This is a genomic window from Enterobacter cloacae complex sp. XAL002 (assembly GCF_049236805.1).
Taxonomy (GTDB): domain Bacteria; phylum Pseudomonadota; class Gammaproteobacteria; order Enterobacterales; family Enterobacteriaceae; genus Enterobacter; species Enterobacter intestinihominis.
Window position 1 is genome coordinate 1 of record NZ_JBMKJN010000002.1, and the last position, 114,057, is coordinate 114,057.

The following is a 114,057-nucleotide window of genomic DNA, read 5'->3' on the forward strand; positions in this document are numbered from 1 at the left end:
CAACGTTATCGCTTTTGCTTTCAAATTACTGGGGATCCCTCAGCCCACAGGGAGAGGGAGAATATCAACACCGGGCGATACAGCATCAATCTTCCAGTGAATACGGCAGCGGCTCAATGCTGAGCGTGTTTGCATCGTCCCGCACGCGGAACACGCTGTCGGGCTCCATATCATTATTCATGACAACCTGCACCAGCAGGCGGCCATCATCGAGCTGGACGGCGGCTAACACGGTGCCGGTACGGCGCCAGTTTTCGCCCATCTTCATCTCGAGATCTTCACCCGCTTCCGGCACACGGCTGGCGTGACCAGCCAGCGTCCACAGGGCGCGTTTGTTCGCGCCGCGGAATTTCGCACGCGCCACCATTTCCTGTCCGGTGTAGCAGCCCTTCTTAAAGCTGATACCACCCAGCGCCTGGATGTTTGTCGCCTGCGGGATAAACTGCGCGCTGTTTGCCGCGTCAATAACCGGCAGGCCCGCTTCGATGTTCAGCGCCAGCCACTGCTGGCTGTTGTTGAGCTGTGCTTCACCGCGCAGGGCGTCAGTGACGCGTTCCGCCGTTGCTTCGTCGGTTACCAGCAGGAAGCGCTCCGCCGGGTGTTCGAACCACAGAATGGAGGTCGCTCCCTCGCTGACCAGCTGTTTTTCAGCATCCGGTAGCTCGGCAAACAGGTTTTTCAGCGCTGCACGCGCCTGGAAACCCGCTACCCCCAGCAGAACGTGTTCATCGTCCGGGGCGATGGTGACTTTAGAAAAGACCGCGTATTTTTTCAGCTCTTTAAGCTGGGCGTCACGCAGGCTGCGGCGCTCAATAAAGGCGAATCCGTCCTGACGGCGGAACAGACGCAGGTTGCTCCACATTTTGCCTTTTGGATCGCAATGCGCGGCCAGCAGATGCTGGTGCTCAGTCAACTGCGCCACGTCCGCCGTGACCTGGCCTTGCAGGTATTTTTCGCTGTCCGCACCGGTCAGTGTCGCCAGTGCCCAGTCATCAAGAGTAATCAGCGTCAGCGGCAGACGCGCAGAGGCGGCGGGCTGGCGAGGAGAAAATGGTGTAAATGCCATAGTGATGTCCTGAATTGCTTAACGCTTTGATAATACCTAATGGTAAAAGAGACTGTATTCAATGCAAGCGCTTTCAGCAGGCCATTCGTGCCATTACGCGGTTATGCGTGGCGCTACGCAAAATAGTGTAATCCGCTGTCTTTATAAGGATTATTCAGGAAGCCTGCTCGAGGTTCGCAATATTCCAGTAAAGAAACGGTCAAAAACACGTTACACTAGCAGGTGTTCCCGAAGAGCAATAATGAATACCGAACGGGATACCGACTGTGCCAAACGTAATGCAGGAAACAGAACATGGATATTAACAACAAGGCCCGTATTCACTGGGCGTGCCGTCGCGGCATGCGTGAACTTGATATCTCCATCATGCCTTTCTTCGAGTATGAGTACGACAGCTTAAGCGATGACGATAAGCGCCTGTTTGTCCGTCTGCTTGAGTCCGACGATCCGGATTTATTCAACTGGCTGATGAATCACGGCAAGCCCGCCGACACCGAGTTGCAACGGATGGTGCAATTAATTCAAACACGGAATCAGGAACGTGGTCCTGTGGCAATCTGATCTTCGCGTCTCGTGGCGCTCACAGTGGATGTCCTTACTGCTCCACGGTCTGGTCGCGGCAATGGTGTTATTGGTGCCGTGGCCGCTAAGCTATACCCCTCTGTGGCTGCTTTTGCTGTCGTTTGTAGTGTTTGACAGCGTGCGCAGCCAGCGTCGAATCAACGCCCGTCAAGGTGAAATTAAGCTGCTGATGGATTCTCGCCTGCGCTGGCAGGGAAAAGAGTGGGAAATGATAGGGACGCCGTGGATGCTCAACACCGGGATGATGCTACGGCTGCGTCGGGTCGAGGACAATCGTCGCCAGCACCTGTGGCTGGCAGCAGACAGTATGGATCCTGCGGAGTGGCGAGATCTGCGCCGGTTGATCGTGCAACAGCCGACGCAGGAGTAAATCAGCTGAACTGCTCGGCCATCTCACCCAGAATCTGCTCGCACCAGCTCTGGAGGCGCTCGTCGCTAAGATCGTACTGGTTGGTTTCATCCAGCGCGAGCCCGACAAACAGCTGACCGTCGGCAATAATCGGTTTTTGACTGGTGAACTCATAGCCTTCCGTGGGCCAGTAGCCGATAAAGGTCGCGCCCTTTGGCGCCAGTTTGTCGTGCAGCATGCCGAGTGCGTCAAGGAACCACTCCCCGTAGCCCAACTGGTCGCCCATGCCGTACATCGCAATGATTTTGCCTTCAAAATTGACTGAATCGAGCTGATCCCAGATCGCTTCCCAGTCTTCCTGAATCTCACCAAAGTCCCAGGTAGGGATACCCAGAATCAGCACATCGTACTGCTCCATCAAGGCAACCGCGTCATCTTTCAGGTTATGCAACGTCACCAGTTCCGGGCCAATAATGTCGCGAATTTTCTCCGCCGCCATTTCGGTGTAGCAGGTGCTGGAACCATAGAACAGACCAATATTCATCGCGTAACTATCTCAATTCTTGCTATGACTTTGCGCGTAGTGTACCAGAAACCGATGGCAATCAGGCATAATGGCCAGATTGCAGAACCATAGGGGTTGATGTGGAAAAGGATCTCGCACTCATCGAACAGTTTCTCGACGCGCTGTGGCTGGAGAAAAACCTCGCTGAAAATACGCTTAGCGCCTATCGTCGGGATCTCACTCTGCTGGTCGAGTGGCTGGCGCACCGGGGTCTGACGCTTGAAAGCGCACAAAGCGATGACCTGCAAGGGTTACTGGCTGAGCGGATGGAAGGGGGGTACAAAGCCACCAGCTCCGCACGTCTGCTGAGCGCCATGCGCCGCCTGTTCCAGCACCTTTACCGCGAGAAGATCCGCGCGGATGATCCCAGCGCACTGCTGGCATCGCCTAAACTGCCTCAGCGGCTGCCAAAAGATCTCAGCGAAGCGCAAGTTGAGAGATTATTACAGTCGCCCGCAGTTGACCTTCCGCTGGAGTTACGCGATAAAGCCATGCTTGAACTATTGTATGCCACGGGCTTGCGCGTTTCTGAGCTGGTGGGCCTGACGATGAGCGATATCAGCCTGCGTCAGGGCGTGGTGCGCGTTATCGGTAAAGGGAACAAAGAACGGCTGGTGCCGCTGGGTGAAGAGGCGGTCTACTGGCTGGAGACGTATCTGGAACACGGGCGTCCGTGGCTGCTGAACGGCGTCTCCATAGATGTATTATTCCCGAGCCAGCGCGCGCAGCAGATGACGCGACAAACGTTCTGGCATCGCATTAAACATTACGCCACACTGGCGGGTATTGACAGTGAGAAGCTGTCGCCGCACGTTTTGCGTCACGCCTTCGCGACGCATCTGTTAAACCACGGCGCGGATTTACGCGTGGTGCAGATGTTGCTTGGACACAGCGATCTTTCAACGACGCAAATATACACCCATGTCGCGACGGAACGCCTGCGGCAGCTACACCAACAGCACCACCCTCGCGCGTGAGTGCCGACGAATTGTTACAGGATCATATATGAAAAAGTCTTTAGCGCTGTTCACCCTGCTGGCAGCTTCGGTTTCCGGTTTTGCCCATGCGGATGATGCCGCCATTAAACAGTCTCTGACGAAACTCGGCGTCGCCAGCAGCGAGATCCAACCAGCGCCGGTGGCTGGCATGAAAACGGTGCTGACCAACAGCGGCGTGCTGTACGTGACCGAAGACGGAAAGCACATCATTCAGGGGCCAATGTACGACGTGAGCGGTGCGCAGCCGGTGAACGTCACCAACCAGCTACTGATGAAAAACCTGAATGCGCTCGAAAAAGAGATGATTGTCTACAAAGCGGCGCAGGAAAAGCACGTCATTACCGTCTTCACCGACATCACCTGCGGCTACTGCCACAAGCTGCATGAAGAGATGAAAGACTACAACGCGCTGGGCATTACCGTGCGTTACCTGGCCTTCCCACGCGCTGGCGTGCAGAGTCAGCCTGAGCAGGATATGAAAGCGATCTGGTGTGCGAAAGACCGCAACAAGGCCTTTGATGATGCGATGAACGGTAAAGGCGTGAAGCCCGCCTCCTGCGATATCGACATCGCTAACCACTACGCGCTGGGCGTACAGTTTGGCGTGAGCGGTACGCCAGCCATTGTACTGAGCAACGGCTATGTGGTGCCGGGCTACCAGGGTCCAAAAGAGATGAAAGCGTTCCTCGACGAACACCAGAAACAGACGGGTGGTAAATAATTCGCGTGAAAGCCCCGATAAAACTGCGCCGCCGCGATGCGGTTGAAACCGCGGATTTACCAGATACGCTTCCGCTGCTTTTAAAGCGGCTGTACGCCAGCCGTGGCGTGCGTACGGCAAGCGATCTTGAGCGCAGCGTCAAAGGCATGCTGCCCTGGCAAGCGCTGAGTGGCATCGAAAAAGCGACTGAAATGCTCTACGACGCGTTCCGTGACGGGACGCGGATTGTCGTGGTGGGCGATTTCGATGCCGACGGCGCAACCAGTACCGCGCTGAGCGTACTCAGCCTGCGTGCGCTGGGCTGCGATAACGTGGCTTACCTGGTGCCGAACCGGTTTGAAGACGGCTACGGCCTCAGCCCGGAAGTGGTCGATCAGGCCCATGCCCGTGGTGCACAGATGATCATGACCGTGGATAACGGGATCTCTTCTCATGCGGGGGTCGATCATGCCCATGCGCTGGGGATCCCGGTACTGGTCACCGATCACCACCTGCCAGGAGAAACCCTGCCAGACGCCGAAGCCATCATTAACCCGAACCTGCGCGACTGCGATTTCCCGTCGAAATCGCTGGCCGGAGTAGGGGTGGCGTTTTATCTGATGCTGGCGTTACGCACGTTGCTGCGTGATAAGGGCTGGTTCGAATCGCGCGGGATTGCCGTGCCGAATCTTGCGGAGTATCTCGATCTGGTGGCGCTGGGAACCGTGGCGGACGTGGTGCCGCTCGATACCAATAACCGTATTCTCACCTGGCAGGGCTTGAGCCGCATTCGGGCGGGCAAATGCCGTCCGGGGATCAAGGCGCTGCTGGAAATCGCCAACCGCGATCCGCTGAAGCTTGCGGCAAGCGATTTAGGCTTTGCCCTCGGCCCGCGCCTGAACGCGGCGGGGCGGCTGGACGATATGTCGGTTGGCGTCGCGCTGCTCCTGTGCGACAACATCGGCGAAGCGCGCGTGCTGGCCAGTGAGCTGGACGCACTCAACCAGACCCGTAAAGAGATTGAGCAGGGGATGCAGGCCGAAGCGCTGACCCTGTGCGAAAAGCTGGAGCGCAGCGGCGATAACCTGCCGGGTGGGCTGGCGATGTATCACCCCGAATGGCACCAGGGCGTGGTGGGCATTCTGGCGTCGCGCATTAAAGAGCGTTTCCACCGCCCGGTGATCGCGTTCGCCCCCGCCGGGGACGGCACGCTGAAAGGCTCCGGTCGTTCCATTCAGGGGCTGCATATGCGCGATGCGCTGGAGCGTCTCGACACGCTTCATCCGAACCTGATGATTAAGTTCGGCGGTCACGCGATGGCGGCAGGCCTGTCGCTGGAAGAGGCGAAGTTCGACGAGTTCCAGCGTCTGTTTGGCGAACTGGTCACCGAGTGGATCGATCCGTCTCTGTTGCAGGGTGAAGTGGTTTCTGACGGCGAGCTTTCTCCGGCTGAAATGACCATGGAGGTGGCGCAGATGCTGCGCGATGCCGGCCCGTGGGGGCAGATGTTCCCGGAGCCGCTTTTCGACGGACGTTTTCGTTTGCTGCAACAGCGCATCGTGGGCGAACGCCATCTCAAAGTGATGGTGGAACCGGTCGGCGGCGGGCCGCTGCTCGACGGCATCGCCTTTAACGTTGATACCTCCATCTGGCCGGACAACGGCGTGCGCGAGGTTGAGCTGGCCTATAAGCTGGATATTAACGAGTTCCGCGGTAACCGCACCCTTCAGATCATCATCGACAATATCTGGCCAATTTAGCGTCAGTAATCTCTATAAAAAAGGGCGTGGATTCGGTACAATCCCGCTCTTATCACCGCATTTTGACAAGCTCATAAAAGAAAACAGACCATGTTTGAAATTAATCCGGTAAAAAACCGCATTCAGGACCTCACGGAGCGCTCTGACGTTCTTAGGGGGTATCTTTGACTACGATGCCAAGAAAGAGCGTCTCGAAGAAGTAAACGCCGAGCTGGAACAGCCGGACGTCTGGAACGAACCTGAACGCGCGCAGGCGCTGGGTAAAGAACGTTCCTCCCTCGAAGCCATCGTAGATACGCTGGATCAAATGGCGCAGGGTCTGGAAGATGTTTCTGGGCTGCTGGAGCTGGCTGTCGAAGCCGACGACGAAGAAACCTTTAACGAAGCCGTGGCAGAACTCGACGTGCTGGAAGAGAAGCTGGCGCAGCTGGAATTCCGTCGCATGTTCTCCGGCGAATACGACAGCGCTGACTGCTATCTCGATATTCAGGCAGGCTCTGGCGGTACCGAAGCGCAGGACTGGGCCAGCATGCTGATGCGTATGTATCTGCGCTGGGCAGAAGCGCGCGGTTTCAAAACCGAGATTATCGAAGAGTCCGAAGGTGAAGTGGCGGGTATCAAGTCCGTCACCATTAAGATTATTGGCGATTACGCCTACGGCTGGCTGCGTACTGAAACCGGCGTTCACCGCCTGGTGCGTAAGAGCCCGTTCGATTCCGGTGGCCGTCGCCACACCTCCTTCAGCTCCGCGTTTGTCTACCCGGAAGTGGATGAGGATATCGATATCGACATCAACCCGGCTGACCTGCGCATCGACGTGTACCGCGCATCCGGCGCGGGCGGTCAGCACGTTAACCGTACGGAATCTGCGGTGCGTATTACCCACATTCCAACCGGGCTGGTAACACAGTGCCAGAACGATCGTTCCCAGCATAAGAACAAAGACCAGGCCATGAAGCAGATGAAAGCGAAGCTTTATGAGCTGGAGATGCAGAAGAAAAATGCTGAGAAGCAGGCGATGGAAGACAACAAGTCCGACATCGGCTGGGGCAGCCAGATCCGTTCTTACGTCCTTGATGACTCCCGCATCAAAGACCTGCGTACCGGGGTTGAAACCCGTAACACGCAGGCGGTGCTGGACGGCAGCCTGGATCAATTTATCGAAGCAAGTTTGAAAGCAGGGTTATGAGGAACCAACATGTCTGAACAACAATCACAGGGCGCTGACGCGGTAGTCGATCTTAACAACGAACTGAAAACCCGCCGCGAGAAGCTGGCAGCGCTGCGCGAGCAGGGCGTGCCGTTCCCGAACGATTTTCGTCGTGACCACACCTCAGACCAACTGCACGCAGACTTCGACGGTAAAGAGAACGAAGAGCTTGAAGCGCTGAACGTTGAAGTGTCCGTGGCGGGCCGCATGATGACCCGTCGTATCATGGGTAAAGCCTCCTTCGTGACCTTACAGGACGTTGGCGGCCGCATTCAGCTGTATGTCTCTCGTGACGACCTGCCGGAAGGCATCTATAACGAGCAGTTCAAGAAGTGGGACCTGGGCGACATCCTGGGCGCTAAAGGTAAACTGTTCAAAACCAAGACCGGTGAACTGTCTATCCACTGCACCGAGCTGCGTCTGCTGACCAAAGCCCTGCGCCCGCTGCCGGACAAGTTCCACGGTTTGCAGGATCAGGAAGCGCGCTATCGTCAGCGCTACCTGGATCTCATCTCTAATGATGAATCCCGTAAGACCTTCAAAATTCGCTCCCAGATCATGGCCGGTATTCGCCAGTTCATGGTTAACCGCGACTTTATGGAAGTAGAAACCCCGATGATGCAGGTGATCCCAGGCGGTGCCTCTGCCCGTCCGTTCATCACCCATCACAACGCCCTGGACCTGGACATGTACCTGCGTATCGCGCCGGAACTGTATCTGAAGCGTCTGGTGGTAGGTGGTTTCGACCGCGTGTTCGAGATCAACCGTAACTTCCGTAACGAAGGCATCTCCGTACGTCATAACCCAGAGTTCACCATGATGGAACTTTATATGGCGTATGCGGATTACAAAGATCTGATCGAGCTGACCGAATCCCTGTTCCGTACCCTGGCGCAGGATATTCTGGGCACCACGCAGGTCCCTTACGGTGAAGAAGTGTTCGACTTCGGCAAGCCGTTCGAAAAACTGACCATGCGCGAAGCGATCAAGAAATACCGTCCGGAAACCAATATGGCGGATCTGGATAACTTCGACTCTGCGAAAGCGATCGCTGAAAGCATCGGTATTAAGGTTGAGAAGAGCTGGGGTCTGGGCCGTATCGTGACCGAGATCTTCGAAGAAGTGGCCGAAGCGCACCTGATTCAGCCGACCTTCATCACCGAATACCCGGCGGAAGTGTCTCCGCTGGCGCGTCGTAATGACGAGAACCCGGAAATCACTGACCGCTTCGAATTCTTCATCGGTGGCCGCGAAATCGGTAACGGCTTTAGCGAGCTGAACGATGCAGAAGATCAGGCGCAGCGTTTCCAGGATCAGGTTAACGCGAAAGCGGCAGGCGACGATGAAGCGATGTTCTTCGACGAAGACTACGTAACCGCGCTGGAACACGGCCTGCCGCCGACGGCTGGCCTGGGTATTGGTATCGACCGTATGGTGATGCTGTTCACCAACAGCCACACCATCCGCGACGTGATCCTGTTCCCGGCGATGCGTCCGGTGAAATAAGCCGTTAAGACGTAAAAAAAGCCCCGTGCGTTTATCGCCGGGGCTTTTTTATTGCGCCGCAAAAGCGCTGAGTTTTTCGCGCGCAGTGTTCGCTTCCTGCACCATCCACGGACTAAATGCCCACGGAGTGGCGTCCAGCGCGCGGAAGATCGCGTCCAGCTCCACCCATTGATACTCCATCACTTCGTCGCTATTGATTGCGAGGGTATTCGTTACGCGGGCGGCATAGACCGGGCAGATCTCGTTTTCAACGATCCCTGAAGGGTCGGCTTCACGGTAGCGGAACGCCGGGGCAACGGGAGTGATGTCTATGATTTCGGCGCCGACTTCAAAGCGGCAGCGGCGGATAATCGCCTGCTCTGTCGCTTCGTCGGCCTGTGGATGTCCGCAAACGGAGTTGGTCCACACGCCGGGCCAGGCTTTTTTACTTAAGGCGCGCCGGGTAATCAGACATTCTCCGTTAGCGTTAAACAGCCATGAAGAGAAGGCCAGGTGAAGCGGGGTGTGTGACGTGTGCGCGGCGTACTTCTCCTGAGTGCCAATCACCTTTCCCTGGTCATTTACCAAAATAACGTGTTCTTGAATACTCATTGATGCTCCAGTGCCATAATGCTTAATGGTTCAGCACCATCAGCGGAATTATTATACTGCATTCTTATGCAAACGGTTTGGCCCACAGAGCGGAAAAGGGCATGACCCGCATCAGTTTGGGCTGCTATCATAGTGCGCCATTCACGCTGACCGAGGAGCTGTTTTGTTTGCAGGAAGCCTGACGAGAAACCCGATCATTGCCGTTTTCTGCCTGACGCTGACGCTACTTGTAGCAGGATGCTCGGGGAGTAAATCTTCGGATATGGGCAGTTATTCCGGTGCCGTCTATACCGTTAAGCGCGGGGACACGCTCTACCGCATCTCACGTGCCACGGGGACCAGCGTGAAGGAGCTGGCGCGCCTGAATAATATCTCTCCACCGTATACCATTGAGATAGGGCAAAAGCTCAAGGTTAACGGCGGTTCCTCCTCAGGGAAAAAGTCCTCAACGCGTAAAACAGCCAAAGTGACGCCATCCTATCAGGTGCCTAAATCATCCTGGCCGCCGGTCGGTCAGCGCTGCTGGATCTGGCCTGCAAGCGGAAAAGTGGTTGCGCCGTACTCGCTCTCGGAAGGGGGCAATAAAGGTATTGATATCGCTGCCGCACGCGGCACGCCGGTTTACGCTTCAGGGGCCGGAAAGGTGGTCTATGTCGGTAACCAGCTTCGTGGATACGGTAACCTGATCATGATTAAGCATGGTGAGGACTACATTACGGCATATGCGCATAACGACACGATGTTGGTGAATAATGGCCAGAACGTGAAGGCGGGGCAGAAGATTGCGACCATGGGCAGTACCGGGACGGATACGGTGAAGCTGCATTTCCAGATCCGCTATAAGGCCACGGCCATCGATCCGCAGCGTTATCTTCCGGCGCAGGGCAGTAAACCGAAGTGCTAAGTGATTATTTAATCGCCACTTAGTGGGGTAAAGGCTTGTATGAAGAGGCGTAAGGTCTATAATGCCTTACGCACCTCAAAGCGGGCGTAGTTCAATGGTAGAACGAGAGCTTCCCAAGCTCTATACGAGGGTTCGATTCCCTTCGCCCGCTCCAGTCTCCTCATAAATCAAGAAGTTATATTTCATCAGTTAGTTACGTTGCTCTGCTTTAGCAGGTACAACTAAAACTACCCACTGTTCTATACCCGTACCTGTCGCGTGATAGGTCTGTGGTACAAGGGAACATATCCTCACGCTGGCGGTGGTTCCAGGTTCTTACCGCGATAGTACAACAACGAACAAAAAGCCGCATACCTGGCATAACTCCCGAACAGATTGAACACACGCATTTAAGCCCGATGTGTGGCCCTATGAGCCACGTAAACAGGTGAATAGTGGTAATGCCCCGGTAGCTACAGATCCGGCTCTGCCAGCGCTTTGCTCACGCTCCGAAAGGTACACGAGCACCCTGATAAGGTGTGATCCCCCTGACAATCTGATTTGGTCACTGGTGACTTTCGCAAAGCGAAACCAACTAGGTTGGCCTGTTGCAGTCGCTATGCTCCGCTTGTTGCTTCTACCACTAACGGGGCTTTATGGCTTCTATTGTCTGAAAGCTGATACATTGCACAAACATCATGTGGATTACTGTAAAGTTCATCACTATGATTATGTGTGCCATTGCCAGTTAAGAAATGCGGAGAGGACAATATGGATGTTACTGATGAGGCTTTGTTGAGTTCTGGCTTTACACCATCGGATTTGAAGAAGATAAAGAACAACGTTGAAAGCTATGGTGGAACGTTGGGGAATGCAATCAGGGACCTGGCTAGGCGATTTATTCTTGCCGTGTGGGTTGTATCCGGTTGCCTTGCTGTATTCATTTTTCTTGTGATGTTCGCATCTGAGCAGAGTGTTTTCTCTGGTGCTATTGGCCTTTCTTGTGGCGCAGTGGTTGCAATTTTTATACAACCGCCTGTACTTGCTTATAAATCTTGGCGATTCTGTAGAGCGAACAAATCTTAATTAGTACTGTTATCAGTAGCCAGAAGATCAAAAATGACTTTCGCTTTGACACCATATCCAGCGATTTTCATCGTTAGCTTAGGCTTGCTCATTGTGTCAACTTTTCGGTAGTAATCACGCGGCAGCCAACGGAATAATCGCCAAGCTCCGGGTTTACTTGCTAAGCCGAAGATACTATAGACACTCGCCCCTAGAGTCACCGTATTATAAAAAGCTAATCCACTTTTTGGGCTAAACCCCATAAATTGCGCGGTCTCCATTGCGCCATCAGCAAAAATTCCTTCCGATTTGGATTGTTCACCATAGCGAAGATGGCTTGCTTCTTTTGTTATACCGTTAATACCATCAACAAATAAAACTGCTCCTGCAAGAACTCCAACAGGGGTCATAGTGGACATCATAACCATCCCACCAAATAATGCTGCTCCAGATACCACTATATGGATTGCCGAAATCACGTATCCCACGATTTTATTGTTTTCCCTGACAAACTCGACCTTTGCATAAAGTTGGGCGGCTCTGGTTCTTAACAGGCGTTCTTGTTCTTGCAGATTATCTGTTTCGGCACGCAGATTTTTGATGCATGCAATGCATTCTGCATCGGTTTTGGCCCGTCGTGCAGTTTCAAATTCTTTCTCTACGACCTGCCTTATCTCTTCGACAAACTTGATACGTGTTATCCCATCTTGCAAATAGAATGCTGATAGCCGATTTGCAGTTTCGACGAGTTTCCGGGCTTCCAGATTTACCATGGTATCTGACCATGTTCTGTTCCAGCCCCTGTTAAGCAACGCAATATCCATTAAAGACTCCTTTCCAAAATGTGTCTGATCATTTTACGTGCAATAAGGTCGAAGACAACAGGAAATACTTACACAACCCGCCCCCGTAGGTGTCCCGTCTCTTTATCCTCCCAGTTTACATCCTCCTGCTTAAAATATCCCCGGCTCTATTATAGATCCGCTGAGTGGATCGATTAGCTGCCTAATAATTTCACTGGATCTGCATGAAATATCCTGGTGTTATCACTGCGTTACACTACTTTGCTTGCGTTGCAATTTGCCTCGCTTTATTACAACAGGCGAAACGCTGTCTTCCTGTGCCTTTGCCGTAACACTGCTGACTTGCTGGCAACGGTTGAGCGGTTAACAGAACGGGGTGTAGTTGTTCAGTTCCACAAAGAGGATTTTAAGACCGGGAAGAACTCTCCAGCAGGTAATATGATGCTGACCGTACTGGCAGCAGTCGCACAGATGGAACGTGAAACGATGCTGGAGCGCCAGCGTGAAGGTTACGAAGCAGCAAAAGCCGCAGGCAGGATCACCGGACGGGGCAAAGGTCGCTCTATTGATCGTGAAGCCATTAAAGCAGAACTCGCAGCAGGTAAAACCATTCGTGCGATCGCAGAAAGCCACAACGTCAGCACCAGAACAGTCATGAACATTAAGGCCGAAGCCTGAACAATTCTAAAACATCCCCACTTTGACCTCGCTCCGGCGGGGTTTTTTATTGCCTGAAATCCACACCAGCGCGAGCACCACCACCAATAGCTCCGTATGCTCCACCAGAAACTCTACAGCTCGTCATCCCCCTCACAATTGTAAACTGACAGACCCATATCACAGCGTCCCGCTGATAGGCTCTCACAGGCCCAGAAATGGAGGGTTTTTCGTTGTCAAAAATTCCGACATAAACCACTAAAGGAAGGTAAGTGGCTTTCCTCTGTCAGAGGGTAGGGAGGTTTTAGCAAAGTTTGTACATGAATCAATACTAAGTGTTAATCAATACAAAGTACTTCTGACTTTCGCAAAGCGAAACCAACCATTGTCGTAATGTCCTTGCATCACCCAGATAGTAAGAAAGGGGAGATGGAATCTGCCGAAAAGTTTCGGCTGGATTGCTGTAAAGTTCATCATTATGATTGCTTGCATAATCAGCGATTGGAAAAACACTTTTGGGAGATAAGGGACGAGACGATATGAAAGTGACTGATGAGGCTTTGTTACGTTCAGGGTTTACGCAGCCCGAATTGCAGAAGATAAAAAGCAATAATGAAAAATATGGAGGAACGCCTGGAGAGGCCATAAATGACCTCGCTAGACGATTTGTTACCCTGGCGGGAGTGGTGGCTGTGTGTACCTTTACCCTACTGCTACTTTTCGTCTTCAGCTCACCTGATAGAGCAGCTGCATGGGGGCTGGCGATGATCTTTGGGGTTGCCATTATGTCCTTCGCACAGCCGCCGGTAATTTCCTATAAATCCTGGCGTTATCGAAAAAATACAAAGGATTAACGGGTTCCATTTTCTGCTGTTAACAGGTCGAAAATCACTTTTGCTTTAACGCCATAACCGACAATCTTCATTGTTAACTTAGGAGTGCTGATTGTGCTGACATTGCGATAATAATCGTGTGAAAGCCAGCGGAATAATCTCCAGGCTCCAGCTTTCGAGCAAGTCCTACTGGGCTGCTGAATATACCTACAGGCTGGATAAAGAAAAGCTCACTGATTACTCTCTTGAACAGCAAGCCTCTATTTTAGCTGATCACTGGTTACTGCTGGTTTATGGGATTAGTAAGTGGTCTTATTATCAAAGGCCTGGGCGCATGGGGATGTACAGGGGCGTTAAACATGAAGTACAAAATGTTGCTGGGTGTTGTGTTCATCTTAACGGGATGCTCTGGGCCTGGTGATCGAATGGTAGATCGTGAATCTTCAACGGCATTAATCAAAGATAATCAAGTTTGTGTCGTGTCACCACTGGAGCCACAGGAACGGATCACTGCTATCCAAATTAACAGTGATAATAGCGACTCTCTTCACAAGATTTTTGATGACAAGCCCTTGTATGTTCAAAAGGGCGGGTGTCTTCCTGTGTACGGATTTAAGTTTACACCTGGAGAGCGGTATAACTTCGCGTATGACGTCCAATCTGATAAATCAGGGTCACATTTAGTCACTGCTGTATTTTCTTATCCCAAAGAATAAGGGGCTGAACGCCCCATATTCTTAACGGCGTGTAAACGCCAACCTGAGCCCTAATCCAATGAATGTTACACCAACAATTCTATCCAGTATTTTCTGCAACCTTCTGTTTTGCGAAACGGTTCCGGCTGCACTACCTGCAAGTACGGCGAACGTTAAATCAGTCATAAAAGCGATCAATGCGTAGGTCATTCCCAGGAGTAGAAAAGAAGCTGTCTGGTGCTCGCTTCCAGGCGCAACGAATTGAGGGAAAAAGGAGATGAAGAATAACAGTACCTTCGGGTTGGTTAAGGTAGTTATGAAACCTTTAGTAAGTAGACTCGTCAGAGTCGCTTTTGCCTTAACGCGTTCAGCTTCGTTGTGATTCGTGGTTTGCTTTGTCAGCGTTCCCCAAATCATCTTACTACCGAGATACACCAGATAAGCCGCACCGAGAGACTTAATGATGGTGAACATCATCGGAGATGCTGTTATCAACGCGGTTAATCCCACAGCGCTTGCAATTGCATGTGTGCAACTACCTAATGCTACACCAGCGGCAGAGATAATTCCCGCGCGTCTTCCATTAACCACGCTTTGACCTACCACGTAGGCTATATCAGGCCCAGGTGTAACGGAAAGGAGAAATACAGATAGGGCGAAAAGCCCAAAATGAGTTATGTCCAGCATAGCCATCTCCAGAAAAAAATTATGTACCTCCATGCTAACACTGAATTTTTATGCGTAAAGGGTGATTTTATATGCTTTTAGTCTGCTTTTGCTAAACAACGAATCACTCATGGCATAACACGCTAAGTTGCACATTTCCTGTACCCTGGATACCCTGAGATTAATCCTAATAACTCAAGGGTGAGTATGGCTAGCGGGAAGAGAAAGAATCAAAAGGAATCGCCTGAAGAAGAGTTAGATCGCCTGCTGGATGAGCTTGAACTCACACCGGAGCAACGGGAGTTTATCGAATCCATGCGAGAGGATAAGAGCGATCCCAGTAGTGAGTAACGCTTGTCTTAAGCCGAACGAGTACAAACGGCATTGTAAGAAATTCCTCACCCGGTGCATGCAGAATCACGGTGCCTTTGTTCCGGCTGTCGCTGGAGTGTCATAAATATAATTACGCGCGCGCATAATTTAAAATTAAACCCTCTTTCTTTTTACGTAATCAATCGCCCCTGTTATATCTGTCGGCAAATTTTTTATTTCCCGGATCGCAGATGAAAACACGACTCCTCCTGTGCGCTGGCTTATTAGCTGCCTCCAGTGCCCATGCCAGCGCCCTCTATTTTTATGAAGCTGGCACCGAAGATACCGCGCTTGCCGGAGCAGGGCAGGCGGCTCGTGCGCAGGATGCCTCTACAATTATGACCAACCCGGCTGGCATGACGTCCTTACCGGATCATATGGTCACCGGTGGGTTACAGGTTATGGATGGCTCCATCGACAACCAGCTGGATAACGATGCCCATCAAAGCCCCGGCGATGTGATGAAAACCATCCCGAATGCCAGCGCCTTTTATAGCCAGAAGGTGACCGATAATCTTTATGCCGGGGTCGGGCTTTACGGTAATTACGGCCTGGGGATCGACTACGGCAGCTGGGCGGGCGACAGGCTGATTAAAAAGAGTACCATGGTAGCCATGACGCTCAGCCCCTCGCTGGCCTATAAGCTTAACGACCGTCTTTCGATTGGCGCGTCCGCCAACGTTAACTACGGTTACTTCTCGCTGACTCGCAGCGTTAACGATGATGACTACCGGCGACGCGATGAAGACCTGGCCATGAGCTATCGGCTTGGGCTGCTGATGCAGCTAACTGACCAGACCCGAGCCGGTATTACCTGGAACAGCGAAACGGACTACAGCTTCAATATTGACGGCAACGCGCGTCTACAGAACGGCACCTACGACCTGCCGGTGTCAGCACAAATCAGCGCGCCGCAGCAAATTATGCTCAGCCTTGTGCATGACATTAACCCGCAGTGGTCGGTTATGGGCGATCTCGGCTGGCAGGACTGGAGCCAGTTCGGCGCGCCGCAAATCGTCGTCGGGGACCAGCAGCTTAACAACGTCAGCCGCCTGAAGGACACGTGGCACGGTGCGGTGGGCGTGCAGTATCGTCCAACGCCTCAGTGGCGACTGAATGCCGGTGTGGCGTTCGACAGCTCGCCGTATGAAAGCCAGAGCGATGTGGCCTTAACCTTACCTACCGGCGATGAGTGGCGATTTGGTACGGGAGCCCAGTATCAGATCACCCCGGCCAGCAATATTGGTATTGCCGTGTCGTATCTTCATATGCAGTCGTCGCATGTGAAATCGCCGGTGGCGTTTGCCGGAAGTTACGACCATCCTTATCTTTGGTTTGCCAGCGTCAACTACAGCTACCAGTTTTGATCGGCTAACCGCTTAAAATATATGGTCTATAATGGCAGATACTGAATGTCAGAAGGTTGTACCATGCATATTTTACCGCCTGTTCGACCCGAAAAATCCATCGAACGACTGACCGCTATCCTTGAGCCGATAGCGGAGAAAGTGCACGTTGTTCCACGTAAGCGACTCACCTGGTTACGGAAGGGGAAACAGCAGATGTACCTCTTTCTGGAAGGGGAGCTGTCCCTGCTGCGGACATCGGATGGACTGGTGGTCGTGACCGTTTACGAGCCGCATTTGTTTGGTATTGCTGAGATGATCCAGCCTACGCAAGGCCATTTTCTCCGTGCGGAAAGGGAGTCGACCATTTTACGTCTCGATGCGGACAAGGCGGCCGAGTTATTCCGTGCCGAGGGCGTCTGGGAGGATGTCGCAGCGCTGCTCTCATACCATACGGCCTATTTGATATTCCGTGATGCGCAGGTACTCCAGCAGCGTACCTATTCCGTTATTCGTAACCACCTTCAGGAAATGATTTTGCTCCCGGAGGAGACGCGTTTGCGTACCACGATACTGGAATATATTCAGGATCGTACGCTGCTTTCTCGCAGTAGTATACTCAATGTATTATCCGCCCTTAAACAGGGAGAATATATCTCCTTTAAGCGCGGTGGGTATTTGCTTGAAGTCAGACACTTACCTGAATCATTCTAGGGGAAGTTTAAAATTAAACAGAAATGGAATTAACGAGGCTGTTAATTTTCTATATCGTTTGCTTTCTAAGGTTTATCTTTATTAAGTAAACGGTATATTTATGAAAAAGACAGTTCTCGCTTTGATTATGGTTAATGCGTTTACCGCCACTTCCGCGTTCGCCGCCGCTGATGCGGGCACCTGGTATGGCGGAGCGAAATTCGGCTGGTCACACTATTTTGATACCAATATGGGTTCAAAAGCGTTTGATAACAATAATTCCGACCACTTCGATTTTGACCATGATAATGTCGGTGGGGGTGTTTATACGGGTTACCAGATTACCCCATGGCTTGCGGTAGAAGGCGGTTATGATTATTTAGGCAACATGCAGATCAAGGGTCAGCATGGCGCAGGGGCGCAAATGAAGACGCAGGGTCTGCAAATGTCCCTGAAGGCCAGCTATGCCTTGACCAATGACTGGGATATCTACGGCCGTGCCGGTGCGATGGGCTATCGCGCTGAATCCGATGTAAGTGGTCACAATCGTTTTGAAACCGGTGTGCGCCCGCTTGCAGCTGTGGGTACTGAATACGCCTTCAATAAAAACTGGGCTGGCCGCCTGGAATATCAGTGGGTAAGCAATGTGGGTAATGCAAACCAGATCGGTGTGAGCAGCGACCTGAGTTCCGTCACCGCAGGGCTTAGCTATCGCTTTGGTCAGTACGACTGATGCATGTGATATGGCGATTAAGAAAAACCCGGCTGCTATGTTGCCGGGTTTTTTGTTGTCAGCTGGCGAATAACGGTTCAAGCATAATATGAATATTTTGCAGGCCCGTGACATTATTGTCTTTCAGGTATTGCTGATTAACCATATCTAACTGTTCCAGTTTGGTCAGCGAGGCGTAAACGCGTTGTACAGCGCTGTCCGCAACAAAAATTTCTTTTGCGGTAGTGTCCTGAAGATACTGTGATTTTACGCTGCGCGTTAAGTTATCGATCTGCTGTTTATTTTCCTGATAAAGAGACGCGATATGAGATATCTGTGCCTGCGGCGGTTTTTCCCCCGGTAATACCAGCGGAATTTGCAGATGATTAATCTTTTCAACGTTGTCTGGTGGTGGAGAGCTACATGCTGTTAATGTGCTCAGACTTAATATAGCGAAAAAGAACGGCAGGCTCTTCATCGAATCACTCCGGGGAAATAATTGGACTCAGCATTATCCCTGAAGGCCGCAGCGACGAAAGAATAAACTTATTTATTTATAAACGTTATTTCCATAGGTAAAAGAAAAGCCCGGTGATAGCCTCCTTTCCCCCCATGTACCGCCAGCGTGAATATGACGCCTCGAGGATGTATGAAATTTAAAACTCTCGTTAGTGCGATGGCCGTTGCTGGTCTGCTATTGGCCTCGTTGATCTCATTGCCTGTCCTGGCACAAAAGGAGGTGAAGGAAGCTACTGCCCATACGAAACACATGAATGATGCACTTTATGGTCAACTGCCCTTCTTTGATAAAACCGATTTCCGAAATGCGCATAAAGGCTTTATTGCCCCGCTGCCACCTGCGGTGATTAAAGGTGAAAAAGGCGCCGTTATCTGGAATCCCCAGAAATACGCTTTTATCAAAGAAGGGCAAAAAGCGCCGGATACCGTCAACCCGAGCCTGTGGCGTCAGGCGCAGCTGAATAATATCGGCGGTCTGTTTGAAGTCACGGAAGGCGTCTACCAGATCCGCAACCTCGATCTGTCGAATATGACAATCATAGAGGGCAAAGAGGGGATCACGGTTATCGATCCGCTGGTGTCTGCGGAAACGGCTAAAGCGGGCATGGATCTTTACGTTAAGCATCGCGGCAAACGTCCGGTTGTTGCCGTTATTTATACCCATAGCCACGTCGATCATTATGGCGGCGTGCGTGGCGTAATTGATGAAGCCGGGGTAATGTCCGGCAAAGTGAAAGTCTATGCGCCAGCCGGTTTTATGGAAGAGGCGGTATCGGAAAATATCATGGCCGGAAACGCCATGAGCCGCCGTGCCAGCTATATCCACGGAAACCTGCTGAAACCCGGTGTGAAGGGGCAGGTGGGGGCAGGTCTGGGGACTACCACCTCAGCCGGAACGGTCACGCTCATCGCGCCCACTCACTCTATTACCGAAGAGGAGCAGAAAGAGGTCATTGACGGTCTCACCTATGACTTTATGCTGACGCCGGAATCGGAAGCGCCGTCTGAAATGCTCTGGTATGTGGAAGAGAAAAAGCTGATCGAAGCAGCAGAGAACGTCACTCACACCCTGCACAATACCTACTCGCTGCGCGGGGCGAAAATACACGATCCGCTGGCATGGTCAAAGTACATCAATAACGCCATCGATCGTTGGGGTGATAAAGCGGAAATCATTATCGCTCAGCACCACTGGCCCACGTGGGGTAACAAAAAAGTGGTGAAGCTGATGAAAAGCCAGCGTGATATCTACCGCTATATCAACGACCAGACGCTCAGACTGGCGAATAAGGGGCTGACGAGGGATGAAATAGCCGCAAATTTCGCCCTGCCCTACGGGCTGGCTAAATCCTGGGCAGGCCGTGGCTATTACGGCTCGGTAAGCAACAACGTCAAAGCCACCTATGTCTACTATCTTGGCTGGTTCGACGGCAATCCGGCGACGCTCGATGAACTGCCTCCGGTCGAGGCGGCGAAAAAGTATGTCGATTACATGGGCGGAGCCCGCGCAATCCTTGAAAAAGCCCGTGTCGATTATGCCCGGGGGAATTATCGCTGGGTGGCTCAGGTGGTCAGTAAAGTCGTTTTTGCCGATCCGAATAATAAGGCGGCGCGCGAACTGGAAGCCGATGCGTTTGAACAGCTGGGATACCATGCGGAGTCAGGGCCGTGGCGTAACGCCTACCTCACCGGTGCGCAAGAGTTGCGTAACGGCGTGAAGATAAAGCCGACGCCCAAAACCGCCAGCCCGGATGCGGTCCGTGCCATGTCGACTGAGATGATTTTTGACTACTTCGGCGTTCATCTTAACGGCGTCAGAGCGGCGAATGCCAGAGGCGTTTTTAACGTTGATTTAGGCCGCGAGGGCGGCAGGTATAAGCTGGAGCTGGAGAATGGCGTGCTAAACCACAGTGCCAATATCCAGGCAGAAGATCCGGATGCAACCATTACGCTCAGCCGCGAAACGCTGAACAAAATCATCCTTAAGGAGACCACGCTGAAAAAGGCGCAACAGGCAGGAGAGGTGACGATCGTCGGCAACGCCGCGAAGGTAGACGAAATGCTGCGCTGCATGGAGAGCTTCAGTTTCTGGTTTCCTGTCGTCACCCCTTAAATGTAAAAAAGGCTGCTTTCGCAGCCTTTTAGCATTCGCCAGCAACAATTTGCCGGGTGGCGGCTTCGCCTTACCCGGCCTACACTCTGCGCTGCTTGAGCGCTAGATGACGCCGTCGCCGCCGTCTGAACACCAGACCTGCCCGGAGGTGTATGAACACTCATCCGAGGCCAGAGTGACATACAGCGGTGCGATCTCCACGGGCTGTCCCGGGCGTCCCAGAGGGGTACTCTCGCCAAAATGTTTCACTTTTTCCTGTGGCTGCCCACCGCTGGGCTGGAGCACGGTCCAGTAAGGTCCGGGCGCTACCGCGTTCACGCGGATCCCTTTCGGACCCAGCTGTTTCGCCAGCGCTTTGGTAAACACCGCGAGACAGGCTTTGGTCTGCGCATAGTCAAGCAGTACGGCGCTCGGTTTTACCGCCTGTACAGATGAGGTGTTAATGATGGAAGCGGGAGCTTTCATGTGGCGCAACGCCGCCTTTGTGATCCAGAAAGGCGCATAGACGTTGGTTTTAAAGGTCGCGTCAAAATCTTCCGTGGTCAGTTCTTCCAGCGTCTCACGGTACTGCTGGCGGCCTGCGTTATTCACCAGGATGTCCAGCCCGCCCAGTTTTCCGACGGCCTGTTCCACCAGGTTCTGACAAAAAGTTTCGTCCCGCACATCGCCCGGTAGCGCGACGGCATTCCGTCCTTCCGCTTTAATCAGGGCGATCACTTCCGCAGCGTCTTCTTCCTCTTCCGGCAAATAGTTAATGGCGACATCTGCCCCTTCGCGGGCATAGGCAATGGCTACCGCGCGTCCGATGCCGGAATCGCCCCCGGTAATTAGCGCCTTCTTACCGGTAAGCCGGCCATGCCCTTTGTAGCTTGTCTCGCCGTGATCGGGAACAGGGTCCATTTCAGAGGCCAGGCCCGGTGGCGTCTGGGGCTGCTCCGGGAAAGGTGGCGTTGGGTAAGCGTTCGTACGTTGTTCATTATCACTCATAGCTAACTCCTTGTTAGGGGTGAGATTTGATGGATAGTTACAGCGTTAACGCTTCGCTGAATTATTTTTGCAAGTGGCTGACCCGCACTACGGGTGGGGATGATTTTTTATCGAGCGAGCCGCTAATACTGATCATGTTGTCAGGTTCCACGGTTCTGTCGTCAAATACGGCTTTCGGGATAATAACGTCGATTTTCCCGGTTTTATCCTGGAATACGTATTTATCGCCGTTGCCATCAATAAGATTGCCGCGCAGTGAAATAGAGGCGCCATCATGCATCTCTTTCGCCTGAGTAATGGTCATAATGCGCGCATCATCGGTACCACGATAACCACTGTCCAGGGCGTGCGGCGGTGGCGGCGCTTCACCCTTTTGTAACCCGCCGTTATTATCTGCCCATGCGGAAGGGATAATTAATATTAACAAGGCTGAAATCACTGATAATTTCATCTGATATCCTTCATTTTGGATGTCTTGACTTATTAAGTATTGTTGCTATTCCTTTATGTGGCAAATGTGATAAGTCTTAAAAGCATTTGCGTAGAAAAATCAAAAATTTCGGCAATTAAGCGAAACGGTGACAAAAGCCATGGAACCAAAAAATGAAAAAGTGCCTGGGATAAAAGAGAGTTATCGTTTACTGACGTTTGAGTATGCATTTCGTCAGGTGGGTTTTATTGTTCTGTTAGGTATTATCGTGGCCGCGTTAGCCGGCCTGTTTTCCAGCGGTGCGGTTAGCGACGTGGAGAAAACAAACGAAGCAAAATCCCTGAACCTGAGCTATGAGCGCTTCGGCCGCCGCCAGACCGAATCGCGGATGACGCTGACGTTTCCGGTGACGTCTGAGGGTAAATATATTCTCAGCCTGACCAGCGAAAGCAGCGACGTATATGAGCCAGGCAGCGTCTGGCCGCAGCCGGACAGCATGTATAGCCGGGGGAATACCCTGTTTCTCGTTTACGACAATCTGAAACAGAGCGATAAGTTCACCGTCCTGCTGTTCATCACGCCGACAAAAGCAGGGAAATGGACAAACAGCATCCGCGTAAACAACGGGCCAGATATCCGCTTCTGGCAGTTTATTTACCCCTAGGAGTCGAATATGGACATGGTTTTTCGTGCCCTGGCAATATACCTGTTTCTGGTGATCGTGTTTAAAGTCGCCGGACGGCGCGCCCTGCTGCAAATGACCAGCTTTGACCTTATTTTGCTCTTAATTATCAGTGAGGCGACACAGCAGGCGCTACTGGGCGAAGATTTTTCCGTCACCGGTGCGATGATTACAATAACAACACTGGTGGTGGTGGATATTATTTTTGGCCTGATTAAAAAATATTCTTCTTCTGTTGAGAATGTTCTTGATGGCACCCCGGTGATATTGGTAGAGAATGGTATTCCCATTGCGGATAAACTGAAAAAAGTCGATGTATCCTGCGATGATATATTGGTTTCAGCACGCCAGAACCACGGCATAACGGAATTAAAGGATATTAAGTACGCGATCCTTGAGCGTAACGGCCATATTTCAATTATTCCTGAAGAAAATTAACTAAGGGGCACATCCATGAGCAACCTTATTCACGATAATAATACGACCATCAGCGAGCTGACGAAAAAGCTTGCCACGACGCTCACAGAAAGAGGACTGCGTCTAACCACGGCGGAGTCCTGCACCGGCGGTAATCTCGCGGTTGCGCTTTGCGCTGAAGAGAACACGGCGGAATTTTATGACGTTGGCATGGTGGTGTTCAGCGATGCGGCGAAGGAGAGGATCCTCGGCGTGCGGCACGAAACGATTGAGCGCTTCACCGCTGTCAGTGAACAAACGGTTACTGAGATGGCCGCTAAAATTCGCGATATTGCCGAGGCGGATATTGGTGTTGCCATCAGCGGCTATGCGGGACCGGAAGGCGGAGACGATGGCACGGCAGCCGGTACGGTCTGCTTCGGCTGGAATATTCGCGGACAGACGGAAACCCGCACCGTGCTGTTTTCCGGTGAATGTCAGGATGTGGTGGAAAAAGCGGTGCGTTATTCGCTGTCTGAACTGATCGAAATACTCTCCGGATGGGATAACGTCTGAGACAAGGGGAAAGGCTATGGCTGTTATCGTTATTACCGGCGGTACGGCGGGCGTGGGGAAAGCCACGGCGCTGCACTTTGCTAAAGCGGGCTACGATGTAGGCATTATTGCCCGCGATGAGCAGAGCCTGCGCTCCACAGAAGAGGAGTTGCGCCGTTTCGGGATCAACGCGTGTGCCGTTCAGGCCGACGTGGCGGACAGCAAGGCGGTGACCGATGCTGCTAACGAAATTGAATACCGGCTTGGAGCCATCGATGTGTGGGTGAATAACGCCATGGGCGGGATGCTGGCGCCGTTTCGCACCATGTCCCCGGAGGAGTTTCGCCGCGTCACCGAGGTGACCTATCTGGGCTATGTTAACGGCACCCGCGCCGCGCTGGAATTAATGACTCCTCGCGATCGTGGAACGATTATTCAGGTTGGCTCCGCGCTGGCCTACCGTTCCATTCCCTTGCAGTCAGCCTACTGTGGGGCGAAAGCCGCGATCCGCGGATTTACCGATGCCGTACGCACCGAGCTGATGCATGAAAACAGCCGGGTGCAGATCGCAATGGTACAGATGCCGGGCCTCAATACGCCGCAGTTCGAGTGGGCGAGGAATAAATTTGCCTGGGCGATGCGCCCGGTCCCCCCCGTTTTTCAGCCGGAAGTGGCCGCCAGCGCTATTTTTAAGGTGGCGCAGAAACCGGTGCGGGAACTATGGGTGGGCAGCAGCACCGTCCAGTCGATTGTCGGGCAGTTTCTTTTCCCCGGTTTTCTGGACCGGCTGATGGTTAAAAAGGCCTGGGAAGGGCAGATGACCGATACGCTAAATGCGGATGACCGTCAGGACTATCTGGATCAGCCGGTTAACGATCTGCATAAAATCCACGGGCATTTCACCGACGAAGCAAAAGAGCGCGCCACCAGCGTTACCTCCGGCATGCCGGGGAAAGTGCTGCTCGGCTCCCTCGCCGTCACGGGCGCGATCGTGGCGCGTCTGCTGCTCTCGCGGAGACGATAATCAGCGCAGTGCGGTACGATCGGTCCAGAACCAGCGGTAGCCATAGCCGCTGAGGTTAAGCGCGACGGTTTTGCCGCATACCAGCGCGTCGTCGTAGCGTTTGTCCGCCAGGCATGCGGTCCAGGTCGCATGCCGGATCCCTCTGGCGGTAAAATTAACGGGCTTATCGCTGAAGTTAACGAAGGTCAGAATGCTGCGCGTGTCGGTTTCGTAATAGATCCCCAGTACCGCATCGTTGTCGATAGTAATAAGACGAAACGGCGCGACGCCGATCTCAGGAAACTCCGAGCGCGTATTGGCGATATCGATAATGCAGTGCAGGAGGGAGTTGCGGTGCAACAGCGAATCCGCCACGTTGATTTTTTGATAGCGGTACGGACCATGGTCAATCATTGGGGCGATAAAGGTTTCCGGGTCGGCATCTGAGAAACCGCCGCCCTGCGATCCGGCCCACTGCATCGGGGTGCGTACGGCGTAACGCTCCTCCAGATCTAAATCATCGCCCATTCCAATTTCATCCCCGTAGCGCATGACCGGTACGCCCGGCAGCGAAAACAAGACCGCATGGCAAAAGGCCAGCCGCTTTCGATCGCCCTTAAGCATCGGCGCCAGACGGCGGCGGATCCCTCGCTGATACACGCTCATCTCTTCATCAGGGGCGAAGGCATCAATGACGGTCTGCTTCGCTTTTTTGCCTATCCCTTCCAGATCCAGCTCATCATGATTGCGCAGCCAGTTGGCGAAGCAGCAGGAGTCCGGCGGCACAATCATCTTTTTCACCGCGTTGCGCAGCGGTCGTGCGCTCTTCTCTGCAAGGCTGACGTAAAAGTACTTATTGAGCCAGAAATTCAGCACCAGGTTGAGCCGGTCATTCTGACCAAAATAATCTTTGTAGGCGTCGACCTCCACGTCGACTTCGCCGAGCAGGATCGCGTCCGGATTGCGCTGTTCGATAAGACGGCGCAGATGCTCCAGGATCCACAGGCCGCGTTTTTCATCTCCACGCCCGGCCTGTTTTGTCAGGTGCGACGCTGCATCCAGGCGAAAGCCCGACACCCCGAGCTTTAGCCAGAAGATGATGATGTTCTCAACCTCCTTCAGCACCGCCGGGGAGGCCAGATTGAGATCCGGCTCGTGGTGATAAAACATATGCCGGTAGTATTGCCCCGCTTCGTCGTCCCATGTCCAGACGCTCTTTTCCACGCCGGGGAACATCGGTGGCGTATCGTCCTCGTCCGTGTCAGACCAGAGATAATAGTCACGGTAGGGTGACTGCGGGTTGCGGCGGGCTTGCTGAAACCAGGGATGCGCATCCGAGGTGTGCTGGATCAGCAGCTCAATAATGACCTTCATCCCCAGCTCCCGCGCCTGTTCAATAAAGGCGATGATATCGTTGAGCTTGCCGAAGCGGGGATCGACCTGCAAATGGTCGCTTACGTCATAGCCTTCATCGAGAAAAGGGGTGAGGTAAAACGGGGTGATCCAGATAACCGTCGCGCCCATCCGGCGGATGTAGCGCAACTTCGCGGCGATCCCGGCGATGTCGCCACAGCCATCGCCGTTAAGATCGTAAAACAGGGCGGTATCAATCTGGTAAATAATGGCGCGTGTATGCCAGCCTGCCATAGCAATCCTTAGTGATAACCTTCGGTATCAGACACTTTGCCCCGGAAGACGTAGTAGCTCCAGGCGGTGTAAACCAGGATCACCGGGATGATTAACAGCGTGCCGATCAGCATAAACAGCTGGCTGGCAGGCGGTGCGGCGGCTTCCCACAGTGTGATGTGCGGCGGGATAATGTGTGGCCACAGGCTGATGCCCAGTCCGCTAAAGCCGAGGAAAATCAGGCCCAGCGTTAACAGGAACGGACGGGCATGGCTGTCGGGATTGCGCGTCAGCCGCCAGATCCATAGGCTGAATACCGCCACCAGAACCGGAACCGGCAGGAACCAGAAGAAGTTAGGCAGTGTAAACCAGCGCTCGGCGACAAACTGCCAGCCGAGCGGGGTCCAGATACTCACCACCGCAATAACGGCGATCAGTGCCAGCAGCACGTGCCGGGTCAGCTCACGCATCCGGTTTTGCAGCGCGCCTTCGCTTTTCATGATCAGCCATGTGGTAGCCAGCAGGGTATAGGCGACAATCAAACCCAGCCCGCAGAACAGGTTAAACGGGGTTAACCAGTCCAGCGAGGAGCCCACAAAGCGTCGCCCTTCCACGTCAAAGCCGTTGATCATCGCGCCGACCACGATCCCCTGGCTGAAGGTTGCCAGCAGGGAACCGCCAGCAAAAGAATAGTCCCAGAATTTGCGGTGGGAAGGGGTCGCCTTAAAGCGAAACTCAAACGCCACGCCGCGGAATATGAGCCCGATCAGCATGGCCGTCAGCGGGATGGTCAGGGCATCGATAATCACCGCGTAGGCCAGCGGAAACGCGCCGAACAACCCTGCGCCGCCGAGAACCAGCCAGGTTTCATTTCCGTCCCAGACCGGTGCGACGCTGTTCACCATCACGTCGCGTTCTTTGGCATCGCCCACAAAGCTGAACAGCATGCCGATACCGAGATCGAAACCGTCCATGATGATGTACATCAGCGTGGCGAAGACAATAATGGCAAACCAGATGACCGGGATATCGACGCCCATCAGATCTTCTCCTCTTCCGGAACAGACTCGGCGGCGGACAGCGGACGGGCAGGGGTGCCCGACGTATTAGACGTTAGCGTGCCGACAGGCTGCGGCCCTTTCTTTATCAACCGGGCGAGATAAACATAACCCACGCCAAATACTGAACAGTAGACCACGATAAAGGCCAGCAGGCTGATGCTCATCTGCAACGTGCTGTGCAGAGACACCGCATCTATCGTGCGCAGATAGCCGTAGACGACCCACGGCTGGCGGCCCACTTCGGTGGTGACCCACCCGGCGAGCAGCGCAAGCAGTCCGGCTGGCCCCATGAACAGGGCAAACCAGTGGAATGGTCGCGAGTGATAGAGTCGGCGGCGATAGCGCAGCCAGACGCTCAGCACACCAAGCGTAATCATCAGCAGCCCCATGCCGACCATAATGCGGAAAGACCAGAAGACGATGAGCGAGTTCGGGCGGTCCTCTTTCGGAAAATCTTTCAGCGCCGGGACCTGTTTATCCAGGCTGTGCGTCAGGATCAGGCTGCCGAGCGCCGGAATTTCAAGCCCGTATTTGGTGCGCTCCTCCTCCATATCCGGTACGCCGAACAGCAGCAGCGGGGTAGCCTCGCCGGGCGGATTTTCCCAGTGGCCTTCAATCGCGGCGATTTTGGCAGGCTGATGCTCAAGCGTATTCAGGCCGTGCATATCCCCAACGACTGCCTGGATGGGCGCGACCAGCAGCGCCATCCACATGGCCATGGAGAACATTTTGCGAATAGCGGGCGTGTCGTTGCCGCGCAGCAGATGCCATGCCCCGGACGCGCCCACAAACAAGGCGCTGCACAGGAAGGCGGCGATGGACATATGGATCAGACGGTAAGGGAATGAGGGGTTAAAAATAATGGCCAGCCAGTCTTCGGGAATGACCTGACCGTTCTGAATACTGAAGCCCTGCGGGGTGTGCATCCAGCTGTTGGAGGCGAGGATCCAGAAGGTGGACATCAGCGTGCCCAGCGCTACCATGCAGGTGGCAAAGAAGTGCAGGCCGGGGCCGACCTTGTTCCAGCCGAACAACATCACGCCCAGGAAACCGGCTTCGAGGAAGAAGGCGGTTAAGACTTCATAAGTGAGCAGAGGGCCGGTTATGCTGCCTGCGAACTGGGAAAATCCGCTCCAGTTAGTCCCAAACTGGTAAGCCATTACCAGCCCGGAAACCACGCCCATACCAAAGTTAACGGCGAAAATTTTCAGCCAGAAATGGTAAAGCGAGCGCCAGACATCATTTTTTGTGCGAAGCCACATGCCCTCGAGAACCACCAGATAGCTCGCAAGCCCGATGGTGATTGCCGGAAAGAGAATATGGAAAGAGACGGTAAAGGCGAACTGTATCCTGGCCAGATGAAACGCATCAAGCTCGAACATGCTCCGTACCTCTGGAACTGATAGCCCACAAGGCATTGCCAGACAGCCTCAGGCTGCCTGGCAAAACCGGTTACGGTTTTTTCTTACCCGCGCCAAGCTCGGCACCGGTAAGCGGATCGGCTTTAGGATCGGATTTCGTACGTGCGCACATTGCTTTGACCAGCGTAGCCTGCTCTGTTGTGAGCGTTACGCTTGCGCCGCCGTCACCGCCATCGACCGCTGGCTGAGGAGATTCCACGTAGTCGAAGTGCTTATCGCTGTTCCAGCTTCCGCGAACTTCTCCCCCCTCAGACATATTGTAGTACTTGTTGGTGTACTCTTCGATTGGCGGCAATTTACCCGGTGGGAAGTTGTTACGGATTGACTGGAGCGCCTTCTCAAACGAAAGCTGGTGTGCTGCCTCACGCGTCATTAAAAACGCCAGTGCATCTTTAACACCTGGATCGTCCGTTACGTTAATAAGCCGTTCGTAGATAATTTTGGCGCGCGCCTCGGCCGCAATGTTAGAGCGCAGATCCGCGGTGGGTTCGCCAATGGTATCCACGTACGCCGCCGTCCACGGTACGCCTGCGGAGTTAGTGAGCGGAGTACCGCCCCCGTAGAGCAGGGAAGTGATATGACTGTCGTTGCCGTTTTCGGTCATGGACCGGTACAGCTCCGCTTCATTTTCAACGCCTTCCGCCAGTTCACCTTTCGCACCCTTATTAAGCATACCCACCAGGGTGCCGATAATTTCCAGGTGACTTAACTCCTCGGTCGCGATATCCATCAGCATATCTTTACGACCGGGATCGTCGTCGCTCAATCCTTGCGTAAAGTAACGACATGCCGCGGCAAGTTCGCCCTGTGGCCCGCCAAACTGCTCAAGCAGAAGATTAGCCAGACCCGGATTCGGTTCGGCTACGCGTACCGTGTATTGCAGCTGTTTTACGTGTCGAAACATAGTTTCTCCCTCTTCCGTTATTTTTTCGCTTCAACGCCGTCCGCGTCGGAGCGCAGCAGGAACTGTTCCGTCGTCTGTGGAATATGTTGAATCAGCCAGTCCGCCATCTGGCGCTCTTCTTCCAGAATGGATTCAATGGCTGGAATGGAGGCGGTATCGCCCGCTTGTTTGGCCGCGGCCAGCAGAGAGGTGTAGCAGGCAATTTCAAACTGCTCAAAAACGTAGCCGCTGATGGAGCCTTTAACAATTTCGTCGGAAGGGAACATGCCGCCAATGGACTGGCCGAGCGCCGCCATTTTGCTCATGGAATCTTTTATGACCGAACGGGAAATATTATTGCGGTCGAGAATTTCTTCCAGCACGGTAATTTGGTGTTTAGTTTCATTAACGTGTTGTTCAATTCGTGCACGTAAGTCGGGATAATTATCAATACGGCTGGCCATTGATTCCAGCATGGATTCGGCTTGCTTTTCCATCGCATGGGCATCGCGTAGCCAATCATGGTAGTGTTCTACATGATTCATAATTAACTCCTGTGATTTATTATCTGGTTAATTGTTGGTGCTGATGCTCATCAAATTAATATTTATCCTTTCTGGGCTTTTTGATTAATATTGCCGACAGCCAGATCGGTTAATTTGAGATCGGTTTCTTTTTCTTCTTCCAGCGTTTCGGCAAGAAGTTTAACGGCTTTTTTATAGCCTAATTGTTCAGCCAGGGTGGCCAGGGTGCCGTAGCTGGCAATTTCGTAATGTTCAACTTTCTGAGCTGCGGCAATTAATGCAGCGTCACGCACTTCATTTTTCTCAGTGCTCTCAATAACTTCGTTGGCTTCTTCAATTAAGCCTTCCATCGCAACGCATTTCATGCGCTTCAGTTTGAGGCCGGATTCCTGCTCAATAATCTGATCGATACGCTCGATTTGTCCCTGAGTCTCTTCGAGGTGGGCCGTGAACGCGGCACTCAACTTCTCGCTGGATGCGGCGCGAGCTAATTTACTTAGAGCGCGGGTCAGCTGCTTCTCAGCGCTGTAGGTGTCGGATAACAGGTGAATAAATACATCTTCAACAGTTTTCATATTCATATTTTCGCTCCAGTGAAATAAAGGGAAGGTACTGCGAGCCGACGGGCTCGCAGCATGCTCTCGGTATATTTATAAGAGCTTTAAATAAGATCAGGAGTTATCAGATTTACGGCCCCCGCCGTGACTGTTCTGTCCCCCTTTCTTACCCGCTTCAGATGCGCGTTGCGGATCGTTTTTGAAATTACCGCCGCTGTGCTGGCCGCCTTTACGTCCAGCTTCTGATGCTTTTTCACGGTCTTGCGCGAAATTACCGGAACCACCACGATGTTGCTCTGCCATATATCAACCCTCATGTTGCGTTTATGTCAGGTGATACGATAAGTAATTCGTATCAGTTGTCGTTCAGAAATTAACATTAGTCGTTATGTGAGAAGAGTCAAATTTCCTGTCTGGGTTGTTTTGCGCCATTTCCAGAGATGCGGGGAAAATACCGCTTCGTTACGATTTTTGAAAATCGGAAGTAAATCCATTGCTTAGGGGGAAATAACTTGTGTCGTTAGGATTCCGCTTAGCTAATAATCTTAATATGAACGCGGCGGAAATGATTACAAGAATTGACGTAGCGCAAAAATATATCTTGCCGACCTGAGTCTTTATAATCGGAATAGTCTTAAGCGAAAAGTAAAATAACGAGCCGAAACAGTGTATCCGATCGTCGTTTTTGACGTGGTCAGGCGGATCGGGTGAGGGTATGCTGCATTTGTCACCACAATAATTACAGAGGCAATGTCATGGATCAGGAGCTACTGGATGCAGGGTACCGGGCCTATACCGGTGAGAAAATCGATGTCTACTTCAACACAGGGATCTGCAAACACTCGGGCAACTGCGTACGCGGCAGCGCGGCGCTGTTCGACCTGAAGCGTAAACCCTGGATTGCACCGGATGAAGTGGATGCAGAAACTGTTGCGCGCGTAATTGATACCTGCCCGAGCGGTGCGCTGAAGTACCGCCTAAAATAAGTGAGGAACCATGGATATTCTTGAAGGCCATAACAAGTTTTATGTCAACGACGCCGAAGGCAATCAGGTTGCGGAGATCGTCTTTGTCCCGACCGGCGAGCATCTGAGCATCATCGAGCACACCGATGTGGATCCGAGCCTGAAAGGGCAGGGTGTGGGTAAGCAGCTGGTGGCGAAGGTGGTAGAGAAGATGCGCGGGGAGAACCGTAAAATTATCCCGCTGTGTCCGTTTGCGAAGCATGAGTTTGATAATACGCGGGAGTATGACGATATTCGGGCGTAAAACAGATGCCCGGCATTGCGCCGGGCAGCACACTCAACCGACAAACATCACCGACACACACAGCACACCCACAATCAGCGTCAGCAGGTTACCGATGGAGCGGTACGGTTTTAACGACGGGATCAGGTACGTCGACAGCGTCGGCATGATGAACAGGATCATGGCGATAAGCGGACCGCTGATGGCGTAAATCATGGAGATCGCATTCGGGTTGATGCAGCAGACCGCAAAGGTAATCAGCGACACGCCGAGAATCGAAACCGCGCGGTTAAAGGCACGACTTTTCTTCACACCCACCTGATTCAGCGACGATTTCACAATTTCCGTTGCCCCTTCAATCACGCCAAAATAGGTGCCAAGGAACGATTTCGACATCGCTATAATTGCCACGATAATGCCGGAAATGCCCAGCCATGCCGGGGATGAAGGCATCATCGACAGCGCGGACAGGATCGTCACCCCTTCCTCTTTTGCCGCCACGATATAGGACGGTGGAATCGAAAGCAGGCAGCTGAACACAAAGAACAGCACGCTGAGGCAGATGATCAGGTACGCCACTTTCATGATTTTTTTGCATTTACCCATAGCCTCTTCACCGTATTTCTCGCGACGATCTACGGCGAAGGTCGAGATGATCGGGGTATGGCTAAAAGCGAAAACCATCACCGGGATCGATATCCACACCTGGTGCAGCGTATGCTGGTCGAAGGCCATCTGGCTGGTCAGCAGCGACGGCTGCCAGCTGCCCGTCAGATACAGCGAGACAAACAGGAAATAGGCGATCAGCGGAAAGACAAGGAAACCCATCACCTTAATGGTGATGTGCCGCCCCATCAGGAAGATCAGATTCAAAATCAGCACCACGCCAAAACTCACCAGCATCCGCACGCTGGTATCCACCGTCATCCGTTTCGCCAGCTGTTCAGTAAGTGAGTTGGTTATCGCCACCGCGTAAATCAGAACCACCACAAAGAAGGCCACGAAATAGAGCGTGGTGATGAGGTTGCCGATCTTTTTGCCGTAGTAATGGGAAACGGCACCGGTGATCCCTTCGTTGCCTTTCGTCTTCGACGACAGAATAAATTGCGCCAGCGCTTTATGCGGCCAGTAGGTTAAGGGATACGCCACAAGGGCGGTGATCAGCAGGACAATTGCGCCAGCAGAGCCGAGCTGAATGGGCAAGAACAGGGTTCCTGCGCCCACGGCAGTGCCGTAGAGGGCGAAACTCCAGAGAGTCTCTTCTTTTGACCAAATTTTCGACATTAGAGCAACGTATCAACTATAAAACGAACAAAAAGGAGTGCAATTTACCATAATTATGCGTTGAGGTCGCCGTTGCTTCGCTGGGGTTGGGACGGAGAAGGTCTCCGGCCGGAAGGTCATTCGCTTGCCAGGGCGCGACGTTGCTGGCGGCGCTTGATAATTTTCTCCCGCAGGGTGTCATACGCCCAGTTGTAGAGCATGGTGTACGGCAGGAAGAACAGGAAGAAACCAATCTCCAGCGTGAAGGCCTGGAGCAGCGTCACGCCCAGCACGGCGGCAACGATGGTTACGCCAATCACAATAAAGCCGCATTCAAAACCCAGCGCATGCAGGGCGCGCACTTTTGCCGTGCGCTTCACCCGCTGAACGGGCCAGAAACGGTCGAAGCCAAAGTTATAGATAATGTTCCAGAGCATTGCCGTGGTCGCCAGAATAATAGTGAGCCCCCCCATTTCAACCACCGAGCGCTGCATTAGCCACGCGGCCGTAGGGGCGAGGATCGCCGTAGCAATACCTTCAAAACAGACGGCATGGAAGATCCGCTCCGGCAATTTACGTTGGAGTGCATCCTGATGTTGCATATTTACCTCATAAAGACGCCAGTATGGGCGTTGATGCGGCCTATTCTTATCGCTTAAGGTGATATATAAAAGATGGTATCCATCGATAAAGTAGATACATCATGCGTTATTCTCCCGAAGCACTGACCGCGTTTGTTGAAACTGTCGCCGCAGGTTCGTTTTCAGCTGCGGCACGACGGCTGCGTAAAAGCCAGTCCACCATCAGCACCTCCATCGCCAACCTTGAAGCTGACCTTGGCTTTGAGCTGTTTGATCGCTCGGCGCGTCACCCGGTGTTAACCGCCCAGGGTGAACAGGTGCTGGGCTATGTCCAGTCAATCCTCGCCGCCAGCGCGCGCCTTGATGAGCTGGCCGTATCCTTAACGGCGCAAACGGAGGCGCGTTTTACCTTTGTTCTCTCCGATACGCTTAACCCGGCCGTACTGGAAGAGATGATGAGCCAGTTCGACCAGCGTTTTCCGCACACCGAATTCGAGTGTCTGATTGGGGAAGAGGAGGACGTGATCGATCTGCTGCAAAAGGAGCGGGCGCAAATTGGCCTGACGGAAGCACGCGACAGCTACCCGACCGATATTGGCGCGACCCGCCTGCCTATGCAGACGCGTATGGCTATTTACGTTTCTGCCGGACATCCTCTGGCAGGGCAACATGAGACGCAGGCGGACGAGCTGCATGGCTGGCGCGAGCTGCGGCTGAGTACCTATCTTGAACGGGAAGCGCCCCTTGCGCGCGGGCCGGTCTGGTCTGCGCCGAACTACCTGCTGCTGCTAAGCATGGCGGTTCAGGGCTTTGGCTGGTGCGCGTTACCCTGCGCGCTGGTCGACGAATTTGCCGCATCGAAATCGCTGGTGCAGCTGAACGTGCCGGGTTGGCCGAGGTCGATTGCCATCGATCTGGTATGGAACAAAAGAACCCCGCCCGGCGTCGCCGGAAGCTGGCTGCGCCAGTACTTGCAGGACGCACGATAATCCTGTGACTAAACTCACTAATTTTAAACATTTGCGTCAATTGTTGATAACAATCCTCTACTATCGTCATGTCATTTTGCACAGAGGTCGTGATGAAAGATGTCGTTATAGTGGGTGCGTTACGTACGGCTATCGGCTGTTTTCAGGGAGCGCTTGCGCGTCACTCTGCGGTTGATCTCGGCAGCGTGGTGGTAAGAGCGCTGGTGGAACGCAGCGGGGTTGCCGCACATGAAATTGATGAGGTGATCCTCGGCCAGGTGCTGACCGCGGGCGCGGGACAAAACCCTGCGCGCCAGGCGGCGCTGAAGGGCGGCCTGCCTAACACCGTTTCGGCGATTACCATCAACGACGTCTGTGGTTCAGGTTTGAAAGCGCTCCATCTTGCGACGCAGGCCATCCAGTGCGGTGAAGCGGACGTGGTCATTGCCGGAGGGCAGGAAAACATGAGCCGCGCCCCGCATGTCCTGACCGACAGCCGGACCGGCGCGCAGCTCGGGAACAGTCAGCTGCTTGACAGCCTGGTTCATGACGGGCTGTGGGACGCCTTCAACGACTACCATATGGGCGTAACGGCGGAAAACCTGGCGCGGGAATACGGCATCAGCCGCGAGCTTCAGGATGCGTATGCGCTTAGCTCGCAGCAAAAAGCGCGTGCAGCGATCGACTCCGGCCGTTTTCGCGATGAAATTGTCCCGGTCAGTACCCAACGCCAGAACGGCGAAGCGCTCATCGTTGATACCGACGAGCAGCCGCGCACCGATGCCAGCGCAGAAGGGCTGGCAAAACTCGATCCGGCCTTCGAAACGCTCGGTTCTGTAACGGCAGGTAACGCATCCTCCATTAACGACGGTGCGGCGGCGGTGATGATGATGAGTGAAAGCAAAGCCCAGGAGCTGGCGCTGCCGGTACTGGCGCGCATCAAAGCGTTTGCCAGCGTGGGTGTTGATCCTGCGTTAATGGGGATCGCCCCGGTCTATGCCACGCGCCGCTGTCTTGAGCGGGCGGGCTGGCAGCTGATCGATGTAGATCTGATTGAAGTCAATGAAGCCTTTGCTGCACAGGCGATATCGGTCGGGAAAATGCTGGAATGGGATCCGCTACGGGTCAACGTCAACGGCGGTGCGATCGCGCTCGGTCATCCTATTGGCGCTTCCGGCTGCCGCATTCTGGTGTCGCTAGTCCACGAAATGAAAAAGCGTAACGCCCGAAAAGGGATCGCAACGCTCTGCATTGGCGGAGGGCAGGGGGTAGCCCTGGCTATCGAACGGTAATTTCCCCCTCTGCGCACAGAAAGCCTCCCTCGGGAGGTTTTTTTATGTCCGCATAATCCTTTTTTAACACTTCTGCGTTCTTTCTTAAGCTCACAATAATTATTGCGCGGTGAATTATTCGCTTTGTGAAGTTCTTAGTGTGATCTCACGCCTGGAATTTATGCGTTATACGCCTTTTTTGTTGATGAGGTTCACGTCGATCTTTGCCAAAAAAAATGAAACAAATAATTTCGATCCTTGTCACTAAAATAACGGTGCATAAAAAATAAACTCAAGTTTCATAAAAACGAAACATTATTTTAATTGAGGGTTTTTTCATGTTTAAGAAATCTCTGCTCCTTGCTTCCCTTATTAGTGCCTCTTTTGCGGCTAGCGCCGTTACCGTCGATCTGCGTCACGAATATATTGACAGCGGCTCGAATGCCGACCGTGTTGCCGTCTCGCACCGCTTTGACAATGGCTTCGGTTTTTCAGTCGAGGCGAAGTGGAAATCAGGCGGGGACAAGGCAGATCAGCCATTCGCGGATGTGGTGGGGAACGGTCACGAAGATCAGATTAGCTGGCGCTGGAAAGCGACAGACAATATCGCCATGACGCCTGCGTTTACGATTGAAAGCACAGACAGTCGTACCATTTATAAACCGAATCTGCATGTGCAATATAGTTTCGATAATGGCTTCTACGTGGCCGCGCGTTACCGTTATGAATATACCCGCTACCCGTCAAGCTCAAATAAGGACGATGATAAAGTTAACCGTGGTGATGCGTGGGTCGGTTGGGTATTAGGTGACTGGCGTACCGAGCTGAACTATGTTTACGCGAAAAGCTCTGAAGGCGTGGCCCGAAATAACAATAAAGATTATTCCAATGAATATAACGCCAAGCTGGCCTACAAATGGGATAAAAACTGGGCACCGTATGTTGAGGTGGGCAACGTGGGGGTTAAAGACACTGACGAACGCCAGACCCGTTTCCGTTTAGGCGTGGCGTACTCCTTCTGATAATCCAGCTTCTTCGCTAAAAACCGCCGGGTGGCGCTTCGCTTACCCGGCCTACACTTTCCTTCTACTCCGTCGTTTCGTATGCGGGATGGCCCTGCGCTTACCCGGCCTACACTTTCCTTCCACTCCGTCGTTTCGTATGCCGGATGGCGATGCGCTTACCCGGCCTACACTTTCCTTCCACTCCGTCGTTTCGTATGCCGGGTGGTGCTGCGCTTACCCGGCATACACTTTCTCTCCAATCAGTCATTTCGTAGGCCGGGTAAGCGTTAGCGCCACCCGGCAAAAAGCGCCGCAATCACCCAAAAAAAAGCCCTCCGAATCGGAGGGCAAGGCCAGTTACAGAAACACTAACTCATTCAGGCATGCAACATTTCAGGTTGCTCGGGGAGTTTCGCGATATAGAGGGCCGGTTTGCCGTCTTTATCGGAACTGTACAGCACCGCTTTTTCGTCCGGCGTGAAGGACGGATGCGGGTGGGTTACCTGGCGGCTGTTCGCCACCGTAGCCCAGGAAGTGTCATGACGGGCAATGCGGTAATAGGCTTTCTTCGCCACGTCAAAGGCATACAGATAAGGATCGTTATCAATGGTGTAGCCGCCGGTGTCTTTCACATCGACAGGCGTGCCGGAACCGTCGCCAACCAGCATGGTGCCGTCAACATTGCTCATCAGGTGCGAACAGGCGGGCATGTTCATTACCGCTTCATTCACGCCGGTGTCCGGATTGAAGCGGGAGATGGTGCGCCCTTGCTGACCTTTCAGGTAAGAGACGTAGATCAGCGCGGACCCGTCCGGCACCCAAAATTCATGCGTGCAGCTTTCCCCTTCCGCGTGCGTTTTCACTTTCCGCACGTTGCTGCCATCTTCGTTGACCAGCCACATGCGGGCGTCAACCAGGTCGTGTGGCCCTTCATGACAGAAGGCCACGGTATTGTCATCGAACGGGCGATAAATCGGATGTCCCAGCCAGATCTTCTCGTCATGGATGGTGGTGCTTTCACCCGTTTTTAGATCAACGCGCAGCAGGCGGCAGTGCGGCCCTTTGTGGAAGAAGTCGTGGAAAATTTTCCAGTCGTTGAGTGGCGTCCAGTCACGTCTGGCAATCTCAATACCTACCAGTTTGGTGCAGTCGCTGTTCGCGACCCAGGTGCCGTAGCCAACCCACTCTTCCGGGACGCGGTACACTTCGCGCTCTGCCAGCGTCTGTAAATCCACCTCAAGCAGGGTGCGATCGTTCTTCACATAGTAGAGGGATTGATCGTCCGGAGAGAGGAACCCGCCAAAGGTGTTATCGCCCGCGCCTTCGGTCAGCTGCACCGCTTCGGCGTTTTTCAGATCCAGCAGGTAATAGTTCCAGTGACCGTCGAACTCCCCGGCGAACAGCAGGTGGCTGCCATCGTTAAAGAAGCACTTCTGGTAAAAGTAGTTGCGATGACAGGTTACTTCCGGTGGGGTCAGGCGGGTAACTTCCACGCCTGTATCCGGATCGCGGCTGACCTCGTAGTTCAGCTTGACCCGCATACCTTTAGCCATAATGCACTCCTTTGAACGCGTAATATAGGTTGAAAACTAGGTGTTAAATTATCAAAACATCGTTTCATTGTGTGTGACTGACAGCGCAAATTCTCAGTTTCTTTAGCCAGATTGAGGGGCTTAAAGATTTATCGTGATCGAAACACCATTTCTGGCATAAACATGCAGAAAAAATGAAACGTTGTTTTAAATGTAATTGAAAACCCCATGTACAGGGGATAATATGTGTTCATCACGAAAACGGAACATTGTTTCGTTATTCATCTTTGCCTTCGGGCACGATCAATTCTGGAGGTTTACGTGGACGTCAGACAAAGCATCCACAGTGCGCACGCAAAAACGCTGGATACTCAGGGGCTGCGCAGTGAGTTTTTAGTTGAGCAAGTGTTCGAAGCCGACAAGTACACCATGGTCTACAGCCATATTGACCGCATTATTGTGGGCGGGATTATGCCGGTGGCGAAAACCGTCTCCGTGGGCGGTGAAGTGGGCAAACAGCTGGGCGTGAGCTACTTCCTCGAACGCCGTGAACTGGGCGTGATTAACATTGGCGGGCCGGGCACCATAACCGTCGATGGCCAGTGCTACGAAATTGGTCACCGTGACGCGCTGTACGTCGGAAAAGGCGCGAAAGAAGTGGTGTTCGCCAGCATCGATGGCAGCAAACCGGCGAAGTTCTACTACAACTGCGCCCCGGCTCATACGACTTACCCAACCAAAAAAGTCACGCCAGCGGACGTTGCCCCGGTGACCCTTGGTGACAACCTCACCAGCAACCGCCGCACCATCAATAAATACTTCGTACCGGATGTGCTGGAAACTTGCCAGCTCAGCATGGGGCTGACCGAGCTTGCGCCGGGCAACCTGTGGAACACCATGCCGTGCCATACCCACGAGCGCCGCATGGAAGTCTATTTCTACTTCAACATGGATGAAGATGCCTGCGTGTTCCACATGATGGGACAGCCGCAGGAAACTCGCCATATCGTGATGCACAACGAGCAGGCGGTCATTTCGCCAAGCTGGTCCATCCACTCTGGCGTGGGAACGAAAGCTTATACCTTTATCTGGGGTATGGTCGGTGAAAACCAGGTCTTCGATGACATGGACCACGTCGCTGTTAAGGATCTGCGCTAGTCGCAGGCAGTTAAGCATACATCTGCCTGTTGGTGACAGGCGCTGAACGATTAAGGAACAAACATGATTCTGGATGCATTTTCTCTGCAGGGTAAAGTGGCTGTGGTTTCCGGGTGTGACACCGGGCTGGGGCAGGGTATGGCGTTAGGTCTGGCGGAAGCGGGCTGTGATATCGTCGGGATTAACATCGTAGAGCCAACGGAAACCATCGAGCGCGTCACCGCGCTGGGCCGTCGTTTCCTGAGCCTGACCGCGGACCTGCGCAAAATCGATGCGATCCCTGAACTGCTGGATCGCGCGGTCGCGGAGTTCGGGCATATCGATATTCTGGTCAACAATGCGGGCCTGATTCGCCGTGAAGATGCGATTAACTTCAGCGAAACGGACTGGGACGACGTGATGAACCTGAACATCAAGAGCGTGTTCTTTATGTCCCAGGCGGCTGCGAAGCACTTCATCGCGCAGGGGAAAGGCGGGAAGATCATCAATATTGCCTCCATGCTCTCTTTCCAGGGCGGCATCCGCGTACCGTCTTACACCGCATCGAAGAGCGCCGTGATGGGCGTGACCCGTCTGCTGGCGAACGAGTGGGCGCAGCACAATATCAACGTCAACGCGATTGCGCCGGGCTACATGGCCACCAACAATACCCAGCAGCTGCGTGCTGATGAAGAGCGCAGCGCGGCAATTCTGGAACGTATTCCAGCGGGTCGCTGGGGTCTGCCGAGCGATCTGATGGGCCCGGTTGTGTTCCTGGCTTCTCCGGCTTCGGATTACATTAACGGCTATACCGTCGCCGTTGACGGCGGCTGGCTGGCACGTTAATTCAGCCTTAATAAAGAACCTCTGCCCTCGGGTGGAGGTTTTTTTTGCGCCAAAATTGGCTTTATCCATATCCTTAAAGATGAAAAATCCATACTAAAAAGGAATAAATGACGGGTATCACACATTTATTGCTTAAATATTAACTAATTAATAAAAAATAAGGTTAAACCACCCTGATTTGAAATTGTAATGTCCATCACAGAACGGTATGTCGTAGCGAAATAATCCATATCTTCACCAGTTCCGACCTGACACTTTCTTCCGGTATCTCGTAATTTCACTTAACGAATTTCGCTGTTGAGGCAGGAAACTATGACATCTATAAATGACTCTACCCTTATGCCCGCTGCGCTGCGCGATACCCGACGCATGAACCAGTTTGTTTCTGTTGCGGCCGCCGTAGCCGGTCTACTGTTTGGTCTGGATATCGGCGTTATCGCTGGCGCACTGCCCTTTATTACCGACCACTTTACGTTAAGCAACCGCCTGCAAGAGTGGGTGGTGAGCAGCATGATGCTGGGCGCGGCCATCGGCGCGTTGTTTAACGGCTGGCTGTCGTTCCGTCTCGGGCGCAAATACAGCCTGATGGTTGGGGCGATTCTGTTCGTCGCAGGCTCCATCGGCTCCGCGTTTGCGACAAACATAGAAGTGCTGCTGCTTTCACGCGTGTTGCTTGGCGTAGCGGTGGGTATCGCGTCCTACACCGCGCCGCTTTATCTCTCTGAAATGGCAAGTGAGAACGTGCGCGGGAAGATGATCAGTATGTATCAGCTGATGGTGACGCTCGGTATCGTGCTGGCGTTTCTGTCGGATACGTACTTCAGCTACAGCGGCAACTGGCGGGCAATGCTTGGCGTGCTGGCGCTGCCTGCGCTGCTGCTGATTGTGTTAGTCATTTTCCTGCCGAACAGCCCGCGCTGGCTGGCGCAAAAAGGGCGTCACGTGGAGGCGGAAGAGGTGCTGCGCATGTTGCGCGACACGTCTGAAAAAGCGCGTGAAGAGCTGAACGAAATCCGCGAAAGCCTGAAGCTGAAGCAGGGCGGCTGGTCCCTGTTTAAGGCGAACCGCAACGTGCGCCGCGCGGTGTTCCTCGGCATGCTGTTACAGGCGATGCAGCAGTTTACGGGGATGAACATCATTATGTATTACGCCCCGCGCATTTTTAAAATGGCCGGTTTTACCACCACCGAACAGCAGATGATCGCCACGCTGGTGGTGGGGCTGACCTTTATGTTCGCCACCTTTATCGCGGTTTTCACCGTTGATAAGGCCGGACGTAAACCCGCCCTGAAAATTGGCTTTAGCGTGATGGCGCTCGGCACCTTAATCCTTGGCTACTGCCTGATGCAGTTCGATAACGGCACGGCGTCAAGCGGCCTCTCCTGGCTCTCCGTGGGCATGACCATGATGTGTATCGCCGGTTACGCGATGAGCGCCGCGCCGGTGGTGTGGATCCTGTGCTCTGAAATACAGCCGCTGAAATGCCGCGACTTTGGTATCACCTGTTCCACCACCACCAACTGGGTGTCGAACATGATCATTGGCGCGACCTTCCTGACGCTGCTGGATGCGATTGGCGCGGCAGGCACTTTCTGGCTCTATACGGTGCTGAACGTGGCGTTTATCGGTGTGACCTTCTGGCTGATCCCCGAAACCAAGGGCGTGACCCTGGAGCATATTGAACGCAAGCTGATGAGAGGGGAGAAACTACGTAATATCGGCGTGTAATGTAATTGCCCGGTGGCGCTTCGCTTACCGGGCCTACGATACCGTGTAGGCCCGGTAAGCGGCTTAGTGTTTACCGCATCGCACGTCTCAAAATACGCTCCGCCTGACGCTGGAAGTCAGCGGCCGTCTCTTCCACGGTTTTCTGCCCGTAGTCGATATACTGCAAAGAAGTACCGAACTGCGCCACAATCTGTGGGTCGTCAAAGTATGGCGAGACGGTGAGTTTCGCCGGCAACGACTGCGCCAGACGCAGGCCTGCCACGGAAGGATCGTCCTCTTTAATGGTGCCGTCTTCAGTCAGATACTGCACCGCTACTTTGCTCAGCGGTACGCCACGCTCAAGGCCCAGCGTATCGACCCCTTCTTTGCTGTTGAGCAGGAAATTAATCAGCTTCGCCGCCGCTTCCGGGTTTTTGGTCGACTTACCAATCGACAGCATTTGAGCCGGTTTGAAGAACAGGCCCGCGTCGGTGGCGCCCGGCAGCATTGGGTAGCTGCCCAGCTCCAGTTTCGCCGGTGGCTTCAGGTTGTCGGAATATTTGTTGATGGTGGAGTTCCACATATAGGTGCCGCCCCATTCTCCCTGGATCCACGGCTTCATCTCATACATGTTGCTCTTACCAAATGAGGCATAATATTTGGTGTCCGGCATGACGTGGCTGTCGATCAGCTTTTTGTAGGTCTGGAAGAACTCCACCCACTGTTCCTTTGTGTAGCTGAACTTTTTGGTTTTCTCATCCACCGCAGGAATGTTGTACTTCTGGATCATGTACGAATTCAGCAGCGCCAGCGTATCCTGGTGCTCGAGGATCACCGGGTAGTATTGCTTACCGAGCTTGCTCTCGAAGGTTTTACCGGCTGCCATCAGCTCGTCCCAGGTTTTCGGGTACGCAATACCCGCTTTTTTCCAGGTTTCGTCATTGAAGTAGAACACCCGCGCCGTCACCGAGATCGGAATGCCGTTCAGCTTGCCATCCACGGTGGTGGTTTGCAGCTCTTTGGGATCGAACTGCGACAGGTCGATCACCTCCTTCAACTTGTTCAGATCGTAGAAGCCGTCACCGGTTTTGGAGAAGATCGGCAGCCAGTTCCAGTTCGTCTGCATTACGTCTGGCTCGGTTCCACCCGCAATCTGGGTGGTCAGACGGGAGAGGTGACCGTCCCAGCCGGTGTATTCCGCTTTCACGTTGATGTCCGGGTTCTGCTTATGGAACTCCTCCAGCGCTTTCAGGGTGACCTGGTGACGGCCGTTGCCGCCCCACCAGGACATCCGTAAATCCACATTCTGCGCCATCGATGGCAAAGCGGTAAGGCCCAGGGTCGCGGAGATAGCTGCGCTTAAAAGCACTTTTTTCATTTTTATCACTCCATCAGAGAGAGAGGTTCTGTTCAGTTTTTGCGTCAAAAATATGACACTTATTCATATCAAACGTGAAATACACCTTACGATGAAGTCCCTTATCAATCATTGGTTTAGCTTCATCGGACGGGATTCTGGCGGTCAGTTCGTAGTCCGCGACCTTCAGGTACACAAAGAATTCGTGGCCCATGTTCTCAACGCGCACCATCTCCCCGCTACAGCCGCCGTTCGGGAAGGGCTCATCAGAGAGCGACACAAATTCCGGACGCACGCCGAAGAAGATCTCCTGACCCGCGTAAGCGGCGACTTTCTCCTGCTTCTCCGCGTTCAGCGGCATGCTTTCATCACCAATGGCGATGTGCAGCTGTCCCGCTTTTTCGACCAGCACGCTTTTGCGTATATTCATCTCCGGCGCGCCGATAAAGCCCGCCACGAACATGTTCTTCGGCTTGTGGTAGAGATTGTCCGGCGTATCCACCTGCATGATATGGCCGAGCTTCATCACGCAGATGCGGTCGCCCATGGTCATCGCTTCGGTCTGGTCGTGGGTCACGTAAACGGTGGTGGCCGGTTTTCCGGATTTCTTCAGCTGCTTGTGCAGGTCGGAAATACGGATACGCATCGAGGCGCGCAGTTTGGCGTCGAGGTTTGAAAGCGGCTCATCGAACAGGAACACATCCGGTTTTTTCACAATCGCACGGCCTACCGCCACGCGCTGCGCCTGGCCGCCGGAAAGCTGGCGCGGCAGGCGGTCGAGCAGCTCTTCCAGCTCGAGAATTTTGGCGGCTTCATTCACCTGGGACTCAATCTGATCTTTCGGCAGCTTGCTCAACTTGAGGCCAAAGGCCAGATTCTCGCGCACCGTCATGTGTGGATAGAGGGCGTAGTTCTGGAACACCATCGCAATCCCGCGCTCTTTCGGCGCGAGGTTGTTCACGATCTTGTCGCCGATACGCACCTCGCCGCCGCTGATGGTTTCCAGTCCCGCCAGCATGCGCAGAGTAGTGGATTTGGCGCAGCCGGATGGGCCGACGATCACCATGAATTCCCCTTCGGCGATTTTAAGATCGATAGCGTGTACCGCTTTAAAACCGTTGGAGTAGACCTTTTCCAGCTTGTTGAAAATAACTTCAGCCATGGTATTTCCCTCTTAACCTTTAATTCCGCTGCTGGTGACGCCCTGTACGAAGTAGCGCTGTGCCAGGAAGAAGACAATGATGGATGGCAGAATGGAGATGCTCGCCATTGCCAGAATTTCGTTCCACGGCGCCCCTTCGGTGACGTCGATGGACATTTTCAGCGCCAGTGCAATCGGGTATTTATCCACGCTGTAGACATAAATCAGCGGCCCGATAAAGTCGTTCATAGACCACATGAACTGGAACAGGGCGACGGAGATAATGGCCGGTTTAAGGATCGGCACAACCACGTACCACAGCACCTGAAGGGAGTTACAGCCGTCAATCTGCGCCGCTTCTTCCATGTCACGCGGGACGCCGCGCAGGAACTGGATCAGCATGAAGACGAAGAACCCCTGGGTGGCGAAGGCCAGCGGCAGGTACAGCGGCATATAGCTGTTCAGCATGCCCATCTCACGGAACATCAGGTACTGCGGGATCAGCAGCACGGTGCTTGGCAGCAGCATGGTGGTAATGAGCGTGGCGAACCAGAACTTCTTCCACGGGATCTCGAAGCGGGCAAAGCCATACGCCACGATGGTGGAGGAGATAATGGTCAGGATCACTTTCGGGATCACATACTTAAAGGTGTTCAGCATGTAGTGGCCGAAGTTGTACTCGGTGCCGGTTTTCCAGCCGTTGATGAAGCCGTCCCAGGTGGCATGGGCAGGCCACAGGCTCAGGGTGGTGAAGATCTCGTGGTTCGGTTTGAACGACGCGGAGAACATCCACACCAGCGGGTAAAGCATCAGCAGGCCGACAAACAGCAGGATCGCATAGCGAACGGTGGCATTGATTTTCTCTCTGCGCAGCGTGCGGGCTACTTCGCGTTCGGCGATGCTTCTTGCCGTGGAGAGTTGTTGAATATCAGCCATTTTTGCCTCCTTTATCGGCGGAGTAGAACACCCAGTATTTCGACGACTTAAAGGCGATACCGGCGAAGACGGCCACCACCAGGAACAGGATCCACGCCAGCGCCGCGCCATAACCCATATCGAAATACTTAAACGCGGTGTCGTAGATGTAGAGCGAGAACAGGTAGGTCGAATAGGTCGGCCCGCCGCCGGTGATCACGTACGGCCCGGTAAATTCCTGGAACGCCTGCGTGGTCTGCATGATGAAGTTGAAGAAGATCACCGGCGTAATCAGCGGCACGGTCACCTTCATGAACATCTGCCATTTCGATGCGCCATCGATCATCGCCGCTTCATACTGGGACTGCGGTACGTTTTGCAGCGCGGCCAGGAAGATGACCATCGCGGAACCGAACTGCCAGACGCGCAGCAGGGTAACGGACATTAGCGGCAGTGACGGTTCACCCAGCCAGTTCACCGGGTCAAAACCAAATACGCCGATAAAGCTGTTCAGCAGGCCATCGATGGCAAATAAGGCGCGCCACAATACGGCAATGGCGACGGAACTGCCGAGGATCGACGGAATATAGTAGGCAGTACGGAAAAATCCGATGCCGCGTAATTTAAAGTTCAGGACAAAGGCAATCCCTAATGCGAAGGCGAGCTTTAACGGAATGGTTAAAAATACGTATGCAAAGGTCACGCCCATTGATTTCCAGAAGAGCGTGTCTTCGGTAAACATGTAGCGATAGTTTTCGATGCCGTTAAACACCGGCGGACTCATCAAATCGTAATCCGTAAAGCTGAGGAAAAATGATGAGACGAAGGGGAATGCCGTAAAGAGTATCAACCCGATGATGTAGGGTGATATCCATGCGAGCCCCAGCAGCTTGTTTTCATTCATACATACCTACCTGGCGATCAATGGTTTAAAACGGAATCTGCTTTGTTACATCTTCCCAGGCCAGCATCGCGCGGCATGAGAGCTGAATTTTAGGGTGCAATATCTGGCGTCGGCTAAATATAAAATTGTTTATTAACGCATTTTTGCCTTCCTCTTTGCGCTAAATGCGTTGGGTTTCAAAAGAGCTGAACCGCCGTTCTTGGATACTAAAACATCGTTTTATTTTATATTATTGCGATTTATTTCTGCGTCATTCGCTTAATGATGGAAATGTGATCAGCGTCGAAACGCTGTTTCAATATAGTGAGGGAGGTGGCATTTTTGCCTTTTCACGGACGTTCGTCGGGACTGCGAGGAGGCGATACGAAGCACAAGTGGAAACGGGAAAAACAATAGTCACGCAGCGTGGCTAACTACCAGATCTGATAGCAGGTCTACAGATGTACCAATTCGGCATTCAGATAATTCTTACATTCTTGTATGATTTCTTAAACCGGAACCAGTCAGGCAGAATTTCACTGCATCCTTAAAAGAAGAACAGTTATGTCAGCAATGGATTTCAAACAACATACGGATCTCAACTTTCCTCACTATGCTCCCCCGGCGGTCAGCGCTAAAGAAATAGATCTCCTGGGTCTGCTGGACGTCCTGCTGGCAGCAAAAAAACGCATCATTACCATTGTGTTTGCATTTGCACTGGTCGGCCTGGCAATCGCCTTCCTGATACCGCAAAAATGGACCAGTAAAGCGGTCATTACGCCAGCGGAACAGACGCAGTGGAGTTCGCTGCGCCAGATGATGGTGACGCTGCAGGTGCTTGATGTGGACGTTAAAGTTACCCGTGCGGATGTATTTAATCTGTTTATCAAAAAGTTTCAGTCTCAGTCCCTGCTTGAAGAGTACATGAAGAGCTCTCCTTACGTGATGGCTCAGCTCGATGGCGCCGAGGTTGACCCGCTGGAGCTGCACCGCGCGGTGGTCAATATCGCCGAAAAGATGAAGGCTATTGATAACACCCAGGAAAAAAATGCTGATAAAGCACCGTATCTCTCCTGGACGTTAAGCTTCACTGCCCCAACGGCAGAGGACGCGCAGAAAGTGTTAAATGGTTACATTCAGTACATTTCCCGCATCGTCGAGCAGGAGACCATGCAAAACATCCGCGATCAGCTGATCCTGAGAACCAAAACGGTTCAGCAGCAGCTGGAGCTGGATCGGGTTCGACTGACCAATATCCACAATACCAACCTGCAACGCCTTAACTACTCGCTGGAAGTGGCGAACGCGGCAGGGATCAAAAAGCCGGTTTACAGTAACGGACAGGCGGTGAAAGACGATCCGGATTACTCCGTCGCGCTTGGCGCGGACGGGATTGCGCAGAAATTGCAAATTGAGAAAAATCTGAAGGATGTTTCTGAGCTGAACGCCGATTTCCAGAACCGCGAATACTATCTGGCGCAGCTGCAAAAACTCTCCTTCGAAGACGTGAGCCTGGAGCCGTTCAAATACCAGCTCTCTCCTTCTATGCCGGTGAAAAAAGATGGCCCGGGCAAAGCACTGATCGTGCTGCTGGCGGGTATTCTGGGTGGGCTGTTCGCCTGTGGCAGCGTGCTGCTGCGCGAAGCAATGCGCTCCCGCAACCCGCTGCCGGAACAACTTCCTGAGCCGGTTACGGAATAACATGAAAAAAGGCGCTCTGATGAGCGCCTTTTTTTATTTCAGGAAATCCTCGCGTACCGGCGTAAAGGTATCCAGCAAGGTGCCGGGTTTGAGGCAAACGCAGCCGTGCATCACGTGCGGCTTTTTATAGAGAGTGTCGCCCGCCGTCACCACATGCTTTTCCTCGCCAATGGTGAACTCAAATTCCCCCGAGAGAACGTAGGTGAGCTGCTCATGCGGGTGGTTATGCCGCGGGCCAATCGCACCTTGCTCGAAATTCACTTCCACTGCCATCATCCTGCCGTCGTGCGCCAGAATACGACGCGTCACGCCGTTGCCCAAATCCTCAAGCGTGGTCTCTTTATGGAAAATAAACATATTTTCGCCCTGTTATGTAATGAAACATTGTTTCATTTAACTTATCTCAGCCGCAGCGAAAAGAAAACGTTTAGCCAAATAACTGGAAAGGCGATCACAAGTTTGCTTCACTGGGTGAAACGTACAGGAGGAAAGATGAAAACGATCGGTCTGTTAGGGGGCATGAGCTGGGAATCAACGATCCCGTACTACCGCCTGATTAATGAAGGCGTCAAACAGCGTCTGGGCGGTCTGCATTCGGCCAGCCTGCTGCTGCACAGCGTGGATTTCCATGAAATAGAAGCCTGCCAGTCGAGCGGGGAGTGGGACAAAGCCGGGCAAATGCTGGCAGACGCCGCACTTGGCCTGGAGCGTGCGGGCGCGCAGGGTATTCTGCTGTGTACCAACACCATGCATAAGGTGGCGTCGCATATTGAAGACCGCTGTTCGCTGCCGTTCTTACATATCGCGGATGCCACCGGGCGTGCCATACGTGCCGCCGGCATGACGCGCGTGGCGCTGCTGGGGACGCGCTACACCATGGAGCAGGATTTTTACCGCGGGCGGCTGAGTAGCCAGTTCGGGATTGAAAGCCTGATCCCGGAGGAGGCAGACCGGGCGCGCATTAACCAGATTATTTTTGATGAACTGTGCCTCGGCACCTTCAGCGAAGCTTCGCGCGCCTGGTACGTCAGCGTGATTGAGAAACTGGCGCAGCAGGGGGCGGAAGGAGTCATCTTCGGCTGTACCGAAATTGGCCTACTGGTGCCGGCAGACCAAAGCCCGATACCGGTCTTTGATACCGCCGCCATCCATGCCGCGGATGCGGTGGAGTTTATGCTGTCATAAAGGTTTTTGCAGGTCAGGTAACCGAAGCGCCACCTGACGCGCGTGCGCAATCAGGTGTTCACTAAAGGCATCAACCAGCGCTGAGGCGGGCCGGTGCAGCGGGCGGATCAGGCTTACGGTAAAGGGAACGGAAACGCTAAAACGGCGCAGAACCACGCCGCTGCTGGCGTAGTCCATAGCCGTGAGCGGGTTCACCACCGAAATACCCACGCCCGCGCGCACCATCGCGCAAATTGATGCCGCACTGTGCGTTTCCATCACCATCCGCCGCTTCACCTGATGTTCGGCAAACAGGCCATCCAGAAGCTGTCGGTAGCTGTCGGTCTGCGACAGGCTGATATAGTTCTCACCGTGAAAATCTGCCGGGGTCAGAACTGCTTTGAAAGCAAGCGGGTGGCTGGCAGGCAGCACGCAGACCTCATCCAGCGAGAGCAGCTCCGTGCGTTCCGTTCCCGCTGGCGTGACGAGGGTTTCGGTCAGACCCAGATCGTGGCGCTGGGCCGAAAGCCACTCCTCCAGCAGCGGCGACTCCTGCGGCACGATGGTCAGGCTGACCTCCGGATAGCGGGCCAGAAACGGCTGTAGCAGTACCGGCAGGAACGACTGAGAAAAGACCGGCAGGCAGACGATGGACAGCTCGCCCTGGCGAAACTCCCTCAGGCTCTCCGCCGCGCTCACGATCCTGTCCAGCCCGTACCAGGAGCGCTGAACCTCCTCAAAAAGACGTAAACCCTGCACCGTTGGATGCAGCCTGCCGCGGGTGCGTTCAAACAGCTTCAGCCCCAGCACTTTCTCAAAACGCGCCAGCTCGCGGCTGACCGTCGGCTGCGAGGTGTGCAGCATCTGCGCGGCTTCAGTGAGATTGCCGGTGGTCATCACCGCATGAAAAATCTCGATATGGCGTAGGTTAACGGCGGGCATAGGGCACCTGATGGCTGAGCGTGGTCCATATCATTTTTGCATAGACTCACGATAAAACGATATTTTTTATTCTCTTCAGGCTGTGGCGTAATGATAAAAAACAGAATACCGGAGACGACCATGCCACGCCCGCTCAACCAGACCGAAACCGATTTAAACGCCGATAACCTGCTGCGCCTGCCTGCCGAATTCGGCTGTCCGGTGTGGGTCTACGATGCGCAGATTGTTCGCGAGAAAATCGTCGCGCTGCATCAGTTTGACGTGGTGCGTTTTGCGCAGAAGGCCTGCTCCAATATTCATATTCTGCGCCTGATGCGCGAGCAGGGCGTGAAGGTTGACTCCGTATCGCTGGGTGAAATCGAACGTGCGCTGGCGGCCGGGTTTGATCCAAAGGCCGATAGCGACGCGATCGTCTTCACCGCTGACCTGATAGACGACGCCACGCTGGCGCGCGTGCACGAGCTGCAAATCCCGGTGAATGCCGGTTCGGTGGATATGCTGGAACAGCTTGGGCAGGTTTCCCCGGGCCATCGCGTCTGGCTGCGCATCAACCCGGGCTTTGGTCACGGTCACAGTCAGAAAACCAACACCGGGGGCGAAAACAGCAAGCACGGGATCTGGTATGCCGATATGCCTGCGGCGCTGGAGGTTTTACAACGTTACAACCTTAAGCTGGTGGGTATTCACATGCATATCGGATCCGGCGTGGATTATGGCCATCTTGAGCAGGTCTGTGGCGCGATGGTGCGTCAGGTTATCGATTTTGGCCAAGATCTGGAGGCGATCTCCGCCGGGGGAGGGCTTTCGATCCCTTACCGCGAAGGGGAGGAGGCGATCGACACGGATCACTATTACGGCCTGTGGAGCGCCGCGCGTGACAGCATTGCCGCTCATCTGGGCCATGCGGTGAAGCTGGAGATTGAGCCGGGTCGTTTCCTGGTCGCCGAAGCTGGCGTGCTGGTGGCGCAGGTGCGGAGCGTGAAGGAGATGGGAAGCCGTCACTTTGTGCTGATTGATGCTGGCTTCAACGACCTGATGCGCCCGTCCATGTACGGCAGCTATCATCACATCACCGCGCTTGCCGCCGATGGCCGCGATCTGGTCAACGCCCCGCGCATCGAGACCGTTGTTGCCGGCCCGCTGTGTGAATCCGGTGACGTCTTTACTCAGCAGGAAGGCGGGAAAGTCGAAACCCGTTCGCTGCCAGAGGTAAAACCGGGAGATTATCTGGTGCTGCATGATACCGGTGCATACGGGGCGTCTATGTCTTCGAACTACAATAGCCGTCCGCTGCTGCCGGAAGTGCTGTTTGATAATGGCGTGGCGCGGCTGATTCGCCGTCGCCAGACCATTCAGGAATTGCTGGCGTTAGAGCTGGTCTGATTAAACCAGGGCCCTGTTGTCACCGAATCGCGTAAGACCAGCGTGCCGGTGAACGGTGGGATCGCTTCAACCGGCTGGTTTTTTGCCAGCCGGATCGCCTGGTCGATCGCCGTCACGATCATGTTGTCGATCGGCAAATACACCGACGACAGGGCAGGCTCCAGCCACTTTGCGCTGGGGGCATCGTCAAAACCAAACAGCGAAATATCCTGCGGGATCTTCAGCCCGGCCTGGTGTAATGCTTTGGAGGCGCCCAGGGCCATATCATCATTACAGGCAAACAGGGCGCTGAACGATGTCTTTTCCGCAATCAGCTCCTTGCACAGCTCGTAACCCCGCGTCATGCCTGCATCGCCGTATTTAATCCGCCGCTCATCGAGACGAATACCGTGCTTCTCCAGCGCCTTACGGTAGCCCATCAGCCGCGCTTTACCCGTTGGGGTGTGGATCGGGACGGTGATACAGGCGATCTCCCGATGGCCCTGGCTTATCAGGTAATCCACCGCTTTGAAGGCTGCGTCCTGCTGTTCAAAGAAGACGCAGCGATCCGCCGCCTGGCTCACTTCGCGGTTAATGATCACCAGCGGCGTCTGCACGCTGTTGATCAGCTTCAGGATCGTCTTTTCGCTCATGTAACGCGTGTACAGCACGATGGCGTCGCACTTGCGGTCGGCGAGCATCTGCACCGCCAGTTCTTCCTGTTCAGGGGCATCGTGACCGTCGGTAACAATCAGCTGTTTACCGTGCGTTTCGGTCTGCCGTGACGCCTGCTGTAGCAAACGACCAAAGTAAAAACCGTCGAACGTCGAGACGACCAGACCGATGCTGTTGCTGGTCTGGTTAGCCAGCGAGCGCGCGAGAAAGTTCGGACGATAGCCCAGCTCCTCCATCGCGCGAAATACCTGCTGGCGCGTGCTCTCTTTAACCTGACCTGTGCCGTTCAGCACGCGCGAAACGGTGGCCTTCGACACGCCCGCACGCAGTGAGACATCCAGCATTGTTGCCATTCGAAATTCCTGTTTCCACGTAATGGTTTGCAGTTTAACACAGACCATCCGGCGCATAAGCGACGTGGGAAGGACAAAACCCCATAACGATCACGCTTTTCAGTAACGATCCTCGCCCGCGGAATAAATGCCTGTCATTGGTATACCAAAATGGTGATAAATCATAATCTGGAATACCTCTAACGGCGTTGGGAGCTTAATCACAGAACAAATCGCCTGTGGACGCTATTTTTGGCATACCAATAGTATCCGGCTGTACACCTTATTCAATAAAAGCCCTTTTACTGAGGTATTACCCTATGGCATTTCAGGAAAAACTGATCGACGCTCTGGGCAGTTTTGCCACTACCTTCAACAGCTATCGCTATATCCAGGCGATCAAGTCTGCGTTTATTACCTTAATGCCAGTCATCATAGTGGGGGCGTTCTCGGTATTGATCTCCAATATGGTGCTGGATCCGAAAAACGGTCTGGCGAGCTTTCAGTCGCTGTCGTTTCTCGCGGCCTTAAAGCCGATCACCAGCGCGCTCAACTACGCCACGCTGAACTTTCTCAACATCGGCGCGGTGTTTTTAATCGGCATTGAGCTGGGGCGTATTAACGGCATTAAGTCCCTGTTCCCCGGCCTGCTGGCGGTGATCTGCTTTATCTGCGTGACGCCGACCACGGTGGAAATGCTGGTGGACGGTGAGATGCACGTGGTGAAAGATGTGCTGCTGCGCCAGTTCTCAGATACCCGCAGCCTGTTCCTCGGTATGTTTATCGCCATCCTGTCGGTGGAGATCTACTGCTGGCTGGAAAACCGCAAGGGGCTGAAAATCAGGATGCCGGACACGGTGCCGCCGAACGTTGCCGCGTCGTTCTCTGCGCTGATCCCGGCCATTATCACCACCACCGCCATCGCCACCTTTGGCTTCGTGTTTCATCAGATTACCGGCATGTATCTCTACGACGCGGTATACCAGGTGGTGCAACAGCCGCTGGAGCGCGTGGTGCAAAGCCTGCCGGGGATCCTGCTGCTGATGTTTGTCGCCCAGCTGTTCTGGGTGATTGGTATTCACGGCAACCAGATGATCAAGCCGATCCGCGAGCCGCTGCTGCTGGGGGCAATCACCGTTAACATGAGCGCGTTCGAGCAGGGCAAAGAGGTGCCAAACATCATCACCATGCCGTTCTGGGACGTCTATATGAGCATCGGCGGCTCCGGCCTGACCATCGGCCTGCTGATAGCCGTCATGATTGCCACCAAACGTAAAGAGATGAAGGAGATAGCCAAGCTCTCCATCGGGCCGGGTATTTTTAATATCAATGAGCCGGTGATCTTCGGTATGCCAATCATGCTCAACCCGATCCTGGCTATCCCCTTCATCATCACGCCGCTGGTGACGGGCTCGATTGGCTACTTTGCCACCGTGACCGGATTTGCCGGGAAAGCCGTGGTGATGGTGCCCTGGACCACGCCGCCGCTGATCAACGCCTGGCTGTCAACGGCGGGCTCCATGGGGGCGGTGATCACCCAGTTTATCTGCATCGTGACCGCGGTGATTATCTATCTGCCGTTTGTGAAAATTGCTTCACGCCGCGCAGAGCAGGCCGCACTGCAACAAGCCACCGATAACGCATGAGGATACGATGAGCACAAAACAGATAGCCATACCGCAAGATTTTATTCTGGGCGCGGCGGCATCGGCCTGGCAGACCGAGGGCTGGAGCGGCAAAAAGCCGGGGCAGGATTCGTGGATCGATCTCTGGTACATGAACGATCGTCACGTCTGGCACAACGGCTATGGTCCGGCGGTGGCAACCGACTTTATCAATCGCTTCCGCGAAGATGTAGCGCTGATGAAGCAGGCGGGACTGACGCACTATCGCACCTCGATCAACTGGTCGCGCTTTTTAACCGACTATGAAAATGCGACGGTAGATGAAGAGTACGCCGCGTATTACGACGCGCTGTTCGATGAAATGCACCGTCAGGGCATTGAGCCGATGATCTGCCTGGAACACTACGAATTGCCGGGCGTGCTGCTGGAGACCTACGGCGGCTGGGCGTCAAAGCACGTCGTCGAGCTGTTCGTTCGCTATGCGGAAAAGGTATTTGAGCGCTTTCACGGCAAAGTCACCCGCTGGTTTACCTTCAACGAACCGATTGTGGTCCAGACGCGCGTCTACCTTGACGCGCTGCGCTGGCCCTATGAGCAGAGCACCAGCACCTGGATGCAGTGGAACCACCATAAGGTGCTGGCGACGGCGAAAGTGGTGAAGCTGTTTCGCGAGAAAGGGTATGACGGCACGGTGGGCTGTATTCTTAACCCGGAAGTGACCTATCCGCGCTCCCGCGCGCCGCATGACGTGCGAGCGGCAGAGATGTACGATCTGTTCTACAACCGCGTCTTTCTCGACCCGCTGGTGCACGGGCGCTATCCGCAGGCGCTCTTTACCCTGCTGGCGCAGCATCAGGTGCAGTGGGACTACACGGCTGACGAGCTGGCGCTGATTGCCGACAACACCGTCGATGAGCTGGGCATTAACCTCTATTACCCGCATCGCGTCAAAGCCCCGTCCCGCGGCTGGCACCCGAAGACGCCGTTCCATCCGGCGTACTACTACGAGCCGTTTGAGCTGCCCGGACGGCGAATGAACACCTCTCGCGGCTGGGAGATCTTTCCGCGCATTATTTACGACATGGCGATGCGGATTAAAAACGACTATCGCAACATTGACTGGTTTGTGGCGGAAAGCGGGATGGGCGTGGAGAACGAAGCGCAGTATCGCAATCGTGACGGCGTCATTGACGACACGTACCGCATCGCGTTTATCAGCGAACATCTCTACTACACGCTGCTGGCGCGGGAGGCGGGGGCGAACTGTCACGGTTATATGCTGTGGGCCTTCACCGACAATGTCTCCCCGATGAACGCGTTTAAAAACCGCTACGGGCTGATTGAGATCGACCTTGAAAATCAACGCGCACGGCGGGCAAAGAAATCAGCGTCCTGGTTCCGCCAGCTGCGCGATGAGCGTGTGCTGACGCTCAGGGTAGACGATGAATGGAAGTAAGCCTTCTGGTAAAATAGCGCACAAACTGGCCGGGAGGACGTCCGGCCCGCGCATTAACTGAAAAACACAGGTGAAAACGTGGATAAGGCTGTCATCCTGCCGGAAAAAAAACAGTACCAGGAGATTGGCGAGGATTTACGGGCGCAGATTATCCAGGGGCATTATCCCGTGGGATCGCGTCTGCCGCCGGAGCGCAACATCGCCGAGACGTATGGCGTCAGCCGCACTATCGTGCGCGAGGCGCTGCTGATGCTTGAGCTTCAGGGGACGGTGGATATTCGCCAGGGGTCTGGCGTGTACGTGATGCGCATTCCGGAAGAGCATGAAAACGAGGAAGAGCGTTTTCTGAACAGTGACGTTGGGCCGTTTGAAATTCTCCAGGCGCGTCAACTGCTTGAAAGCAACATCGCTGCCTTTGCCGCAAAAATGGCGACACGGGCGGACATCGACAACCTGCGCCGCATTATCGAGCAAGAGCAACGGGCGATTGCCGTCGACGATCGCAGCCAGGACAACAACAAAATGTTCCACCTGGTGCTGGCTGGGGCCACACAAAACCAGATGCTGCTGGCGACGGTTGAGAGTGTCTGGCATCACATGGACAGCAGTCCGCTGTGGCAGCAGTTCAATGGCCATATCGCCAGCCGCGCCTGGCGCCTGAAGTGGCTCGGAGACAGGCAAACCATTCTCGCTGCGCTCCGCCGCCGCGACGTGATGGGGGCGTGGCAGGCGATGTTCCAGCATCTTGAGAACGTTAAAAAGAGCCTGCTTGAGCTGTCAGACGAAGACGCGCCCGATTTTGACGGCTATCTCTTCGAATCGGTCCCTCTTTTCCAGGGGAAGCTGGTGTGAATATACTGCCGCTTCACGCTGCGCCGCAGTTTACACAGCAGGTGATCGACTGGATCTGGAACGCGTTTGGTGAAGGTATGCCGCGTGCCTTTTTCCAGAGCATTGTCGAGCACAGCCTGACGCCGGGCGAGTTACCGCTCACCTTTATTGCCGTTGAGGATGACCAGCTGCTGGGCACCGTTGGGTTGTGGCGTTGCGATTTAATTTCCCGGCAGGATCTTCATCCCTGGCTGGCTGCGCTGTATGTCGATGAAGCCGCGCGGGGAAACGGGCTGGCGGGAAAACTTCAGCAGCATGTTATCGGCTACGCGCGACGCGCCGGGTATCACGAGCTCCACCTCTGGTCTGCCTGCCGCGACTTCTACGAACGTTACGGCTGGCACTACATCGGTGATGCGCTGGAATACCCGGATAAAACCGTCCATCTCTATCGCTGTTCGCTCACGGCTTCCGCGGGCGATACCACCGAGTGACGGCGCACTAAGGTTGGGCTGAACAGGTGGGTAATTTCCGGTGGCGGGCGATGCTCGGCCAGCGCTAACGCCAGTTCTGCCGCCTGCGTTGCCATGGTCACAATCGGGTAGCGCACGGTGGTCAGGCGAGGGCGCACGTAGCGCGACACCAGCACATCATCAAAGCCAATCAGCGAAATTTCTGCCGGGACGTCGATTCCGTTATCATTCAGCACGCCCATCGCGCCGGCGGCCATGGAGTCGTTATAGCTGGCCACGGCGGTGAAATTCCGCCCGCGGCCCAGCAGCTCGGTCATCGCCTGCTCGCCGCCACTCTCATCCGGTTCTCCGTACGCCACAAGACGATCGTTGCACGGCAGACCGGCTTCGCGCAGCGCGTCGTAATAGCCCTGAAGGCGATCTTCCGCATCGGAAATTGGGTGGTTGGAGCACAGATAACCAATTCGGGTATGGCCCTGCTGGATCAGGTGACGGGTTGCGAGCCATGCGCCGTAACGGTCGTCGAGCGCCACGCAGCGGGTTTCAAATCCGGGAATAATACGGTTGATAATCACCATCCCCGGCATCTGTTTCATCAGATGGATCAGCTCGGCGTCGGGGATCATTTTGGCATGGACCACCAGCGCCGCACAGCGATGACGGATCAACTGCTCAATGGCCTGGCGTTCTTTCTGTTCATTGTGGTAGCCATTACCAATCAGCAGGAAATTACTGGTGTGATAAGAAACTTGTTCTACGGCTTTGACCATCGCACCGAAAAACGGATCGGATACATCCCCGACCACCAGCCCGATGGTTTCTGTCGACTGTTGGGCAAGGGCGCGTGCGTTGGCGTTAGGGTGATAATTCAGGTTTTCCATGGCGTCCTGCACGGCCTGGCGTGATGCATCACTCGCTTTAGGGGAGTTGTTGATCACGCGGGAGACGGTCGCGACGGAAACACCGGCCAGACGAGCCACATCCTTAATTGTCGCCATTCAATACCTTCTTATAGGGGTAAGCGTTTACACACTAACTAGTGTTGCGGAAAAGCGGCGCGCATTCAAGGGGAGCGGGTGAGCGTCCTCTGCAAACGTGAAGCAGAACATCCCTCGCGGTGTAATCGTTACACGGCCAGTCATGTCTGAATAATGTCAATCTGAACCTTTAGTTACACTTTGCCTCAGGCTGTTGCGATTGTCCGTTGGCAACGATGCGTTGTGAATTGCTAGAGTCGAGATCCCAGAGGTATTGATAGGTGGAATCAACTTCGGTTGATTAACACGATTTACACCAACCTGCGTTTTACGCAGGTTTTTTTTTGCCTGTAAGTTCAACCTGTAACAGCAAAAGAGATTATTCACACCTGGTTGCACTTCGGCTCATTCCCTTGCGTTTTCCTGCTGGCGAAGCCTGTCGCCGGAGGCCACAATCAAGATCCCAGAGGTATTGATTGGTGAGAATTCCTGGTACGTTTTCGTACTCTTCACTTGCACCAACCTGCGCGGATGCGCAGGTTTTTTTTCGCCTCTGTTTTTGCTATCGCTCCCTCACTACTTCTCGTGTAATCTGCCACCATTTATACCTTTCACACTGGCTGGCAAAGGGAGTTGAAATGCTTTTTGGGTTCTTCCGCACACTGTTTCGTGTCCTGTTTCGCATTCGCGTGACTGGCGATACGCAGGCACTCTATGGCGAGCGTGTTCTTATCACACCGAATCACGTCTCTTTTCTTGATGGCGTATTGCTGGCGCTTTTTTTGCCCGTGCGGCCCGTCTTTGCGGTGTACAGCTCCATCAGTGAAAAATGGTACATGCGCTGGCTCAGGCCGCTGATTGATTTTGTCCCGCTCGACCCTACCAAACCGATGATGATTAAACATCTGGTGCGTCTGATTGGGCAGGGGCGTCCGGTGGTTATCTTCCCGGAAGGGCGGATTTCAGTGACGGGCTCCCTGATGAAAATTTACGACGGGGCCGGTTTTGTCGCGGCGAAGTCTCAGGCCACCGTCGTGCCGCTACGCATCGACGGGGCTGAGCTAACCTTTTTCAGCCGTCTGAAAGGGCTGGTGAAGCAGCGTCTGTTCCCGAAAATTACCCTGCATATATTACCGCCGACGTCACTGCCGATGCCCGAGGCGCCGCGCGCGCGCGACCGCCGTAAAATCGCCGGGGAAATGCTGCACCAGATTATGATGGAAGCGCGCATGGCCGTTCGCCCGCGCGAAACGCTGTATGAATCGTTGCTGTCGGCGCAGTATCGCTACGGTGCGAAGAAAAACTGCATCGAAGACATCAATTTTACGCCGGATACCTACCGTAAGCTGTTGACCAAAACGCTGTTTGTCGGGCGTATTCTGGAAAAGTACAGCAAACAGGGCGAAAAGATCGGCCTGATGCTGCCAAACGCGGGTATCAGCGCGGCGGTAATCTTTGGTGCCGTGTCCCGGGGCCGCATTCCGGCGATGATGAACTACACGGCGGGCGTGAAAGGGCTCTCCAGCGCGATTACCGCAGCACAAATCAACACCATCTTTACCTCCCGCCAGTTCCTGGATAAAGGCAAGCTGTGGCACCTGCCGGAACAGCTGACGCAGGTGCGCTGGGTGTTCCTGGAAGATCTGAAAGCAGACGTCACGACCGCCGACAAGCTGTGGATTTTCGCGCACCTGCTGATGCCGCGTCTGGCGCAGGTTAAGCAGCAGCCGGAGGATGATGCCATTATCCTCTTTACCTCCGGCTCTGAAGGCAACCCGAAAGGTGTGGTTCATAGCCACAAAAGCATTCTGGCAAACGTCGAACAGATTAAAACCATCGCTGACTTTACCGCCAACGATCGCTTTATGTCGGCGCTGCCGCTGTTCCACTCATTTGGTTTGACCGTGGGTCTCTTTACGCCGCTGCTGACCGGTGCCGAGGTGTTCCTCTACCCAAGCCCGCTGCACTACCGCATTGTGCCGGAGCTGGTTTATGACCGTAACTGCACTGTGCTGTTCGGGACGTCCACCTTCCTCGGAAATTACGCGCGCTTCGCCAACCCGTATGATTTCTTCCGCGTGCGCTACGTGGTGGCGGGGGCGGAAAAACTCCAGGACAGTACGCGCCAGATCTGGCAGGACAAGTTTGGCCTGCGGATTCTGGAAGGCTATGGCGTGACGGAGTGCGCGCCGGTGGTCTCCATCAACGTTCCGATGGCGGCAAAACCGGGAACGGTTGGCCGTATTCTGCCGGGGCTGGACGCGCGTCTGCTGGCGGTGCCGGGTATTGAAGACGGCGGACGTCTTCAGCTGAAAGGGCCGAACGTCATGAACGGCTATCTGCGTGTGGAAAAACCGGGCGTGCTTGAGGCGCCGACGGCCGAGAACGTCAATGGCGAGGTTGAAACGGGCTGGTACGACACGGGCGATATCGTGCGCTTCGACAATCAGGGCTTCGTGCAGATCCAGGGACGTGCAAAACGCTTCGCCAAGATCGCCGGGGAAATGGTCTCTCTTGAAATGGTCGAGACGCTGGCGACCGCAGTCTCGGCGGAGAAAATGCATGCGACCGTGGTGAAAAGTGATGCCAGTAAAGGCGAGGCGCTGGTGCTCTTTACTACTGACGGTGAACTGAAGCGTGATGCGCTTCTCAGGTATGCGCGCGAACATGGTATCCCCGAGCTGGCGGTCCCCCGCGATATTCGTTACCTCAAACAGTTACCGGTGCTGGGCAGCGGTAAACCCGATTTTGTGACCCTGAAGGGCATGGTTGAAGAGGCGGAACAGCATAATGCGTGAGTCAGTACACACTAACACTTCAATCTGGTCGAAAGGCATGATGGCGGTTATCGCCGCCCAGTTTCTTTCCGCGTTCGGCGATAACGCGTTGCTGTTTGCTACGCTGGCGTTGCTGAAAGCTGAGTTTTATCCCGACTGGAGCCAGCCGATCCTACAGATGGTGTTTGTGGGTGCTTACATTGTATTTGCGCCGTTTGTTGGCCAGGTGGCGGACAGCTTCCCCAAAGGTCGGGTCATGATGTTTGCCAACAGTCTTAAGCTTCTGGGCGCGGCAAGCATCTGCTTTGGTATCAACCCGTTTGTTGGCTACACGCTGGTAGGCATTGGCGCGGCAGCTTACTCCCCGGCGAAGTACGGCATTCTGGGTGAGCTCACCACCGGCGATAAGCTGGTGAAGGCCAACGGCCTGATGGAGTCCTCCACCATTGCGGCGATTCTGCTGGGTTCGGTGGCGGGCGGCGTGCTGGCAGACTGGCATGTACTCGCCGCGCTTGGCATCTGTGCCCTGATGTACGGTGGCGCGGTGATCGCCAACCTGTTTATCCCCAAACTGGCCGTGGCGCGTCCGGGACAATCCTGGCGCTTCGGGCCAATGACCGGCAGCTTCTTCAACGCCTGCCGCGTACTGTGGCGTAACGGTGAAACACGCTTCTCGCTGATGGGCACCAGCATGTTCTGGGGGGCCGGCGTTACGCTGCGTTTCCTGCTGGTGCTGTGGGTGCCGGTGGCGCTGGGCATAACAGACAACGCCACGCCGACCTACCTGAATGCCATGGTCGCCGTCGGGATTGTGGTCGGGGCCGGGGCTGCGGCCAAACTGGTAACGCTTGAAACCGTTGCGCGCTGCATGCCTGCAGGGATCCTGATCGGCGTCGGCGTTCTGTTCTTCTCCCTGCAACATGCCATATTGCCAGCCTATGCCCTGTTGTTACTGATCGGCGTATTAGGCGGTTTCTTTGTGGTGCCGCTCAACGCGCTTTTGCAGGAGCGCGGCAAGCAGACCGTCGGGGCTGGCAACGCCATTGCGGTGCAAAACCTTGGCGAAAACATGGCGATGCTGCTGATGCTGGGGATTTACTCGCTGGCGGTAAAAGCAGGTGCGCCGGTTGTGGCAATCGGGGTGGGGTTTGGCGCACTGTTTGCGCTGGCGATTACCGGGCTGTGGGTCTGGCAGCGTCGGCGGTGATATCTTTGCCGGGTGGCGGCTCCGCCTGACCCGGCCTACGTTTCGTGATGTTGGCGGATTTTGTAGGCCCGGTAAGGCAACGCCGCCACCGGGCAAATCGTCAACTTAAGGTGCCGGGTAAGTATAAACCTGATGCACCGCTTCAATCTCCGCTAAGACCTCTTCACTCAGGTTCAGGTGGAAACTCTCAATATTGGTTTTCAACTGATCCATTGTCGTTGCGCCGAGCAGGGTACTTGCCACAAACGGCTGACGACGCACGAAGGCCAGCGCCATCTGCGCCGGATCGAGTCCGTGACGCTTCGCGATATCCACATAGGCCGCCACGGCTTTTTGTGTCTGCTCGCCGCTATAGCGGGTGAAGCGGCTGAAAAGCGTGTTACGCGCACCAGCCGGTTTCGCGCCGTTCAGGTATTTGCCCGTCAGGGTTCCGAAGCCCAGGCAAGAGTAGGCGAGCAGCTCCACCTCTTCGTACTGCGTCACTTCTGCGAGACCCACTTCATAACTGCGGTTCAGCAGGCTGTACGGGTTCTGGATGGTCACGATCCGCGGCAGGTCGTGTTTATCGGCCAGATGCAGATAGCGCATTACGCCAAACGCCGTCTCGTTGGAAACGCCGATGTAGCGGATCTTACCCGCGCGCTGGCATTCCGTAAGCGCCTCCAGTGTTTCCAGCAGGGTGACGGCCGGAGCACTCTCGTTCCAGGTGTAGCCAAGCTTACCGAAGCAGTTCGTCGGACGCTGCGGCCAGTGCACCTGATAAAGATCGAGATAGTCGGTTTGCAGGCGCTTGAGGCTGGCATCCAGCGCAGCACGGATATTCTTGCGATCGAGGATCTGGTTAGGGCGGATCCCGGCATCGTTATTACGGGAAGGGCCGCTAACCTTAGAAGCGATGACCAGCTTTTCGCGATTGCCGCGTTTCGCCAGCCAGTTGCCGACATACGTTTCGGTAAGACCTTGAGTTTCCGGGCGGGGAGGAACTGGGTACATCTCCGCCACGTCAATCAGGTTAATGCCCTGGCTGACGGCGTAATCGAGTTGTGCATGGGCATCGGCTTCGCTGTTTTGTTCACCAAATGTCATGGTGCCTAACCCCAGCTGGCTGATCTCCAGAGCGCTATGGGGGATACGGTGATAATGCATAGCCGGTTTCCTTTTTTAGACATACAGACCGCGTCAGGAACCTCCCGACAAAGGAATATAAACATGGCAGAGGGAAGGCAAAAGGGGAAGGAAAAAATCAAAAAGGCCAGCAAGCTACTGACCTTTATCTGTTTAACGCTCGATGATCTGGGAGACTTCGTCGCGATTAATTTGCATTTGATTGCCTTCGCGATCGCGGTAACTCACCAGACCGGTATCGTCGTCGACTTCGGGTTTGCCATCGGTCAGGATCATACGACCATCTTTCGTTGACATGACATAGTCGCTGCTACAACCCGATACCGCAAACGCTAAACCGACTGCTGAGATAATTACTGCCCATTTTTTCATCGTTCTCATCCTCACCTGGCTCGTATCAAATCATAGTGTAGTAATAACCTGATATTACGACAGGTGAAAGGGGGGAAATCTTAAAAAGGAGGAGATTATGTTAGCCGGAGCGCAAAATTGGTAAAAAACTATGTTTTCAACAGGAAGTGTCGTGCCAGCAGTGCACCGGTGAAATTCTTTTTAAGATAGAAGCCGCGCGGCAGCGTCAGGATCGGTTCGCCCTGTGCACCTACCGCTTCAGTGAGCGCTTTGCTGTTGGCGGCTTTGGGACGGAGTTGCAGCACTTCGCCATGCCGGGCGGTGATCTGCTCAACCTGTCCCAGCACAATCATGTCCATCAGCTCTTCCCAGTCCTGGGAAAGCTGTCTCTCTTCTTCTTCATCCGGGCTCCAGAGCAGCGGGGCGCCAACGCGACGCTCTGCCAGCGGGATCTGCCTGTCACCCTCAACGGGTACCCACAACACCCGCTTCAGCTTATGCCTGACGTGGCTGGTTTCCCATGTCACTCCGCTATTACCCGTTAGCGGCGCAACGCAGACAAAGGTAGTTTCCAGCGGCCGCCCCAGGCTATCAATGGGGATCGTCTTCAGTTCCACCCCCAGCGCCGCAAAATCTTGCTCGGGTTTACTGCCCGCGCTTGCGCCCAGCCAACGTTCAAGCAACACGCCGATCCAGCCTTTATCGCGCTTCAGATCGTTGGGTATCGTCAACCCCGCCATCACGGCCAGCTCGCCCAGTGCATAGCCTGCCAGACGTTGTGCCTGCTGGAGCAACTGGGCTTCACTGACGGGAGGAGAGAGCAGTGGGGCGAGAGAATGCATGCTGACAACCTTTTGATTAAAAAATGAACTGATATTTTATCCCTTGTGGATAGAGTTTACTTTTTTCTGAGTATATATTCCATGTGGATGATTTATATTATGTTTTTTAGGAATGTATCCCGTCGCGCCATGGCTAAAAAACAGGTTGTGCAATTCTGGTCACTGACAATAAACAGGATCTTACACCATGTTATCCACAGAAAAATGGGATAACTGCGAATAACCGCCACTACTGTTTCAATTTACAGCCTTGACGTGCGATGAAAATCGAATTTTCACACAAATTGTGCCTAACTTATTGGCACAATCTGTGGATAAAATCGACGCTGTTCGATCTTTCATCACCAGGAAGATCTTTGATGTGACGATCGTCACGTTAATCGCCTTTGATACCCTAAATTTACGTTTAACTAGATGAATTTAAATAATTTATTTTAAGTGATGAAAATTGCCGATTCGCCGGGCCACAAGGTTGTTCATCGGTAATTCCATACTTCTTCACAACTATATCCACAGAAAAGGTGAATAAAAATGGTCTCAGTTGCCCTCATCTGTTTATAACTCCTCACAAAATTGTGAGTTATTCAAATGTTATTAGGTTGCAGGCCTGTAAGAGAGTGGTTTACCGCCTCCCTGTAGTGTGAAACAATCATTCATATATCAGATTTAGTTTGGGGTAGTCCGGTGATTGATGACGATGGCTACCGCCCAAACGTAGGAATAGTAATTTGTAATCGTCAGGGCCAGGTGATGTGGGCCCGGCGATATGGTCAGCACTCCTGGCAGTTCCCGCAAGGCGGGATCAATCCTGGAGAGTCCCCAGAACAAGCGATGTACCGGGAGCTGTTTGAAGAGGTTGGTTTAAGCCGAAAAGATGTTCGCATCCTGGCTTCGACCCGCAACTGGTTGCGTTACAAGTTACCGAAACGTTTGGTGCGTTGGGACACAAAGCCGGTTTGTATCGGCCAGAAACAGAAGTGGTTTCTTTTGCAGTTGGTGGGCAACGATTCAGATATCAATATGCAAACCAGCAGCACGCCAGAGTTTGATGGCTGGCGCTGGGTAAGCTACTGGTATCCGGTTCGTCAGGTCGTGTCATTCAAGCGCGATGTATACCGTAGGGTGATGAAAGAGTTCGCAAGTGTCGTGATGCAGCTTCAGGAGACGACTCCGAAGCCACAGAGCGCACCTGCCTGGCGACGTAAAAGAGGTTAAGCTACGCAAATCATGCTCACCCGCTTGCGAGAAATAGTTGAAAAGGTCGCCAGTGCGCCTCGCCTCAACGAGGCGCTGAATATTCTGGTGACGGACATCTGTCTTGCGATGGAAACCGAGGTCTGTTCGGTCTACCTGGCCGACCATGACCGACGTTGCTACTACCTTATGGCAACCCGCGGATTAAAAAAACCACGGGGACGTACCGTCACGCTCGCGTTTGATGAAGGTATTGTTGGCCTGGTCGGGCGACTGGCGGAGCCAATCAACCTTGCCGATGCGCAAAAACACCCCAGCTTCAAATATATCCCTTCCGTCAAAGAAGAGCGTTTCCGCGCGTTTCTTGGCGTACCGATTATTCAGCGCCGCCAGCTGCTTGGCGTGCTTGTTGTTCAGCAGCGCGAGCTGCGCCAGTACGATGAAAGCGAGGAGTCCTTCCTCGTCACGCTGGCAACGCAGATGGCGGCGATCCTCTCTCAGTCCCAACTGACAGCCCTTTTTGGTCAGTATCGTCATACGCGTATTCGCGCGCTTCCGGCCTCGCCGGGGGTCGCTATTGCCGAAGGCTGGATGGATGCCACGCTCCCGCTGATGGAGCAGGTCTACGAAGCCTCTACGCTGGATGAGGCGCTTGAGCGCGAACGGCTCACCGCTGCGCTGGAAGAGGCGGCGAATGAGTTTCGTCGCTACAGCAAACGCTTTGCCGCTGGCGCGCAAAAAGAGACGGCGGCCATTTTCGATCTCTACTCACACCTGCTTTCCGATGCGCGTTTGCGTCGTGAGTTATTTGCCGAGGTCGATAAGGGGTCGGTGGCAGAGTGGGCGGTTAAAAAGGTCATTGAAAAATTTGCCGAGCAGTTTGCGGTACTGACTGACGGCTATCTGAAAGAGCGCGCCGGCGATTTACGCGCGCTTGGGCAACGTCTGCTGTTCCACCTCGATGATACTATTCAGGGGGCGAATGCCTGGCCGAACCGGTTTGTGCTGGTGGCCGATGAACTCTCGGCGACGACGCTGGCGGAATTACCGCAGGACAGGCTGGCGGGCGTGGTGGTGCGCGATGGCGCAGCTAACTCTCATGCCGCCATTATGGTGCGTGCGCTCGGTATTCCGACCGTGATGGGGGCGGATATTCAGCCCTCCGTACTGCATCGCCGCACGCTGGTGGTGGACGGATATCGCGGTGAGTTGCTGGTGGATCCTGAGCCGGTTCTTCTTCAGGAGTACCAGCGTCTTATCAGCGAAGAGAATGAATTAAGCAAGCTGGCGGAAGATGACGTCAACCTGCCCGCGCAGCTCAAGAGCGGTGAGCGGGTGAAGGTGATGCTCAACGCGGGGTTAAGCCCCGAGCATGAAGAGAAGCTCGGCAGCCGCATCGATGGCATTGGTCTCTACCGCACCGAAATACCGTTCATGCTGCAAAGCGGCTTCCCGTCAGAAGAGGAGCAGGTTGCGCAGTATCAGGGCATGTTGCAGATGTTTAACGACAAACCCGTCACGTTGCGCACCCTCGACGTCGGCGCGGATAAGCAACTGCCCTATATGCCCATCAGTGAAGAGAATCCCTGCCTCGGCTGGCGTGGGATCCGCATTACCCTCGATCAGCCGGAAATTTTCCTTATCCAGGTTCGTGCGATGCTGCGTGCCAACGCGGCCACGGGGAATCTCAGCATTTTGCTGCCGATGGTCACCAGTATTGACGAGATCGACGAAGCACGGCGGTTGATTGAACGTGCAGGGCGCGAAGTGGAAGAGATGATCGGCTACGCGATCCCTAAACCCCGTATTGGCGTGATGCTGGAAGTGCCTTCGATGGTCTTTATGTTACCGCAGCTGGCGACCCGCGTTGATTTTATCTCCGTTGGCACCAACGACTTAACGCAATACATTCTGGCGGTCGATCGCAACAATACGCGCGTGGCCAGTATCTACGACAGCCTGCATCCGGCGATGCTTCGTGCCCTGGCGATGATCGCCCGCGAAGCCGAGCAGCATAATATCGACCTGCGCCTGTGCGGTGAAATGGCCGGCGATCCGATGTGCGTGGCGATCCTGATTGGCCTCGGTTTCCGTCACCTGTCAATGAACGGACGTTCCGTTGCGCGTGTGAAATACCTGTTACGTCACATCGAACAAGATGAGGCGCATGAGCTGGCCGCGCGTAGCCTGGAAGCACAGCTGGCAGCCGAAGTGCGCCATCAGGTGGCGGCGTTTATGGAGCGACGCGGCATGGGCGGTTTGATCCGCGGCGGCCGCTGATCCCCACAAAATAATGACTGCTCGGACGACCCCCTCTCCCATGAGGAAGAGGAATGGGGTGAGGGGGAACAGCGCGCATAAAACCCTATACACATCTTTTACATCTCAGGCGCATCCTCCGCGCCTGCCTTATGCTATGATTCGCAACTTTGGAGCACCTGCCAACGGCGGGAATGCAATTCAGCCGCTGTCCACTTTCAGCGGAATAACAACATCTTGTGGTGACAGATGAACAGTGGTTATCTGCATTTTCCGGAATTCGATCCGGTTATTTTCTCAATAGGACCTGTAGCGCTTCACTGGTACGGACTGATGTACCTGGTGGGCTTCGTCTTTGCCATGTGGCTTGCTGGTCGTCGCGCCAGTCGTCCGGGCAGCGGCTGGACGAAGAACGAAGTGGAAAACCTGCTTTATGCTGGCTTTCTTGGCGTATTCCTGGGCGGGCGCATCGGCTATGTCCTGTTCTACAACTTCCCGGTATTCCTGAACGACCCGCTCTATCTGTTCCGCGTCTGGGACGGCGGCATGTCCTTCCACGGCGGACTGATTGGTGTGATCCTCGTGATGGTGATCTTCGCCAAACGCACCAAACGTAACTTCTTCCAGGTGGCTGATTTTATTGCGCCATTAATCCCGTTTGGGCTGGGTGCAGGGCGTCTGGGCAACTTCATCAACGGTGAACTCTGGGGGCGTGTCGATCCGAGCGTGCCGTTTACCATGCTGTTCCCGGGCTCCCGCGCAGAGGATATCGCGCTGCTGCCTTCGCATCCTGAGTGGCAGTCCATTTTCGATACCTACGGCGTTCTGCCGCGTCATATGTCTCAGCTTTATGAGCTGGCGCTGGAAGGTGTGGTGCTGTTTATCATCCTGAATCTGTATATCCGCAAACCGCGCCCAATGGGGGCAGTATCTGGTCTGTTCCTGATTGGCTACGGCGCGTTTCGTATCATCGTCGAGTTCTTCCGCCAGCCGGATGCACAGTTTACCGGCGAGTGGGTACAGTACATCAGCATGGGGCAGATCCTCTCCATTCCGATGATTGTCGCGGGTGCCATTATGATGATTTGGGCGTATCGTCGTCGTCCACAGCAACAACTTTCCTGAGGAATCATGAAACAGTATCTTGAATTGATGAAAAAAGTGCTCGACGAGGGCACGCCGAAAAACGACCGCACCGGCACCGGTACGCTCTCCATTTTTGGCCACCAGATGCGCTTCAATCTGCAAGAAGGCTTCCCTCTGGTGACGACGAAGCGCTGCCATCTGCGCTCGATCATTCATGAACTGCTCTGGTTCCTGCAAGGCGATACCAACGTTGCTTATCTGCATGAAAACAATGTCTCCATCTGGGACGAGTGGGCAGATGAGAACGGCGACCTGGGGCCGGTTTACGGCAAGCAATGGCGCGCGTGGCCTACCCCGGACGGCCGCCATATCGACCAGATCACGACCGTCATGAACCAGCTGAAAAATGACCCGGACTCGCGCCGTATCATTGTTTCTGCCTGGAACGTGGGTGAACTGGATAAAATGGCGCTGGCGCCTTGCCACGCGTTTTTCCAGTTCTACGTGGCGGACGGCAAACTCTCCTGCCAGCTGTATCAACGCTCCTGCGACGTGTTCCTCGGCCTGCCGTTTAACATCGCCAGCTACGCGCTGTTAGTGCACATGATGGCGCAGCAGTGCGATCTTGAAGTGGGCGATTTTGTCTGGACGGGCGGTGATACCCACCTCTACAGCAATCATATGGAACAGACGCATCTCCAGCTGACGCGCGAACCGCGTGCATTGCCGAAGCTTGTGATCAAACGCAAACCGGACTCGATCTTCGATTACCGTTTTGATGACTTCGAGATTGAAGGCTACGACCCGCATCCTGGCATCAAAGCCCCTGTCGCCATCTGATACGGCGAATCCTGACACAACCGGTGCTCTTTAGCGCCGGTTTTTTTTCGCGCTCGTTTTGTTCTTCGAGCCTGTTTCCAGAGACGATGTAACGCGTTGCAACGGGTGAAAATCTCCGGAAAGCGGCTCGTAATGTTTTGGTTTAACGCTCGCGCCTTTTCTGCCATTCCGCCACACTTCCGCCATGAAAAACGAACATGGCTTTACGCTTATCGAAACCCTTTTCGCCATCTCGCTGGTTGTGATCCTCAGCGCGACGGGTCTTTATGGCTGGGACAGCTGGCAACAGCGGCAGCGGCTCTGGCAGACAGCCTGTCAGGTGCGGGATTACCTGGCGTTCTTACGAAACGACGCAAATCGTCACAACAGCGAGCACAGGATCGCGCTTCACGCTGACGGGAATCAGGCCTGCCTTGTCAGCGCTGTGGTCCCGGGCTGCGACAGCGGCGGCCCGTTCGTGATGAAACCGTTATGGCCGGAGGTCACGCTGAGCGACGTAACGCCTGCGCTGGGATTTTACGGCTTAAGGGATACCGCATGGGCCGGACATATTCGCGTGCAGAGCCGCGCCGGTGCGTGGTGGGTTATTGTCTCAAATGGTGGGCGTATCAGGCTGTGTAATGCCGCAGGAGAAAGTCTATGCCAGTAAAACAAAAAGGGTTTTCCCTGCTGGAGGTCCTGATTGCGATGACGATAAGCAGCATTCTGTTACTCAGCACGTCACGTTTTTTACCGGAGCTACAGCGGAGTGTTTTACTGCAATCCGGGCAACGGGAACTGGAAGATGAGGTGTGGCAACGCCTGCTTGCGTTGGGTAAACAGTTCCAGCGAGCAGGATACTGTGCAGGGCATTGCCAGGGGCAGGGGGTGATCATCGGCAGGCAAGGACGATGTGCAATTGTGCAGTGGGATGCAAACAGCAACGGCCAGTGGGATAGCACCGCGTCAGAAAATGACAGCACGGGATTCCGGCTTGAGTCCGGAACGCTCGAAACGCTGCGGGGCGCGACATCCTGTGAAGGTAAGGGATGGGATAAGCTCACTGACCCGGATCGGGTCCTGATAGAGCAGTTTATGGTCACTAAAACCGATCGTGCTGGCTTTGCGCCGGTCATCAGTATCGAGCTGCGTGCCCGCCGCAAAGGTGAACTGACCGCACCCTTTTCGGCTCGCCACACCGTAACGGGGTTTAATCTGTGAATCGTCAGCGGGGCATGTCATCGCTGGCGCTGGTCCTGCTATTGCTGGTGCTCGGCACGCTGATCCTCACCGGATTAAACCAGCAGTTGCAAACCTTTAGTACGTTGGTGAATGGCGAGAGTTTGTCTGTTCGCCAGCAGGCTGCCTTGCAATCTGCACTGGAGTGGGGACGCGTTCAAGACTGGGCTTTACAGCCAGAGGTTCAGTGCAAGCAGACACAAGGTCTGCGGGTCTGTGTAAGGCTGTTTGAGGAGCGTGTTTTGCTTGTTGCCGGAAATGACGATCTGTTGCTATGGCGAGGCGGGGATATCGCGGAAGGACAAATACGCTTTTCTGCCCACGGCTGGAGCGACTTCTGCCCCCTTAAGGAAAGTGCGCTATGTCAGTTACCCTGAGCAGACAAAAAGGATTTAGCATGGTTGAGGTTTTGCTGGCAATGATGTTGCTGGTTGTAGTTGTGACGGCGTTATCCGGATATCATCGCGCGCTGGCAGCCCGGTATGCGGCGCTTAGCCAGTATCGCCAGCTATGGCATCATGCGTGGAATCAGTCGCAGATCTCAACATTAACGCTCCCGCCGGGCTGGCAGGTCAGTCGGGGGCAGACAACACAGTCCGGATGTGTCAGCATCACGGTCACACTTATTTCTCCTCTGGGGCGGCAGGGCGCGTTGACGCGTCTGCATTGCCCGGTTAGCCGCTAGTCGGGAGCGTTTATGCTAAGGGTTTACCACTCAAATCGTCTGGATGTGCTGGAAGCACTGATGGAGTATATCGTTGAGCAAGAGCGTCTTGACGATCCATTTGAGCCAGAAATGGTGCTGGTGCAGAGCACCGGTATGGCGCAGTGGCTACAAATGTCCCTTTCGCAGAAGTTTGGCATTGCGGCGAATATCGATTTTCCGCTGCCCGCGAGCTTTATCTGGGAGATGTTTGTACGCGTCCTGCCGGATATTCCTGAGCAGAGTGCCTTCAACAAACAAAGCATGGCCTGGAAACTGATGACGCTGCTGCCGGACATGCTGGCGCATGATGAGTTCGCCATGCTGCGCCACTATCTGAATGACGACACCGACAAGCGCAAACTTTTTCAGCTGGCCTCACGCACTGCTGACCTCTATGACCAGTATCTGGTTTACCGCGCAGAATGGCTGATTCGCTGGGAAGCGGGAGAATTAGTCGATGGGTTACCGGAAGCGCAAATCTGGCAGGCGCCGCTCTGGAAAGCGCTGGTCGAGCATACCGGGCAGCTCGGTCAGCCTAAATGGCACCGTGCTAACTTGTACGATCGCTTTATCTCAACACTTGAGAACACCGCAGAACGGCCAGCCCGTTTGCCGTCACGCGTGTTCATTTGCGGTATCTCCGCGCTGCCGCCTGTCTACCTGAACGCGCTAAAAGCGCTCGGTAAGCACATTGATATCCATATCCTCTTTACCAACCCATGTCGGCACTATTGGGGAGATATTCAGGATCCGCGCTGGCTTTCACGGCTGGTCACCCGCCAGCGTAAACGCCTCTTTGAGGAACGCGCCGTGCCGCTGTTTAAAGACACTGAAAACGCGGCGCAGCTTTTCGATGAAGAGGGGATTCAGAACCTGCCGAACCCGCTACTTGCCTCGTGGGGCAAGCTGGGGCGCGACTATATTTATCTGCTTTCAGATATCACCTCCTCGGGAGAGGGGGACGTGGACGCGTTTGCGGATATTACGCCGGACAGCCTGCTGCACAATATTCAGCTTGATATTCTGGATTTAGAAAACCGTGCCGTGGCCGGGATCACTGCCGAGGAGTTTGCGCGAAGCGATAAGAAGCGAAAACTGGATCCTGACGATCGCAGTATGGCGATCCACGTTTGCCACAGCCCACAGCGTGAAGTTGAAATTCTTCATGACCGCCTGTTGGCCATGTTGCAGGACGACCCAACCCTGACACCCCGCGATATCGTGGTGATGGTGGCGGATATCGACAGCTACAGCCCGTTTATTCAGGCTGTATTTGGCAGCGCAACGGGCGACCGCTATCTTCCCTACGCGATCTCTGACCGCCGTGCTCGTCAGTCACACCCGGCGCTACAGGCCTTTATCAGCCTGCTTTCGCTGCCTGATAGCCGGTTTATCTCTGAGGATGTGCTGGCATTACTGGATGTGCCTGTTCTGGCCGCACGCTTCAGCATTAACGAAGAGGGCTTGCGCTACCTGCGCCAGTGGGTCAACGAATCCGGCGTCCGCTGGGGAATCGACGATGATAACGTCCAGGAGTTTGAGCTGCCCGCGACTGGCCAGCATACCTGGCAGTTTGGCCTGACGCGTATGCTGCTGGGGTATGCGATGGAGAGCATCCACGGCGAATGGAATGGCGTGCTGCCGTACGATGAGTCCAGTGGGTTAATTGCGGAACTGGTTGGTCACTTAGCCTCGCTGCTGATGCAGCTCAACCGCTGGCGCCGTGCATTGATGCAGCCCCGTCCACTCGAAGAGTGGCTGCCGATTTGCCGCGAAATGCTAAATGACTTCTTCCTGCCGGACAGCGAAACGGAAGCCGCCATGGCGCTTATCGAGAAGCAGTGGCAGGCCATCGTTGATGAGGGGGTTAATTCGCACTATCACGAGGCGGTTCCCCTTTCGCTTCTGCGTGATGAGCTGACGCAACGTCTCGATCAGGAGCGCATCAGCCAGCGCTTCCTTGCTGGGCCGGTGAATATCTGCACCCTGATGCCGATGCGTTCAATCCCGTTCAAAGTAGTCTGTCTGCTTGGCATGAACGACGGTATTTATCCACGTGCGCTGCCACCCCTGGGCTTTGATCTCATGAGCGCACAGCCGAAGCGGGGCGACCGCAGCCGCCGCGATGATGACCGTTATCTCTTCCTTGAGGCGCTGATGTCTGCGCAAAGCAGGCTTTATATCAGCTATATCGGCCGTTCAATTCAGGACAACAGCGAGCGTTTCCCGTCCGTGCTGGTGCAGGAGCTGGTGGACTACATCGGGCAGAGTCACTATCTGCCGGGCGATGAGGCCTGTAACTGCGACGAAAGCGAACGTCGGGTGAAAGCGCATATTACCTGTCACCATAGCCGTATGCCGTTTGATCCTGTCAATTACGTTCCTGATGAACTGCAAAGCTACGCCCGCGAGTGGCTTCCCGCTGCGAAGAACGCGGGCACACCGCAAACCGATTTCATTCAGGCGCTCGAACCGCGCGCCATAGACACCCTTACGTTTGAGCAGCTGCAGCGCTTTTGGGCCCATCCGGTTCGGGCTTTTTTCCAGCAACGCTTGCAGGTGAACTTCCGCTCGGAAGAGAGCGAAATCCCTGATGCGGAACCGTTTATTCTTGATGGACTGGAGCGTTTTAAGCTTAATTCCCAGCTTTTGAATGCGCTGGTTGACGAAGAAGACGCCAGTAAACTGTTCCGACGTTACAGGGCGTCGGGATTACTGCCGTATGGTGCGTTCGGCGAAATCGTCTGGGATGCCCAGTGTGAGGAGATGCAAGCGCTTGCTGACCGGGTTATCGCGTGTCGGCAACCGGCGAGCAGCATTGAAATTGATCTCGATTGTAACGGTATGCACCTCAGCGGCTGGCTCACGCACGTGCAGTCTGACGGGCTGCTACGCTGGCGCCCATCTATGATCAGCGTTTCACATGGCCTGCAACTCTGGCTCGAACATCTTGTCTACAGTGCGAGTGGTCACGAAGGCGAAAGCCGGTTGTTTGTACGTAAGGACGGCGAGTGGCGCTTCCCGCCGATGGAGCCTGAGCAGGCGTTGACGTATCTGTCGCTTTATATTGAAGGTTATCGTCAGGGCATGAACAAGCCTCTGCTTTTGCTGCCTGAAAGTGGGGGGGCATGGATAAAAGCCTGTTACGACGCGCAGAATGATGCCATGTTAACGGATGAGGCTTCGCTCCAGAAAGCGCGCAGCAAGTTTTTGCAGGCCTACGAAGGGAACATGATGGTACGTGGCGAGGGCGACGATGTCTGGTATCAACGTTTATGGCGAACGCTGGAGCCAGAATATTTCGACATTATCACGGAAGAGGCGCAACGCTACCTGTTACCGTTGTTCAAATTTAAGCAGTCCTGAGTGCTGTATAAAAATTGCACAGCACGGGGTGTTCATTTATGATGCACCTCTTATCACGGACTGATGTACCCAAAGAAAGAGATGCTGGCGTGTCCAGCACGCACGTTGTTAATGATGTAGCCGTGATAAAGAGGTCGTAATGCCAGGCAGCACCTTGTTCAAAGCGTTTGTTTTGTTTATCGCCCTTTGGGCTCCCGTCACTCAGGCCGATTCCGGTTGGCAACCTGTCCAGGAAACAATCCGTAAGAGCGATAAGGACACCCGTCAGTATCAGGCGATTCGTCTTGATAACGGGATGACCGTGCTGCTGGTTTCCGATCCTCAGGCGGTTAAATCGCTCTCCGCACTGGTTGTGCCGGTCGGATCGCTGGAAGATCCTGACGCCCATCCGGGACTGGCGCACTACCTTGAGCACATGACGCTGATGGGGTCTAAAAAATACCCACAGCCTGACAGCCTGTCCGAATTTCTGAAAATGCATGGCGGCAGCCACAACGCCAGCACTGCGCCGTATCGTACCGCGTTTTACCTGGAAGTGGAAAATGATGCGCTTGACGGGGCGGTGGACCGTCTGGCGGATGCCATAGCCGCACCGCTGCTGGATAAAAAATATGCTGACCGGGAACGCAACGCCGTAAACGCCGAACTGACGATGGCGCGCACGCGAGACGGTATGCGCATGGCGCAGGTTAGCGCTGAAACCATCAATCCGGCGCACCCGGGTTCGCGCTTCTCAGGCGGCAACCTTGAAACGCTGAGCGACAAGCCGGGTAGCCCGGTGCTCGATGCGCTGCATGCGTTTCGTGAAAAATACTATTCCGCCAATCTGATGAAAGCGGTTATCTACAGCAATAAACCGTTGCCGACGCTGGCAAACATGGCTGCGCAGACCTATGGCAGGGTGCCAAATAAAAATATCGATCTGCCGCAGATTAACGTGCCGGTTGTCACGGACGCGCAAAAAGGCATTGTTATTCACTATGTGCCGGCCTTGCCGCGCAAGGTGTTACGCGTTGAATTCCGTATTGATAACAACACGGCGCAGTTCCGCAGCAAAACCGACGAGCTGGTGACTTATCTTATCGGTAACCGCAGCCCGGGTACGCTCTCCGACTGGCTGCAAAAGCAGGGGCTGGTGGAAGGTATTCGCGCTGACTCCGATCCCGTAGTAAACGGGAATAGCGGCGTGCTGGCCATCTCCGCGACGCTGACCGATAAAGGGCTGGCTCACCGTGACGACGTCGTTGCGGCCATTTTCAGTTATCTCTCTCTGCTGCGCGACAAAGGCGTCGATAAACGCTACTTCGACGAGCTGGCGCACGTGCTGGATCTCGATTTCCGCTATCCCTCTATTACGCGTGATATGGACTACGTCGAGTGGCTGGCAGATACCATGATCCGCGTGCCGGTGGAACATACGCTGGATGCGGTAAATATTGCCGATCAGTATGACGCCGGGGCGCTCAAAGCGCGTCTGGCGATGATGACTCCGCAGAATGCCCGCGTCTGGTATATCAGCCCGAACGAACCGCATAACAAAATGGCCTACTTCGTTGATGCCCCGTATCAGGTTGAAAAAATCAGCGAACAGACCTTCGCGGGCTGGCAGAAAAAGGCGGGGGAAATTGCGCTGAAGTTACCGGAGCTTAACCCCTACATCCCGGACGATTTCTCGCTGATCAAACCCGCAAAGGCCTATCCGCATCCGGAGCTGATTGTTGATGAGCCGACGCTGCGCGTGGTCTACACCCCAAGCCGCTATTTCGGCGACGAGCCAAAAGCGGATGTCAGCGTAGTGCTGCGTAATCCTAAAGCAATGGACAGCGCCAGAAACCAGGTGCTGTTTGCGCTTAACGATTATCTGGCCGGTATTGCCCTCGATCAGCTCAGCAACCAGGCTGCCGTTGGCGGTATCAGTTTCTCCACCAATGCCAATAACGGCCTGATGGTGAATGCCAACGGCTATACCCAGCGTTTGCCGCAGCTGTTCCAGGCGCTGCTGGACGGTTATTTCAGCTATACGCCTACGGAAGAACAGCTCGAGCAGGCTAAGTCCTGGTATGCCCAGATGATGGATTCTGCCGAGAAGGGTAAAGCCTACGATCAGGCGATTATGCCAGCACAGATGTTGTCCCAAATTCCTTATTTCCAGCGCGAAGATCGCCGCGCGTTATTGCCCTCAGTCACCTTAAAAGAGGTGCTGGCTTACCGTGATTCGCTGAAAACCAATACTCGTCCGGAGTTCCTGGTTGTAGGGAACATGAGCGAAGATCAGGCTAAAACGCTGGCACAAAACGTGCGTACGCAACTGGGTTCAAAAGGCGATGAGTGGTGCCGTAACCAGGATGTGCTGGTAGAGAAAAAGCAGAATGCGATCTTCGAAAAAGCGGGAAGCAGCACGGATTCCGCGCTGGCCGCGGTGTTTGTCCCTGTCGGATATGACGAATTTACCAGCTCTGCCCAGAGTGCGGTGCTCGGTCAAATTATTCAGCCGTGGTTTTACAACCAGCTGCGCACCGAAGAGCAGCTGGGTTATGCGGTATTCGCTTTCTCGATGAATGTGGGCCGTCAGTGGGGGTTGGGCTTCCTTCTGCAAAGCAGCGACAAGCAACCCGCTTACCTGTGGCAACGTTATCAGGCATTCTTCCCGCAGGCGGAAGCAAAACTGCGCGCCATGAAGCCGGAAGAGTTTGCCCAGATCCAGCAGGCGGTTATCGCTCAGGTGATGCAACCGCCGCAGACGCTGGGTGAAGAGGCCTCGCAGCTGAGCAAAGATTTTGATCGCGGTAATATGAAATTTGATTCGCGTGATAAAATAGTGGCCGAAATAAAACAGCTGACGCCACAAAAAGTTGCCGATTTCTTCCATCAGGCGGTAGTAAAACCGCAGGGTATGACCATCCTGTCTCAGGTTTCTGGCAGCCAGAACGGGAAAACGGACTACGTAAAATCAAAAGAGTGGACCGTCTGGAAGAGCGTCAGCGCGCTGCAACAAACTATGCCCTGGAGTAAGAAAGAATGACCCATACCGCTGAGCCGCTTGATCCCCTAAGTTTACCTCTACAGGGTGAGCGACTGATTGAAGCCTCAGCGGGAACGGGAAAAACCTATACCATCGCCGCGCTCTATCTGCGTCTGCTGTTGGGGCTCGGCGGCAACGCCGCTTTTTCGCGCCCGTTAAGCGTGGAAGAGCTGCTGGTGGTAACCTTCACCGAAGCGGCCACTGCCGAGCTGCGTGGCCGTATTCGCAGCAACATTCATGAGCTGCGCATCGCCTGTCTGCGTCAGACGACGGATAACCCCCTCTATGCGAGCCTGCTGGACGAGATTGCGGATAAGCAACAGGCTGCGCAATGGCTGCTGCTGGCCGAACGGCAAATGGATGAAGCGTCCGTCTTCACCATTCACGGTTTTTGTCAGCGCATGCTGAGCCTGAATGCGTTTGAATCCGGCATGCTCTTTGAGCAGCAGCTTATTGAAGATGAATCCGAGCTTCGCTATCAGGCCTGTGCGGATTTCTGGCGTCGTCACTGTTATCCGTTGCAGCGCGACATTGCTGAAGCGGTTCACGCCCTGTGGAAAGGTCCGGAAGAGCTTCTTCGCGCCATCGACCGTTACCTGCAAGGCGAAGCGCCGGTCATTAAATCTCCTCCGCCTGCCGATGAAACGCTGGCCTCGCGCCATGAAAAGATCGTCGCCAAAATTACCGCGCTTAAGCAGAAGTGGAATGAGTCGGTTGGTGAAATTGATGCAATCATCGAAAACTCAGGCATCGACAGACGCAAGTTCAACCGTGGGAACCAGGGGAAGTGGATCGAAAAGGTCAGCGCCTGGGCCCAGGAGGAGACGCGGGGTTACCAGCTTCCGGACGCACTGGAAAAATTTTCGCAGCGCTTTTTGACCGAGCGAACCAAAGCCGACGGTATTGTGCCTGAGCATCCCCTGTTTGTGGCGATTGAAGCGCTGCTTGCGGAGCCATTAACGCTCAATGACCTGATGATCACCCGCGCCATGACGGAGATCCGCCAGGCCGTCGCGCGCGAAAAACGTCGCCGGGGCGAGCTGGGGTTTGATGACATGCTGAGCCGCCTGGACGAAGCCCTGTCCAGCGAGAATGGTGAAGCGCTCGCCAGCGCGATCCGTACCCGTTTTCCGGTGGCGATGATTGACGAATTTCAGGACACCGACCCCCAGCAGTACCGCATTTTTCGTCGCATCTGGCGACAGCAGCCCGACACTGCCCTGCTGCTGATAGGCGACCCTAAACAGGCCATTTACGCCTTCCGTGGGGCAGATATCTTCACCTATATGAAAGCCCGTAGTGAGGTGGTCGCGCATTACACGTTAGATACCAACTGGCGCTCCGCTCCGGGGATGGTTGAGAGCGTCAATGCGCTGTTCAGCCGTATGGAGACGGCGTTTATGTTCAATGAAATCCCTTTCCTGCCGGTGAAATCCGCCCCAAAAAACGCATCCCTGCGCTTCGAAGTCAGCGGGGCGGTGCAACCCGCCATGACCTTCTGGCTGCTTGAGGGGGAAGGCTATGGCGTTGCCGATTATCAGGCGGCGATGGCCCAGCACTGCGCCGCGCAAATCCGTGACTGGCTAAGCGCAGGCGCGCGCGGCGAGGCACTACTGTGGAAGGGGGAACAGGCATATCCTGTAAAGGCCTCTGATATTACCGTGCTGGTGCGCAGTCGTCAGGAAGCGGCGTTAATCCGCGATGCGCTAACGTTGCTTGATATTCCGTCAGTGTATCTCTCTAACCGCGACAGCGTGTTCGACACGCTGGAAGCCCAGGAAATGCTCTGGTTGCTTCAGGCGGTGCTGGCGCCGGAGCGCGAAAATACGCTTCGAAGCGCGCTGGCCAGTTCTATGCTGGGGTTGAACGCACGGGATATTGATGAACTCAACCATGACGAAAACGCATGGGATGCGGTGGTAGAAGAGTTTGTCCATTACCGTGAACGCTGGCAAAAGCGCGGCGTTATGGCGATGCTGCGCGAGCTGATGACACGGCGTCAGATTGCCGAAAATATGCTGGCGACATCCGGCGGTGAAAGGCGTCTGACCGATATTTTACACATCAGCGAACTGTTACAGGAAGCGGGTACCCAGCTTGAAAGTGAACATGCCCTTGTGCGTTGGCTGGCGCAGCAAATCGCGGATCCAAACAGTAACTCTTCAAGCCAGCAGATGCGTCTTGAGAGCGATAAGCATCTGGTGCAAATCGTCACCATTCACAAATCCAAAGGTCTCGAATATCCGCTGGTCTGGCTGCCTTTCATCGCGAACTACCGGGTTCAGGATCAGGCCTTTTACCATGACCGCGAGACTTTCGATGCGGTGCTCGATCTCAGCAAGGCGGAGACCAGCGTTGAACTGGCAGAAGCGGAGCGTCTGGCGGAGGATTTGCGCCTGCTTTACGTGGCGCTGACCCGTTCTGTCTGGCATTGCAGCCTGGGCGTCGCCCCGGTTTTCCGCCGTCGCGGGGAGAAAACAGGGGAAAGCGATTTCCATTTAAGCGCGTTAGGGCGGCTTATTCAGCGTGGCGAGCCGAAAGATGCGGCGGGGTTGCGCCTCTGCATTGAGTCGCTCTGCGGTGACGATATCGCGCTGCATATCCCGTCTCTGCCAGACAATAGCCGCTGGCAAATGGCGCAAGAGCCCGCGACCGATCTTAATGCGCGCCAGATCACGCGGGTGCTTGCCGACGACTGGCGCGTCACCAGCTATTCTGGCCTGCAACAGCATGGGCAAAGTATTGCGCTGGATCTCATGCCGAAGCTGGACGTGGATGCCGCAGGGGTGGGTGATATTCCGGTTGAACCGACGTTAACTCCGCATCAGTTCCCACGCGGCGCGTCGCCGGGCACCTTTTTGCACAGCCTCTTTGAAGAGCTTGATTTTACTCAGCCAGTCAGTGAGGAGTGGGTGCTGAAGATGCTACAGAGCGGGGGCTATGACGCGCACTGGCAGCCCGTTCTCACTGACTGGATCAACGCCATTTTGCAGGCACCGCTGACTGAGCAGGGCTTCGCTCTTCGTCAGCTAACGGCCAGAAATAAACAGGTTGAGATGGAGTTTTATCTGCCTGTCGCAGGCCCGCTTAAGGCCGACGCGCTCGATGCGCTTATCCGTCAGTACGATCCGCTCTCAGCCGGTTGCCCGCCGCTGAACTTCCGTCAAGTGCAGGGCATGCTGAAAGGCTTTATCGACCTGGTCTTCCGTCACGAAGGACGGTACTACCTGCTGGATTACAAATCGAACTGGCTGGGCGAGAACAGCGAAGCCTATACCCAGCAGGCGATGGCGGCAGCCATGCAAATGCATCGCTACGATCTGCAATATCAGCTCTACACGCTAGCGCTGCACCGCTATTTGCGCCACCGTATTGCGGATTACCGCTACGACGATCATTTTGGTGGCGTCATCTACCTCTTCTTGCGCGGGGTCGACGCTGCCGATCCGCGCTCCGGGATCTTCAGCACCCGTCCGGATGCGGAATTGATTAATAAAATGGATAACCTGTTTGCAGCAAACACGGAGGAGATGGCATGACGATGCAGGACTTATTGCTGGAAGCGGTAGAGCAACGCGTGCTGCGTCAGCTGGACGTGCAGTTTGCCATGATGATTGCCGCTGACCAGCCCGCCGTGATGCTTGCCGCTGCCCTTTTGAGTAAAGACGCCGGAGAGGGGCATGTGTGTCTGCCGCTCTCGCGTCTGGTAGTTGACGAGAAAATGCCGCCTGTCCTCCAGTCCTGCTTTGCGCTGCTGGGGGAGAGGGTGGACTGGCAGAAAATTTTGCGCGAATCGTCGGCCGTCGGGCCGGGAGAAAACCAGGCGCCGCTGATCCTGACGGGGGAGCGCTTATATCTGAACCGTCTGTGGCGAAACGAACTGACGGTAGCGCGTTTCTTTAGTGAGACCAACGCGCCGCTTCCCTGCGACGAAGCGCAGCTTCGCCAGACACTGGACAGGCTGTTTGACTCCGGTGAGCCTACAGACTGGCAGAAAGTGGCGGCGGCCGTCGCCCTGACGCGGCGGATTTCGGTGATTTCAGGTGGCCCGGGGACCGGGAAAACCACGACCGTCGCAAAGCTGCTGGCAGCCCTGATCCAGCTATCAGGCGAGCAGCGATGTCGTATTCGTCTGGCGGCACCCACCGGGAAAGCAGCGGCGCGACTGACCGAATCACTGGGCGGTGCGATGCAACAGCTGCCGCTCACTCAGGAGCAGCTTGCGCTTTTCCCGGGTGAAGCGAGTACCCTGCACCGTCTGCTCGGCGCGCAGCCGGGTAGCCAGCGGCTGCGCTACCATGCGGGTAATCCGCTGCATCTGGACGTGCTGGTGGTGGATGAAGCCTCCATGATTGACCTGACCATGATGTCGCGCCTGATCGATGCTCTGCCGCCGCATGCGCGCGTGGTTTTCCTGGGCGATCGCGACCAGCTCGCCTCCGTGGAAGCCGGGGCGGTACTGGGGGATATCTGTACCTACGCCAGCTACGGTTATACCGCCGCGCGGGCGCAGGAGCTTGCCCGCCTGACCGGCTGCTCGCTTGAACCCGATCACTCGCCGGTCGCAGGCGCACTGCGTGACAGCCTGTGCCTGCTGCAAAAAAGCTACCGTTTCGGTAGCAACTCCGGCATCGGCCAGCTGGCTGCGGCGGTCAACCGTGGCGATCGGCATGCCACGCGCACGGTGTTTGACGGCTCTTTCACTGACATTGAAAAGAAATCGCTGCAAAGCGGGGAAGAGTATCAGGCTATGCTTGAGGAGGCTCTCCAGGGATACCAGCGTTTTCTGAGCTGCGTGCAGCAGCGCAGTCAGCCCGGGCAGGTCATTGCCGCATTTGGCGAATACCAGCTTCTGTGCGCATTGCGGGAAGGGCCGTTCGGCGTTGCGGGCCTGAATGACAGGCTGGAGCAGCTGCTGGTGCAGAAACGCAAAATTAACCGTCAGCAGCATTCGCGATGGTATGAAGGCCGGCCAGTGATGATCTCCCGCAACGACAGTACGCTGGGGCTGTTCAACGGGGATATCGGTATTGCGCTCGATCGCGGTAACGGTTTGCGCGTCTGGTTCCAGCTACCGGACGGCAGCGTGAAGTCCGTCCAGCCCAGCCGTCTGCCAGAGCATGAAACGGCATGGGCGATGACGGTACACAAGTCTCAGGGCTCAGAGTTCAACCATGCGGCGCTGATCCTGCCGACACAGCTTTCGCCGGTCGTAACCCGTGAGTTGGTCTACACCGCCGTTACCCGTGCGCGCCAGCGTCTGTCGCTATATGCGGATGAACGCGTGCTGGGACAGGCGATTGCCACTCGCACCGAGCGCAGAAGCGGATTAAGCGCGATTTTTGAATCTGTCTGAGTAATCACCCTCTCCGACAGGAGAGGGTGATTGTTATCCCAGGTCCGCCATTAACACCTTCGAGCGGCGCTGGTAGTTGTACATCTCTTTCTTACTTTCCGGCAGAGAATCAATATCCACCGGCGTGAAGCCGCGCTCCTGGAACCAGTGAATGCTGCGCGTGGTGAGCACGAACAGCTTGCTCAGACCCATCTGGCGCGCCTGTGCCGCCACGCGTTCAAGCAGCAGTTCCCCCCGCGAGGAGCTACGGTAATCCGGGTGCACGGCAACGCACGCCATTTCGCCAATCTGCTCTTCCGGGAACGGATAAAGCGCCGCACAGGCAATGGTCAGGTTATCTCGCTGGATGATGGTGAACTTGTCGATCTCCATCTCCAGCTGCTCGCGGGAGCGGCGAACCAGAATGCCCTGTTGTTCCAGCGGACGGATCAGCTCCAGAATGCCGCCGATGTCATTGATGGTGGCACGGCGGATCTGCTCGGCGCTCTCCATTACGATCTGCGTACCGATCCCGTCCCGGGAGAACAGTTCCTGCAACAGCGCGCCGTCTTCCTGATAGCTGATCAGGTGGCTGCGGCGTACCCCGCTGCGGCACGCTTTGACGGCGCCGCGCAGAAAACGCACGGTACCGGAATAGTAATCGCCTTGTGCTTCCAGCGCTTCGACGCGAGCCTGAGCTTCATTCGGAAAAAGTTCTGGCACAATCACGCCCTCATCGTTCACGACACCCTGTGAGGAGCAAAAGCCGATCATTTTTTCCGCTTTCAGCTTGATGGCCAGCTGGGTGGCAATCTCTTCCGAGGTCAGATTAAAACTTTCACCCGTTACGGAAACGGCAACGGGTCCCATCAGGACGATCGCGCCATTGTCTAACTGGCGGTGAATGGCTTCTTCATCAATGCGCCGGATGCGGCCGCTGTGGCAGTAATCCACGCCATCGTCCACGCCGAGCGGCTGAGCGATGATAAAGTTGCCGCTCACCACGTTGATGTGCGCGCCCTGCAGCGGCGTATTACTCAGGCTCATCGACAGGCGGGCGGTGATATCGAGCTGCAACAGACCCGCCGCCTGTTTGACCAGTTCGAGGGTTTTCGCATCCGTCACGCGGGTATGTTTGTGGTAGATCGGCTCATGGTGATGGGCGGCCAGGTTGGCTTCGATTTGCGGACGTGCGCCATACACCACCACCGGACGGATGCCGAGGCTGTGCAGCAGGCCGATATCATTGACGATACTGGAAAAGTTCTCATGCTCAATGGCTTCGCCGCCAAGCATGATGACAAAGGTTTTCCCCCGATGGGTGTTGATATAGGGAACAGAATGGCGGAATCCCTGGACCAGTTCGGTTCTGCGTTCCTTAACCATGACACAACCCTTAATGAATGTTTATTCGTTATTTATGTATTTTTATTCGATTGTGGCCGCGTGTGCAAGCCAAAATTTTCTGCGACACACAGAAAATAATAAGTAATCCGTGCGTTAACGTATGATTGTTTACCCTTTTATAGATGACAGTTTATGCGTCATTCGTTAAAGTTTTCGGTCAATTTGGGCGTTTTGTTCATCAATCAGATTTCTTGCTCGGGAGAAGCATGTCGGGATCCAATTCAGCAATAAGCCGCCGCCGCCTGTTAAAAGGGGCCGGGGCGATGTGGTTGCTTAGCGTCAGCCAGGTGGGTCTTGCCGCCACAAGCCAGGTAGTCGCGGTGCGCGTCTGGCCGTCGTCGACCTATACGCGCGTGACGGTCGAGTCCAACCGCGTGCTGAAATACAAACAATTTGCCCTCAGCAATCCTGAACGTGTGGTGGTTGATCTCGAAGGTGTGAATCTCAACTCCGTGCTTAAAGGCATGGCGGCGCAGATCCGTGGCGACGATCCTTTTATCAAATCGGCGCGTGTCGGGCAGTTCGATCCGCAAACCGTGCGCATGGTGTTTGAGCTCAAGCAGAACGTGAAACCGCAGCTCTTTGCCCTTGCGCCTGTTGCCGCCTTTAAGGAGCGCCTGGTAATGGATCTCTATCCGGCGAATGCAACGGATATTCAGGATCCGCTCCTGGCGTTACTTGAAGATTACAACAAAGGCGATCTCCAGCGGCAGGTCCCACCTGCGCAAAGTGGTCCTAAGCCGGGCAGGGCGGGGCGCGATCGTCCGATTGTGATCATGCTCGATCCTGGCCACGGCGGAGAAGATTCCGGCGCCGTTGGGAAATATCACACCCGCGAAAAAGATGTGGTGCTGCAAATTGCCCGTCGTCTGAAGGCGTTAATCGACAAAGAGGGCAATATGCGCGCCTACATGACGCGCAACGAAGATGTCTTTATCCCGCTGAAGGTCCGCGTGGCGAAAGCGCAGAAGCAGCGCGCGGATCTGTTTGTCTCTATTCATGCGGACGCCTTCACCAGCCGCCAGCCGAGCGGATCGTCGGTGTTTGCCCTGTCAACGAAAGGGGCGACCAGTACCGCCGCGAGATACCTGGCGGACACGCAGAACGCCTCGGATTTAATCGGTGGCGTGAGTAAAAGCGGGGATCGTTACGTCGACCATACGCTGTTTGATATGGTGCAGTCGCTGACCATTACCGACAGTCTGAAGTTTGGTAAAGCGGTGCTGGGCAAACTGGGCCGGGTCAACAAGCTGCACAAAAACAGCGTCGAGCAGGCCGGATTTGCGGTACTGAAAGCGCCAGATATTCCGTCCATTCTGGTCGAAACCGCGTTTATCAGTAACGTGCAAGAGGAACGCAAGCTCAAGACGGCTAAATTCCAGCAGGAAGTGGCGGAGTCGATTCTGGCGGGTATTCGGGCCTATTTCTCAGACGGGGAAACGCTGGCGCGGCGGGGATAGGGTATTACGCCGGGTATCTCGCCCGGCACTTTCACAAACGGCAGATACAAAAAAACACCCTTAAGGGTGTTTATTGTTTTAAGAAGTGTTGGTTGCGGGGGCCGGATTTGAACCGACGACCTTCGGGTTATGAGCCCGACGAGCTACCAGGCTGCTCCACCCCGCGTCCGTCTTTCTACACTTGTAGAAACTTACTTCTTCAAATTTGATTGGTTGCGGGGGCCGGATTTGAACCGACGACCTTCGGGTTATGAGCCCGACGAGCTACCAGGCTGCTCCACCCCGCGTCCGTCTTTCTACAGTCGTAGAAGATACTTCATCAAATTTTAATTGGTTGCGGGGGCCGGATTTGAACCGACGACCTTCGGGTTATGAGCCCGACGAGCTACCAGGCTGCTCCACCCCGCGTCCATGGAAGCGCACTATACTCGGATAGGTTTGTGATGCAACCCCTTTTTCGCATAATTCATTATTTTGTATGCAAAATGAACGGGAATAGCCACTTTGGACTATTTTTTGTCCAGAATTTGCCAAAGGGAAGGCGATCGCATTTCATTACCACGGTGGGTTTGTTATCTTCATCACGCGGAATGGGCAACTAAAAGACGAGATATAATGAAAGGACGTTGGGTGAAGTATCTGATGACAGGCGCAATGGTAGCGATTCTTGCGGCCTGCTCTTCCAAACCGACCGATCGCGGTCAACAGTATAAAGACGGGAAGTTATCCCAGCCTTTCTCTTTAGTTAACCAGCCAGATGCCGTGGGTGCTCCAATCAATGCCGGGGATTTCTCCGAGCAGGTATACCAGATCCGCAAAGCGTCGCCACGCCTGTATGGCTCACAGAACAACGTTTATAGTGCAGTGCAGGACTGGCTGCGTGCTGGCGGTGATACGCGCAATATGCGCCAGTTTGGTATTGACGCGTGGCAGATGGAAGGGGCGGATAACTACGGTAACGTTCAGTTTACCGGCTACTACACCCCGGTTGTCCAGGCACGACACACGCGTCAGGGCGAATTCCAGTATCCGATTTACCGCATGCCGCCAAAACGCGGTCGTCTCCCGTCCCGCGCTGAAATCTATGCCGGTGCGCTTAGCGAAAATTACGTGCTGGCCTACAGCAACTCGCTGATGGATAACTTCATCATGGACGTGCAGGGCAGCGGCTATATTGATTTTGGCGACGGCTCGCCGCTGAACTTCTTTAGCTATGCCGGGAAAAACGGCCATGCCTATCGCAGCATCGGTAAGGTGCTCATCGACCGTGGTGAAGTGAAACGAGAAGATATGTCGATGCAGGCGATCCGCGAGTGGGGCGAAAAACACAGCGAAGCGGAAGTGCGTGAGCTGCTTGAGCAGAATCCATCGTTTGTCTTCTTCAAACCGCAGAACTTTGCGCCGGTGAAAGGGGCGAGCGCCGTCCCGCTGATTGGCCGCGCTTCTGTGGCATCGGATCGTTCGATTATCCCGGCGGGTACCACGCTGCTGGCGGAAGTTCCTCTCCTCGACAACAACGGCAAATTCAACGGCAAGTATGAATTACGCCTGATGGTGGCGCTGGACGTGGGCGGGGCGATTAAAGGCCAGCACTTCGACATTTATCAGGGCATCGGCCCGGATGCCGGCCACCGTGCAGGCTGGTATAACCACTACGGGCGCGTGTGGGTGCTGAAGACAGCGCCGGGTACCGGGAACGTATTTAGCGGCTGAGTGTGGTATTCTGAGCGCAAGACGGATTACGGTTCAGGGTGAGGAATACCTCACCCTTTTTACATCTGAGGTTTTATGTCTGTGGTAATCAGCGATGCCTGGCGCCAGCGTTTCGGCGGCACGGCACGGTTATACGGTGAAAAAGCCCTGCAACTGTTCGCGGATGCGCATGTCTGCGTGGTGGGCATTGGTGGCGTGGGTTCGTGGGCGGCAGAAGCGCTGGCGAGAACCGGCATTGGCGCAATTACGTTGATTGATATGGATGACGTCTGCGTCACTAACACTAACCGTCAGATCCACGCCCTGCGTGATAACGTCGGTCTGGCGAAGTCCGAGGTGATGGCGGAGCGTATTCGTCTCATCAACCCGGAGTGCCGCGTAACGGTGATTGACGACTTTGTGACGGCAGATAACGTCGCGGAGTACATGAGCAAAGGCTACAGCTATGTGATTGACGCCATCGACAGCGTGCGGCCAAAAGCGGCGCTGATCGCTTACTGTCGTCGTTACAAGGTGCCGCTGGTGACAACGGGCGGCGCGGGTGGACAAATTGATCCGACGCAGATCCAGGTGGCAGATCTGGCGAAAACCATTCAGGATCCACTGGCTGCTAAGCTGCGCGAGCGCTTAAAAAGCGACTTCAACGTGGTGAAGAACAGTAAAGGCAAGCTGGGCGTGGACTGTGTGTTCTCGACAGAAGCGCTGGTTTATCCGCAGGCGGATGGTTCGGTCTGTGCAATGAAAAGCACAGCGGAAGGGCCAAAGCGGATGGATTGTGCCTCAGGGTTTGGAGCGGCCACCATGGTGACCGCCTCCTTCGGCTTTGTGGCGGTCTCTCACGCCCTGAAGAAGATGATGGCGAAGGCGGAACGTCAGGCCTGAGCCTGACGGGCGGCATCCAGCACCGCGTCGTTTAGCGCAATCAGTCCCTGACCGCGCGAGGCGCTAAGCTGCGTGCGAAGTCCCAGCTCATCAAACAGCGCCAGCGGAGAATGCACCAGCAGCTCTGCGGCGCTTTTCCCTTCGATTGCGGTCAACAGCACCGCCAGCAGACCGCGAACAATGCGTCCCTCGCTGTCGCCGAAGAAATGCAGTTTCTCACCGGATATGCTAAACCCAAGCCAGACGCGGTTCTCGCAGCCAGCTATCTCCTTCGCCTGCGATTTCAGTTCGTCTGACAGCGTGGGCAACTGTTTGCCCAGCAGGATCAGCTGACGATATTTATCTTCCCACTGCGTGAGCGGGACGAAGGTCTGTTTTAACGTCTCTTCAGTGATAACGGTGCCGAACGGATGCCCGGCTAAGGCTGAACTTGTCATTAATCCACCAGTAATTCCAGGGCGCGGTCGACGGCGGAAACCAGCGCGTCGACGTCACTTTTTGTGTTGTACGGTGCAAACGAGGCGCGCAGGGTACCGCTCACCCCCATGGCCGCCAGCAGCGGCTGGGCGCAGTGCTGTCCTGCGCGCAGGGCAATGCCGTATCCGGCAAGCAGCGTCACCATGTCGCTATGGTGTACGCCCGCAAAATCAAAGGCGAGCAGGCTGGAGTCCTGGACGCGGAACGAGCGAAACCCGGGGCGTTTCTTAAGCTCTTCTTCTGCCAGCGTCGCCAGGCCCCGGCTCCAGCTTTCAGCCTGAGCCACGTCCGTATCTGCGAGAAATTCGAGCGCTGCGCTCAGACCGATAACCCCTGCCACGTTCGGCGTACCGGCTTCCAGGCGGTAAGGCAGATCCTGCGTTTTGAAACCGTCGAAGGTGACTTCGGTAATCATCTTGCCGCCGCCGAGCCACGGCGTCATCCGGGCCAGCAGTTCAGGTTTGCCGTACAGCGCGCCGATACCGGTTGGCCCGTACAATTTATGCCCTGAGAAGGCATAGAAGTCGATATCCAGCGCCTGAACGTCAGCCGGAAAATGCACCACACCCTGCGCACCGTCGACCATTACCACCACGCCGCTGGCATGGGCAATCTCAATGGCGCGCGCCAGATCCGGACAGCCGCCGGTGACGTTGGACATCTGCCCCAGCGCCAGAATACGGCTGCGCGGCGTAATCAGCTCAGGCAGACGCGCCACGTCAGGCAGGAAGTCTGTACCCAACGGGAGTTTTACAACCCGTGCCCCGGTTTGTTCGGCCACCATCAGCCAGGGCACCAGGTTGGCGTGGTGTTCCGCCTCGCTGACGATGATCTCATCCCCGGGCTGCAACAGCGGACGCGCGTAACATTGCGCCACCATGTTAATGGCCTCGGTAGTGCCCCGCGTCCAGACGATGTTCTTACCGCTGTCAGCATTGATCAGGCGCGCGACCTGATCCCGTGCGGCTTCGTATTGCGCCGTTAAGCGCTGCGCGTCGGCATACTGGCTGCGGTGCACGTTCCCGGCGCTCAGGCTGTAAAACTGGCGGGTTGCCTCAATCACCGCCTGCGGCTTAAGGGCCGTGGCGGCGCTATCAAGATAAATGCCGGCATCGGCCAGCGCAGGAAACTGTGCGCGAAACTGCGCAGGACTGAAAGCGTTCATGGAATTCCTCATATCGATTCTACGATCGTCGCGCAAATTCATCGGCAGGGCAAGGAAGTTGATATCTATCAGATTTGTCTGCTTATCCTGGCGAGTCTGAAAAAGCAGGTTATGCTAAATAGTGTTAGGCGGATGTTTTAGCCTGTTATAAATCGAGGTTTGAATAGCATTAATTGCTAAAGGAGAATAATCATGAAAAAGACAGCTGCAATCATTTCTGCCTGTGCGTTGACCTTTGCCCTGAGCGCATGTTCTGGTAATAACTACGTAATGCATACCAACGATGGTCGATCTATCGTCTCTGAAGGGAAACCGACAACCGATAATGATACCGGGATGATTTCATACAAAGATGCTAACGGGAACAAACAGCAGATCAATCGCAGTGACGTGAAAGAGATGAAGGAAATCGAGCATTAACAGTTAGATAAGCGAAAAAAAAGCACCGCAAGTTGGCGGTGCTACATTAATCACTATGGACAGACAGGGTAAATGTACAGGAAGTGAAAAATTGGTAGCGTTGCTACCGTGGTCTGAATCGCAGACCAATTGCAAACACAACAACACAACATCACAACCGTAAGCCAAAAGCCCTTCAGAACACGCATTCCAAAAAAAGCTTTTCGTTCCGGCTCAGGAAGTGCCGCCACTATAGGTATTTGCTGGTAGTTCCTCAACGGACAAATTATAATGGCTCAGATAAAAAAAACTAATAGGTTAAACGTTGTTTCCTATATGTTAAATCTCGTTAACATCTAAGCCAGATAACCATGTCCAAGCGATTGCCACCCCTAAATGCATTACGTGTTTTTGATGCAGCAGCACGCCACCTCAGCTTCACCCGCGCAGCCGATGAGCTTTTTGTGACACAGGCCGCAGTAAGTCATCAAATCAAGTCTCTGGAGGATTTTCTGGGGCTTAAGCTGTTCCGTCGACGCAACCGTTCGTTGCTGTTGACCGAAGAAGGGCAGAGCTATTTTCAGGATATTAAAGAGATTTTCTCCCAGCTGACGGAAGCCACCCGTAAGCTTCAGGCACGGAGCGCAAAAGGCGCCCTGACTGTGAGTTTATTGCCCAGTTTTGCCATTCAGTGGCTGGTGCCGCGACTCTCAAGCTTTAACTCAACTTATCCGGGAATCGATGTCCGAATCCAGGCGGTGGACCGTCAGGAAGACAAGCTTGCAGACGATGTGGATGTGGCGATTTTTTACGGTCGCGGTAACTGGCCGGGCTTGCGTGTTGAAAAATTATACGCAGAATATCTGCTGCCGGTCTGTTCACCGCTGCTGCTGACGGGGGAGAAAGCGCTCAAAACGCCCGCCGATCTGGCGCAACACACGCTTTTGCACGATGCGTCGCGTCGCGACTGGCAAACTTATACCCGCCAGTTAGGTCTTAATCATATAAACGTGCAGCAGGGGCCCATTTTTAGCCACAGCGCGATGGTGTTACAGGCTGCCATTCACGGGCAGGGCGTGGCATTAGCGAATAACGTCATGGCGCAGTCCGAAATTGAGGCAGGCCGTCTGGTTTGCCCATTTAACGATGTACTGGTCAGCAAGAATGCATTTTATCTGGTTTGTCATGACAGTCAGGCAGAACTGGGTAAAATAGCCGCTTTCCGGCAGTGGATACTGGCGAAAGCGGCAAGCGAGCAAGAAAAATTCCGCTTCAGGTATGAACAATAACGTTTGTGTGCCGGGCACGCATTAATTCAGGACTTAAACATGACCAGCCGATTCATGCTGATTTTCGCCGCGGTGAGTGGCTTTATTTTTGTAGCTCTGGGCGCGTTTGGCGCGCATGTCTTAAGCAAGTCTTTGGGCGTTGTGGAGATGGGCTGGATCCAGACCGGCCTTGAATATCAGGCGTTCCACACGCTGGCAATTTTTGGGCTGGCGGTGGCGATGCAGCGCCGTATCAGCATCTGGTTTTACTGGAGCAGCGTCTTTCTGGCGCTGGGTACCGTACTGTTCAGCGGCAGTCTCTACTGTCTGGCGCTGTCGCATTTACGCCTGTGGGCGTTTGTTACACCTGTCGGCGGCGTCAGCTTCCTGGCGGGTTGGGTTTTAATGTTTATCGGAGCTATCCGTCTGAAACGCAAGGGCGTTGTTCATGAATAAGGTTGTTTTATATTGTCGCCCGGGGTTTGAGAAAGAGTGCGCCGCGGAAATCACCGATAAAGCGGCGAAGCGTGAAGTCTTCGGATTCGCTCGCGTCAAAGAGAACGCGGGCTATGTGGTATTTGAATGCTATCAGCCTGATGATGCCGACAAGCTGGCGCGCGAACTGCCGTTCAGCTCGCTGATTTTCGCCCGTCAGATGTTTGTCGCGGGCGAATTACTGAAAGATCTTCCGCCGGAAGATCGCATCACGCCGATTGTTGGCCTGTTGCAGGGCGTGGTGGAGAAGGGCGGCGATTTGCGCGTGGAAGTGGCTGACACCAATGAAAGCAAAGAGCTGATGAAGTTCTGCCGTAAGTTTACCGTGCCGCTCCGCGCGGCACTGCGTGATGCGGGAGTGCTGACAAACTACGAAACGCCAAAGCGTCCAGTCGTGCATATCTTCTTTATTGCGCCAGGATGTTGCTACACCGGCTACTCGTATACCACCAATAACTCGCCGTTCTTTATGGGGATCCCGCGTCTGCGCTTCCCGTCAGACGCGCCGAGCCGTTCAACCCTGAAGCTGGAAGAGGCGTTCCACGTCTTTATCCCGGCGGACGAGTGGGACGAACGTCTGGCAAACGGCATGTATGCCGTCGATCTTGGCGCGTGCCCGGGCGGCTGGACCTATCAGCTGGTGAAACGCAACATGTGGGTTTCGTCTGTGGATAACGGCCCGATGGCGCAAAGCCTGATGGACACCGGGCAGGTCACCTGGCTGCGTGAAGATGGTTTCCGCTACCGTCCTACCCGTAACAACATCTCCTGGATGGTGTGCGACATGGTAGAAAAACCGGCGAAAGTCGCAGCGCTGATGGCCTCCTGGCTGGTGAACGGCTGGTGTCGTGAGACGATTTTCAACCTCAAGCTGCCGATGAAAAAGCGTTACGAAGAGGTGTCGCAGAACCTGGCTTATATTCAGCAGCAACTGGACGAACACGGGATTAATGCGGAAATCCAGGCGCGTCAGCTGTATCACGACCGTGAAGAAGTGACGGTGCATATCCGTCGCTGGTGGGCGGCCGTGGGTGGGCGTCGCGACGAGCGATAACGTTTGTAACGCCCGGTGGCGCTGTGCTTACCGGGCCTACAAAATCGTGTAGTTGTTTTAACGTTCTAACCTTAACTGCTGTAAATTCCCGTCCAGCTGTAAATCCGTCTGTAGCGTTGCGATTTCCCGGCAGATAAACGCCATCTCTTTATTCGCCTCCAGCTTCTTGCGCCATTTTTCCGGCACTTCCTCAAGCCTTGCGTAAATCCCTTCCAGATTCTGAAACTCCGTCAGCAGCTGTGCGGCACTTTTGGGTCCAATACCGGCGACACCCGGCACTCTGGAGCTGCTGATCCCCGCCAGCCCCCAGTAATCCGGCAATTGCTCAGGCGATACGCCAAACTCGCTGGCAATAAATGGCGCGTCCAGCCAGCGTTTCTGGAAGTAGTCGCGGATGCGGACCGTTGGAGAGAGCAGCTGGCAGTAGCCTTTGTCGGTTGAAACGATAGTCGCCTGATGCCCGGCGCTCGCCACTTTAACCGCCAGCGTTGCGGCTAAATCATCAGCCTCATTACCGTGTGCGCCCCAGCACGGAACGCCGCGCTGTTCAAAGGCCGCGCGTATAACGGGCATTTCGGCGTGCAGATCGTCCGGTATCGGCGCACGCCCGGCTTTGTAGTCCGGCAGGCGCTGGTGCCGCCAGCCGGTATTGCGTGCTTCATCGTCGAATACGGCAACAGCGTGGGTGGGTTCGCTATGGCGAATGAGCTGCTCCAGCGCGTGTAAACAGGTGTCCTTGCAGGGGGTGCCCTGTACCGCGTGAATACGGCGAATCAGGTTAAGTGCATCGACGATAAGCAAATGAACGGCCACAGATAATCTCCCTTCTGTCTAATGGGGGAAGGGTAACACTGAGCGCAGCATGAAACTATGAATGGTGGGGAAAACAGGAAGAAGCCTCGCAAAACGAGGCTTCCTGAGAGGCTTAATCGCAGGTAACGATCTTCATCGCCAGGCCACCGCGGGAGGTTTCGCGGTATTTGGCGTTCATATCTTTACCGGTTTCGTACATGGTTTCGATAACCTTGTCGAGACACACGCGCGGTTCACTGGTGCGGCGCAGCGCCATACGGGCCGCGTTCACCGCTTTCACAGAGGCGATGGCGTTACGCTCAATGCATGGCACCTGGACCTGTCCGCCGACCGGATCGCAGGTCAGCCCCAGGTTATGTTCCATGCCGATTTCCGCCGCAATACAAACCTGCGCAGGACTTGCGCCAAGCAGTTCGGCCAGACCCGCCGCCGCCATAGAGCAGGCTACGCCCACTTCACCCTGACAGCCCACTTCCGCGCCGGAAATCGAGGCGTTCATCTTGTACAGTGAGCCAATCGCACTGGCGACCAGCATATACCGCGCGAGTGAGTTTGCATTCACTTCACGGATAAACTTGTCGTAATACGCCAGGACCGCCGGAACAATGCCGCACGCCCCGTTGGTTGGCGCGGTGACGACGCGGCCACCCGCGGCGTTCTCTTCGTTCACCGCCAGCGCGAACATGTTGATCCAGTCGACAACGGCCATCGGGTCGGTGGTGGTTTTGTCGGTGCTGACCAGCATGCGGCGCAGCGCAGCCGCACGACGTGGAACACGCAGTTTCCCCGGCAGCACGCCTTCGGTGGTGATCCCGCGCTCAATGCCGCTGCGCATCACTTCCCAGACGTTTGCGAAGTGCTGTTCCAGCTCCTCTTTGCTGTGCAGGGCCAGCTCATTTTTCATCATCAGGCCGGAGAGAGATAGGCCTGTCTCCTGGCAGTGACGCTGTAAATCGGCCGCGTTTTTGTACGGGTACGGCACCTCAACGGCGGAGCCGTTGGTTTGACCAAAATGGTCTTCGTCGACGATAAACCCGCCGCCGATGGAGTAATACGTCTGGCTGTAAACCGCTTTATCGCCGACCAGCGCGGTAATGCGCATGCCGTTTTCGTGCAGCGACAGGTTATCCGCATGGAAATTCATGCAGTGGTCAACCGGGAATTCAACCTCATGCTCGCCGTTCGCCAGCAGCAAACGACCGTGGGTGTTCACGTCCTGGATAAAGCCAGGAATGGAGTCAATATCAACGGTATCCGGCAGGTTACCCGCCAGCCCCATGATAATGGCAATATCGGTATGGTGGCCTTTACCGGTCAGGGAAAGGGAACCGTATACATCGACAACCACGCGGGTGATGTCGTGCAAAATGCCGCGTGCAATCAAGTCATCCGTGAATTGTTTACCGGCTTTCATTGGTCCGACGGTGTGAGAGCTGGAAGGACCAATACCGATTTTGAAGATATCGAATACGCTAATCATGATGCGTCCATTGCTTCAGTCAGAGGGGAGGAGTGCGCCATCCGCAGACGGCGCAGGAGGTATTAGCTGAACAGCGAGTAGAAAATAGCGGAGATGGCAATCAGACCCATCACAACAACGAACACGTTGCTGATATGGCCGCTGTATTTACGCATCGCTGGCACTTTCTGAATCGCGTACATCGGCATCAGGAACAGAATCATCGCGATAATCGGGCCGCCCAGGGTTTCAATCATGCCCAGAATGCTTGGGTTCAGGGTGGCTACCGCCCAGGTGGTCACCAGCATGAACAGCGCGGTGATTTTGTTCAGACGGTTGATTTCAATGCTCTTGCCTTTACCGCGCAGAGATTTAATCACCATACCGTTGAAGCCTTCACGTGCGCCCAGGTAGTGGCCCAGGAAGGATTTGGTGATGGCGATAATCGCGATGATCGGTGCCATCCACGCAATCAGCGGTGCGTTAAAGTGGTTTGCCAGGTAGGACAGAATAGAGATGTTCTGCTCTTTCGCCGCCGCCAGATCCGCCGGGGAGAGGCTCAGCACGCAGCTGAACACGAAGAACATAACTGTCAGTACCATCATGATGTGTGCGCGAGCCAGGATGCTGGAGCACTTCTTCTCTGCACCATTGCCGTACTCTTCACGCTTCGCCACCGCGAAGGAGGAGATGATTGGCGAGTGGTTGAAGGAGAACACCATTACCGGGATCGCCAGCCACAGGGTCAGTAGCAGGCCGTTACCGGTTGCGGATGCGCTGCTCAGAGACAGAGTTTCCAGCGCAGCGCCGTTCCACTGTGGGATCAGGTACAGCGCCAGCACCATCAGGGCTGCAACAAACGGGAATACCAGCACGCTCATCGCTTTGACAATCATCTGCTCGCCAAAGCGCACGATGGTCATCATACCGACGATCAGGATCAGGGACAGGATCGCACGCGGCGGCGGGGTCATCTGCAGCTGGTGCATCATGAAGCTTTCAACGGTGTTGGTGATAGCGACGCTATACACCAGCAGAATCGGGTAAATCGCGAAGAAGTAGAGCAGGGTAATCAGCTTACCTGCGCCGACGCCGAAGTGTTCTTCAACGACTTCAGTAATGTCTTCGCCCGGGTTTTTACCGGACAGCACGAAGCGGGTCAGGCCGCGGTGTGCAAAGAAGGTCATCGGAAAGGCGATGATGGCCATGATGATCAGCGGGATCAGACCGCCGACACCTGCGTTGATAGGAAGGAACAGTACACCAGCGCCGATTGCCGTGCCGTACAGGCCAAGCATCCACATGGTATCCGTTTTGCGCCAACCGCTTCGGGATTCAATCGAAGCAACGGTGCTGGTTTGAGTGGTTTCCATCTGTATCTCCTGGAGGAAGCAAATTGTCAGGTTTTTAGTCAAATCCGATGAAAAAGTGCCTGACGGTAATATGAAATTCGTTCAGTGACGGTTTTTTAATAATTTTTGCCCGTAACTATTGGCGGGCGGAAAGATACATTCTCGTTATGAATCTATCAGTGATCGCGATCCCAAATGCAATAATCCACTTATGATGTGGGCATATTTAGACCATTTATCTGTTAAAAAAACATCAAAGAGGATTTACGGGCGCGAAGGCTACCATTAACGACATGTTTTCGAAAAGGCTGACCCGCGAGATAGGTGTCTTTCGCTGTAAAGAAATAGGATTTTAGGATTTTCTGGCAGGTAATTTCGATTAAGGCTGATTATTTACGGTTTCAAAAACGAGGTAATCGTTTGCGCGGGCGCCAGATTTGTTAATAACATTGAAGATCGCTATGAATTACATCACTAATAAAAAAGCCGGATGACAATCCGGCTTGAGAGGAGGGAAAGGACGCTTTATTTGATGATTTCGTAACAGGGAATATAGGCAGAACCCGGAAGTTTCATGCGGTGCTGAGCCACAAAGCCCTGCAGCATGTCATCCATGCGGCGCATCATCTCCGGGTCACCGTGGATTTTATACGGCCCGAACTCCTCAATCGCGCGGATCCCCACCTCCTTCACGTTCCCCGCCACGATGCCAGAGAAGGCGCGACGCAGGTCAGCTGCCAGTACTTCCACCGGCTGATCCGGATAGAGTTTGAGGTTCGCCATGTTCTCATGCGACGGCTCGAAGGGGATCTGGAGATCCGGTGCGATACGGATGGACCAGTTAAAGCTGTAGGCATCCCCGGTATCACGACGGTTCTCTTTCACCAGCGGCATCGCTTTTTTCATCTGACGGGCCACTTCTGCGGCATCGTCAATAATAATGCGGTAGTGACGGCGCGCGTCTTCCCCCAGCGTATGCACGATAAATTCGTCCAGCACGCGGAAGTAGTCGGCGCTCTCTTTCGGGCCGGTCAGGATCAGCGGCAAAACCTGATTTTTGTTGGCCGGGTTCATCAGGATCCCGAGCAGATAAAGCAGTTCTTCCGCCGTACCTACGCCGCCCGGGAAGATGATAATGCCGTGCGCGATACGGACAAACGCTTCAAGACGTTTTTCGATATCCGGCATAATAATCAGTTCGTTAACCAGCGGGTTAGGCGGCTCAGCGGCGATGATTGACGGCTCGGTCATGCCGATAAAACGGCCTTCTTTATAGCGTTGCTGCGCGTGTCCTACTGCCGCGCCTTTCATCGGCGCTTCCATCGCGCCAGGACCGCAGCCGGTACAGATGTTCAGCTCGCGCAGGCCGAGCTGATTACCCACGCGGCGGGCGTACAGGTATTCGGTTTCGTTAATGGAGTGACCACCCCAGCAGACGACCATGTTCGGCGCTTCGCCAACGTGCAGGGCGCGGGCGTTACGCAGAATGGAGAAAACCAGGTTGGTGATATGAACGGAGCTTTCCAGATCGAGATGCTGGAAACGACCGGCGTTGCTGATCTGTCCGTTAACAAACAGGATGTCGCGCAGCACGGCAAAAAGGTTGGCCTGAAGTGAGCGAATAATACGCCCATCGACAAACGCCTCTTCCGGCGGGTTGATCACTTCCAGCTTCACCCCGCGCTCGCGGCGCAGCACATTGATATCAAAACTTTCGAAGCGGGACAGCAGCTCTTTACTGTTGTCGGTCAGGCTTCCGGAGTTCAGTACAGCAAGTGAACAGTTACGAAACAGTTGATACAGGTCGCTACTGGCGGTGCGTTTAAGCATGTCCACTTCCAGTTGCGACAACATATCCATAGAGCCAAGCGGGCTAATATGTGTAATCAAGTGAGCTCCTTATGGGACGATTATCGTCTTTCCCTGTTGATTACAATAGCCCTGGCTTATGACGTTTCACAACACTTCGGGCGGAATACCGCCCGCATATTGTGAAAATATTTATCTTACTGGCGCACCAGCCGTCCGGTGGCAGGCACAAAATCGGTATTGGTGCGCCATGGGTTAATGTCCAGGCCGCCGCGACGGGTATAGCGGGCATAAACACTCAGCTTTTCGGGCTGGCAGAAACGCTGTATGTCATTGAAGATGCGTTCCACGCACTGCTCGTGGAATTCGTTGTGATGACGGAATGACACCAGGTAACGAAGCAGCTTTTCCCGGTCAATCTGCGGGCCGCGATACTGGATCTGTACCGAGCCCCAGTCCGGCTGATGGGTGATAAGGCAGTTGGATTTCAGCAGATGGCTGACCAGCGTTTCGTCGACCACTTTTCCGCCCGCCGCGTTTTCCAGATAGTCGGTGCTAAATTCGTAGCTCTCCACATCAATGTCCTGATCGTCGATGCAGGTGCCGTGGAAATGGGCGATGGGCTGACCTTCCAGCTCATGCAGACGGTATAACGAGACGGTTACGTTCCCCTGCGCGCACGCGCTTAAATCACGTTCAAGCGTCTGTTGTACCTCGTCCCAGCTGTTAAATTTGGTCTGGTTAAAGCTGTTGAGATAGAGCTTAAAGCTCTTGGATTCGACCAGGTTCACGCTGGCGTAATCCAGCTCGACATGGCCCACGGCCACCTGCGGCAGACCGCGCGCATTCAGCCAGGAGAGTTCGTACAGCGTCCAGATGTCGCCGCCGACGAACGGCAGCGCGTCGGCATGAAGGCCAAGCGGATCGCGGTTCAGGCTGCGCGGCACACCCTGAAGCAGGCTTGCGTCGTAGGTGTCGCGGTAATCGGTCGATTTACCCAGCGTTAAGCCCGTTAACGCCTGATGATTTTCGTAAGACATGTTTCATAGCCACTTTACAGGTACACTTAGGGGCTGAGTTTATCCTGTCTTACAAGAAGAGAGAAATCGGTGGATATCGAAACTGCAAATGCCCTGACGTCCTTCACGACCCGCTATTGCGATGCCTGGCATGAAAAGCGGGGGACGTGGCCGCAAAGTACTGACTTATATGGCGTGCCGTCACCGTGCATTATCGCTTCGCAGGATGATTACGTTATCTGGCAACCGAAACCGTTCACGGGCGAGCAGAATGTAAATGCGGTTGAACGCGCAATGGACATTGTGGTACAACCTGCGCTTCATGCAATTTATACCACGCAGTTTGCCGGGGATATGACTGCATGTTTTGCAGGACAGCCGCTGACGCTGCTGCAAACCTGGAGCGAAGACGATCTTCAACGCGTTCAGGAAAACCTCATTGGTCACCTGGTCACGCAAAAACGCCTTAAGCTCTCCCCGACTCTCTTTATTGCGACGCTCGACAGTGAACTGGACGTCATTTCAGTCTGCAACCTGTCTGGCGAGGTCATTAAAGAGACGCTCGGCACCCGCAATCGCGACGTTCTCGCGCCTTCTCTTGCGGATTTTCTTACCCGACTAGAGCCGCTTCTGTAATCCATGATGCTACTGGACGTGTGAGAGATCTCTTACACGCACTGTGAGACATCGCCGAAACAATTAGCTTTGTCTTAGGGATTTCAGATTAATATTAACTTCCCTTTCAACAGGTTAGCGATTTCCTGAAACGATTATCCCCGTTTCGCCAGGCTTACCTTGCTCACAGGGTGGGTTGTAAGACGAGGCAGAATAGCGGATTCTATCTGTGTCGACAGGATGCCGACGCGAGAAACGAACATCAGGATGATGGCGTTTCTCACCAGGAACACGTCAGGACGACGCCGCAGGAAGGCTTCAGGATGAAGCAAAGTGGATCACGCAGGATGCGTAAGGGACACCTCCAGGAAGGAGAACGTGAGCCGGTCAGGATGGTCGGTGGGTCAGGATGGCCAGGACGTTTCAGGACGAAACCTACACGTCAGGATGATGTGAGCAGGAAGCAAAAGGTAAAGGGATGACCAGGCCTTCGGGCATCAGGAAAAGTTGTCACGGATGAGCAGGGAGCACGTATTGTAGCTGGAATGCTGCGAAACGAACCGGGAGCACTGTTTTTACAGTGCTCCCTTTTTTTATTTCTGTCTTCCGCAATGCTATGCTTCGCGCCATTCCGTTTTTCAGTTGAGGTTACTATGACGCATCACGATAGCGTTCGTGCGCAGTTGCACGCCATCGAAGCCCTTATGCGCCAGCATCAGCTGTGGCAGGAAAGTGCGCCGCAGCCAGACGCGTTCGCCAGCACCCAGCCGTTTTGTCTGGATACGCTGTCTCCATTCGAATGGCTCCAGTGGGTATTAATTCCGCGCATGCACGCGCTGCTGGAAGGGGGACACGCGTTGCCCCAGGCGTTTGCCGTCTCTCCCTATTACGAAATGGCGCTGGAGGCGACCCACCCGGCGCGCGACGTTATGTTGGTTGAGCTGGAAAAGCTGGATACGCTTTTCGCCGGTGACGATGCATGACGCTTGAGATCCTGTATCAGGATGAGTGGCTGGTGGCGGTGAATAAACCGTCCGGCTGGCTGGTACACCGAAGCTGGCTCGATCGCGATGAGAAAGTGGTTGTTATGCAAACCGTGCGCGACCAAATCGGTCAGCACGTCTTTACTGCCCACCGTCTGGATCGGCCAACCTCTGGCGTTCTGCTGATGGGGCTTTCCAGTGAGGCCGGGCGCCTGCTGTCGCAGCAGTTTGAACAGCACCAGATCCAGAAGCGCTACCACGCCATTGTGCGCGGCTGGCTGACGGATTCCGCCACGCTGGATTATCCGCTGGTGGAGGAACTGGATAAAATCGCCGATAAATTTGCCCGCGAAGATAAAGGTCCGCAGCCTGCGGTGACCGACTATCGCGGTATGGCGACCACAGAACTGCCGGTGGCGACCAGCAAATTTCCCACTACGCGATACAGTCTGGTTGAGCTTTTGCCCAAAACCGGGCGCAAGCACCAGCTTCGCCGCCACCTTGCACATCTGCGCCACCCAATTATCGGCGACAGCAAGCACGGCGATCTGCGGCAGAACCGCAGCGCGGCAGAGCACTTTGGCTGTAACCGACTGATGCTGCACGCCAGCGAGCTAAGCCTGACGCACCCGTTTACCGGCGAACCGCTGACTATTCGCGCGGGGCTGGACGAGGTCTGGATGCAGGCGCTGTCACAGTTTGGCTGGCTAGGACAACTCCCCGAAAATGAAAGGGTTGAGTTTGCCGCAGGCAACGTTCAGGATGAACAGCAAGCGCAATAATGACGGGAGCAAAGCATGGCTGAAGTAGGTATTTTTGTCGGCACGATGTACGGCAACTCGCTGCTGGTTGCGGAGGAAGCAGAAGCAATCCTCGTCAATCAGGGCCATAAAGCAACGGTCTATGAAGACCCGGAGCTGGCGGACTGGGAAAAGTATAAAGATAAATACATTCTGGTGGTGACCTCCACCACCGGGCAGGGCGATCTCCCGGACAGCATCGTCCCGCTTTTCCAGGGCATTAAAGACCAGCTTGGCTATCAGCCAGATGTTCACTATGGCATCATTGCCCTCGGCGATAGCTCTTACGCCAATTTTTGCGGCGGCGGTAAGAAGTTCGACGCGCTGTTGCAGGAACAGCACGCTCAGCGGGTCGGCGAGATGTTACTGATTGATGCTGGCGAGCACCCCGAACCGGAAAGCGAGTCAAATCCCTGGGTTGAACATTGGGCCACGCTCCTGAACTAACCCTGTACTATACGAGCTGTAGGCCGGGTAGGGCGTAGCCGCCACCCGGCAACGAAGCTGCACCATATCCTCAATTCCGTGAAGTATCTTCCACCACTTTGGGCTTATGCCCCAAACCACGTTCCCCACGCCCGTCAATGTTGTGTTTCTGCACGGTGAGAGAATCGGTCACTCCTTCATATACTTTTCCCGTCACTATAAAACGGCTTCGGGCCGTACCAAAACCAAACACAAATCTCTCATTCTGATTACCCTACAGGTGCTGTACAGAATGAACCAGGCGAAAGCTATGTTTCAGGAGTGCAACAATGAGTACATTAAGCCACGCGGCGAGCAGCGCTGAGAAGCGCACCAACGCCCGATACTGGATAGTGGTGATGCTGTTTATCGTCACCTCTTTCAACTACGGCGACCGTGCCACGTTATCCATTGCCGGCTCTGAGATGGCAAAGGACATCGGACTTGATCCGGTGGGTATGGGTTATGTTTTCTCCGCATTTTCATGGGCCTACGTAATCGGCCAAATCCCTGGCGGCTGGCTGCTGGACCGCTTCGGCTCAAAACGGGTCTATTTCTGGTCCATTTTCATCTGGTCGATGTTTACCCTTTTACAGGGCTTCGTGGATATCTTCAGCGGCTTCGGCATTATCATTGCGCTCTTTACCCTCCGCTTCCTGGTGGGTTTAGCGGAAGCGCCATCTTTCCCGGGCAACAGCCGCATTGTGGCCGCCTGGTTCCCGGCGCAGGAGAGGGGAACGGCGGTAGCAATCTTTAACTCGGCGCAATACTTTGCGACGGTTATTTTCGCGCCAATTATGGGCTGGCTGACGCACGAAGTGGGCTGGTCGCACGTCTTCTTCTTCATGGGCGGGCTGGGGATCGTCATCAGCTTTATCTGGCTGAAAGTGATCCACGAACCAAACCAGCACCCGGGCGTGAACAAGAAAGAGCTGGACTACATTGCTGAAGGCGGGGCGCTGATCAACATGGATCAGAAAACCCAGAAAGCAAAAGTCCCGTTCAGCCAGAAATGGGGGCAGATCAAACAGCTCGTCGGCTCACGGATGATGATCGGTATCTATCTCGGCCAGTACTGCATTAACGCCTTAACTTACTTCTTCATCACCTGGTTCCCGGTTTACCTGGTGCAGGCGCGCGGGATGTCGATTCTGAAGGCGGGTTTTGTCGCCTCTGTGCCAGCCATCTGCGGCTTCGTGGGCGGGGTGCTCGGCGGGGTCATCTCCGACTGGCTGATGCGTCGCACCGGTTCGCTGAATATTGCGCGTAAAACGCCAATCGTGCTCGGCATGCTGCTCTCCATGACCATGGTGTTCTGTAACTACGTCAGCGCGGAGTGGATGATTATCGGCTTTATGGCGATGGCCTTCTTCGGTAAAGGCATCGGCGCGCTGGGCTGGGCGGTGATGGCAGATACCGCGCCGAAAGAGATCAGCGGCCTGAGCGGCGGTCTGTTCAACATGTTTGGCAACATTTCCGGCATTGTCACCCCAATCGCTATCGGTTACATCGTCGGCACCACCGGCTCCTTCAATGGTGCGCTGATTTATGTAGGCGTCCATGCGCTGGTGGCGGTACTCAGTTACCTGGTGCTGGTGGGGGACATCAAACGAATCGAACTGAAACCTGTTGGGGAGCGCGGATGATGACAACGCAATCAAGCCCGATCGTGACGGAGATGAAAGTCATCCCGGTGGCGGGTCAGGACAGCATGCTGCTCAACATTGGCGGCGCGCATAACGCCTGGTTCACCCGCAACATCGTGGTGCTGACCGACAGCGCAGGGAATACCGGCGTCGGGGAAGCGCCTGGCGGAGAGGTGATTTACCAGACGCTGGTCGACGCCATCCCGCAGGTGGTTGGGCAGGAGGTCGCCCGCCTGAACAAGGTGGTTCAGCGGGTGCATAAGGGCAACCAGTCGGCTGATTTTGATACCTTCGGCAAAGGCGCCTGGACGTTTGAACTGCGCGTTAACGCGGTGGCGGCGCTGGAGGCGGCTCTCCTTGATTTACTGGGCAAGGCGCTGAACGTGCCGGTCTGCGAACTGCTGGGGCCAGGCAAACAGCGTGATGCGGTAACGGTGCTGGGCTATCTGTTCTACGTTGGCGACCGGACGAAAACCGATCTGCCGTATCTGGAGCGCTCGCCGGGCAGCCACGCGTGGTATCACCTGCGTCATCAGGAAGCGCTCTCTGGCGAGGCGGTGGTACGCCTGGCAGAGGCGGCGCAGGATCGCTACGGCTTTAAAGACTTCAAGCTGAAAGGCGGCGTTCTGCCGGGCGAACAGGAGATTGACAGCGTGCGCGCGTTGAAAAAACGCTTCCCGGAGGCACGCATCACCGTCGATCCGAACGGCGCCTGGCGGCTGGATGAAGCTATCGCGCTGTGCAAAGGACTGGGCGACGTGCTGACCTACGCGGAAGATCCGTGCGGCGCCGAGCAGGGCTTTTCTGGTCGCGAGGTGATGGCCGAATTCCGCCGCGCTACCGGGCTGCCGGTTGCGACCAACATGATCGCCACTAACTGGCGCGAAATGGGCCACGCGGTGATGCTGAATGCGGTGGACATACCGCTGGCTGATCCGCACTTCTGGACCCTTTCCGGCGCGGTGCGCGTGGCGCAGCTGTGCGATGACTGGGGGCTCACCTGGGGCTGCCACTCCAATAACCATTTCGACATTTCGCTGGCGATGTTTACTCACGTTGGCGCGGCGGCGCCGGGTAACCCGACCGCCATCGATACGCACTGGATCTGGCAGGAAGGCGAAGCGCGCCTGACCAAAAATCCACTTGAAATCAAAAACGGCACCATTGCCGTACCGGATGCGCCGGGGCTGGGCGTGGAGCTTGACTGGGATCAGATCCACAAGGCGCATGAAGCGTATAAAAAACTGCCGGGCGGCGCGCGCAACGACGCAGGCCCGATGCAGTACCTTATCCCCGGCTGGACATTTGACCGTAAGCGCCCTGTATTTGGACGTCACTGATAAAAGGATCGAACGATGAGCACATTTTCTACCCCTGTAGTCACCTCCATGCAGATCATTCCTGTCGCGGGACATGACAGCATGCTGATGAACCTGAGCGGCGCCCATGCGCCGTTCTTCACCCGTAATATTGTGGTGATCAAGGACAACTCAGGGCATACCGGTGTCGGTGAAATCCCGGGCGGGGAGAAGATCCGTAAAACGCTGGAGGACGCCATTCCGCTGGTGGTGGGTAAAACGCTGGGCGAGTACAAAAATGTGCTGACCAGCGTGCGTACGACCTTTGCCGATCGTGATGCGGGTGGCCGTGGTCTGCAAACGTTTGATCTGCGTACCACTATCCATGTGGTCACGGGTATTGAAGCCGCGATGCTGGATCTGCTAGGCCAGCATCTGGGCGTCAATGTCGCCTCCCTGCTGGGCGACGGCCAACAGCGCAGCGAAGTGGAAATGCTCGGCTACCTGTTCTTTATCGGCAACCGCAAACTCACCCCGCTGCCGTACCAGAGCCAGCCGGACGAAAAATGCGACTGGTATCGTGTGCGTCACGATGAAGCGATGACCCCGGATGCGGTGGTGCGCCTGGCTGAAGCCGCGTATGAAAAATATGGCTTTAATGACTTCAAGCTGAAAGGCGGCGTACTGGCGGGTGAAGAAGAAGCTGAGGCGATTGCCGCGCTGGCGAAGCGCTTCCCGCAGGCGCGCGTCACGCTGGATCCGAACGGTGCCTGGTCGCTTGAAGAGGCGATCAAAATTGGTAAGCAGCTCAAAGGCGTGCTGGCCTACGCGGAAGATCCGTGCGGCGCAGAGCAGGGGTTCTCTGGACGTGAAGTGATGGCGGAGTTCCGTCGCGCCACCGGGCTGCCAACCGCCACCAACATGATCGCGACCGACTGGCGCCAGATGGGGCACACGCTCTCGCTGCAATCGGTGGATATTCCGCTGGCAGACCCGCACTTCTGGACGATGCAGGGCTCGGTTCGCGTGGCGCAGATGTGCCATGAGTTCGGCCTGACCTGGGGCTCGCACTCCAACAACCACTTCGACATCTCGCTGGCGATGTTCACCCACGTAGCGGCTGCTGCGCCGGGCAACATTACCGCTATCGACACCCACTGGATCTGGCAGGAGGGCAATCAGCGCCTGACCAAACAGCCGTTTGAGATCAAGGGGGGGATGGTGCAGGTTCCAGCTACGCCGGGGCTGGGCGTTGAACTGGATATGGATCAGGTCATGAAAGCGCACGAGCTTTACCAGAAACACGGGCTGGGTGCACGTGATGATGCGCTGGCGATGCAGTACCTGATCCCAGAGTGGTCATTCGACAATAAACGTCCGTGCATGGTACGATAAGCCAACTGGGACCGCTCCCATTGGCGGTCCCTTACGTGGTGTATGCTTAACGTAACTAACATGCGTAAGGATGGCTTATGAAAATTGTTATCGCTCCAGACTCGTATAAGGAAAGCTTGAGCGCGCTGGAGGTGGCGACAGCGATAGAGGTCGGTTTTCGCGAAATTTTCCCCTCAGCGGAGTACGTCAAATTACCGGTTGCCGATGGCGGCGAAGGGACGGTGGAAGCGATGGTGGCAGCCACCCATGGGCGTCTTGTCCATGTTCCCGTTACCGGGCCTTTGGGAGAACACGTGGAAGGGTTTTTCGGGTTATCCGGAGACGGGAAAAGCGCGTTTATCGAGATGGCGGCCGCGAGCGGTCTGGAGCTTGTTGCTCCTGCAAAGCGTAACCCGTTAATCACCACCTCGTGGGGGACCGGGGAACTGATCCGTCATGCGCTGGATGCGGGCGTTAAGCATATCATTATTGGCATTGGAGGCAGCGCGACCAATGACGGTGGCGCAGGCATGGTGCAGGCGCTGGGCGTAAAACTGCTGGATGCGAAAGCACAGCCCGTTGGGCCGGGCGGCGGCGAACTGGCAAGCCTTGCGCATATCGATCTTAGTGGGCTGGATGAGCGGCTGGCAGACTGTCGAATTGAAGTGGCCTGCGATGTGACCAACCCCCTGATTGGCGAGACTGGCGCTTCTGCGGTATTCGGTCCTCAGAAAGGGGCGACGCCGGAGATGGTCAGGACGCTGGACAACGCGCTTGCGCATTACGCAAACATTATCGCCAGGGATCTGGATATTGACGTCTTAAACCTGGCGGGGGGCGGAGCAGCTGGCGGAATGGGGGCGGCGCTGTATGCATTTTGCGGGGCGCAGCTTCGTCGGGGGATTGAGATTGTCACCGATGCCCTGCATCTCGATGAACAGGTCGCGGACGCCGATCTGGTGATCACGGGCGAAGGGCGTATCGACAGCCAGACGATCCACGGCAAAGTGCCCGTTGGCGTGGCGAGAGTCGCGAAACGCTATAACAAACCGGTTATCGGCATTGCCGGCAGCCTGACGGCGGATGTTGGCGTGGTGCACGAGCACGGACTGGATGCGGTATTCAGCGTGATTTACACCATCTGCTCGCTGGAGGATGCGCTGGAAAATGCGCAACAGAATGTACAGATGGCCGCAAGGAATATTGCGGCGGCCATAAAGGTGGGGCAGGGGATGTCGCGTTAACGTTCGTGCTCCTGTAGGCCCGGTAAGCGAAGCGCCACCGGGCTTTTTCTTAGCTTCCCAACACCTTCATCGCTTCCCGCGTCACGTTGTCCATCTCGTCCAGCAGCTCCAGAAACTCCGGCTCAAGATCGGATTCTGGCGTACCCGCGCGGAGCTGCTGTTCAAGCAATTGGCAGAGATTTTTCAACCGCGGCACGCCGCTGTAGCCGCAGCTACCGTGCAGTTTATGGATGGCCTCCAGCAGCCCTTCAGGGTTTTCGCCCACCAGCTGTTCTTCAACCTTGTTACGGATCTCAGGCAGGAAGTCCACCAGCATTTGCAGCATATCGCGGGCCAGATCGGCTTTGCCTGCTGCCTGGCGCAGCGCCAGTTGCCAGTCAAACGTGGCATTCTGGTTAACGCTGATTTCCGGCGATTCAGCAGAAATGGTGTACGTCCCGCCAATGTGACCCGGTTTGTAGCGCAGCAGCAGGCTGTGCAGCTTCTCTTCATCAATCGGTTTCGCCAGATAATCGTTCATGCCCGCACCCAGCAGTTTCTCTTTTTGTCCCGCCATCGCGTGCGCCGTCACGGCAATCACCGGCGTCTGCTGCTGGTGCGGAAGCTGACGAATTAATTCGCAGGCGCGGATGCCATCCATGCCCGGCATCTGAATATCCATCAGGATCAGGTCGAACTGCATCTGTTTGGCTTGTTCTACGGCTTCGGCGCCGCTGGTACACAGTTCAACGTGCTGAACCTGATCCTCAAGCAGCACGCCAATCAGCTTAAGGTTTGCCGGGTTATCATCCACGGCCATCACCGTCATCGGCAGCTTATGTTCGTCGTTTTCCAGCGGCAGGGACTGATGCGTCAGACGGCAATATTCGGTCAACGCAGGTAACAGCCGTGTGGCGGTGAGGGGTTTCAGCAGACATGCCGCCGCCCCGTCGTTTTTAAGCTCTTCGGCGTTGATTTGGGCGTGGCACGGCAGAGCCAGCAGCAGGTAGTCCGTCATTGAGGCAGCCTTTGCCAGCCGTTCCTGCTGCATGGTCAGTTCTCCGGTAAATGTCACCGGAATCCCCAGCAAAAGAATATCGTAATGATCGTTCGCCAGCGCGGAGAAGGTCGGGCTGTAGACCACCTCCAGCGGCGTGCTGCTTAATACATCCAGCGTACACTGCGCCGCGGCGGCGTTCGGTTCCACATAGGCCAGACGCATCCCTTTCAGGCAGTCGGTGACCGGACCGTCGGTTTGCACGTTCGGATTAAGATCAAGATTGATATGGAACCAGAAGGTCGAGCCCCGGTTAGGCTGGCTGTGGAAGGAGATATCGCCTCCCATCTCTTTCACCAGCTTTTGGGTGATCACCAGACCCAGGCCCGTTCCGCCGTGACGACGGGAAATGCTCGCATCGGCCTGGCGGAACGCCTGGAACAGACGCGACTGATCGCGCTCCGGAATGCCGATGCCGGTATCCCGGATCTGAACTTCAATCTGGACCTTATTATTACTGAGCGCCCTTTTTTCGACCAGAATGTCGATGTTGCCGCTCTCGGTGAACTTAATCGCGTTGCCCACCAGATTGGTGATGACCTGTTGCAGGCGCAGCGGGTCGCCAATGACGTTATCCGGTACGTCATTTTTGATATTGAGCGTCAGTTCCAGCCCCTTATCATGCGAGGAGTGGGCGAGAAGCGTGACCACGTCATCCAGTGTGCTGCGCAGCGGGAAGGGGATACTCTCCAGAATCAGCTTGCCCGCTTCCAGCTTCGAGAAGTCCAGTACGTCGTTAATAATGGTCAGCAGGTTGTTGGCTGAGCGTTCAATGGTATGCAGGTGGTCACGCTGGGTCGGGTTGAGCTCGCTTTTGAGCGTCAGACGGGTGAAGCCAATCACCCCGTTCAGCGGCGTGCGCAGCTCATGCGACATGTTCGCCAGAAACTCAGACTTAATACGGGCCGCCTCCTGAGCGCGTTTTTTCGCCAGATCCAGCTCTACGTTCTGGATCTCCATCTGCTCCAGCGTTTCGCGCAGGTCAGAGGTGGCCTGGTCAACGTTGTGCTGCATCTCTTCGTGATAAGCCGCCAGCGACATCGCCATTGAGTTGATGCCGTTTTTCAGCATATCCAGCTCGCCGAGCATGAAGCCTTCCACGCGGCTGTCCAGCTGACCCCGGCGGATCCGGTCAACGGTATTCACCATGTTACGGATAGGCCCCGTGACGTCGCGCATCAGCCGCCAGCCGAAGATCAACGCGATGCCGATACAGAACAGCATCATCACGCCGGAGATGAATATTTCTTTGTACTGCTGGAGCCGCACCGACTTGAGATCCAGCTCCAGCGCCACATATCCCAGCATATTATTGCTGGACTTCGCATCGGACTGGGCGGATTCGTCGGGTGAATAGCTTTCTGAGATAATCGGCGTGCGCAGGATCATGATATCGCCGCGCCGCAGGACCGTGAGATGACGCGGGAAAGGGGTACCTTCCGGGATTTTCAGCGACGTGGGATCCAGATGGAAATTCGAGGTGACGAAAAGACGGTTATGCTCATCGTAAACGGAAATGGCGCGCACAATCTCTGAATGACGGCGGTGCAGCACGCTGATTAACTGACCAATGGATTCACGGTTTTGCAGGTTCATACCGTACTCGCTGGAGACGGCCAGCGGTTCGATAATGCTGGCCCCGGCATCTTCAAGCTGTCTCTGCAAATCGTTATAGCGATGCACCACAAAGAAAATGCTCAGCAGCAAACCGATGAGAACGGTAGGAGCGAGGATCAAAATCATCATGCGCGCGCGCAGGCTGTAGTTGGTCATGGAGTTCCGTTATGGGACAATCAGGCTAATTATGTTTATTTGAGAACAATCTCGGCGATGGCGCAATTCTACTCTGCAAAACGACGCGTGACGACGCGTCAGATCATAACTGTTGAAGCCTCTGACCTCGATCCTTTTGGACAGGGGGTAGCGCGTCACAAGGGTAAGACACTGTTTATCACAGGTTTGCTGCCAGGAGAACGCGCAGATATTACGCTGACGGAAGACAAACGCCAGTATGCGCGCGGCCAGGTCAAGCGCCGTCTTAATGATAGCCCGGAGCGCGTGACGCCTCGCTGCCCCCATTTTGGCGTTTGCGGAGGCTGTCAGCAACAGCATGCCAGCACAGAATTACAGCAAAAAAGTAAAAGCAACGCGCTGGCCCGCCTGCTAAAACATGACGTCAGTGACATCGTTGCTGACCAGCCGTGGGGCTACCGTCGCCGCGCTCGCCTGAGTCTAAGCTACCAGCCAAAAACTGAACGGCTGGAGATGGGGTTTCGCAAAGCCAGCTCCAGCGATATCGTCTCCATCACGCAATGCCCTGTTTTGGCGCCCCAACTTGAGGCGCTGCTCCCGGCCGTGCACCATTGTCTTGCATCGCTGGATGGTGTGCGTTCGCTGGGCCATGTCGAACTGGTGCTGGCCAACGGCGGCCCGCTGATGGTGCTGCGCCACACCGCACCGCTGTCCAGGGCAGATCGCGAAAAACTGGAACGCTTTTCGCATTCTCATGAGCTTGCGCTTTTCCTCGCGCCGCAAAGCGAGATACTTGAGCAGGTTAGCGGAGACGCGCCCTGGTATGCGTCAGACGGGCTACGCTTAACGTTCAGCCCGCGGGATTTTATCCAGGTCAATGACGGCGTGAACCAGCAGATGGTGGCGAACGCGCTGGCGTGGCTTGACGTCCAGCCCACCGATCGGGTGCTCGATCTGTTCTGCGGTATGGGTAACTTTACCCTGCCACTGGCCCGCAAAGCCGCAAGCGTGGTCGGGGTGGAAGGCGTTGAGGCGTTGGTGGCGAAAGGCCAGGAGAACGCCCAACAGAACGGCTTGCAAAATGTGACATTCTTTCATCAAAATCTTGAGGATGATGTTACTCAGCAACCGTGGGCTAAGCAGGGCTTTGATAAGATCCTGCTCGATCCGGCGCGCGCAGGTGCGCCGGGCGTGATGCAGCATATAATTAAACTCGCGCCTGAACGCGTGGTCTATGTTTCCTGTAACCCGGCGACGCTGGCCCGTGACAGCGAAGCATTATTGAGCGGGGGTTACCAGATTCGGCGTCTGGCAATGCTGGACATGTTCCCGCACACTGGACATCTGGAATCAATGGTGTTGTTCGAGCACATCTAATGAGTTTGGCTTGTCGACTTCGACAGGCCCTTGTCCCTAAAGGAGAGGACGATGGTTGCGGTAAGAAGTGCACATTTAAATAAAGCTGGTGAGTTTGACCCTCAAAAATGGATCGCAAGTCTGGGGATTTCCAGCCAGCAGTCGTGTGAACGCTTAACCGAAACCTGGGCCTATTGTTTACGCACAACGCAGGGGCATCCGGACGCTGAACTGCTGTTGTGGCGCGGCGTGGAGATGGTTGAAATTCTCTCCATGCTTAACATGGATATCGAAACGCTACAGGCCGCGCTGCTGTTCCCACTGGCAGATGCTAACGTGGTGACGGAAGACGTGCTGCGTGAAAGCGTCGGCCAGTCCGTCGTGGCGCTCATCCACGGCGTGCGTGATATGGCCGCCATCCGTCAACTGAAAGCCGCGCAAACGGATTCTGTCTCTTCCGAGCAGGTGGATAACGTCCGCCGCATGCTGCTTGCGATGGTGGATGATTTTCGCTGCGTGGTGATCAAGCTGGCCGAACGGGTTGCCCATCTGCGCGAAGTGAAGGATGCCCCGGAAGACGAGCGCGTCCTGGCCGCCAAAGAGTGTACGAATATCTATGCGCCGCTGGCGAACCGTCTGGGTATCGGGCAACTGAAGTGGGAGCTGGAAGATTACTGCTTCCGCTATCTGCATCCGGCGGAATACAAACGCATTGCAAAATTGCTGCACGAACGCCGCATCGACCGCGAGCACTATATCGAGGAATTTGTCAGCGGGCTGCGCCAGTCGATGAAAGAGGAGAATGTGCGCGCCGAGGTCTACGGGCGTCCGAAGCACATCTACAGCATCTGGCGCAAAATGCAGAAGAAACACCTCGCCTTTGACGAGCTGTTTGACGTGCGCGCCGTGCGTATCGTGGCGGAGCGTCTCCAGGACTGCTACGCCGCGCTGGGGATAGTACATACTCACTTCCGCCATCTGCCGGATGAGTTCGATGACTACGTCGCGAACCCCAAACCGAATGGCTATCAGTCCATCCACACTGTGGTGCTTGGCCCCTGCGGCAAAACTGTGGAAATTCAGATCCGTACTAAACAGATGCACGAAGACGCCGAGCTGGGCGTCGCCGCGCACTGGAAGTACAAAGAAGGCACTTCCGGCGGCGCGCGCTCCGGACACGAGGACCGT

The 114,057-nt window shown here is 54.9% G+C and carries 105 protein-coding genes, 4 tRNA genes and 1 pseudogene (1 of these 110 only partly in view); 69 read left to right on the plus strand and 41 right to left on the minus strand.

Going from position 1 to position 114,057, the window contains the following annotated elements:
* Positions 1–85: 85 nt before the first annotated feature.
* Entirely contained in the window at positions 86–1,066 is a 981-nt protein-coding gene (ygfZ, locus tag ACOT0L_RS01615) for a tRNA-modifying protein YgfZ (RefSeq protein WP_022649306.1), read from the minus strand.
* A gap of 294 nt (positions 1,067–1,360) precedes the next feature.
* Here ygfZ and sdhE point away from each other — a divergent pair, with 294 nt between their 5' ends.
* Positions 1,361–1,627, plus strand: coding sequence for an FAD assembly factor SdhE (gene sdhE / locus ACOT0L_RS01620; RefSeq protein WP_003863437.1), 267 nt, complete (start codon positions 1,361–1,363; stop codon positions 1,625–1,627).
* A complete protein-coding gene (locus ACOT0L_RS01625; protein WP_022649305.1) occupies positions 1,608–2,018 on the plus strand; it encodes a protein YgfX in 411 nt (136 codons plus the stop codon). Before sdhE ends, ACOT0L_RS01625 begins: the two co-directional genes overlap by 20 nt.
* A 1-nt stretch (position 2,019) precedes the next feature.
* Here the strand turns inward: ACOT0L_RS01625 and fldB are convergent, their stop codons facing one another.
* Entirely contained in the window at positions 2,020–2,541 is a 522-nt protein-coding gene (fldB, locus tag ACOT0L_RS01630) for a flavodoxin FldB (RefSeq protein ID WP_015571793.1), read from the minus strand.
* A gap of 101 nt (positions 2,542–2,642) precedes the next feature.
* On the opposite strand from fldB, the gene xerD reads away from it, so the two are divergent.
* The 5 genes from xerD to lysS all read left to right on the plus strand — a co-directional run bounded on the left by xerD (position 2,643) and on the right by lysS (position 8,736).
* Positions 2,643–3,539, plus strand: a complete 897-nt coding sequence (gene xerD, locus ACOT0L_RS01635) for a site-specific tyrosine recombinase XerD (protein WP_003863442.1) — start codon at positions 2,643–2,645, stop codon at positions 3,537–3,539.
* A 28-nt stretch (positions 3,540–3,567) separates the two neighbouring features.
* Complete coding sequence (dsbC, locus tag ACOT0L_RS01640) at positions 3,568–4,281, plus strand: bifunctional protein-disulfide isomerase/oxidoreductase DsbC (RefSeq protein WP_022649304.1); 714 nt, start codon at positions 3,568–3,570, stop codon at positions 4,279–4,281.
* A gap of 5 nt (positions 4,282–4,286) precedes the next feature.
* Entirely contained in the window at positions 4,287–6,020 is a 1,734-nt protein-coding gene (gene recJ / locus ACOT0L_RS01645) for a single-stranded-DNA-specific exonuclease RecJ (protein WP_022649303.1), read from the plus strand.
* Positions 6,021–6,110: 90 nt separating this feature from the next.
* Positions 6,111–7,209 (plus strand): peptide chain release factor 2 gene (gene prfB / locus ACOT0L_RS01650; protein WP_096147815.1). Its coding sequence is split into 2 segments (ribosomal slippage): positions 6,111–6,185 and positions 6,187–7,209, totalling 1,098 coding nucleotides; the frame shifts between segments, so codons are not numbered across the junction.
* Between the two features lie 9 nt (positions 7,210–7,218).
* Positions 7,219–8,736, plus strand: coding sequence for a lysine--tRNA ligase (gene lysS / locus ACOT0L_RS01655; protein WP_022649302.1), 1,518 nt, complete (start codon positions 7,219–7,221; stop codon positions 8,734–8,736).
* A 48-nt stretch (positions 8,737–8,784) separates the two neighbouring features.
* On the opposite strand, the gene idi is transcribed toward lysS, so the two are convergent.
* Complete coding sequence (idi, locus tag ACOT0L_RS01660; protein WP_126502676.1) at positions 8,785–9,327, minus strand: isopentenyl-diphosphate Delta-isomerase; 543 nt, start codon at positions 9,325–9,327, stop codon at positions 8,785–8,787.
* Between the two features lie 163 nt (positions 9,328–9,490).
* Between idi and actS the strand changes: the two genes are divergently transcribed.
* The 3 genes from actS (at position 9,491) to ACOT0L_RS01675 (ending at position 11,296) form a co-directional block, all read left to right on the plus strand.
* Positions 9,491–10,231, plus strand: a complete 741-nt coding sequence (gene actS / locus ACOT0L_RS01665) for an amidase activator ActS (RefSeq protein WP_038416673.1) — start codon at positions 9,491–9,493, stop codon at positions 10,229–10,231.
* 80 nt (positions 10,232–10,311) lie between these two features.
* Positions 10,312–10,385: transfer RNA gene (locus ACOT0L_RS01670), tRNA-Gly, on the plus strand.
* Between the two features lie 596 nt (positions 10,386–10,981).
* Positions 10,982–11,296 carry a hypothetical protein gene (locus tag ACOT0L_RS01675; RefSeq protein ID WP_126502677.1) on the plus strand — a complete coding sequence of 105 codons (315 nt, stop codon included), beginning with the start codon at positions 10,982–10,984 and terminating at the stop codon, positions 11,294–11,296.
* Here the strand turns inward: ACOT0L_RS01675 and ACOT0L_RS01680 are convergent.
* Positions 11,293–12,099: a DUF4225 domain-containing protein gene (locus ACOT0L_RS01680; protein WP_126502678.1), complete on the minus strand. Its 807-nt coding sequence runs from the start codon at positions 12,097–12,099 to the stop codon at positions 11,293–11,295. The genes ACOT0L_RS01675 and ACOT0L_RS01680 overlap by 4 nt on opposite strands.
* 240 nt (positions 12,100–12,339) lie before the next feature.
* Between ACOT0L_RS01680 and ACOT0L_RS01685 the strand changes: the two genes are divergently transcribed.
* The 4 genes and pseudogenes from ACOT0L_RS01685 (at position 12,340) to ACOT0L_RS01700 (ending at position 14,284) form a co-directional block, all read left to right on the plus strand.
* Positions 12,340–12,756: a recombinase family protein gene (locus ACOT0L_RS01685; RefSeq protein ID WP_226863006.1), complete on the plus strand. Its 417-nt coding sequence runs from the start codon at positions 12,340–12,342 to the stop codon at positions 12,754–12,756.
* 518 nt (positions 12,757–13,274) lie between these two features.
* Positions 13,275–13,589, plus strand: coding sequence for a hypothetical protein (locus ACOT0L_RS01690; RefSeq protein ID WP_126502679.1), 315 nt, complete (start codon positions 13,275–13,277; stop codon positions 13,587–13,589).
* 169 nt (positions 13,590–13,758) lie between these two features.
* A pseudogene (locus ACOT0L_RS01695) lies at positions 13,759–13,989 on the plus strand (hypothetical protein); the annotation flags it as partial.
* Positions 13,928–14,284 (plus strand): putative T6SS immunity periplasmic lipoprotein, encoded by a 357-nt coding sequence (locus ACOT0L_RS01700; protein WP_058676773.1) that lies wholly within the window; start codon positions 13,928–13,930, stop codon positions 14,282–14,284. The pseudogene ACOT0L_RS01695 and the gene ACOT0L_RS01700, both read left to right, overlap by 62 nt.
* A 21-nt stretch (positions 14,285–14,305) precedes the next feature.
* Here the strand turns inward: ACOT0L_RS01700 and ACOT0L_RS01705 are convergent, their stop codons facing one another.
* Entirely contained in the window at positions 14,306–14,950 is a 645-nt protein-coding gene (locus ACOT0L_RS01705; protein ID WP_023298536.1) for a LysE family translocator, read from the minus strand.
* 186 nt (positions 14,951–15,136) lie between these two features.
* Between ACOT0L_RS01705 and ACOT0L_RS01710 the strand changes: the two genes are divergently transcribed.
* The 4 genes from ACOT0L_RS01710 (at position 15,137) to ACOT0L_RS01725 (ending at position 18,073) form a co-directional block, all read left to right on the plus strand.
* Positions 15,137–15,280, plus strand: coding sequence for a hypothetical protein (locus ACOT0L_RS01710; RefSeq protein WP_023298535.1), 144 nt, complete (start codon positions 15,137–15,139; stop codon positions 15,278–15,280).
* Between the two features lie 212 nt (positions 15,281–15,492).
* Positions 15,493–16,668 (plus strand): OmpP1/FadL family transporter, encoded by a 1,176-nt coding sequence (locus tag ACOT0L_RS01715; protein ID WP_048965625.1) that lies wholly within the window; start codon positions 15,493–15,495, stop codon positions 16,666–16,668.
* A 63-nt stretch (positions 16,669–16,731) separates the two neighbouring features.
* Positions 16,732–17,361, plus strand: coding sequence for a winged helix-turn-helix transcriptional regulator (locus ACOT0L_RS01720; protein WP_022649277.1), 630 nt, complete (start codon positions 16,732–16,734; stop codon positions 17,359–17,361).
* A 100-nt stretch (positions 17,362–17,461) separates the two neighbouring features.
* Positions 17,462–18,073, plus strand: a complete 612-nt coding sequence (locus ACOT0L_RS01725; RefSeq protein ID WP_022649276.1) for an outer membrane beta-barrel protein — start codon at positions 17,462–17,464, stop codon at positions 18,071–18,073.
* A 58-nt stretch (positions 18,074–18,131) separates the two neighbouring features.
* On the opposite strand, the gene ACOT0L_RS01730 is transcribed toward ACOT0L_RS01725, so the two are convergent.
* On the minus strand, positions 18,132–18,530 hold the full coding sequence (locus ACOT0L_RS01730; protein ID WP_022649275.1) for a hypothetical protein: 399 nt from the start codon (positions 18,528–18,530) through the stop codon (positions 18,132–18,134).
* Positions 18,531–18,701: 171 nt separating this feature from the next.
* Here ACOT0L_RS01730 and ACOT0L_RS01735 point away from each other — a divergent pair, with 171 nt between their 5' ends.
* Positions 18,702–20,684, plus strand: a complete 1,983-nt coding sequence (locus ACOT0L_RS01735) for an alkyl/aryl-sulfatase (RefSeq protein WP_063150155.1) — start codon at positions 18,702–18,704, stop codon at positions 20,682–20,684.
* Between the two features lie 102 nt (positions 20,685–20,786).
* Here the strand turns inward: ACOT0L_RS01735 and ACOT0L_RS01740 are convergent, their stop codons facing one another.
* Together ACOT0L_RS01740 and ACOT0L_RS01745 are read right to left on the minus strand one after the other, a co-directional pair.
* A complete protein-coding gene (locus ACOT0L_RS01740; protein WP_022649272.1) occupies positions 20,787–21,671 on the minus strand; it encodes an SDR family oxidoreductase in 885 nt (294 codons plus the stop codon).
* A gap of 61 nt (positions 21,672–21,732) precedes the next feature.
* Entirely contained in the window at positions 21,733–22,122 is a 390-nt protein-coding gene (locus tag ACOT0L_RS01745) for a YdeI family stress tolerance OB fold protein (protein ID WP_022649271.1), read from the minus strand.
* Positions 22,123–22,261: 139 nt separating this feature from the next.
* On the opposite strand from ACOT0L_RS01745, the gene ACOT0L_RS01750 reads away from it, so the two are divergent.
* From ACOT0L_RS01750 to ACOT0L_RS01765, 4 genes are read left to right on the plus strand one after another with little or no spacing between them, the layout of a single operon-like run.
* On the plus strand, positions 22,262–22,765 hold the full coding sequence (locus ACOT0L_RS01750; RefSeq protein WP_023298530.1) for a hypothetical protein: 504 nt from the start codon (positions 22,262–22,264) through the stop codon (positions 22,763–22,765).
* A gap of 9 nt (positions 22,766–22,774) precedes the next feature.
* Complete coding sequence (locus ACOT0L_RS01755) at positions 22,775–23,221, plus strand: DUF421 domain-containing protein (RefSeq protein WP_022649269.1); 447 nt, start codon at positions 22,775–22,777, stop codon at positions 23,219–23,221.
* A 15-nt stretch (positions 23,222–23,236) separates the two neighbouring features.
* Positions 23,237–23,755, plus strand: coding sequence for a 2-oxo-tetronate isomerase (locus ACOT0L_RS01760; protein ID WP_022649268.1), 519 nt, complete (start codon positions 23,237–23,239; stop codon positions 23,753–23,755).
* A gap of 16 nt (positions 23,756–23,771) precedes the next feature.
* Positions 23,772–24,758 (plus strand): SDR family oxidoreductase, encoded by a 987-nt coding sequence (locus ACOT0L_RS01765; RefSeq protein WP_023298529.1) that lies wholly within the window; start codon positions 23,772–23,774, stop codon positions 24,756–24,758.
* On the opposite strand, the gene ACOT0L_RS01770 is transcribed toward ACOT0L_RS01765, so the two are convergent.
* From ACOT0L_RS01770 to ACOT0L_RS01800, 7 genes are all read right to left on the minus strand, one after another.
* Positions 24,759–26,384, minus strand: coding sequence for an alpha-amylase family protein (locus ACOT0L_RS01770; RefSeq protein WP_045622067.1), 1,626 nt, complete (start codon positions 26,382–26,384; stop codon positions 24,759–24,761).
* Positions 26,385–26,392: 8 nt separating this feature from the next.
* Positions 26,393–27,403 carry a cytochrome d ubiquinol oxidase subunit II gene (gene cydB / locus ACOT0L_RS01775; RefSeq protein WP_022649265.1) on the minus strand — a complete coding sequence of 337 codons (1,011 nt, stop codon included), beginning with the start codon at positions 27,401–27,403 and terminating at the stop codon, positions 26,393–26,395.
* Positions 27,403–28,806 carry a cytochrome ubiquinol oxidase subunit I gene (locus tag ACOT0L_RS01780; protein ID WP_063147423.1) on the minus strand — a complete coding sequence of 468 codons (1,404 nt, stop codon included), beginning with the start codon at positions 28,804–28,806 and terminating at the stop codon, positions 27,403–27,405. Before ACOT0L_RS01780 ends, cydB begins: the two co-directional genes overlap by 1 nt.
* Before the next feature lie 70 nt (positions 28,807–28,876).
* Positions 28,877–29,749: a manganese catalase family protein gene (locus ACOT0L_RS01785; protein ID WP_022649263.1), complete on the minus strand. Its 873-nt coding sequence runs from the start codon at positions 29,747–29,749 to the stop codon at positions 28,877–28,879.
* Positions 29,750–29,766: 17 nt separating this feature from the next.
* Positions 29,767–30,273, minus strand: a complete 507-nt coding sequence (locus ACOT0L_RS01790; protein ID WP_022649262.1) for a ferritin-like domain-containing protein — start codon at positions 30,271–30,273, stop codon at positions 29,767–29,769.
* A gap of 62 nt (positions 30,274–30,335) precedes the next feature.
* Positions 30,336–30,833 (minus strand): ferritin-like domain-containing protein, encoded by a 498-nt coding sequence (locus tag ACOT0L_RS01795; RefSeq protein WP_003862851.1) that lies wholly within the window; start codon positions 30,831–30,833, stop codon positions 30,336–30,338.
* 90 nt (positions 30,834–30,923) lie between these two features.
* The gene (locus tag ACOT0L_RS01800) at positions 30,924–31,112 is read right to left on the minus strand and encodes a general stress protein (protein WP_022649261.1); all 189 of its coding nucleotides are present in this window, start codon (positions 31,110–31,112) and stop codon (positions 30,924–30,926) included.
* 452 nt (positions 31,113–31,564) lie between these two features.
* On the opposite strand from ACOT0L_RS01800, the gene yjdI reads away from it, so the two are divergent.
* Positions 31,565–31,795, plus strand: coding sequence for a 4Fe-4S mono-cluster protein YjdI (gene yjdI, locus ACOT0L_RS01805; RefSeq protein WP_022649260.1), 231 nt, complete (start codon positions 31,565–31,567; stop codon positions 31,793–31,795).
* Positions 31,796–31,805: 10 nt separating this feature from the next.
* The gene (locus ACOT0L_RS01810) at positions 31,806–32,078 is read left to right on the plus strand and encodes a GNAT family N-acetyltransferase (protein ID WP_006811846.1); all 273 of its coding nucleotides are present in this window, start codon (positions 31,806–31,808) and stop codon (positions 32,076–32,078) included.
* Positions 32,079–32,111: 33 nt separating this feature from the next.
* On the opposite strand, the gene ACOT0L_RS01815 is transcribed toward ACOT0L_RS01810, so the two are convergent.
* Complete coding sequence (locus tag ACOT0L_RS01815) at positions 32,112–33,341, minus strand: amino acid permease (protein ID WP_022649259.1); 1,230 nt, start codon at positions 33,339–33,341, stop codon at positions 32,112–32,114.
* Positions 33,342–33,457: 116 nt separating this feature from the next.
* Positions 33,458–33,922 (minus strand): multidrug/biocide efflux PACE transporter, encoded by a 465-nt coding sequence (locus ACOT0L_RS01820; protein ID WP_022651793.1) that lies wholly within the window; start codon positions 33,920–33,922, stop codon positions 33,458–33,460.
* A gap of 101 nt (positions 33,923–34,023) precedes the next feature.
* Here ACOT0L_RS01820 and ACOT0L_RS01825 point away from each other — a divergent pair, with 101 nt between their 5' ends.
* From ACOT0L_RS01825 to ACOT0L_RS01835, 3 genes are all read left to right on the plus strand, one after another.
* The gene (locus ACOT0L_RS01825) at positions 34,024–34,890 is read left to right on the plus strand and encodes a LysR family transcriptional regulator (protein ID WP_038416634.1); all 867 of its coding nucleotides are present in this window, start codon (positions 34,024–34,026) and stop codon (positions 34,888–34,890) included.
* 92 nt (positions 34,891–34,982) lie between these two features.
* A complete protein-coding gene (locus ACOT0L_RS01830) occupies positions 34,983–36,161 on the plus strand; it encodes an acetyl-CoA C-acetyltransferase (RefSeq protein WP_126502680.1) in 1,179 nt (392 codons plus the stop codon).
* A 317-nt stretch (positions 36,162–36,478) separates the two neighbouring features.
* On the plus strand, positions 36,479–37,162 hold the full coding sequence (locus tag ACOT0L_RS01835; RefSeq protein ID WP_126315152.1) for an oligogalacturonate-specific porin KdgM family protein: 684 nt from the start codon (positions 36,479–36,481) through the stop codon (positions 37,160–37,162).
* Between the two features lie 359 nt (positions 37,163–37,521).
* Here the strand turns inward: ACOT0L_RS01835 and ACOT0L_RS01840 are convergent, their stop codons facing one another.
* Entirely contained in the window at positions 37,522–38,697 is a 1,176-nt protein-coding gene (locus ACOT0L_RS01840) for an oligogalacturonate lyase family protein (protein ID WP_023298524.1), read from the minus strand.
* Between the two features lie 300 nt (positions 38,698–38,997).
* Here ACOT0L_RS01840 and kduI point away from each other — a divergent pair, with 300 nt between their 5' ends.
* The 3 genes from kduI to ACOT0L_RS01855 all read left to right on the plus strand — a co-directional run bounded on the left by kduI (position 38,998) and on the right by ACOT0L_RS01855 (position 42,387).
* Positions 38,998–39,834: a 5-dehydro-4-deoxy-D-glucuronate isomerase gene (kduI, locus tag ACOT0L_RS01845; RefSeq protein ID WP_017382863.1), complete on the plus strand. Its 837-nt coding sequence runs from the start codon at positions 38,998–39,000 to the stop codon at positions 39,832–39,834.
* A 63-nt stretch (positions 39,835–39,897) separates the two neighbouring features.
* A complete protein-coding gene (gene kduD, locus ACOT0L_RS01850; RefSeq protein ID WP_003862835.1) occupies positions 39,898–40,659 on the plus strand; it encodes a 2-dehydro-3-deoxy-D-gluconate 5-dehydrogenase KduD in 762 nt (253 codons plus the stop codon).
* A gap of 312 nt (positions 40,660–40,971) precedes the next feature.
* The gene (locus ACOT0L_RS01855) at positions 40,972–42,387 is read left to right on the plus strand and encodes a sugar porter family MFS transporter (RefSeq protein ID WP_023298523.1); all 1,416 of its coding nucleotides are present in this window, start codon (positions 40,972–40,974) and stop codon (positions 42,385–42,387) included.
* Between the two features lie 70 nt (positions 42,388–42,457).
* Here ACOT0L_RS01855 and ACOT0L_RS01860 read toward each other — a convergent pair whose 3' ends face one another.
* From ACOT0L_RS01860 to ACOT0L_RS01875, 4 genes are read right to left on the minus strand one after another with little or no spacing between them, the layout of a single operon-like run.
* Positions 42,458–43,744, minus strand: a complete 1,287-nt coding sequence (locus ACOT0L_RS01860) for an ABC transporter substrate-binding protein (protein WP_023298522.1) — start codon at positions 43,742–43,744, stop codon at positions 42,458–42,460.
* 13 nt (positions 43,745–43,757) lie between these two features.
* Entirely contained in the window at positions 43,758–44,885 is a 1,128-nt protein-coding gene (locus ACOT0L_RS01865) for an ABC transporter ATP-binding protein (RefSeq protein WP_023306863.1), read from the minus strand.
* A gap of 12 nt (positions 44,886–44,897) precedes the next feature.
* Positions 44,898–45,800 (minus strand): carbohydrate ABC transporter permease, encoded by a 903-nt coding sequence (locus tag ACOT0L_RS01870; protein ID WP_022649251.1) that lies wholly within the window; start codon positions 45,798–45,800, stop codon positions 44,898–44,900.
* Positions 45,793–46,683, minus strand: coding sequence for a carbohydrate ABC transporter permease (locus ACOT0L_RS01875; protein ID WP_126502681.1), 891 nt, complete (start codon positions 46,681–46,683; stop codon positions 45,793–45,795). The genes ACOT0L_RS01870 and ACOT0L_RS01875 overlap by 8 nt, the downstream gene beginning before the upstream one ends.
* A gap of 543 nt (positions 46,684–47,226) precedes the next feature.
* Here ACOT0L_RS01875 and wzz(fepE) point away from each other — a divergent pair.
* Complete coding sequence (gene wzz(fepE), locus ACOT0L_RS01880; protein ID WP_023298520.1) at positions 47,227–48,363, plus strand: LPS O-antigen length regulator Wzz(fepE); 1,137 nt, start codon at positions 47,227–47,229, stop codon at positions 48,361–48,363.
* A gap of 33 nt (positions 48,364–48,396) precedes the next feature.
* Here wzz(fepE) and ACOT0L_RS01885 read toward each other — a convergent pair whose 3' ends face one another.
* Positions 48,397–48,720 (minus strand): cupin domain-containing protein, encoded by a 324-nt coding sequence (locus ACOT0L_RS01885; protein WP_048965692.1) that lies wholly within the window; start codon positions 48,718–48,720, stop codon positions 48,397–48,399.
* 135 nt (positions 48,721–48,855) lie between these two features.
* Between ACOT0L_RS01885 and ACOT0L_RS01890 the strand changes: the two genes are divergently transcribed.
* Complete coding sequence (locus tag ACOT0L_RS01890) at positions 48,856–49,548, plus strand: aspartate/glutamate racemase (RefSeq protein WP_023306862.1); 693 nt, start codon at positions 48,856–48,858, stop codon at positions 49,546–49,548.
* On the opposite strand, the gene ACOT0L_RS01895 is transcribed toward ACOT0L_RS01890, so the two are convergent.
* Entirely contained in the window at positions 49,543–50,469 is a 927-nt protein-coding gene (locus ACOT0L_RS01895; RefSeq protein ID WP_022649247.1) for a LysR family transcriptional regulator, read from the minus strand. The two genes, ACOT0L_RS01890 and ACOT0L_RS01895, sit on opposite strands and share 6 nt — an antisense overlap.
* A 120-nt stretch (positions 50,470–50,589) precedes the next feature.
* Between ACOT0L_RS01895 and lysA the strand changes: the two genes are divergently transcribed.
* Positions 50,590–51,852, plus strand: coding sequence for a diaminopimelate decarboxylase (lysA, locus tag ACOT0L_RS01900; RefSeq protein WP_048965691.1), 1,263 nt, complete (start codon positions 50,590–50,592; stop codon positions 51,850–51,852).
* Here the strand turns inward: lysA and ACOT0L_RS01905 are convergent.
* Positions 51,822–52,859, minus strand: a complete 1,038-nt coding sequence (locus ACOT0L_RS01905; RefSeq protein WP_022649245.1) for a LacI family DNA-binding transcriptional regulator — start codon at positions 52,857–52,859, stop codon at positions 51,822–51,824. The two genes, lysA and ACOT0L_RS01905, sit on opposite strands and share 31 nt — an antisense overlap.
* A 299-nt stretch (positions 52,860–53,158) precedes the next feature.
* Between ACOT0L_RS01905 and ACOT0L_RS01910 the strand changes: the two genes are divergently transcribed.
* From ACOT0L_RS01910 to ACOT0L_RS01925, 4 genes are all read left to right on the plus strand, one after another.
* Positions 53,159–54,484: a PTS sugar transporter subunit IIC gene (locus tag ACOT0L_RS01910; RefSeq protein ID WP_003862812.1), complete on the plus strand. Its 1,326-nt coding sequence runs from the start codon at positions 53,159–53,161 to the stop codon at positions 54,482–54,484.
* A gap of 7 nt (positions 54,485–54,491) precedes the next feature.
* Positions 54,492–55,919 (plus strand): glycoside hydrolase family 1 protein, encoded by a 1,428-nt coding sequence (locus ACOT0L_RS01915; RefSeq protein ID WP_126502682.1) that lies wholly within the window; start codon positions 54,492–54,494, stop codon positions 55,917–55,919.
* Between the two features lie 78 nt (positions 55,920–55,997).
* A complete protein-coding gene (locus tag ACOT0L_RS01920; RefSeq protein ID WP_022649243.1) occupies positions 55,998–56,771 on the plus strand; it encodes a GntR family transcriptional regulator in 774 nt (257 codons plus the stop codon).
* On the plus strand, positions 56,768–57,244 hold the full coding sequence (locus ACOT0L_RS01925) for a GNAT family N-acetyltransferase (RefSeq protein ID WP_023306858.1): 477 nt from the start codon (positions 56,768–56,770) through the stop codon (positions 57,242–57,244). The genes ACOT0L_RS01920 and ACOT0L_RS01925 overlap by 4 nt, the downstream gene beginning before the upstream one ends.
* On the opposite strand, the gene galR is transcribed toward ACOT0L_RS01925, so the two are convergent.
* Positions 57,199–58,221, minus strand: a complete 1,023-nt coding sequence (galR, locus tag ACOT0L_RS01930) for an HTH-type transcriptional regulator GalR (protein WP_126502683.1) — start codon at positions 58,219–58,221, stop codon at positions 57,199–57,201. The two genes, ACOT0L_RS01925 and galR, sit on opposite strands and share 46 nt — an antisense overlap.
* Positions 58,222–58,838: 617 nt before the next feature.
* On the opposite strand from galR, the gene aas reads away from it, so the two are divergent.
* Positions 58,839–60,998, plus strand: coding sequence for a bifunctional acyl-ACP--phospholipid O-acyltransferase/long-chain-fatty-acid--ACP ligase (gene aas, locus ACOT0L_RS01935; protein ID WP_126502684.1), 2,160 nt, complete (start codon positions 58,839–58,841; stop codon positions 60,996–60,998).
* Entirely contained in the window at positions 60,991–62,184 is a 1,194-nt protein-coding gene (lplT, locus tag ACOT0L_RS01940; RefSeq protein ID WP_022649240.1) for a lysophospholipid transporter LplT, read from the plus strand. Before aas ends, lplT begins: the two co-directional genes overlap by 8 nt.
* A gap of 105 nt (positions 62,185–62,289) precedes the next feature.
* Here the strand turns inward: lplT and ACOT0L_RS01945 are convergent, their stop codons facing one another.
* The 3 genes from ACOT0L_RS01945 to mutH form a co-directional block, all read right to left on the minus strand.
* Positions 62,290–63,330 carry an NADP(H)-dependent aldo-keto reductase gene (locus ACOT0L_RS01945; protein WP_015571754.1) on the minus strand — a complete coding sequence of 347 codons (1,041 nt, stop codon included), beginning with the start codon at positions 63,328–63,330 and terminating at the stop codon, positions 62,290–62,292.
* Positions 63,331–63,462: 132 nt separating this feature from the next.
* Complete coding sequence (locus ACOT0L_RS01950) at positions 63,463–63,681, minus strand: YgdI/YgdR family lipoprotein (protein ID WP_003862794.1); 219 nt, start codon at positions 63,679–63,681, stop codon at positions 63,463–63,465.
* A 128-nt stretch (positions 63,682–63,809) separates the two neighbouring features.
* Entirely contained in the window at positions 63,810–64,502 is a 693-nt protein-coding gene (gene mutH / locus ACOT0L_RS01955) for a DNA mismatch repair endonuclease MutH (RefSeq protein ID WP_022649239.1), read from the minus strand.
* 684 nt (positions 64,503–65,186) lie between these two features.
* Here mutH and rppH point away from each other — a divergent pair.
* The 12 genes from rppH (at position 65,187) to recD (ending at position 83,549) form a co-directional block, all read left to right on the plus strand.
* On the plus strand, positions 65,187–65,717 hold the full coding sequence (gene rppH / locus ACOT0L_RS01960) for an RNA pyrophosphohydrolase (protein ID WP_032622373.1): 531 nt from the start codon (positions 65,187–65,189) through the stop codon (positions 65,715–65,717).
* Positions 65,718–65,729: 12 nt separating this feature from the next.
* Entirely contained in the window at positions 65,730–67,976 is a 2,247-nt protein-coding gene (ptsP, locus tag ACOT0L_RS01965) for a phosphoenolpyruvate--protein phosphotransferase (protein WP_023306854.1), read from the plus strand.
* Between the two features lie 228 nt (positions 67,977–68,204).
* On the plus strand, positions 68,205–69,080 hold the full coding sequence (gene lgt, locus ACOT0L_RS01970; protein WP_022649236.1) for a prolipoprotein diacylglyceryl transferase: 876 nt from the start codon (positions 68,205–68,207) through the stop codon (positions 69,078–69,080).
* Between the two features lie 6 nt (positions 69,081–69,086).
* Positions 69,087–69,881 carry a thymidylate synthase gene (gene thyA / locus ACOT0L_RS01975; protein ID WP_006811817.1) on the plus strand — a complete coding sequence of 265 codons (795 nt, stop codon included), beginning with the start codon at positions 69,087–69,089 and terminating at the stop codon, positions 69,879–69,881.
* Between the two features lie 184 nt (positions 69,882–70,065).
* A complete protein-coding gene (locus ACOT0L_RS01980; RefSeq protein ID WP_023298512.1) occupies positions 70,066–70,530 on the plus strand; it encodes a prepilin peptidase-dependent protein in 465 nt (154 codons plus the stop codon).
* Positions 70,521–71,081, plus strand: a complete 561-nt coding sequence (locus ACOT0L_RS01985) for a prepilin peptidase-dependent protein (protein ID WP_126502685.1) — start codon at positions 70,521–70,523, stop codon at positions 71,079–71,081. The genes ACOT0L_RS01980 and ACOT0L_RS01985 overlap by 10 nt, the downstream gene beginning before the upstream one ends.
* On the plus strand, positions 71,078–71,476 hold the full coding sequence (locus ACOT0L_RS01990) for a DUF2509 family protein (protein ID WP_058676760.1): 399 nt from the start codon (positions 71,078–71,080) through the stop codon (positions 71,474–71,476). The genes ACOT0L_RS01985 and ACOT0L_RS01990 overlap by 4 nt, the downstream gene beginning before the upstream one ends.
* Entirely contained in the window at positions 71,461–71,784 is a 324-nt protein-coding gene (locus ACOT0L_RS01995) for a prepilin-type N-terminal cleavage/methylation domain-containing protein (RefSeq protein WP_023298509.1), read from the plus strand. Before ACOT0L_RS01990 ends, ACOT0L_RS01995 begins: the two co-directional genes overlap by 16 nt.
* A 12-nt stretch (positions 71,785–71,796) precedes the next feature.
* Entirely contained in the window at positions 71,797–75,171 is a 3,375-nt protein-coding gene (recC, locus tag ACOT0L_RS02000; protein WP_126502686.1) for an exodeoxyribonuclease V subunit gamma, read from the plus strand.
* Positions 75,172–75,310: 139 nt separating this feature from the next.
* Complete coding sequence (ptrA, locus tag ACOT0L_RS02005; protein ID WP_126502687.1) at positions 75,311–78,193, plus strand: pitrilysin; 2,883 nt, start codon at positions 75,311–75,313, stop codon at positions 78,191–78,193.
* Positions 78,190–81,732, plus strand: a complete 3,543-nt coding sequence (recB, locus tag ACOT0L_RS02010) for an exodeoxyribonuclease V subunit beta (RefSeq protein ID WP_126502688.1) — start codon at positions 78,190–78,192, stop codon at positions 81,730–81,732. Before ptrA ends, recB begins: the two co-directional genes overlap by 4 nt.
* Positions 81,729–83,549 carry an exodeoxyribonuclease V subunit alpha gene (gene recD / locus ACOT0L_RS02015; RefSeq protein WP_046618689.1) on the plus strand — a complete coding sequence of 607 codons (1,821 nt, stop codon included), beginning with the start codon at positions 81,729–81,731 and terminating at the stop codon, positions 83,547–83,549. Before recB ends, recD begins: the two co-directional genes overlap by 4 nt.
* 33 nt (positions 83,550–83,582) lie before the next feature.
* Here the strand turns inward: recD and argA are convergent, their stop codons facing one another.
* On the minus strand, positions 83,583–84,914 hold the full coding sequence (gene argA, locus ACOT0L_RS02020) for an amino-acid N-acetyltransferase (RefSeq protein ID WP_126502689.1): 1,332 nt from the start codon (positions 84,912–84,914) through the stop codon (positions 83,583–83,585).
* 227 nt (positions 84,915–85,141) lie between these two features.
* Between argA and amiC the strand changes: the two genes are divergently transcribed.
* Positions 85,142–86,395 carry an N-acetylmuramoyl-L-alanine amidase AmiC gene (gene amiC, locus ACOT0L_RS02025; RefSeq protein ID WP_022649226.1) on the plus strand — a complete coding sequence of 418 codons (1,254 nt, stop codon included), beginning with the start codon at positions 85,142–85,144 and terminating at the stop codon, positions 86,393–86,395.
* Positions 86,396–86,484: 89 nt separating this feature from the next.
* Here amiC and ACOT0L_RS02030 read toward each other — a convergent pair.
* From ACOT0L_RS02030 to ACOT0L_RS02040, 3 genes are all read right to left on the minus strand, one after another.
* A tRNA-Met gene (locus tag ACOT0L_RS02030) sits at positions 86,485–86,561 on the minus strand.
* Between the two features lie 44 nt (positions 86,562–86,605).
* Positions 86,606–86,682 (minus strand) — tRNA-Met (locus ACOT0L_RS02035).
* 44 nt (positions 86,683–86,726) lie between these two features.
* Positions 86,727–86,803, minus strand: a tRNA-Met gene (locus ACOT0L_RS02040).
* 207 nt (positions 86,804–87,010) lie between these two features.
* Here ACOT0L_RS02040 and mltA point away from each other — a divergent pair.
* Positions 87,011–88,108 carry a murein transglycosylase A gene (gene mltA, locus ACOT0L_RS02045; protein ID WP_022649225.1) on the plus strand — a complete coding sequence of 366 codons (1,098 nt, stop codon included), beginning with the start codon at positions 87,011–87,013 and terminating at the stop codon, positions 88,106–88,108.
* Between the two features lie 75 nt (positions 88,109–88,183).
* Positions 88,184–88,990, plus strand: a complete 807-nt coding sequence (gene tcdA, locus ACOT0L_RS02050) for a tRNA cyclic N6-threonylcarbamoyladenosine(37) synthase TcdA (RefSeq protein WP_006811804.1) — start codon at positions 88,184–88,186, stop codon at positions 88,988–88,990.
* Here the strand turns inward: tcdA and csdE are convergent.
* Entirely contained in the window at positions 88,981–89,427 is a 447-nt protein-coding gene (gene csdE, locus ACOT0L_RS02055) for a cysteine desulfurase sulfur acceptor subunit CsdE (protein ID WP_023298505.1), read from the minus strand. The genes tcdA and csdE overlap by 10 nt on opposite strands.
* Positions 89,427–90,632 carry a cysteine desulfurase CsdA gene (csdA, locus tag ACOT0L_RS02060; protein ID WP_126502690.1) on the minus strand — a complete coding sequence of 402 codons (1,206 nt, stop codon included), beginning with the start codon at positions 90,630–90,632 and terminating at the stop codon, positions 89,427–89,429. The genes csdE and csdA overlap by 1 nt, the downstream gene beginning before the upstream one ends.
* A gap of 192 nt (positions 90,633–90,824) precedes the next feature.
* Between csdA and ACOT0L_RS02065 the strand changes: the two genes are divergently transcribed.
* The 4 genes from ACOT0L_RS02065 to rlmM all read left to right on the plus strand — a co-directional run bounded on the left by ACOT0L_RS02065 (position 90,825) and on the right by rlmM (position 93,848).
* On the plus strand, positions 90,825–91,052 hold the full coding sequence (locus ACOT0L_RS02065) for a YgdI/YgdR family lipoprotein (RefSeq protein ID WP_015571738.1): 228 nt from the start codon (positions 90,825–90,827) through the stop codon (positions 91,050–91,052).
* Between the two features lie 350 nt (positions 91,053–91,402).
* Positions 91,403–92,320, plus strand: a complete 918-nt coding sequence (gene gcvA, locus ACOT0L_RS02070; protein WP_022649222.1) for a glycine cleavage system transcriptional regulator GcvA — start codon at positions 91,403–91,405, stop codon at positions 92,318–92,320.
* Positions 92,321–92,359: 39 nt separating this feature from the next.
* Entirely contained in the window at positions 92,360–92,755 is a 396-nt protein-coding gene (locus tag ACOT0L_RS02075) for a DUF423 domain-containing protein (protein ID WP_003862756.1), read from the plus strand.
* The gene (gene rlmM / locus ACOT0L_RS02080) at positions 92,748–93,848 is read left to right on the plus strand and encodes a 23S rRNA (cytidine(2498)-2'-O)-methyltransferase RlmM (protein ID WP_022649221.1); all 1,101 of its coding nucleotides are present in this window, start codon (positions 92,748–92,750) and stop codon (positions 93,846–93,848) included. Before ACOT0L_RS02075 ends, rlmM begins: the two co-directional genes overlap by 8 nt.
* Before the next feature lie 57 nt (positions 93,849–93,905).
* Here the strand turns inward: rlmM and xni are convergent, their stop codons facing one another.
* The 5 genes from xni to queF form a co-directional block, all read right to left on the minus strand.
* Positions 93,906–94,661: a flap endonuclease Xni gene (xni, locus tag ACOT0L_RS02085; protein WP_126502691.1), complete on the minus strand. Its 756-nt coding sequence runs from the start codon at positions 94,659–94,661 to the stop codon at positions 93,906–93,908.
* A gap of 112 nt (positions 94,662–94,773) precedes the next feature.
* Positions 94,774–96,141, minus strand: a complete 1,368-nt coding sequence (locus tag ACOT0L_RS02090; protein ID WP_022649219.1) for an L-serine ammonia-lyase — start codon at positions 96,139–96,141, stop codon at positions 94,774–94,776.
* 62 nt (positions 96,142–96,203) lie between these two features.
* Positions 96,204–97,493 (minus strand): HAAAP family serine/threonine permease, encoded by a 1,290-nt coding sequence (locus ACOT0L_RS02095; RefSeq protein ID WP_022649218.1) that lies wholly within the window; start codon positions 97,491–97,493, stop codon positions 96,204–96,206.
* Between the two features lie 504 nt (positions 97,494–97,997).
* Positions 97,998–99,362 carry a nucleotide 5'-monophosphate nucleosidase PpnN gene (ppnN, locus tag ACOT0L_RS02100; protein ID WP_023298502.1) on the minus strand — a complete coding sequence of 455 codons (1,365 nt, stop codon included), beginning with the start codon at positions 99,360–99,362 and terminating at the stop codon, positions 97,998–98,000.
* 116 nt (positions 99,363–99,478) lie between these two features.
* Complete coding sequence (gene queF / locus ACOT0L_RS02105; protein WP_023298501.1) at positions 99,479–100,321, minus strand: NADPH-dependent 7-cyano-7-deazaguanine reductase QueF; 843 nt, start codon at positions 100,319–100,321, stop codon at positions 99,479–99,481.
* 69 nt (positions 100,322–100,390) lie between these two features.
* Between queF and syd the strand changes: the two genes are divergently transcribed.
* The 8 genes from syd to ACOT0L_RS02145 all read left to right on the plus strand — a co-directional run bounded on the left by syd (position 100,391) and on the right by ACOT0L_RS02145 (position 108,725).
* Entirely contained in the window at positions 100,391–100,936 is a 546-nt protein-coding gene (gene syd, locus ACOT0L_RS02110; protein ID WP_126502692.1) for a SecY-interacting protein, read from the plus strand.
* 632 nt (positions 100,937–101,568) lie between these two features.
* Positions 101,569–101,898 (plus strand): YqcC family protein, encoded by a 330-nt coding sequence (locus tag ACOT0L_RS02115; RefSeq protein ID WP_022649214.1) that lies wholly within the window; start codon positions 101,569–101,571, stop codon positions 101,896–101,898.
* Complete coding sequence (gene truC, locus ACOT0L_RS02120; protein ID WP_023298500.1) at positions 101,895–102,680, plus strand: tRNA pseudouridine(65) synthase TruC; 786 nt, start codon at positions 101,895–101,897, stop codon at positions 102,678–102,680. Before ACOT0L_RS02115 ends, truC begins: the two co-directional genes overlap by 4 nt.
* Positions 102,681–102,695: 15 nt before the next feature.
* Complete coding sequence (locus ACOT0L_RS02125; protein ID WP_045308738.1) at positions 102,696–103,145, plus strand: flavodoxin; 450 nt, start codon at positions 102,696–102,698, stop codon at positions 103,143–103,145.
* A 308-nt stretch (positions 103,146–103,453) separates the two neighbouring features.
* Positions 103,454–104,809 (plus strand): galactarate/glucarate/glycerate transporter GudP, encoded by a 1,356-nt coding sequence (gudP, locus tag ACOT0L_RS02130; RefSeq protein WP_003862734.1) that lies wholly within the window; start codon positions 103,454–103,456, stop codon positions 104,807–104,809.
* Positions 104,809–106,149 carry an enolase C-terminal domain-like protein gene (locus tag ACOT0L_RS02135; protein WP_023298498.1) on the plus strand — a complete coding sequence of 447 codons (1,341 nt, stop codon included), beginning with the start codon at positions 104,809–104,811 and terminating at the stop codon, positions 106,147–106,149. Before gudP ends, ACOT0L_RS02135 begins: the two co-directional genes overlap by 1 nt.
* 15 nt (positions 106,150–106,164) lie before the next feature.
* Positions 106,165–107,502 carry a glucarate dehydratase gene (gene gudD, locus ACOT0L_RS02140; RefSeq protein ID WP_046618678.1) on the plus strand — a complete coding sequence of 446 codons (1,338 nt, stop codon included), beginning with the start codon at positions 106,165–106,167 and terminating at the stop codon, positions 107,500–107,502.
* A 77-nt stretch (positions 107,503–107,579) separates the two neighbouring features.
* Positions 107,580–108,725 carry a glycerate kinase gene (locus tag ACOT0L_RS02145; protein ID WP_022649207.1) on the plus strand — a complete coding sequence of 382 codons (1,146 nt, stop codon included), beginning with the start codon at positions 107,580–107,582 and terminating at the stop codon, positions 108,723–108,725.
* Between the two features lie 49 nt (positions 108,726–108,774).
* Here ACOT0L_RS02145 and barA read toward each other — a convergent pair whose 3' ends face one another.
* Entirely contained in the window at positions 108,775–111,534 is a 2,760-nt protein-coding gene (gene barA / locus ACOT0L_RS02150; RefSeq protein ID WP_022649206.1) for a two-component sensor histidine kinase BarA, read from the minus strand.
* Between the two features lie 57 nt (positions 111,535–111,591).
* Here barA and rlmD point away from each other — a divergent pair, with 57 nt between their 5' ends.
* Positions 111,592–112,890 carry a 23S rRNA (uracil(1939)-C(5))-methyltransferase RlmD gene (rlmD, locus tag ACOT0L_RS02155; RefSeq protein ID WP_063841221.1) on the plus strand — a complete coding sequence of 433 codons (1,299 nt, stop codon included), beginning with the start codon at positions 111,592–111,594 and terminating at the stop codon, positions 112,888–112,890.
* Between the two features lie 51 nt (positions 112,891–112,941).
* Positions 112,942–114,057: the beginning of a GTP diphosphokinase gene (gene relA / locus ACOT0L_RS02160; protein WP_368995057.1), read on the plus strand. It continues 1,116 nt past the right edge of the window; the window shows 1,116 of its 2,232 coding nt (coding positions 1–1,116); its start codon is at positions 112,942–112,944; the stop codon falls past the right edge of the window.

Excerpts from the sequence above, each read along its gene's own strand:
- ACOT0L_RS01890 (WP_023306862.1), top strand. The coding sequence starts at position 48,856 with ATGAAAACGATCGGTCTGTTAGGGGGCATGAGCTGGGAATCAACGATC.
- recD (WP_046618689.1), top strand. The coding sequence starts at position 81,729 with ATGACGATGCAGGACTTATTGCTGGAAGCGGTAGAGCAACGCGTGCTG.
- ACOT0L_RS01750 (WP_023298530.1), top strand. The coding sequence starts at position 22,262 with ATGGAACCAAAAAATGAAAAAGTGCCTGGGATAAAAGAGAGTTATCGT.
- csdE (WP_023298505.1), bottom strand. The coding sequence starts at position 89,427 with ATGACAAGTTCAGCCTTAGCCGGGCATCCGTTCGGCACCGTTATCACT.
- kduD (WP_003862835.1), top strand. The coding sequence starts at position 39,898 with ATGATTCTGGATGCATTTTCTCTGCAGGGTAAAGTGGCTGTGGTTTCC.
- ACOT0L_RS01675 (WP_126502677.1), top strand. The coding sequence starts at position 10,982 with ATGGATGTTACTGATGAGGCTTTGTTGAGTTCTGGCTTTACACCATCG.
- ACOT0L_RS01795 (WP_003862851.1), bottom strand. The coding sequence starts at position 30,833 with ATGAATATGAAAACTGTTGAAGATGTATTTATTCACCTGTTATCCGAC.
- ACOT0L_RS02125 (WP_045308738.1), top strand. The coding sequence starts at position 102,696 with ATGGCTGAAGTAGGTATTTTTGTCGGCACGATGTACGGCAACTCGCTG.
- ACOT0L_RS01995 (WP_023298509.1), top strand. The coding sequence starts at position 71,461 with ATGTCAGTTACCCTGAGCAGACAAAAAGGATTTAGCATGGTTGAGGTT.
- ACOT0L_RS01820 (WP_022651793.1), bottom strand. The coding sequence starts at position 33,922 with ATGCAACATCAGGATGCACTCCAACGTAAATTGCCGGAGCGGATCTTC.
- ACOT0L_RS01800 (WP_022649261.1), bottom strand. The coding sequence starts at position 31,112 with ATGGCAGAGCAACATCGTGGTGGTTCCGGTAATTTCGCGCAAGACCGT.
- ACOT0L_RS01875 (WP_126502681.1), bottom strand. The coding sequence starts at position 46,683 with ATGAATGAAAACAAGCTGCTGGGGCTCGCATGGATATCACCCTACATC.
- ACOT0L_RS01860 (WP_023298522.1), bottom strand. The coding sequence starts at position 43,744 with ATGAAAAAAGTGCTTTTAAGCGCAGCTATCTCCGCGACCCTGGGCCTT.
- truC (WP_023298500.1), top strand. The coding sequence starts at position 101,895 with ATGACGCTTGAGATCCTGTATCAGGATGAGTGGCTGGTGGCGGTGAAT.
- ACOT0L_RS01985 (WP_126502685.1), top strand. The coding sequence starts at position 70,521 with ATGCCAGTAAAACAAAAAGGGTTTTCCCTGCTGGAGGTCCTGATTGCG.
- ACOT0L_RS01825 (WP_038416634.1), top strand. The coding sequence starts at position 34,024 with ATGCGTTATTCTCCCGAAGCACTGACCGCGTTTGTTGAAACTGTCGCC.
- ACOT0L_RS01765 (WP_023298529.1), top strand. The coding sequence starts at position 23,772 with ATGGCTGTTATCGTTATTACCGGCGGTACGGCGGGCGTGGGGAAAGCC.
- ACOT0L_RS02095 (WP_022649218.1), bottom strand. The coding sequence starts at position 97,493 with ATGGAAACCACTCAAACCAGCACCGTTGCTTCGATTGAATCCCGAAGC.
- ACOT0L_RS01885 (WP_048965692.1), bottom strand. The coding sequence starts at position 48,720 with ATGTTTATTTTCCATAAAGAGACCACGCTTGAGGATTTGGGCAACGGC.
- barA (WP_022649206.1), bottom strand. The coding sequence starts at position 111,534 with ATGACCAACTACAGCCTGCGCGCGCGCATGATGATTTTGATCCTCGCT.
- cydB (WP_022649265.1), bottom strand. The coding sequence starts at position 27,403 with ATGGGCGTCGATATCCCGGTCATCTGGTTTGCCATTATTGTCTTCGCC.
- ACOT0L_RS01980 (WP_023298512.1), top strand. The coding sequence starts at position 70,066 with ATGAAAAACGAACATGGCTTTACGCTTATCGAAACCCTTTTCGCCATC.
- ACOT0L_RS01780 (WP_063147423.1), bottom strand. The coding sequence starts at position 28,806 with ATGTTCGAGCTTGATGCGTTTCATCTGGCCAGGATACAGTTCGCCTTT.
- ACOT0L_RS01855 (WP_023298523.1), top strand. The coding sequence starts at position 40,972 with ATGACATCTATAAATGACTCTACCCTTATGCCCGCTGCGCTGCGCGAT.
- ptsP (WP_023306854.1), top strand. The coding sequence starts at position 65,730 with ATGCTCACCCGCTTGCGAGAAATAGTTGAAAAGGTCGCCAGTGCGCCT.
- yjdI (WP_022649260.1), top strand. The coding sequence starts at position 31,565 with ATGGATCAGGAGCTACTGGATGCAGGGTACCGGGCCTATACCGGTGAG.
- ACOT0L_RS01710 (WP_023298535.1), top strand. The coding sequence starts at position 15,137 with ATGGCTAGCGGGAAGAGAAAGAATCAAAAGGAATCGCCTGAAGAAGAG.
- ACOT0L_RS01830 (WP_126502680.1), top strand. The coding sequence starts at position 34,983 with ATGAAAGATGTCGTTATAGTGGGTGCGTTACGTACGGCTATCGGCTGT.
- ACOT0L_RS01740 (WP_022649272.1), bottom strand. The coding sequence starts at position 21,671 with ATGAGTGATAATGAACAACGTACGAACGCTTACCCAACGCCACCTTTC.
- ACOT0L_RS01945 (WP_015571754.1), bottom strand. The coding sequence starts at position 63,330 with ATGCATTATCACCGTATCCCCCATAGCGCTCTGGAGATCAGCCAGCTG.
- ACOT0L_RS01745 (WP_022649271.1), bottom strand. The coding sequence starts at position 22,122 with ATGAAATTATCAGTGATTTCAGCCTTGTTAATATTAATTATCCCTTCC.
- ACOT0L_RS01735 (WP_063150155.1), top strand. The coding sequence starts at position 18,702 with ATGAAATTTAAAACTCTCGTTAGTGCGATGGCCGTTGCTGGTCTGCTA.
- ptrA (WP_126502687.1), top strand. The coding sequence starts at position 75,311 with ATGCCAGGCAGCACCTTGTTCAAAGCGTTTGTTTTGTTTATCGCCCTT.
- ACOT0L_RS02090 (WP_022649219.1), bottom strand. The coding sequence starts at position 96,141 with ATGATTAGCGTATTCGATATCTTCAAAATCGGTATTGGTCCTTCCAGC.
- galR (WP_126502683.1), bottom strand. The coding sequence starts at position 58,221 with ATGGCGACAATTAAGGATGTGGCTCGTCTGGCCGGTGTTTCCGTCGCG.
- gudD (WP_046618678.1), top strand. The coding sequence starts at position 106,165 with ATGAGCACATTTTCTACCCCTGTAGTCACCTCCATGCAGATCATTCCT.
- ACOT0L_RS01720 (WP_022649277.1), top strand. The coding sequence starts at position 16,732 with ATGCATATTTTACCGCCTGTTCGACCCGAAAAATCCATCGAACGACTG.
- aas (WP_126502684.1), top strand. The coding sequence starts at position 58,839 with ATGCTTTTTGGGTTCTTCCGCACACTGTTTCGTGTCCTGTTTCGCATT.
- tcdA (WP_006811804.1), top strand. The coding sequence starts at position 88,184 with ATGTCTGTGGTAATCAGCGATGCCTGGCGCCAGCGTTTCGGCGGCACG.
- ACOT0L_RS02075 (WP_003862756.1), top strand. The coding sequence starts at position 92,360 with ATGACCAGCCGATTCATGCTGATTTTCGCCGCGGTGAGTGGCTTTATT.
- thyA (WP_006811817.1), top strand. The coding sequence starts at position 69,087 with ATGAAACAGTATCTTGAATTGATGAAAAAAGTGCTCGACGAGGGCACG.
- csdA (WP_126502690.1), bottom strand. The coding sequence starts at position 90,632 with ATGAACGCTTTCAGTCCTGCGCAGTTTCGCGCACAGTTTCCTGCGCTG.
- lysS (WP_022649302.1), top strand. The coding sequence starts at position 7,219 with ATGTCTGAACAACAATCACAGGGCGCTGACGCGGTAGTCGATCTTAAC.
- ACOT0L_RS02135 (WP_023298498.1), top strand. The coding sequence starts at position 104,809 with ATGACAACGCAATCAAGCCCGATCGTGACGGAGATGAAAGTCATCCCG.
- ACOT0L_RS01870 (WP_022649251.1), bottom strand. The coding sequence starts at position 45,800 with ATGGCTGATATTCAACAACTCTCCACGGCAAGAAGCATCGCCGAACGC.
- ACOT0L_RS01785 (WP_022649263.1), bottom strand. The coding sequence starts at position 29,749 with ATGTTTCGACACGTAAAACAGCTGCAATACACGGTACGCGTAGCCGAA.
- ACOT0L_RS01705 (WP_023298536.1), bottom strand. The coding sequence starts at position 14,950 with ATGCTGGACATAACTCATTTTGGGCTTTTCGCCCTATCTGTATTTCTC.
- lplT (WP_022649240.1), top strand. The coding sequence starts at position 60,991 with ATGCGTGAGTCAGTACACACTAACACTTCAATCTGGTCGAAAGGCATG.
- recB (WP_126502688.1), top strand. The coding sequence starts at position 78,190 with ATGACCCATACCGCTGAGCCGCTTGATCCCCTAAGTTTACCTCTACAG.
- ACOT0L_RS01815 (WP_022649259.1), bottom strand. The coding sequence starts at position 33,341 with ATGTCGAAAATTTGGTCAAAAGAAGAGACTCTCTGGAGTTTCGCCCTC.
- ACOT0L_RS01715 (WP_048965625.1), top strand. The coding sequence starts at position 15,493 with ATGAAAACACGACTCCTCCTGTGCGCTGGCTTATTAGCTGCCTCCAGT.
- argA (WP_126502689.1), bottom strand. The coding sequence starts at position 84,914 with ATGGTTAAGGAACGCAGAACCGAACTGGTCCAGGGATTCCGCCATTCT.
- ACOT0L_RS01910 (WP_003862812.1), top strand. The coding sequence starts at position 53,159 with ATGGCATTTCAGGAAAAACTGATCGACGCTCTGGGCAGTTTTGCCACT.
- fldB (WP_015571793.1), bottom strand. The coding sequence starts at position 2,541 with ATGAATATTGGTCTGTTCTATGGTTCCAGCACCTGCTACACCGAAATG.
- ACOT0L_RS01725 (WP_022649276.1), top strand. The coding sequence starts at position 17,462 with ATGAAAAAGACAGTTCTCGCTTTGATTATGGTTAATGCGTTTACCGCC.
- ACOT0L_RS02115 (WP_022649214.1), top strand. The coding sequence starts at position 101,569 with ATGACGCATCACGATAGCGTTCGTGCGCAGTTGCACGCCATCGAAGCC.
- ACOT0L_RS01895 (WP_022649247.1), bottom strand. The coding sequence starts at position 50,469 with ATGCCCGCCGTTAACCTACGCCATATCGAGATTTTTCATGCGGTGATG.
- gcvA (WP_022649222.1), top strand. The coding sequence starts at position 91,403 with ATGTCCAAGCGATTGCCACCCCTAAATGCATTACGTGTTTTTGATGCA.
- ACOT0L_RS01770 (WP_045622067.1), bottom strand. The coding sequence starts at position 26,384 with ATGGCAGGCTGGCATACACGCGCCATTATTTACCAGATTGATACCGCC.
- mltA (WP_022649225.1), top strand. The coding sequence starts at position 87,011 with ATGAAAGGACGTTGGGTGAAGTATCTGATGACAGGCGCAATGGTAGCG.
- ACOT0L_RS01950 (WP_003862794.1), bottom strand. The coding sequence starts at position 63,681 with ATGAAAAAATGGGCAGTAATTATCTCAGCAGTCGGTTTAGCGTTTGCG.
- ACOT0L_RS01755 (WP_022649269.1), top strand. The coding sequence starts at position 22,775 with ATGGACATGGTTTTTCGTGCCCTGGCAATATACCTGTTTCTGGTGATC.
- ACOT0L_RS01790 (WP_022649262.1), bottom strand. The coding sequence starts at position 30,273 with ATGAATCATGTAGAACACTACCATGATTGGCTACGCGATGCCCATGCG.
- gudP (WP_003862734.1), top strand. The coding sequence starts at position 103,454 with ATGAGTACATTAAGCCACGCGGCGAGCAGCGCTGAGAAGCGCACCAAC.
- amiC (WP_022649226.1), top strand. The coding sequence starts at position 85,142 with ATGTCGGGATCCAATTCAGCAATAAGCCGCCGCCGCCTGTTAAAAGGG.
- ACOT0L_RS01840 (WP_023298524.1), bottom strand. The coding sequence starts at position 38,697 with ATGGCTAAAGGTATGCGGGTCAAGCTGAACTACGAGGTCAGCCGCGAT.
- ACOT0L_RS01690 (WP_126502679.1), top strand. The coding sequence starts at position 13,275 with ATGAAAGTGACTGATGAGGCTTTGTTACGTTCAGGGTTTACGCAGCCC.
- ACOT0L_RS01835 (WP_126315152.1), top strand. The coding sequence starts at position 36,479 with ATGTTTAAGAAATCTCTGCTCCTTGCTTCCCTTATTAGTGCCTCTTTT.
- ACOT0L_RS01865 (WP_023306863.1), bottom strand. The coding sequence starts at position 44,885 with ATGGCTGAAGTTATTTTCAACAAGCTGGAAAAGGTCTACTCCAACGGT.
- ACOT0L_RS01700 (WP_058676773.1), top strand. The coding sequence starts at position 13,928 with ATGAAGTACAAAATGTTGCTGGGTGTTGTGTTCATCTTAACGGGATGC.
- rlmD (WP_063841221.1), top strand. The coding sequence starts at position 111,592 with ATGGCGCAATTCTACTCTGCAAAACGACGCGTGACGACGCGTCAGATC.
- ACOT0L_RS01810 (WP_006811846.1), top strand. The coding sequence starts at position 31,806 with ATGGATATTCTTGAAGGCCATAACAAGTTTTATGTCAACGACGCCGAA.
- ACOT0L_RS01915 (WP_126502682.1), top strand. The coding sequence starts at position 54,492 with ATGAGCACAAAACAGATAGCCATACCGCAAGATTTTATTCTGGGCGCG.
- mutH (WP_022649239.1), bottom strand. The coding sequence starts at position 64,502 with ATGCATTCTCTCGCCCCACTGCTCTCTCCTCCCGTCAGTGAAGCCCAG.
- idi (WP_126502676.1), bottom strand. The coding sequence starts at position 9,327 with ATGAGTATTCAAGAACACGTTATTTTGGTAAATGACCAGGGAAAGGTG.
- queF (WP_023298501.1), bottom strand. The coding sequence starts at position 100,321 with ATGTCTTACGAAAATCATCAGGCGTTAACGGGCTTAACGCTGGGTAAA.
- ACOT0L_RS01905 (WP_022649245.1), bottom strand. The coding sequence starts at position 52,859 with ATGGCAACAATGCTGGATGTCTCACTGCGTGCGGGCGTGTCGAAGGCC.
- rlmM (WP_022649221.1), top strand. The coding sequence starts at position 92,748 with ATGAATAAGGTTGTTTTATATTGTCGCCCGGGGTTTGAGAAAGAGTGC.
- ACOT0L_RS02145 (WP_022649207.1), top strand. The coding sequence starts at position 107,580 with ATGAAAATTGTTATCGCTCCAGACTCGTATAAGGAAAGCTTGAGCGCG.
- sdhE (WP_003863437.1), top strand. The coding sequence starts at position 1,361 with ATGGATATTAACAACAAGGCCCGTATTCACTGGGCGTGCCGTCGCGGC.
- ygfZ (WP_022649306.1), bottom strand. The coding sequence starts at position 1,066 with ATGGCATTTACACCATTTTCTCCTCGCCAGCCCGCCGCCTCTGCGCGT.
- ACOT0L_RS02065 (WP_015571738.1), top strand. The coding sequence starts at position 90,825 with ATGAAAAAGACAGCTGCAATCATTTCTGCCTGTGCGTTGACCTTTGCC.
- dsbC (WP_022649304.1), top strand. The coding sequence starts at position 3,568 with ATGAAAAAGTCTTTAGCGCTGTTCACCCTGCTGGCAGCTTCGGTTTCC.
- ACOT0L_RS01730 (WP_022649275.1), bottom strand. The coding sequence starts at position 18,530 with ATGAAGAGCCTGCCGTTCTTTTTCGCTATATTAAGTCTGAGCACATTA.
- lysA (WP_048965691.1), top strand. The coding sequence starts at position 50,590 with ATGCCACGCCCGCTCAACCAGACCGAAACCGATTTAAACGCCGATAAC.
- recC (WP_126502686.1), top strand. The coding sequence starts at position 71,797 with ATGCTAAGGGTTTACCACTCAAATCGTCTGGATGTGCTGGAAGCACTG.
- lgt (WP_022649236.1), top strand. The coding sequence starts at position 68,205 with ATGAACAGTGGTTATCTGCATTTTCCGGAATTCGATCCGGTTATTTTC.
- ACOT0L_RS01760 (WP_022649268.1), top strand. The coding sequence starts at position 23,237 with ATGAGCAACCTTATTCACGATAATAATACGACCATCAGCGAGCTGACG.
- ACOT0L_RS01680 (WP_126502678.1), bottom strand. The coding sequence starts at position 12,099 with ATGGATATTGCGTTGCTTAACAGGGGCTGGAACAGAACATGGTCAGAT.